This window comes from Pseudomonas sp. PGPR N4 (genome assembly GCF_059693665.1).
The window spans coordinates 56,321-169,849 of the sequence record NZ_JCAUKV010000005.1; the positions used below are offsets into that span (position 1 = coordinate 56,321).

Annotated in this window: 104 protein-coding genes and 1 other RNA gene (2 of these 105 only partly in view); 67 read left to right on the plus strand and 38 right to left on the minus strand. The window is 62.5% G+C overall.

Annotation, left to right across the window (positions count from 1 at the left end):
• The 3 genes from fecA to AC58X1_RS18715 form a co-directional block, all read right to left on the minus strand.
• Positions 1-2,143, minus strand: partial view of a TonB-dependent Fe(3+) dicitrate receptor FecA gene (fecA, locus tag AC58X1_RS18705; RefSeq protein WP_497429297.1) — the 5' portion only. The gene continues 170 nt to the left of window position 1, outside the view; 2,143 of the gene's 2,313 nt are visible here — the first part of the coding sequence; the start codon lies at positions 2,141-2,143; its stop codon lies off the left edge, out of view.
• Between the two features lie 84 nt (positions 2,144-2,227).
• Positions 2,228-3,157, minus strand: a complete 930-nt coding sequence (locus AC58X1_RS18710) for a FecR domain-containing protein (RefSeq protein WP_497429298.1) — start codon at positions 3,155-3,157, stop codon at positions 2,228-2,230.
• Positions 3,154-3,648: a sigma-70 family RNA polymerase sigma factor gene (locus AC58X1_RS18715; protein WP_497429299.1), complete on the minus strand. Its 495-nt coding sequence runs from the start codon at positions 3,646-3,648 to the stop codon at positions 3,154-3,156. Before AC58X1_RS18715 ends, AC58X1_RS18710 begins: the two co-directional genes overlap by 4 nt.
• Positions 3,649-3,817: 169 nt before the next feature.
• On the opposite strand from AC58X1_RS18715, the gene AC58X1_RS18720 reads away from it, so the two are divergent.
• From AC58X1_RS18720 to AC58X1_RS18745, 6 genes are all read left to right on the plus strand, one after another.
• Positions 3,818-4,123, plus strand: a complete 306-nt coding sequence (locus AC58X1_RS18720) for a DUF3649 domain-containing protein (RefSeq protein WP_497429300.1) — start codon at positions 3,818-3,820, stop codon at positions 4,121-4,123.
• Positions 4,120-5,697, plus strand: a complete 1,578-nt coding sequence (locus AC58X1_RS18725; RefSeq protein WP_101322070.1) for a PepSY-associated TM helix domain-containing protein — start codon at positions 4,120-4,122, stop codon at positions 5,695-5,697. The genes AC58X1_RS18720 and AC58X1_RS18725 overlap by 4 nt, the downstream gene beginning before the upstream one ends.
• Complete coding sequence (locus AC58X1_RS18730; RefSeq protein WP_497429301.1) at positions 5,697-6,023, plus strand: DUF3325 domain-containing protein; 327 nt, start codon at positions 5,697-5,699, stop codon at positions 6,021-6,023. Before AC58X1_RS18725 ends, AC58X1_RS18730 begins: the two co-directional genes overlap by 1 nt.
• A 4-nt stretch (positions 6,024-6,027) precedes the next feature.
• The gene (locus AC58X1_RS18735; RefSeq protein WP_181089705.1) at positions 6,028-6,579 is read left to right on the plus strand and encodes an RNA polymerase sigma factor; all 552 of its coding nucleotides are present in this window, start codon (positions 6,028-6,030) and stop codon (positions 6,577-6,579) included.
• Entirely contained in the window at positions 6,576-7,583 is a 1,008-nt protein-coding gene (locus AC58X1_RS18740) for a FecR family protein (protein ID WP_497429302.1), read from the plus strand. Before AC58X1_RS18735 ends, AC58X1_RS18740 begins: the two co-directional genes overlap by 4 nt.
• Positions 7,584-7,679: 96 nt before the next feature.
• Positions 7,680-10,082 (plus strand): TonB-dependent siderophore receptor, encoded by a 2,403-nt coding sequence (locus AC58X1_RS18745; RefSeq protein WP_497429303.1) that lies wholly within the window; start codon positions 7,680-7,682, stop codon positions 10,080-10,082.
• On the opposite strand, the gene AC58X1_RS18750 is transcribed toward AC58X1_RS18745, so the two are convergent.
• Positions 10,079-10,954, minus strand: coding sequence for a helix-turn-helix domain-containing protein (locus tag AC58X1_RS18750; protein ID WP_101322066.1), 876 nt, complete (start codon positions 10,952-10,954; stop codon positions 10,079-10,081). The two genes, AC58X1_RS18745 and AC58X1_RS18750, sit on opposite strands and share 4 nt — an antisense overlap.
• 144 nt (positions 10,955-11,098) lie before the next feature.
• Between AC58X1_RS18750 and AC58X1_RS18755 the strand changes: the two genes are divergently transcribed.
• Positions 11,099-12,001 carry a DMT family transporter gene (locus tag AC58X1_RS18755; protein ID WP_497429304.1) on the plus strand — a complete coding sequence of 301 codons (903 nt, stop codon included), beginning with the start codon at positions 11,099-11,101 and terminating at the stop codon, positions 11,999-12,001.
• A 44-nt stretch (positions 12,002-12,045) separates the two neighbouring features.
• Here AC58X1_RS18755 and AC58X1_RS18760 read toward each other — a convergent pair whose 3' ends face one another.
• Both AC58X1_RS18760 and AC58X1_RS18765 read right to left on the minus strand, forming a co-directional pair.
• A complete protein-coding gene (locus tag AC58X1_RS18760; RefSeq protein ID WP_101322064.1) occupies positions 12,046-13,020 on the minus strand; it encodes a 2-hydroxyacid dehydrogenase in 975 nt (324 codons plus the stop codon).
• A 117-nt stretch (positions 13,021-13,137) separates the two neighbouring features.
• Positions 13,138-14,085, minus strand: coding sequence for a LysR family transcriptional regulator (locus AC58X1_RS18765; RefSeq protein ID WP_101322063.1), 948 nt, complete (start codon positions 14,083-14,085; stop codon positions 13,138-13,140).
• Between the two features lie 177 nt (positions 14,086-14,262).
• On the opposite strand from AC58X1_RS18765, the gene AC58X1_RS18770 reads away from it, so the two are divergent.
• The 4 genes from AC58X1_RS18770 to AC58X1_RS18785 are packed head-to-tail and all read left to right on the plus strand — an operon-like array spanning position 14,263 to position 19,009.
• Positions 14,263-15,789, plus strand: coding sequence for an efflux transporter outer membrane subunit (locus AC58X1_RS18770; RefSeq protein ID WP_497429305.1), 1,527 nt, complete (start codon positions 14,263-14,265; stop codon positions 15,787-15,789).
• Positions 15,786-17,948 (plus strand): FUSC family protein, encoded by a 2,163-nt coding sequence (locus AC58X1_RS18775; RefSeq protein ID WP_497429306.1) that lies wholly within the window; start codon positions 15,786-15,788, stop codon positions 17,946-17,948. The genes AC58X1_RS18770 and AC58X1_RS18775 overlap by 4 nt, the downstream gene beginning before the upstream one ends.
• Positions 17,938-18,138 (plus strand): DUF1656 domain-containing protein, encoded by a 201-nt coding sequence (locus AC58X1_RS18780; RefSeq protein WP_150570668.1) that lies wholly within the window; start codon positions 17,938-17,940, stop codon positions 18,136-18,138. Before AC58X1_RS18775 ends, AC58X1_RS18780 begins: the two co-directional genes overlap by 11 nt.
• Before the next feature lie 10 nt (positions 18,139-18,148).
• A complete protein-coding gene (locus AC58X1_RS18785) occupies positions 18,149-19,009 on the plus strand; it encodes an efflux RND transporter periplasmic adaptor subunit (protein ID WP_150573823.1) in 861 nt (286 codons plus the stop codon).
• 172 nt (positions 19,010-19,181) lie between these two features.
• On the opposite strand, the gene AC58X1_RS18790 is transcribed toward AC58X1_RS18785, so the two are convergent.
• Positions 19,182-19,631, minus strand: coding sequence for a universal stress protein (locus tag AC58X1_RS18790; RefSeq protein WP_101322058.1), 450 nt, complete (start codon positions 19,629-19,631; stop codon positions 19,182-19,184).
• A 153-nt stretch (positions 19,632-19,784) separates the two neighbouring features.
• On the opposite strand from AC58X1_RS18790, the gene AC58X1_RS18795 reads away from it, so the two are divergent.
• The 4 genes from AC58X1_RS18795 to AC58X1_RS18810 all read left to right on the plus strand — a co-directional run bounded on the left by AC58X1_RS18795 (position 19,785) and on the right by AC58X1_RS18810 (position 24,887).
• Positions 19,785-20,693: a LysR family transcriptional regulator gene (locus AC58X1_RS18795; protein WP_101322057.1), complete on the plus strand. Its 909-nt coding sequence runs from the start codon at positions 19,785-19,787 to the stop codon at positions 20,691-20,693.
• A 121-nt stretch (positions 20,694-20,814) separates the two neighbouring features.
• Positions 20,815-22,335, plus strand: coding sequence for an MFS transporter (locus tag AC58X1_RS18800; protein ID WP_150570665.1), 1,521 nt, complete (start codon positions 20,815-20,817; stop codon positions 22,333-22,335).
• A 27-nt stretch (positions 22,336-22,362) separates the two neighbouring features.
• Positions 22,363-23,424, plus strand: coding sequence for an HlyD family secretion protein (locus AC58X1_RS18805; protein WP_101322055.1), 1,062 nt, complete (start codon positions 22,363-22,365; stop codon positions 23,422-23,424).
• The gene (locus AC58X1_RS18810) at positions 23,421-24,887 is read left to right on the plus strand and encodes an efflux transporter outer membrane subunit (protein WP_497429307.1); all 1,467 of its coding nucleotides are present in this window, start codon (positions 23,421-23,423) and stop codon (positions 24,885-24,887) included. Before AC58X1_RS18805 ends, AC58X1_RS18810 begins: the two co-directional genes overlap by 4 nt.
• Here the strand turns inward: AC58X1_RS18810 and AC58X1_RS18815 are convergent.
• From AC58X1_RS18815 to AC58X1_RS18880, 14 genes are all read right to left on the minus strand, one after another.
• The gene (locus tag AC58X1_RS18815) at positions 24,873-25,697 is read right to left on the minus strand and encodes an SDR family oxidoreductase (protein WP_103438516.1); all 825 of its coding nucleotides are present in this window, start codon (positions 25,695-25,697) and stop codon (positions 24,873-24,875) included. The two genes, AC58X1_RS18810 and AC58X1_RS18815, sit on opposite strands and share 15 nt — an antisense overlap.
• A gap of 59 nt (positions 25,698-25,756) precedes the next feature.
• Positions 25,757-26,221, minus strand: a complete 465-nt coding sequence (locus AC58X1_RS18820) for a multidrug transporter (RefSeq protein ID WP_101322052.1) — start codon at positions 26,219-26,221, stop codon at positions 25,757-25,759.
• 234 nt (positions 26,222-26,455) lie between these two features.
• A complete protein-coding gene (locus tag AC58X1_RS18825) occupies positions 26,456-27,910 on the minus strand; it encodes a mannose-1-phosphate guanylyltransferase/mannose-6-phosphate isomerase (protein WP_101322051.1) in 1,455 nt (484 codons plus the stop codon).
• A gap of 32 nt (positions 27,911-27,942) precedes the next feature.
• Complete coding sequence (locus AC58X1_RS18830) at positions 27,943-28,590, minus strand: alginate O-acetyltransferase AlgF (protein ID WP_101322050.1); 648 nt, start codon at positions 28,588-28,590, stop codon at positions 27,943-27,945.
• A 17-nt stretch (positions 28,591-28,607) separates the two neighbouring features.
• The gene (locus AC58X1_RS18835; RefSeq protein ID WP_101322049.1) at positions 28,608-29,765 is read right to left on the minus strand and encodes an alginate O-acetyltransferase; all 1,158 of its coding nucleotides are present in this window, start codon (positions 29,763-29,765) and stop codon (positions 28,608-28,610) included.
• A 13-nt stretch (positions 29,766-29,778) separates the two neighbouring features.
• Positions 29,779-31,236 carry an MBOAT family O-acyltransferase gene (locus AC58X1_RS18840; RefSeq protein WP_497429308.1) on the minus strand — a complete coding sequence of 486 codons (1,458 nt, stop codon included), beginning with the start codon at positions 31,234-31,236 and terminating at the stop codon, positions 29,779-29,781.
• Between the two features lie 180 nt (positions 31,237-31,416).
• Positions 31,417-32,520 (minus strand): mannuronate-specific alginate lyase, encoded by a 1,104-nt coding sequence (locus tag AC58X1_RS18845; RefSeq protein WP_497429309.1) that lies wholly within the window; start codon positions 32,518-32,520, stop codon positions 31,417-31,419.
• Between the two features lie 7 nt (positions 32,521-32,527).
• On the minus strand, positions 32,528-33,970 hold the full coding sequence (locus tag AC58X1_RS18850; protein WP_497429310.1) for an alginate O-acetyltransferase: 1,443 nt from the start codon (positions 33,968-33,970) through the stop codon (positions 32,528-32,530).
• 12 nt (positions 33,971-33,982) lie between these two features.
• The gene (gene algG / locus AC58X1_RS18855) at positions 33,983-35,539 is read right to left on the minus strand and encodes a mannuronan 5-epimerase AlgG (protein WP_101322046.1); all 1,557 of its coding nucleotides are present in this window, start codon (positions 35,537-35,539) and stop codon (positions 33,983-33,985) included.
• Between the two features lie 19 nt (positions 35,540-35,558).
• Entirely contained in the window at positions 35,559-37,037 is a 1,479-nt protein-coding gene (locus AC58X1_RS18860; protein ID WP_497429311.1) for an alginate export family protein, read from the minus strand.
• The gene (algK, locus tag AC58X1_RS18865; protein WP_101323102.1) at positions 37,034-38,452 is read right to left on the minus strand and encodes an alginate biosynthesis TPR repeat lipoprotein AlgK; all 1,419 of its coding nucleotides are present in this window, start codon (positions 38,450-38,452) and stop codon (positions 37,034-37,036) included. The genes AC58X1_RS18860 and algK overlap by 4 nt, the downstream gene beginning before the upstream one ends.
• 33 nt (positions 38,453-38,485) lie before the next feature.
• Positions 38,486-39,652: an alginate biosynthesis protein Alg44 gene (locus AC58X1_RS18870; protein ID WP_101322044.1), complete on the minus strand. Its 1,167-nt coding sequence runs from the start codon at positions 39,650-39,652 to the stop codon at positions 38,486-38,488.
• 39 nt (positions 39,653-39,691) lie between these two features.
• Positions 39,692-41,182 carry a glycosyltransferase family 2 protein gene (locus tag AC58X1_RS18875; RefSeq protein WP_150570660.1) on the minus strand — a complete coding sequence of 497 codons (1,491 nt, stop codon included), beginning with the start codon at positions 41,180-41,182 and terminating at the stop codon, positions 39,692-39,694.
• A 53-nt stretch (positions 41,183-41,235) separates the two neighbouring features.
• Complete coding sequence (locus AC58X1_RS18880; protein ID WP_101322042.1) at positions 41,236-42,552, minus strand: nucleotide sugar dehydrogenase; 1,317 nt, start codon at positions 42,550-42,552, stop codon at positions 41,236-41,238.
• A 1,007-nt stretch (positions 42,553-43,559) separates the two neighbouring features.
• On the opposite strand from AC58X1_RS18880, the gene AC58X1_RS18885 reads away from it, so the two are divergent.
• The 6 genes from AC58X1_RS18885 (at position 43,560) to AC58X1_RS18910 (ending at position 49,365) form a co-directional block, all read left to right on the plus strand.
• Positions 43,560-43,976: a hypothetical protein gene (locus AC58X1_RS18885; RefSeq protein WP_497429312.1), complete on the plus strand. Its 417-nt coding sequence runs from the start codon at positions 43,560-43,562 to the stop codon at positions 43,974-43,976.
• Positions 43,977-44,077: 101 nt separating this feature from the next.
• The gene (locus AC58X1_RS18890) at positions 44,078-44,863 is read left to right on the plus strand and encodes a hypothetical protein (protein ID WP_186701068.1); all 786 of its coding nucleotides are present in this window, start codon (positions 44,078-44,080) and stop codon (positions 44,861-44,863) included.
• A complete protein-coding gene (locus tag AC58X1_RS18895) occupies positions 44,860-45,528 on the plus strand; it encodes an ABC transporter ATP-binding protein (protein WP_497429313.1) in 669 nt (222 codons plus the stop codon). Before AC58X1_RS18890 ends, AC58X1_RS18895 begins: the two co-directional genes overlap by 4 nt.
• On the plus strand, positions 45,518-46,696 hold the full coding sequence (locus AC58X1_RS18900) for an ABC transporter permease (protein ID WP_259075925.1): 1,179 nt from the start codon (positions 45,518-45,520) through the stop codon (positions 46,694-46,696). The genes AC58X1_RS18895 and AC58X1_RS18900 overlap by 11 nt, the downstream gene beginning before the upstream one ends.
• Positions 46,689-48,146: a TolC family protein gene (locus tag AC58X1_RS18905; protein WP_497429314.1), complete on the plus strand. Its 1,458-nt coding sequence runs from the start codon at positions 46,689-46,691 to the stop codon at positions 48,144-48,146. Before AC58X1_RS18900 ends, AC58X1_RS18905 begins: the two co-directional genes overlap by 8 nt.
• 76 nt (positions 48,147-48,222) lie before the next feature.
• Entirely contained in the window at positions 48,223-49,365 is a 1,143-nt protein-coding gene (locus AC58X1_RS18910; RefSeq protein WP_497429315.1) for an efflux RND transporter periplasmic adaptor subunit, read from the plus strand.
• A 155-nt stretch (positions 49,366-49,520) separates the two neighbouring features.
• Here the strand turns inward: AC58X1_RS18910 and yaaA are convergent, their stop codons facing one another.
• On the minus strand, positions 49,521-50,294 hold the full coding sequence (yaaA, locus tag AC58X1_RS18915; RefSeq protein ID WP_497429316.1) for a peroxide stress protein YaaA: 774 nt from the start codon (positions 50,292-50,294) through the stop codon (positions 49,521-49,523).
• A gap of 137 nt (positions 50,295-50,431) precedes the next feature.
• Here yaaA and AC58X1_RS18920 point away from each other — a divergent pair, with 137 nt between their 5' ends.
• The 5 genes from AC58X1_RS18920 to moaE all read left to right on the plus strand — a co-directional run bounded on the left by AC58X1_RS18920 (position 50,432) and on the right by moaE (position 54,536).
• Positions 50,432-51,592: a polysaccharide deacetylase family protein gene (locus AC58X1_RS18920; RefSeq protein WP_447736435.1), complete on the plus strand. Its 1,161-nt coding sequence runs from the start codon at positions 50,432-50,434 to the stop codon at positions 51,590-51,592.
• 289 nt (positions 51,593-51,881) lie between these two features.
• Complete coding sequence (locus AC58X1_RS18925) at positions 51,882-53,276, plus strand: PhoH family protein (protein WP_101322034.1); 1,395 nt, start codon at positions 51,882-51,884, stop codon at positions 53,274-53,276.
• Positions 53,277-53,371: 95 nt separating this feature from the next.
• A complete protein-coding gene (moaC, locus tag AC58X1_RS18930; RefSeq protein ID WP_150570652.1) occupies positions 53,372-53,845 on the plus strand; it encodes a cyclic pyranopterin monophosphate synthase MoaC in 474 nt (157 codons plus the stop codon).
• Positions 53,842-54,087 carry a MoaD/ThiS family protein gene (locus AC58X1_RS18935; RefSeq protein WP_181089681.1) on the plus strand — a complete coding sequence of 82 codons (246 nt, stop codon included), beginning with the start codon at positions 53,842-53,844 and terminating at the stop codon, positions 54,085-54,087. Before moaC ends, AC58X1_RS18935 begins: the two co-directional genes overlap by 4 nt.
• Positions 54,088-54,089: 2 nt before the next feature.
• Positions 54,090-54,536 (plus strand): molybdopterin synthase catalytic subunit MoaE, encoded by a 447-nt coding sequence (moaE, locus tag AC58X1_RS18940; RefSeq protein WP_101322031.1) that lies wholly within the window; start codon positions 54,090-54,092, stop codon positions 54,534-54,536.
• A gap of 25 nt (positions 54,537-54,561) precedes the next feature.
• Here the strand turns inward: moaE and rhlB are convergent, their stop codons facing one another.
• Positions 54,562-56,007 carry an ATP-dependent RNA helicase RhlB gene (gene rhlB, locus AC58X1_RS18945; protein ID WP_101323100.1) on the minus strand — a complete coding sequence of 482 codons (1,446 nt, stop codon included), beginning with the start codon at positions 56,005-56,007 and terminating at the stop codon, positions 54,562-54,564.
• A 101-nt stretch (positions 56,008-56,108) separates the two neighbouring features.
• Positions 56,109-56,765, minus strand: coding sequence for an alpha/beta hydrolase (locus AC58X1_RS18950; protein ID WP_101322030.1), 657 nt, complete (start codon positions 56,763-56,765; stop codon positions 56,109-56,111).
• A gap of 336 nt (positions 56,766-57,101) precedes the next feature.
• On the opposite strand from AC58X1_RS18950, the gene AC58X1_RS18955 reads away from it, so the two are divergent.
• The 4 genes from AC58X1_RS18955 (at position 57,102) to AC58X1_RS18970 (ending at position 61,257) form a co-directional block, all read left to right on the plus strand.
• Positions 57,102-58,130, plus strand: coding sequence for an amino acid ABC transporter substrate-binding protein (locus AC58X1_RS18955; protein WP_101322029.1), 1,029 nt, complete (start codon positions 57,102-57,104; stop codon positions 58,128-58,130).
• A gap of 66 nt (positions 58,131-58,196) precedes the next feature.
• The gene (locus AC58X1_RS18960; RefSeq protein ID WP_101322028.1) at positions 58,197-59,375 is read left to right on the plus strand and encodes an amino acid ABC transporter permease; all 1,179 of its coding nucleotides are present in this window, start codon (positions 58,197-58,199) and stop codon (positions 59,373-59,375) included.
• A gap of 9 nt (positions 59,376-59,384) precedes the next feature.
• Complete coding sequence (locus tag AC58X1_RS18965; protein ID WP_101322027.1) at positions 59,385-60,482, plus strand: amino acid ABC transporter permease; 1,098 nt, start codon at positions 59,385-59,387, stop codon at positions 60,480-60,482.
• Between the two features lie 10 nt (positions 60,483-60,492).
• On the plus strand, positions 60,493-61,257 hold the full coding sequence (locus tag AC58X1_RS18970) for an amino acid ABC transporter ATP-binding protein (protein WP_103438495.1): 765 nt from the start codon (positions 60,493-60,495) through the stop codon (positions 61,255-61,257).
• A gap of 34 nt (positions 61,258-61,291) precedes the next feature.
• Here the strand turns inward: AC58X1_RS18970 and algW are convergent, their stop codons facing one another.
• On the minus strand, positions 61,292-62,452 hold the full coding sequence (algW, locus tag AC58X1_RS18975) for a Do family serine endopeptidase AlgW (protein ID WP_101322025.1): 1,161 nt from the start codon (positions 62,450-62,452) through the stop codon (positions 61,292-61,294).
• 223 nt (positions 62,453-62,675) lie between these two features.
• Between algW and AC58X1_RS18980 the strand changes: the two genes are divergently transcribed.
• From AC58X1_RS18980 to cysN, 3 genes are all read left to right on the plus strand, one after another.
• Positions 62,676-63,434 (plus strand): Nif3-like dinuclear metal center hexameric protein, encoded by a 759-nt coding sequence (locus AC58X1_RS18980; RefSeq protein ID WP_497429317.1) that lies wholly within the window; start codon positions 62,676-62,678, stop codon positions 63,432-63,434.
• Positions 63,435-63,601: 167 nt separating this feature from the next.
• Positions 63,602-64,519 (plus strand): sulfate adenylyltransferase subunit CysD, encoded by a 918-nt coding sequence (gene cysD / locus AC58X1_RS18985; protein WP_101322023.1) that lies wholly within the window; start codon positions 63,602-63,604, stop codon positions 64,517-64,519.
• 16 nt (positions 64,520-64,535) lie between these two features.
• Positions 64,536-66,437, plus strand: coding sequence for a sulfate adenylyltransferase subunit CysN (cysN, locus tag AC58X1_RS18990; protein ID WP_150570646.1), 1,902 nt, complete (start codon positions 64,536-64,538; stop codon positions 66,435-66,437).
• 91 nt (positions 66,438-66,528) lie between these two features.
• Here the strand turns inward: cysN and AC58X1_RS18995 are convergent, their stop codons facing one another.
• The gene (locus tag AC58X1_RS18995; protein ID WP_497429318.1) at positions 66,529-67,008 is read right to left on the minus strand and encodes an Lrp/AsnC family transcriptional regulator; all 480 of its coding nucleotides are present in this window, start codon (positions 67,006-67,008) and stop codon (positions 66,529-66,531) included.
• Between the two features lie 127 nt (positions 67,009-67,135).
• Between AC58X1_RS18995 and AC58X1_RS19000 the strand changes: the two genes are divergently transcribed.
• Positions 67,136-68,332: a methionine gamma-lyase gene (locus tag AC58X1_RS19000; RefSeq protein ID WP_497429319.1), complete on the plus strand. Its 1,197-nt coding sequence runs from the start codon at positions 67,136-67,138 to the stop codon at positions 68,330-68,332.
• Positions 68,333-68,498: 166 nt separating this feature from the next.
• Here AC58X1_RS19000 and AC58X1_RS19005 read toward each other — a convergent pair whose 3' ends face one another.
• On the minus strand, positions 68,499-68,936 hold the full coding sequence (locus AC58X1_RS19005; protein WP_101322017.1) for a Z-ring associated ZapG family protein: 438 nt from the start codon (positions 68,934-68,936) through the stop codon (positions 68,499-68,501).
• A gap of 139 nt (positions 68,937-69,075) precedes the next feature.
• On the opposite strand from AC58X1_RS19005, the gene AC58X1_RS19010 reads away from it, so the two are divergent.
• The 3 genes from AC58X1_RS19010 (at position 69,076) to zapE (ending at position 72,264) form a co-directional block, all read left to right on the plus strand.
• Positions 69,076-69,711 (plus strand): alpha/beta hydrolase, encoded by a 636-nt coding sequence (locus AC58X1_RS19010; RefSeq protein ID WP_101322016.1) that lies wholly within the window; start codon positions 69,076-69,078, stop codon positions 69,709-69,711.
• A gap of 25 nt (positions 69,712-69,736) precedes the next feature.
• Positions 69,737-71,086 carry a tryptophan--tRNA ligase gene (locus AC58X1_RS19015; protein WP_101322015.1) on the plus strand — a complete coding sequence of 450 codons (1,350 nt, stop codon included), beginning with the start codon at positions 69,737-69,739 and terminating at the stop codon, positions 71,084-71,086.
• A gap of 83 nt (positions 71,087-71,169) precedes the next feature.
• The gene (gene zapE, locus AC58X1_RS19020; protein ID WP_101322014.1) at positions 71,170-72,264 is read left to right on the plus strand and encodes a cell division protein ZapE; all 1,095 of its coding nucleotides are present in this window, start codon (positions 71,170-71,172) and stop codon (positions 72,262-72,264) included.
• A gap of 129 nt (positions 72,265-72,393) precedes the next feature.
• Here the strand turns inward: zapE and AC58X1_RS19025 are convergent, their stop codons facing one another.
• Both AC58X1_RS19025 and AC58X1_RS19030 read right to left on the minus strand, forming a co-directional pair.
• Positions 72,394-73,290, minus strand: a complete 897-nt coding sequence (locus AC58X1_RS19025; RefSeq protein WP_178080845.1) for a GlxA family transcriptional regulator — start codon at positions 73,288-73,290, stop codon at positions 72,394-72,396.
• A gap of 236 nt (positions 73,291-73,526) precedes the next feature.
• Positions 73,527-74,567 (minus strand): NADP(H)-dependent aldo-keto reductase, encoded by a 1,041-nt coding sequence (locus AC58X1_RS19030; RefSeq protein WP_101322012.1) that lies wholly within the window; start codon positions 74,565-74,567, stop codon positions 73,527-73,529.
• Between the two features lie 261 nt (positions 74,568-74,828).
• On the opposite strand from AC58X1_RS19030, the gene rplM reads away from it, so the two are divergent.
• From rplM to AC58X1_RS19065, 7 genes are all read left to right on the plus strand, one after another.
• Positions 74,829-75,257, plus strand: a complete 429-nt coding sequence (rplM, locus tag AC58X1_RS19035) for a 50S ribosomal protein L13 (protein ID WP_101322011.1) — start codon at positions 74,829-74,831, stop codon at positions 75,255-75,257.
• A gap of 14 nt (positions 75,258-75,271) precedes the next feature.
• On the plus strand, positions 75,272-75,664 hold the full coding sequence (gene rpsI, locus AC58X1_RS19040; RefSeq protein WP_101322010.1) for a 30S ribosomal protein S9: 393 nt from the start codon (positions 75,272-75,274) through the stop codon (positions 75,662-75,664).
• Positions 75,665-75,926: 262 nt separating this feature from the next.
• The gene (gene petA, locus AC58X1_RS19045; protein WP_101322009.1) at positions 75,927-76,520 is read left to right on the plus strand and encodes a ubiquinol-cytochrome c reductase iron-sulfur subunit; all 594 of its coding nucleotides are present in this window, start codon (positions 75,927-75,929) and stop codon (positions 76,518-76,520) included.
• A complete protein-coding gene (locus tag AC58X1_RS19050; protein WP_101322008.1) occupies positions 76,520-77,731 on the plus strand; it encodes a cytochrome b in 1,212 nt (403 codons plus the stop codon). The genes petA and AC58X1_RS19050 overlap by 1 nt, the downstream gene beginning before the upstream one ends.
• A complete protein-coding gene (locus tag AC58X1_RS19055) occupies positions 77,731-78,510 on the plus strand; it encodes a cytochrome c1 (protein ID WP_101322007.1) in 780 nt (259 codons plus the stop codon). Before AC58X1_RS19050 ends, AC58X1_RS19055 begins: the two co-directional genes overlap by 1 nt.
• Before the next feature lie 118 nt (positions 78,511-78,628).
• Complete coding sequence (locus tag AC58X1_RS19060) at positions 78,629-79,252, plus strand: glutathione S-transferase N-terminal domain-containing protein (protein ID WP_101322006.1); 624 nt, start codon at positions 78,629-78,631, stop codon at positions 79,250-79,252.
• A 10-nt stretch (positions 79,253-79,262) separates the two neighbouring features.
• On the plus strand, positions 79,263-79,694 hold the full coding sequence (locus tag AC58X1_RS19065) for a ClpXP protease specificity-enhancing factor (RefSeq protein WP_101322005.1): 432 nt from the start codon (positions 79,263-79,265) through the stop codon (positions 79,692-79,694).
• Between the two features lie 52 nt (positions 79,695-79,746).
• On the opposite strand, the gene AC58X1_RS19070 is transcribed toward AC58X1_RS19065, so the two are convergent.
• The 5 genes from AC58X1_RS19070 to AC58X1_RS19090 form a co-directional block, all read right to left on the minus strand.
• Positions 79,747-79,965, minus strand: a complete 219-nt coding sequence (locus tag AC58X1_RS19070) for a YgdI/YgdR family lipoprotein (protein ID WP_101322004.1) — start codon at positions 79,963-79,965, stop codon at positions 79,747-79,749.
• A 61-nt stretch (positions 79,966-80,026) separates the two neighbouring features.
• Complete coding sequence (locus AC58X1_RS19075; protein ID WP_101322003.1) at positions 80,027-80,605, minus strand: BON domain-containing protein; 579 nt, start codon at positions 80,603-80,605, stop codon at positions 80,027-80,029.
• Positions 80,602-81,195, minus strand: a complete 594-nt coding sequence (locus tag AC58X1_RS19080) for a phosphoheptose isomerase (RefSeq protein WP_101322002.1) — start codon at positions 81,193-81,195, stop codon at positions 80,602-80,604. The genes AC58X1_RS19075 and AC58X1_RS19080 overlap by 4 nt, the downstream gene beginning before the upstream one ends.
• Positions 81,196-81,283: 88 nt before the next feature.
• Positions 81,284-81,655: a YraN family protein gene (locus tag AC58X1_RS19085; protein ID WP_181088866.1), complete on the minus strand. Its 372-nt coding sequence runs from the start codon at positions 81,653-81,655 to the stop codon at positions 81,284-81,286.
• Positions 81,655-83,469, minus strand: a complete 1,815-nt coding sequence (locus AC58X1_RS19090) for a penicillin-binding protein activator (protein WP_497429320.1) — start codon at positions 83,467-83,469, stop codon at positions 81,655-81,657. The genes AC58X1_RS19085 and AC58X1_RS19090 overlap by 1 nt, the downstream gene beginning before the upstream one ends.
• Before the next feature lie 187 nt (positions 83,470-83,656).
• Here AC58X1_RS19090 and rsmI point away from each other — a divergent pair, with 187 nt between their 5' ends.
• The 18 genes from rsmI to lpxC all read left to right on the plus strand — a co-directional run bounded on the left by rsmI (position 83,657) and on the right by lpxC (position 103,094).
• On the plus strand, positions 83,657-84,532 hold the full coding sequence (gene rsmI / locus AC58X1_RS19095) for a 16S rRNA (cytidine(1402)-2'-O)-methyltransferase (RefSeq protein WP_259075946.1): 876 nt from the start codon (positions 83,657-83,659) through the stop codon (positions 84,530-84,532).
• A gap of 67 nt (positions 84,533-84,599) precedes the next feature.
• Positions 84,600-84,959, plus strand: an RNA gene (rnpB, locus tag AC58X1_RS19100) — RNase P RNA component class A.
• A 307-nt stretch (positions 84,960-85,266) separates the two neighbouring features.
• Positions 85,267-85,722 carry a division/cell wall cluster transcriptional repressor MraZ gene (mraZ, locus tag AC58X1_RS19105; RefSeq protein ID WP_101321998.1) on the plus strand — a complete coding sequence of 152 codons (456 nt, stop codon included), beginning with the start codon at positions 85,267-85,269 and terminating at the stop codon, positions 85,720-85,722.
• Positions 85,719-86,666 carry a 16S rRNA (cytosine(1402)-N(4))-methyltransferase RsmH gene (rsmH, locus tag AC58X1_RS19110; protein WP_497429321.1) on the plus strand — a complete coding sequence of 316 codons (948 nt, stop codon included), beginning with the start codon at positions 85,719-85,721 and terminating at the stop codon, positions 86,664-86,666. Before mraZ ends, rsmH begins: the two co-directional genes overlap by 4 nt.
• On the plus strand, positions 86,663-86,956 hold the full coding sequence (ftsL, locus tag AC58X1_RS19115) for a cell division protein FtsL (protein WP_101321996.1): 294 nt from the start codon (positions 86,663-86,665) through the stop codon (positions 86,954-86,956). The genes rsmH and ftsL overlap by 4 nt, the downstream gene beginning before the upstream one ends.
• Entirely contained in the window at positions 86,956-88,704 is a 1,749-nt protein-coding gene (locus tag AC58X1_RS19120) for a peptidoglycan D,D-transpeptidase FtsI family protein (RefSeq protein ID WP_181003854.1), read from the plus strand. The genes ftsL and AC58X1_RS19120 overlap by 1 nt, the downstream gene beginning before the upstream one ends.
• A complete protein-coding gene (locus tag AC58X1_RS19125) occupies positions 88,704-90,191 on the plus strand; it encodes a UDP-N-acetylmuramoyl-L-alanyl-D-glutamate--2,6-diaminopimelate ligase (protein WP_101321994.1) in 1,488 nt (495 codons plus the stop codon). The genes AC58X1_RS19120 and AC58X1_RS19125 overlap by 1 nt, the downstream gene beginning before the upstream one ends.
• On the plus strand, positions 90,184-91,551 hold the full coding sequence (locus AC58X1_RS19130) for a UDP-N-acetylmuramoyl-tripeptide--D-alanyl-D-alanine ligase (RefSeq protein WP_497429322.1): 1,368 nt from the start codon (positions 90,184-90,186) through the stop codon (positions 91,549-91,551). Before AC58X1_RS19125 ends, AC58X1_RS19130 begins: the two co-directional genes overlap by 8 nt.
• Positions 91,551-92,633: a phospho-N-acetylmuramoyl-pentapeptide-transferase gene (gene mraY, locus AC58X1_RS19135; protein WP_103438476.1), complete on the plus strand. Its 1,083-nt coding sequence runs from the start codon at positions 91,551-91,553 to the stop codon at positions 92,631-92,633. Before AC58X1_RS19130 ends, mraY begins: the two co-directional genes overlap by 1 nt.
• Before the next feature lie 6 nt (positions 92,634-92,639).
• The gene (murD, locus tag AC58X1_RS19140) at positions 92,640-93,986 is read left to right on the plus strand and encodes a UDP-N-acetylmuramoyl-L-alanine--D-glutamate ligase (protein WP_101323099.1); all 1,347 of its coding nucleotides are present in this window, start codon (positions 92,640-92,642) and stop codon (positions 93,984-93,986) included.
• Positions 93,983-95,200, plus strand: a complete 1,218-nt coding sequence (gene ftsW / locus AC58X1_RS19145) for a putative lipid II flippase FtsW (protein ID WP_101321991.1) — start codon at positions 93,983-93,985, stop codon at positions 95,198-95,200. The genes murD and ftsW overlap by 4 nt, the downstream gene beginning before the upstream one ends.
• Complete coding sequence (murG, locus tag AC58X1_RS19150; protein ID WP_186701085.1) at positions 95,190-96,269, plus strand: undecaprenyldiphospho-muramoylpentapeptide beta-N-acetylglucosaminyltransferase; 1,080 nt, start codon at positions 95,190-95,192, stop codon at positions 96,267-96,269. Before ftsW ends, murG begins: the two co-directional genes overlap by 11 nt.
• The gene (gene murC, locus AC58X1_RS19155) at positions 96,262-97,716 is read left to right on the plus strand and encodes a UDP-N-acetylmuramate--L-alanine ligase (protein ID WP_101321989.1); all 1,455 of its coding nucleotides are present in this window, start codon (positions 96,262-96,264) and stop codon (positions 97,714-97,716) included. The genes murG and murC overlap by 8 nt, the downstream gene beginning before the upstream one ends.
• A complete protein-coding gene (locus AC58X1_RS19160; RefSeq protein ID WP_150570636.1) occupies positions 97,713-98,669 on the plus strand; it encodes a D-alanine--D-alanine ligase in 957 nt (318 codons plus the stop codon). The genes murC and AC58X1_RS19160 overlap by 4 nt, the downstream gene beginning before the upstream one ends.
• A 5-nt stretch (positions 98,670-98,674) precedes the next feature.
• Complete coding sequence (locus AC58X1_RS19165; RefSeq protein WP_101321987.1) at positions 98,675-99,544, plus strand: cell division protein FtsQ/DivIB; 870 nt, start codon at positions 98,675-98,677, stop codon at positions 99,542-99,544.
• A gap of 14 nt (positions 99,545-99,558) precedes the next feature.
• On the plus strand, positions 99,559-100,818 hold the full coding sequence (gene ftsA / locus AC58X1_RS19170; protein WP_101321986.1) for a cell division protein FtsA: 1,260 nt from the start codon (positions 99,559-99,561) through the stop codon (positions 100,816-100,818).
• Between the two features lie 55 nt (positions 100,819-100,873).
• Complete coding sequence (gene ftsZ, locus AC58X1_RS19175) at positions 100,874-102,070, plus strand: cell division protein FtsZ (RefSeq protein WP_101321985.1); 1,197 nt, start codon at positions 100,874-100,876, stop codon at positions 102,068-102,070.
• 112 nt (positions 102,071-102,182) lie between these two features.
• On the plus strand, positions 102,183-103,094 hold the full coding sequence (gene lpxC / locus AC58X1_RS19180; RefSeq protein ID WP_101321984.1) for a UDP-3-O-acyl-N-acetylglucosamine deacetylase: 912 nt from the start codon (positions 102,183-102,185) through the stop codon (positions 103,092-103,094).
• Between the two features lie 60 nt (positions 103,095-103,154).
• Here the strand turns inward: lpxC and AC58X1_RS19185 are convergent, their stop codons facing one another.
• Entirely contained in the window at positions 103,155-103,616 is a 462-nt protein-coding gene (locus AC58X1_RS19185) for a DUF721 domain-containing protein (protein ID WP_101321983.1), read from the minus strand.
• Between the two features lie 361 nt (positions 103,617-103,977).
• Between AC58X1_RS19185 and secA the strand changes: the two genes are divergently transcribed.
• The 3 genes from secA to AC58X1_RS19200 all read left to right on the plus strand — a co-directional run bounded on the left by secA (position 103,978) and on the right by AC58X1_RS19200 (position 109,102).
• Positions 103,978-106,713 (plus strand): preprotein translocase subunit SecA, encoded by a 2,736-nt coding sequence (secA, locus tag AC58X1_RS19190; protein ID WP_101321982.1) that lies wholly within the window; start codon positions 103,978-103,980, stop codon positions 106,711-106,713.
• Between the two features lie 161 nt (positions 106,714-106,874).
• Entirely contained in the window at positions 106,875-108,092 is a 1,218-nt protein-coding gene (argJ, locus tag AC58X1_RS19195; protein WP_101321981.1) for a bifunctional glutamate N-acetyltransferase/amino-acid acetyltransferase ArgJ, read from the plus strand.
• 65 nt (positions 108,093-108,157) lie between these two features.
• Entirely contained in the window at positions 108,158-109,102 is a 945-nt protein-coding gene (locus tag AC58X1_RS19200; protein WP_101321980.1) for a Nudix family hydrolase, read from the plus strand.
• Between the two features lie 116 nt (positions 109,103-109,218).
• Here the strand turns inward: AC58X1_RS19200 and AC58X1_RS19205 are convergent, their stop codons facing one another.
• From AC58X1_RS19205 to AC58X1_RS19215, 3 genes are read right to left on the minus strand one after another with little or no spacing between them, the layout of a single operon-like run.
• A complete protein-coding gene (locus AC58X1_RS19205; protein ID WP_101321979.1) occupies positions 109,219-109,785 on the minus strand; it encodes a cob(I)yrinic acid a,c-diamide adenosyltransferase in 567 nt (188 codons plus the stop codon).
• A gap of 1 nt (position 109,786) precedes the next feature.
• Positions 109,787-111,817: an ATP-binding protein gene (locus tag AC58X1_RS19210; protein ID WP_101321978.1), complete on the minus strand. Its 2,031-nt coding sequence runs from the start codon at positions 111,815-111,817 to the stop codon at positions 109,787-109,789.
• 39 nt (positions 111,818-111,856) lie between these two features.
• Complete coding sequence (locus AC58X1_RS19215) at positions 111,857-112,774, minus strand: putative 2-dehydropantoate 2-reductase (RefSeq protein ID WP_497429323.1); 918 nt, start codon at positions 112,772-112,774, stop codon at positions 111,857-111,859.
• Positions 112,775-112,877: 103 nt separating this feature from the next.
• Here AC58X1_RS19215 and AC58X1_RS19220 point away from each other — a divergent pair, with 103 nt between their 5' ends.
• Both AC58X1_RS19220 and AC58X1_RS19225 read left to right on the plus strand, forming a co-directional pair.
• Positions 112,878-113,363 carry a YajQ family cyclic di-GMP-binding protein gene (locus AC58X1_RS19220; RefSeq protein ID WP_101321976.1) on the plus strand — a complete coding sequence of 162 codons (486 nt, stop codon included), beginning with the start codon at positions 112,878-112,880 and terminating at the stop codon, positions 113,361-113,363.
• A gap of 109 nt (positions 113,364-113,472) precedes the next feature.
• Positions 113,473-113,529 carry the beginning of a mechanosensitive ion channel family protein gene (locus tag AC58X1_RS19225; RefSeq protein WP_188036613.1) on the plus strand. The gene runs 786 nt beyond the window's last position, so 57 of the gene's 843 nt are visible here — the first part of the coding sequence; its start codon is at positions 113,473-113,475; its stop codon lies off the right edge, out of view.

Consider the following 113,529-nt stretch of genomic DNA (forward strand, 5'->3'; position numbering starts at 1 on the left):
TGCTTACCAGCATGTAGCCGGGGATGCGCCCATTGGCGCCATTGGCGCTTTCCTCGCGAGTGTTAGCGTTGTCGGCGAACTGGCTGCTCTGGAAGCTGCTGTCCAGGTTCAGCTGCCACGGCCCATCGGTATAACCCAGGCCGAGGGTGCCCTTGTGGCGAGACGAGAACGGCACCTGATTACCCTGGTTGGCGCCGTCTTCACGGATGGTCGCATCGACGAACGCATAGCCAAGGTGCACATCGAAGCCGCTTAATACCGGGTTCAAACCATCGAGCGCGTAACGCAGGCTGGTCTCGATGCCCTGGTGGCGCGTTTCGCCGCGTGCGATGACCGCATCGTTGCTCTGGTTGCTTTCATATTGGTTGTCGAAATTGATCAAGAATGCACCGATCTCCGCCTGCAGGTCGCCATTGTCGTAGCGCGTGCCAACTTCCCAGGTGCGGGCTTTTTCCGGTTTTACTTCGCCGCTGCTGACGCGATTGGGCATCTGGCTGTACTGCACGCTGCCGAATGAGCCTTCGGTGTTGGCGTACAGATTCCAGCGGTCTGTCAGGTGGTAAAGCACGTTCAGGGCGGGCAGGGCGGTGTTGTAACTGCCCTGGTAACGCTGGCCGCTGATCTTGTTGCTCTGCTCGGAGTCGATCATCTCGTAGCGCACGCCCGGGGTGATGGTCCAGCGGCCGATATCGATACGGTCGTCCAGGTAGATCGCATGCGCTTCGGTGCTGCCGCGGGTGTCGCGACCGAGAAAGCTGCTGCTGGTCGGCAGGTCGCCATTGACCGGTGCCTGGTAGCGCAACTCGTGGCCGGCTTCGTTGATGTAACGGTAGCCGACGCCGACTTCATGCCAGCTGTCACCTAGGGCGAGGCCTTGCGAGAAGCGCGTTTCGATGCCGCGTACCCAGTATTCGCGTGGCGACAGCGAGACGAAGTTGCCCTGGTCCAGATAGCCGCTGCGCAGGGTCTTGGTGAAGAAGCTGTTGATGCTGACCTGGCGATCATCCTGCTTGTAGTCGTAACCGACGTTGACCAGCGTGCGCCGGCCCCAGAACTTGTCCTTGAGTCGGGTCGACTGATATGGATCGGCGTCGTAGGCTGCCTGGCTCAAGCCGCCGGGCATCTCGGCTTCGCCTTCATAGTATTGCGCCATGGCGTGCAGGCTGTTGGCCTCATCGAGCTGCAGCTTGCCCTTGAGCATCAAATCGTCGATCTGCGTATCGCTGTGCTCACGCCAGTCGCCGCCGCGGCTGCCGGAATACAGCAGGGCGCCGCCCAGGCCATTGGCGTTGGTGCCGCCGACCAGCAGGTTGGCGCTGTTCTTGATGCCATCGTGGCTGGACGACGGCGTCAGCTGGTTCTGCATGGCCGCCTTGAACGTGGCCTGTTCGGGGATCGCCCGGGTCACGAAGTTGACGATGCCGCCGACGTTCTGCGGCCCATAGCGCACTGCACCGCCGCCGCGCACCACGTCTACCGCGTCCATGTTGCCCAGGCTCAGCGGGGCCAGCGACAACTGCGGCTGGCCATACGGCGCGAACGGCACCGGGATGCCGTCCATCAGCACCGTCGAGCGCGAGGCCAGGCGCGGGTTGAGGCCGCGGATGCCGAAGTTCAGCGCCAGGTCGTGGCCGCCGGTGCCGCTGGTGTCCGGCGCATTCACCCCTGGGATGCGGTTGAGCACTTCACGCGGGCTGCTGGCGCCGCTGCGTTCGAACTGCTCGCGGCGGATCACGTCACGTGCGCCGGGGTGGTCGAAGACATTGTCGGCTTGCGCTTCGGCCAGCCAGTCACCGACCACGGTGGACGCGCCCAGCTCGATCGGCGCGCTGGCCGCAGGTGCCGCGACAGGCTGCAGGCTGAAGGCATTGGCACCTTCCTGGCGAGCTTGCAGGCCGCTGCCGCGCAGCAGTGCCTCCAGGCCCTGATCGAGCGCGTACTCGCCTTGCAGACCCGGGCTCTGCAAGCCTTGGGTGAGTTGCGAACCGTACGAAATCAGCGCACCGCTCTCGCGGCCAAATTGGTTCAAGGCCTGCTCCAGCGAGCCGGCGGCGATGTGGTACTCGGCGGCCAGCACGGCAGGCGCGGCGAGGCTGAAGGTGGAGGCAAGCAACAGGGCGAGGGAGCTGGGACGCAACAGCATGAGCGGGTCCTTGAGAGGGGGTCTGCCTTGTCTGTCACGCGAGCTTGCAGAAATGGCTCAGGTTATTTGAAAAATACTTGCTGACTAGCCAACGCGGCGCTCGACCGTGACCCAATAGCGGGTGAAACGGCGCACGCTGACCGGCAGTGCCACTTCGAGCATCTGCAGGATCCGCTCGCTGTCATCCAGCGGATAAGAGCCGGAAATACGCAGGTTGGCGACTTGCTCGCTGCAGCTCAAGCGGCCGTGGCGGTAGCGACCGAGGTCGTCGAGAAAGTCCGCCAGGCGCATTTGCGCGGCCACCAGCATGCCGTCGACCCAGGCACCGCGATCCGCCTGCAACGGCGCAATACCCTGCCAGCCAGCGTTGGCAAAATCTGCCTGCTGGCCCGCCAGCAATGACTGCCCGTCGAGACTGGCGCGGCCGCTGTACACCGCCAGTTGGCTGAAGCCGCTGAACTGACGCAGGTTGAAGCGCCCCGGTTCCAGCCGCAGCACGCCTTCGGCGCTGCGCAGCAGCATTGGCCGGCTATCGTTGACCACCTCAACTTGCAGCTCGCCCTCGACCAACCGCAGCAGCCGCTGCTGGCTGTCGAAGCGCACATCGGCGGCGCTGTCGGTGTTGAGCTGCAGCTGGCTGCCGTCATCGAGGCTCAGCCGCCGGCGTTGGCCGACCGGGCTGCGGTAGTCGGCCAGCAGCCCCGGCACGGGGCTATGTTGCTGCACAGCGAGCCCGCTTGCGCTGGCCACACCAAGCAGCAACAAAGCCTTGAGCGCACGCCGCCGGGCAGGCGATGGCGGCGCCTGCAAAGTCGCATGCACAACGGGCGAGGCGACCCCACGCAAGCGCTGGTTGACCTGTTGGATATGCGCCCAGGCGCGCTGGTGCTCGCCGTCAGCCTCCAGCCAGCGCTGCAGCGCATGCTGCTGGCGCGCGTCGAAATCATCGCCCTGGGACTCGATCAGCCAGTGCACCGCCTGCTCGGCGACCTCGGCGCCAAAGCTGCTGTTCACAGGGCGAAGTAGCAGCGCAGGGCTGCCTTGCTCAGATAACGCTTCACCGTGGCCAGCGAGATACCCAGTTCACGGGCGATTTCGCTTTGCCCGAGGCCATCGACCTGGGCCAGCAGGAAGGCGCGCTTGACCAGCGGCGGTAAGCCGTCGAGCAGGCGGTCCAGCTCCAGCAGGGTCTCGAAGATGATCGCCTTCTGTTCTTCGCACGGGGCGAACTGCTCAGGCACCTGCGCCAAAGCTTCGCGGTAGGCGCGTTCCAGCTCTTGGCGGCGGAAGTGATTGCACAGCACCCGCTTGGCCACAGTGGCGAGGAACGCCCGCGGCTCGAGCAGTTGCGGCGTCTCGCGGGCCTGGAGCAGGCGCAGGTAGGTGTCTTGGGCCAGATCGGCAGCGCTGTGCGGGCAGCCCAAACGACGCCGCAACCAACCGGTGAGCCAGCTGTGATGCTCGTGATAGAGGCCTTCGACGGTTGTAGAAAGGGCGCTGGACACCGTAACGACTCCGGCGCTGATTGGCGCGAGTGCTAGTAAGAATTGTTCGCATTGTAATTTCCCTGCAGCATGTCGGCAATCCTCAAAAAACCGATAGCAGCCGCAGCCGAGCTTTGCTTATGAGAATTGAAATCATTATTATTGATGGCTTCAATTAGCGGACCTTGTCATGAAGCGCAACGCTGGCGGGATTCTCCTGAGCTATCGACTGGCTGTAGCCTCGCGCTGCCTGGCGGCCTTGCTTGGCGGCTACCTGCTGGCGTCGATGGCAAGCGTCTGTATCACCCTGCTGGTGCCCATGACCCCGGTCGATGCGACCTTGACCGGGATGATGCTGTCGTTCGTGTTTTACCTGCTGGCGTTCATCTGGTGCTTCGCCTGCCGCACGGCCGCCCGCGCCTGGCTTGGTGTACTGCTGCCAAGCCTTGCGCTGGCGCTGATCAATGGGCTGGCTTACTGGATGAAGAACCCATGAAAGAAGGCTTTCGCCAGGCCATGGCCTGGCTGCACACCTGGACTGGGCTGCTGTTTGGCTGGCTGCTGTTCGCAATTTTCCTGACCGGCACGCTGTCGTACTTCAAGGACGAGATCACCCACTGGAGCCAGCCCGAGGTACAGCGCCATCAGCTCGACCCGGCTGCCAGCCTTGGCCTCGCCCAGCGGTATCTGCAGAGCAACGCCGCCACTGCCGGCAGCTGGTTCATCCGCTTGCCCAGCGACCGCGAACCTGCCCTCAGCGTCAGCTGGCGCGACCCCAACGCCACCGGGCGGCGCGGTTTCATCAGCCATGAGCTGGACGCGCGCAGCGGTGAGCGGGTAGAGGTGCGCGACAGCCGCGGTGGCGACTTCTTCTACCGCTTCCACTTCCAGTTGCAGATGCCGCACCCGTGGGGCCGCTGGCTGGCGACTTTCTGTGCGCTGATCATGCTGCTGGGGCTGGTAACCGGGATCATCACCCACAAGAAGATCTTCAAGGAATTCTTCACTTTCCGCCCAGGCAAGGGCCAGCGCTCGTGGCTCGACGGCCACAACGCGATCGGCGTGCTGGTACTGCCGTTTCACCTGATGATCAGCTACAGCAGCCTGCTGCTGTTCATGTACATGGTCATGCCGGCGAGCATCATGGCGGCGTACAAGGGCGAATCCGACACTTACTTCAGCGAGCTGTTCGGCCGTGACGAAGCGCCCAAGGCCGCCGGCGTGGCAGCGCCGCTGACCGATCTGCCGGCGCTGTATGCCAAGGTGCAGACCATCGTGCCCGGCGCCCGTATCGGCTACCTGCAGGTTGCCAACCCCGGCGACAGCAATGCCCGGGTGACCGTGACCCAGGCCGCCGCCGATCACGTCGCCTATCAGCGCAGCGCCAACTGGACCTTCGATGGCGTCAGCGGCGCGCAGCTCAGCCAGGGCGAGCCGGAAAGCGCGGCGATGATGACCTCGTTCACTATCGCCGGCCTGCACATGGGCAACTTTGCCGGGCCGTGGCTGCGCTGGTTGTACTTTGTGTTTGGCGTGGCCGGTACTGCGGTGATCGGCACCGGCCTGGTGATGTGGCTGGGCAAGCGCCAGCTCAAGCACGCCAAGAGTGGCCGCTTGCCGTTCGAGCTGCGCCTGGTCGAAGTGCTCAATATCGCCAGCATGAGCGGGCTGTTGCTCGGTGTGGCAGGGTTCTTCTGGGCCAATCGGTTGCTGCCAATCGGCATGCCGGGGCGGGCTGATTGGGAGATCAACGTGTTCTTCCTGGCCTGGGCCCTGTCGCCGCTGCACGCGCTGCTGCGGCCGGGGCGCAAGGCCTGGGGCGAGCAATTGGCGCTCGGGGCACTGGCGTTTGCCGGGTTGCCGCTGCTCAACGCGGTGGTCACCGGCCACGGCCTTGATCAGTCGATCGCCCGTGGCGACTGGGCCATGGCCGGCTTTGACCTTACCGCGCTGGGCACCGGGCTGTTCCTCGCCTGGGCCGCTGGCAAGATGCTGCGCACGCCCAACGTGCAGGCCAAGCGCGCACCGCGTGCTGCCAAAGCCGCCTCGACCACGGCCGAGGTGAACTGATGCTGAGCGTTGCTCTGATCACCTTCGCCGGGCTGGTGGCCCTGTGTCTGGCGATGGAAAAGCACTTCGGTGAGCTGCTCAAGCGCAAACCCAAGCCTGGGCAATTACCTGCCCTGCGTTGGGCTGGCTGGGCGCTGCTGGCGCTGTCGCTGATCCTTGCCGTCAACATCCGCGGCCTGGCCTTCGGCCTGGTTGAGTGGTTTGCGCTGGTGATGGCCGGGCTGACCCTGTGGGTGTTCGGCCTGCCTTATCAGCCCCGGCTGTTGCTTGGCCTGGCCCTGGTCAGCGTGCTGCTCGGGCCGGTGCTGGCTGCGCTGGGTGTGTGAGCGCTTGAACGAGCCAACGCCCAGCAACCCGGCAGACGCCGACGCCGCCAGTGGCCGGGCGCGCTTCGTCCAGGTGTTTCTCGCCCAGCGCGGGCGTATGGAAGCACTGGTCAGCCGTCGGGTGGGCTGCCGGGCGACCGCGGCGGACCTGGTGCAGGAGTTGTTCCTGCGCTTCTGGCGCCGGCCCGAGGTCAAGGTCGAAGCACTGGATACCTACCTGCTGCGCTGCGCCGGTAACCTGGCGATCGACCACCTGCGCAGTGAGGGCAGCCGTGGCCGAGTAGTTGAAGGCTTGCCGGTTGCCGATGACAGCCCGGCGCCAGAGCAGGCGCTGGCCGCCGAGCATGATCTGCAGCGGATCGAGGCCGCGTTGCGCGGCCTGCCCGAGCGCAGCCGGCAGATATTTCTGCTCAGCCGCGTCCACGGCTGCACCTACGGCGAAATCGCCAAGGCCATGCAGTTGTCCCAGAGCGCTGTGGAAAAGCATATGATGCGCGCCCTCGAAGCGTGCAAGGCAAGCGTTGCCGCGCCGCGCAGGCCAGGAGGCGGCCGATGACCAGCCACACCGAGCCAAGCAGCCAGGCTCCCGAGCAGGCGGCGCTGCATTGGCTGAACCGCATCATTCACAATCCAGGCGAAGCCCAGGCTGCGCCGTTCAAACGCTGGTTGCTGGCCGACCCGGCCAATCGCGAGGCGTATGCGCACGCAGAGCATGTCTGGCAACTGAGCCAACTGCCGGCGGCCAAACTGGCCGAAGAACAGCAGGCCAGTCTGCAGCCTTACCTGGACGCTATCCGCCAGGCTCGCCAGCCCAAGCGCTGGGGCCGTCGTGGTGGTGCTTTGGCTGCCGCCGCCTGCCTGCTGCTGGCGCTGGGCAGCGTCGGCGGCTGGCAGCCGCAGCATTGGTTGCAGGATGCCCAGGCCGACTACCGCAGTGGCGCTGAGTTGCAGCAAATCACCCTGGCCGATGGCTCGCAGATGACCCTGGATGCGGGCAGCGCGGTGGCGGTCGACTTCGATCACGGTGAGCGGCGGATTCAGCTTTTGCGCGGCGCAGCCTTCTTCCAGGTGACCCACACCGGTCAGCCCTTTCTGGTCGACGCCGCTGGCGGTGAAGTGCGCGTGCTCGGCACCCAGTTCGAAGTACGCGAGCAAGGCGAGGGCGCCCAGGTCACGGTGCGCAGCGGGCGCGTTGCGGTAACGCCGACGGCAGGTCAGTCGGCCCGCGAGTTGACGGCCAATCAGCAACTGACCTATGCCGCAGGCCGCGCCGGGCAAATCGAAGCCGTCGACAGTGACAGCCGCCTGGCCTGGCGTCAGGGCTGGCTAAGTTATCAACAGGTGCCGTTGGCCGACGTGCTGGAAGACCTGCGTCGCTATTACCCAGGGCGGATCGTGCTGCTCGATGACACCCTGGGCCAGCGCCTTGTCAGTGCCAGCATCCCGGCCAATCAACCGCTGCTGGCGCTGGACTCGCTGGGCCAGGTGGTGGGTTTCTCGCGGCAGACGTTGCTCGGCCGGCTGACTTTGCTCACATCATCAGCCGGCTCTGAAAAATAATTGCGAATTGTTGTGAGGTAACCGGCGACGCCATCCGTGTAGTGAGTGAAAAGCGATTCATTCGCATGCGATCACCCCTCTTTCAGGTCAGCGTCCATGAAGTTCACCTCGCGTTGCGTTCCCCTCTGGCTGGGTCTTGCCAGCCTGTCCGGCGCCGTCGTTGCCCCGCCTGCCAGTGCTGCGGCGCAAGCACAGCTGTACAGCTTCGCCCAGCCCAGCCAGCCGTTGCCGGCGGCACTCAACGCCTTTAGCCGCACCACCGGCCAGAGCCTGGTCTATACCGTCGAACTGCCCACCCTGCAGGCCCCGGCTTTGAGCGGTTCGCTCAGCGCCGAACAGGCCTTGCAGCAACTGCTGGGCAATGCCGGCCTGAGCTGGCGGCGCGTCGATGCACGCACCCTTACGCTGGAGCCGGTGGACACTTCCGGTGCGCTCAACCTGCAGGCGATCAACGTCAACTCGCAGAGCGACCTGTACAGCTATCAACCCCCCGCCAACGCCTCGATCATGCGCGGCCAGGGCGCGGTGCAGGACATCCCCCACACCATCAACGTGGTCCCGGCCCAGGTCATCCGCGACCAGGCGCCGCGCAACCTGGACGATGCCCTGGCCAACGTCAGCGGCATCACCCAGGGCAACAATTTCGGCGGCACTGCGGACACGGTGATGAAACGCGGTTTTGGCGACAACCGCGACGGCTCGATCATGCGCGACGGCATGCCGCTGGTGCAGGGGCGCAGCCTCAATGCCAGCACCGAGCGGGTCGAAGTACTCAAGGGCCCGGCCTCGCTGTTGTATGGCATCCAGGACCCGGGCGGGGTGATCAACGTGGTCAGCAAGCGCCCGCAACTTGAGCAGTACAACGCCTTGAACCTGCGCGGCTCGACCTACGGCAGCGGCAAGAACGGCAGCGGCGGCGGCTTCGACAGTACCGGCGCGCTGGGCGACACGCCGCTGGCCTACCGGCTGATCGTCGACCACGAAGACGAAGACTACTGGCGCAACTACGGCGTGCACCGCGAGTCGATGGTCGCGCCGTCGCTGGCTTGGTTGGGCGAGGATACGCAAGTGGTGCTGGCCTACGAGCACCGCGAGTTTCTCTATCCGTTCGACCGCGGTACCGCCTTCGGCAGCAATGGCCACCCGTTGAATATCCCGGCAACCCGGCGCCTTGATGAGCCGTTCAACGACATGCAGGGGCGCAGCGACCTGTACCGGCTCGAGCTGGACCACCAGCTCAGCGACGACTGGAAGGTCCATGCCGGCTACAGCTTCAACCGCGAAACCTACGATGCCAGCCAGGTCCGCGTGACCGGCGTCAACGAGGCGCGTGGCACCTTGACCCGGAGTATCGATGGCACCCACGGCGCGATGAGCCGCGACCAATTCGCCACCGTCAGCCTGAACGGCAACCTCGAATTGGCCGGGCTGCGCAATGACCTGCTGCTCGGCCTTGATCACGAAGACCGCAAGGTGTTTCGCGGCGACCTGATCCGCCAGACCAGCCGCTCGACCTTCAGCTACCAGAACCCGGTGTATGGCCAGGAGGTGGAAGGCAGCAACGTGCGCGCCAGCGACAGCGACCAGACCGACAAGCTGCGCACCGACTCGCTGTTCGTGCAGGACGCGCTGCACCTCGATGAGCACTGGATTCTGGTGGCCGGCGCGCGCTTCCAGCAGTACGACCAGTACGCCGGCCGCGGCCGCCCGTTCAAGGCCAACACCGACAGCAATGGCCAGACCTGGGTGCCGAATGCTGGCGTGGTGTACAAGGTCGCTGAGCAGTTGTCGCTGTATGCCAGCTACAGCGAGTCGTTCAAGCCCAACTCGACCATCGCGCCGATCAGCGTCGGCGCTGGCCAGACCCTCACGCTGGATGGCAGCATCGCTCCGGAGGAGGGCAAGTCGTGGGAGCTGGGGGCCAAGCTGGACATGCCTGGGCAGCTCACTGGCAACATTGCCCTGTTCGACATCACCAAGCGCAATGTCCTGGTCGCCAATGGCACCAGCGACACTGGCACGATCATCTACAGCAACGCCGGTGAAGTTCGCTCGCGTGGGCTTGAGATGGACCTCAGCGGCCAGCTCAGCGAGCGCTGGAGCCTGATCGGCAGCTATGCCTTCACCGATGCCGAAGTGACCAAGGATCCAGAGCTCAAGGGCAAGCGTTTGCAGAACGTGGCGCGCAACAGTGGCTCGCTGTCGGCGGTGTATGACTACGGTAGCCTGTTCGGTGGCGACCGCCTGCGCCTGGGCGCTGGCGCCCGCTATGTCGGCGAGCGTGCCGGCAACGCGGCCAATGACTTCGACCTGCCGGCCTACACCGTGGCCGATGCCTTCGCCAGCTACGAAACCCAGCTCGACGAGCACAAGGTGCGTCTGCAACTGAACGTGAAGAACCTGTTCGACAAGGTCTATTACAGCTCGGCAGTGAATAGTTACTTCGTTGCTGTTGGCGATGCACGCCAGGTCAGCCTGTCGACCACCCTGGAGTTCTAACCGCGCCAGGCTGCTCGGTATTCGCCAGGCGTCGCCGCAAAGGCCTGGCGGAAACGGTTGCTGAAGTGGCTGGCGCTGGCAAAACCGCAGTGCAGGGCAATCTGCAGCAAGGGCTGTTGGCCGTAACGCAACATCTGGCAAGCACGCTGCAGGCGGCGGGCCAGCAGGTATTGATGCGGCGGCAGGCCGAAGCTTGCACGAAACATCCGCGCAAAGTGGTATTCGGAGAGGTTGCAGCGCAGCGCCAGCTCGCCGAGGCTGAGCGGCTGGTCCAGGTGCGCTTCGATGTACTCGGCCAGTTGCCGGCGCACACTTGGCGCCAGGCCGCCCTTGAGGCGTAAGCCCTGGCGCAGCCCGGCCTGGCTGAGCACCGCATGGTCGACGATGGCATGCGCCAGGCTGCTCGCCAGCAGGCGTTCGCCGGGTTCGTCCCAGGCCATGCCGATCAGCTGGCGAAAGCGCTGCGCCTGCTCGCGGTCATCGACGAAGGTCGCTTCGCGCAGCTGCATTTCCCGCGGTTCACGGTCGAGCAGGCGAATGCAGCCGAGGGCGAACTGTTCCTCGCTGATGTACAGGTGGGCCAGGCGGATCGAGCCGTTGACTACCCAGTTCGACTCGGAGCCAGCTGGCATGATGCACAGCTTGTCCGGGGCGCCCTTGTCCGAAGGGCGCTGACGGCGAAAGGTGCCGGTGCCGTCGCTGATGTAGCACGACAGCGTGTGGTGGCTCGGCGCCTGATAGTCGCGGGCGTCGTCGCGGTTGCTCCACACCGCCGCCGACAGGCCGTCAGCCAGCTGCACGCTGTGCTCCAGGCGTGCGTTGGGCGCCGCATGCATGACGTTGAAGACTTGCAACTGGCTGAATGGGGTCATGGTGAAATCCTCTGATTGCCATCCTACTGCGCTGGCGCGCGGATGGCAGCCGCTGGCGACGCAAAAGCGCAAGTTTGTGCAAGCGCCGCGAGCAGCCGAGCCGGACACTGCCTGCATCGTCATGCCTTGCCAGAGAGTCCCGCCATGAACCTGTCGCTGTACCTGCTGACCGTACTCATCTGGGGTACCACCTGGATCGCCCTGAAACTGCAGCTGGGGGTGGTCGCCATCCCGGTATCGATCGTCTACCGCTTTGCCCTGGCCGGGCTGCTGCTGTTCGTCATCCTGGTGCTCACCCGTCGCCTGCAACCGATGAACCGGCGCGGGCATCTGATCTGCCTGGCGCAGGGCTTGTGCCTGTTCTGTGTCAACTTCATGTGCTTTTTGACCGCCAGTCAATGGATCGCCAGCGGCCTGCTGGCGGTGGTGTTCTCCACGGCAACCCTGTGGAATGCGCTGAATGCGCGGGTGTTCTTCGGTCAGCGCATCGCCGCCAATGTGCTCGCCGGTGGCGCTCTAGGCCTGCTTGGCCTGGGGCTGTTGTTTTCGCCGGAGCTGAGCAGCCATGGCGCAAGCCGCGAGACCCTCTACGGCATCGGCCTGGCCTTGCTTGGCACGTTGTGTTTTTCGGCAGGCAACATGCTCTCGAGCATGCAGCAGAAAGCCGGGCTGCGGCCATTGACCACCAACGCCTGGGGCATGCTCTACGGTGCCGGGATGCTGGGGATGTACTGCGTGCTGCGCGGGATTCCGTTCGACATGGAGTGGAACAGCCGTTACATCGGCTCGCTGCTGTACCTGGTGATACCGGGTTCGGTGATCGCTTTTACCGCGTACCTGACCCTGGTTGGGCGCATCGGCCCGGAGCGGGCCGCGTACAGCACGGTGCTGTTCCCGCTGGTGGCGCTGAATGTGTCGGCATTTGCCGAAGGCTACCAGTGGACCACGCCAGCGTTGTTGGGCCTGGTGGCGGTGATGGCGGGCAACGTACTGGTTTTTCGCAAGCCCAAGGTCAAGCGGCCCGAAGCTGTAGCGGTGGCGCCGTAACCTTCAGATCGCCGGGGGCGCGAAGCGGCCCCCAACGGTAGTGATCAGTGCTTCCAAACCTGCGGATTGACCAAATCCCGCGGCCGCTCACCAAGCAGCGCTGCGCGCAGGTTGTCCAGCGCGCGGTTGGCCATCGCCTCGCGGGTTTCGGCGGTGGCCGAGCCGATGTGCGGCAAGGTCAGCGCGTTGGGCAGCTGGAACAACGGCGACTCAGCCAGCGGCTCATGCTCGTAGACGTCCAGGCCCGCGCCACGAATGGTCCCGGCCTGCAGCGCCTCGATCAGCGCCGCCTCATCCACCACCGGCCCGCGGGCGATGTTGATCAGGAACGCGCTGGGCTTCATCAGTTGCAGCTCGCGGGCGCCGATCAGCTTGCGCGTAGCCTCCGACAACGGCACCACCACGCAGACGAAGTCGGCTTCGGCCAGCAGTTGCTCGAGGCTGCGGTACTGCGCGCCGAGCTCTTGTTCCAGTGCCTGCTTGCGGCTGTTGCCGGCATACACGATCGACATGTTGAAACCGAAGCGGCCACGCCGGGCAATCGCCGCGCCGATATTGCCCATGCCGATGATACCGAGGGTCTTGCCGTGTACGTCAGTGCCGAAGCGCTCCGGGCCGACCGTGGCTTTCCAGTTGCCGGCCTTGGTCCAGGCATCCAGCTCGGCGGTGCGTCGGGCGCAGCCCATGATCAGCGAGAAGCCGAGGTCGGCGGTGCTTTCGGTGAGCACGTCGGGGGTGTTGGTCAGGGCGATGCCGCGCTCGTTGAAGTAGTCGACGTCGTAGTTGTCGTAGCCGACCGATACGCTCGATACCACTTCCAGCTTGGCCGCGCCTTCCAGTTGCGCGCGGCCGAGCTTGCGCCCAGCGCCGATCAGGCCGTGGGCCTCGGGCAGTGCTTCGTTGAACTGGGCGCTGATGTCACCCAATTTGGGGTTGGGCACGATCACGTTGAAGTCGTGCTGCAGGCGCTCGGCCATGGCCGGGGTAATGCGGCTGAAGGCCAGGACGGTCTTTTTCATCGGCAACTCTCTGCAAGGCGCTACGGGTATGCCAGCCTCGACCGCGTAGGTCGAGGCTGGCGCCAGAACAATGCATAGCAACCTACCATTGGTCCCGCCCCCAATGCAGCAGCTTTTTCAGTGGGCAACCAGCAGCTCGTGGGTTTTCAGGTCGGCTTCATGGGCGGCGAGGATCTCCGGCAGCGAGTTGCGCAGGTACTCGACCCAGGTCTTGATCTTGGCATCCAAATATTGCCGGGACGGGTAGATCGCGTACAGGTTCAGCTCCTGCAGGCGGTAGTCCGGCATCACCCGCACCAGGCTGCCATCGCGCAGGCCATCGATGGCCGAGTAGATTGGCAGCACGCCCACGCCCATACCCGAGCGGATCGCGGTCTTCATCGCATCGGCTGAGTTGACCTGAAACGGCGAGCTGTTGATGTTGACCAGCTCTTGGCCCTCAGGCCCGTCGAACAGCCATTTTTCCAGCGGAATGACCGGGCTGACCATGCGCAGGCAGGCGTGCTTGAGCAGATCGGCCGGCTTGTGCGCCATGCCGTGGCGGGCGACGTATTCCGGCGAGGCACAGACGATGCTGTAGGTGATGCCCAGCCGCTGCGAGACGAAGCCGGAGTCGGGCAGCTCGCTGGCGAGCACGATCGACACGTCGTAACCCTCGTCGAGCAGGTCCGGGACGCGGTTGGCCATGGTCAGGTCAAAGGTCACGTCCGGGTGGGTTTCGCGATAGCGAGCGATGGCATCGACCACGAAGTGCTGGCCGACGCCAGTCATCGAGTGCACCTTCAACTGCCCGCCGGGCCGCGCATGGGCGTCGCTGGCTTCGGCTTCGGCTTCCTCGACGTAGGTAAGGATCTGCTCGCAGCGCATCAGGTAGCGCTTGCCCGCTTCGGTCAGGGCAATGCGCCGGGTGGTCCGGTTGAGCAGGCGGGTTTGCAGATGGGCTTCCAGGTTGGAGACCGCTCGCGACACGTTGGCGGTGGTGGTATCCAGTTGCACAGCGGCGGCGGTGAAGCTGCCAAGCTGGGCCACGCAGCTGAACGCACGCATGTTTTGCAGGGTGTCCATGGGTCACTCTCAAAATAGAGGCCGAAATTGTGACATGAAGTTACGAATTCGTTGCTTCGACCAAAGGCGGATTATCGCTGTTTTGGTAACAAAGATTCGCAGGATTATGCGCTTATCGCCAGTCCGGCGGCCCCCTAGAATTGCCCGGCCTCATCCACTTCTCGGGAAATCGCAGCTGTGCCGCGTCGCATCATCGGAGCGCTGAATGCGCTCAGTGCCTGTGCCCTGAGCCTGACCTTGTCGGGCTGTATCGGAACCTGGGGCATCGCCCCGCAAACCCAGACGCTGCAAGCCAACACCCTACTCACTGACCACGCCATCGCCGAGGCCGCCACGGACGCCCACTGGCCGCGCCAGCAGTGGTGGCAAGCCTATGGCGATCGCCAGCTGGATCGCTGGCTGGCACTGGCCATAGCCGACAGCCCAAGCCTGGCCATGGCCGCCGCGCGGGTCCGCGAAGCGCGGGCGCTGGCCGGTGTCAGCGAAGCGGCCGAGCAGCTGCAGGGCAATGGCCAGGCAAACCTGAAACGGCACAACTGGCCGGAGGACCAGTTCTACGGCCCCGGTGCGCTGTCGGGTGCCAACACCTGGGACAACAACGCTGGCCTTGGTTTGAGCTACGCGCTCGACCTGTGGGGCGGTGAGCGCAGTGCCAGCGAGCAGGCGCTCGACCTCGCGCACATGAACGTGGCCGAAGCGCGGCAGGCCCAGCTCGAGCTGGAAAACAACCTGGTCAAGGTCTACATCCAGTTTGCCTTGCACTTTGCTCAGCGCGACATCGTCCAGGCCGAGCTTGAGCAGCAGGAGCAGCTCGTGGTCCTGGCCAGGCGTCGCCTTGACGGCGGCATCGGGACCCACTTCGAAGTCAGCCAGGCCGAGGCGCCGCTGCCCGAAACCCACCGCCAGCTGGATGCAGTCAACGAGGCGATTGCCCTGGCGCGTAACCAGCTGGCAGCGTTGGCAGGCAAAGGCCCGGGCGAGGGCGTGCAGTTGCAGCGGCCGACTCTGGCCCTCGCCGCGCCGCTGCAATTGCCCTCGACACTGCCCGCCGAACTGGTCGGCCAGCGCCCGGATGTAGTCGCCAGGCGGTGGCAGGTGGCGGCTCAGGCGCGCGGTATCGAAGTCGTCCACGCCAGCTTCATGCCCAATGTCGATCTGGTCGGCAGCCTGGGGTTCATGGCCACCGGTGGTGGTGCGCTGGCGTTTCTCAGCGGGCGCAAGTTCAACTACAACGTCGGCCCGGCGATCAGCCTGCCGGTGTTCGATGGCGGCCGCCTGCGGGCACAGCTGGGGGTGGCTTCGGCCGGTTATGACGTGGCGGTGGCGCGCTACAACCAGACGGTGGTCGGCGCGTTGAAAGGCATCTCCGACCAGTTGATCCGCCGTGAGTCGATGCACGAGCAGGCGCACTTCGCCGAGCAGTCGGTGGCCGCCGCGCAGAAGACCTACGACATCGCCCTGGTGGCCTTCCAGCGCGGCCTGACCGACTACGTCAACGTGCTCAATGCGCAGACCTTGCTGTTTCGCCAGCAGCAGATTCAGCAGCAGGTACAGGCCGCGCGCCTGACTGCTCACGCCGAGCTGGTCACGGCGCTGGGCGGCGGCTTGCAGGCCGGGGACGACGTGCCCGCGCCAGCGCAACAGGCCGCGCCGAAACCGCCGGCCAGCCTGGCCATAGTCGATCGTCTTGGCGACCGCCGATGAGCCTGCTCTGGAACTGGCTGCACAGCCTGGAATGGCGCCGCGGCTTCTTTGCCTGGGCGCGCACCGACGGGGTGACCTGGGTGTACATCTTCAAGGTGCTGGTGGCGGCGTTCATTACCCTGTGGCTGGCCATGCGCCTGGAACTGCCGCAGCCCCGCACGGCGATGATCACCGTGTTCATCGTCATGCAGCCGCAGAGTGGGCATGTCTTCGCCAAGAGCTTTTACCGTGTGTTAGGCACCTTGGCGGGCTCGGCGATGATGGTCGCGTTGATTGCGATCTTCCCGCAGAACAGTGAGCTGTTCTTGCCAAGCCTGGCGCTGTGGGTCGGCCTGTGCTCGGCCGGGGCCATGCGCTATCGCACCTTTCGTGCCTATGGCTTCGTGCTGGCCGGCTACACCGCAGCGATGATCGGCCTGCCGGTACTGGAGCACCCCGATCAAGCCTTTATGGCGGCGGTGTGGCGGGTGCTGGAAATCTCCCTGGGCATCCTCGTATCGACCCTGGTCAGCGCGGCGATCCTGCCGCAGTCGGCCAGCGCCGCCATGCGCAACGCCTTGTATCAGCGCTTTGGCGTGTTTGCCGGGGTGGTGGTCGAGGCGCTGCGCGGCAACACTCCGCGCGACCGTTTCGAGGCCAGCAATGTGCGCTTCATCGCCGAGGCGGTGGGCCTGGAGAGCCTGCGCAACGTCACCGCCTTCGAAGACCCGCACATGCGCCGTCGCAGCGGCCGACTGGTGCGCATGAACAGCGAGTTCATGGCCATCAGCACCCGCTTCAATGCCCTCTATCAATTGCTCGAACGGCTGCGCGCGCGCGGCCCTTTGCAGATTGTCGGCGCCATCGAGCCGGGCCTGGAAACCCTCGTCGAGCTGCTCGAACCCTACGTGGGCCGGGCCCTGACCGAAGCCGACGCATTGCGCCTGACCCTCGAACTGGCCGCCTACAAAGATGGCCTGCAAGCCCAGGTGCGCGGCCTGCGCAGCGAGTATCTGCAAACCCATCCCAGCGAAGCCGAGCTGCTCGATTTTCATACGGCCTTTGAGCTGCTCTATCGCCTGGTCGACGAGATGTTCAGCTATGCCCAGACCCACGCCTCACTGTCGGCGCACCGCCACCAGCGCGAGCAGTGGGACGAACCGTACGTGTCGCGGACCAACTGGCTGGTGTCGCTGGCGGCGGGCCTGCGCGCCTCGGCGGTACTGCTCTTGCTCGGCAGCTATTGGCTGCTCAGCGACTGGCCGAGCGGGGCGATGATGACCCTGATCGCGACCGTCACCGCCGGTCTATCGGCGGCTTCGCCAAACCCCAAACGCATGTCGTTCCAGATGGCCTGCGGCACTTTGCTCGGGGCCTTCATCGGCTTTTTCGAAACCTTTTTCGTGTTCCCCTGGATCGACGGTTTCCCGCTGCTGTGCATGGTGCTGGCGCCGGTGTTCGTGCTTGGCGCGTTTCTCTCGTCGCGACCAGCCTATGCCGGTTATGGGATCGGCCTGCTGGTGTTCTTCGCGATCGGCTCGGTGCCGAACAACCTGACTGTGTACAACCCGTACACCTTCATCAACGACTACATCGGCATGCTCCTGGGCATGCTGGTCTGCGCCGCCGCCGGGGCCATCATCCTGCCGCCGAACAGCCGCTGGTTATGGAGCCGGCTGGAGCAGGACTTGCGCGAGCAGGTGCTGTTCGCCATCGGTGGGCGCCTGCGCGGGCTCGGTTCGGCCTTCGACAGCCGCACCCGCGACCTGCTCCATCAAGCCTACGGCCTGGCTGCCGGCAAGCCGCAGGTGCAGAGCCAACTGATGCGCTGGATGTTCGTCGTGCTGGAAATCGGCCACGCCGTGATCGAGCTGCGCAAGGAGCAGCACAACGCACCCGTGCACCCGGCCTATGCCGAGTCGCAGCCGTGGCGCCAGGCGATCCGAGTCATGGGCCGTGCCCTGGCGCGGTTGTTCCTGCAGCCCAGCGCCAGCAACCACGAACGCGCGCTGGTCGCCGTCGACCACGCCATCAGCCGCGTGCAGACCACCGACGAGCCGTTCGCCCGGCACTTCGACACCTCGCTGCTGCGCCGTGCGCAGAGCTACCTGCACTTCATCCGCAGCTCGCTGCTCGACCCGCAATCGCCACTGGCGCAAGGACTGCCGCATGCTCCGTGAAATTGCCTTCCATGGTGTGTACATGCCGACCATGACCTTGTTGTTTCTGCTTGCCGCAGGACTGGCCTGGGGCCTGGACCGGTTTATCGCCAGCCATGACGGCTACCGCTTCTTCTGGCACCCGGCGCTGCTGCGCCTGTGCCTGTTCATCTGCCTCTTTGGCGCGCTGGCGCTGACTGTCTACTGGTGAGAACCCCTCGATGAAAAAGTTCTTCAGCCTGATCGCCACCCTGCTGGTGCTGGTCGCAGCCGTGGCCATCGGCCGCCAGCTGTGGCTGCACTACATGACTACCCCGTGGACCCGCGACGGCCGCGTGCGCGCCGACATCATCAATGTCGCCGCCGATGTGCCGGGCTACGTCACCGATGTGCCGGTGCGCGATAACCAGCGCGTCAAGAAGGGCGATGTGCTGATCCAGATCGACGCCGAGCATTACCAGGTTGCGCTCGACCAGGCCAAGGCGCTGGTGGCTTCACGCAAGGCCACCTGGGAGATGCGCAAGGTCAACGCCAAGCGCCGGGCCGATCTCGACAACCTGGTTATTTCCAAGGAAAACCGTGACGACGCCAGCAACATCGCCAACTCGGCCCAGGCCGATTACCAGCAGGCCCTTGCGCAGCTGGCCGCCGCCGAGCTGGACCTGAAACGCACGCGCATCCTTGCCACCGTCGACGGCTACGTGACCAACCTCAACGTCCACCGCGGCGACTATGCGCGCATCGGTGAGCCGGTGATGGCGGTGGTCGACGAGCACTCGTTCTGGGTCTACGGCTTTTTTGAAGAGACCAAGCTGCCGCACGTGCGTGTCGGCGATCAGGCCGAGTTGCAGATGATGAGTGGCGAGCGCCTCAGCGGCCATGTCGAGAGCATCGCCCGCGGCATCTACGACCGCGACAACCCACAAAGCCGTGAGCTGATCGCCGATGTCAACCCGACCTTCAACTGGGTACGTCTGGCCCAGCGCGTGCCGGTGCGGATTCATATCGATGCAGTGCCGGAGGGGTTTCTGTTGGCGGCGGGGACGACCTGTACGGTGGTGGTGAGGCCAGGTGGAAAGTAGCGAACGCGATAGTGTCCATTACTGCTGGGGCCGCTTCGCGGCCCTTTCGCGACACAAGGCCGCTCCTACAGGTGACCGCGCACGATCAACTTACGCGGTCCCCGTAGGAGCGGCCTTGTGTCGCGAAAGGGGTGCGCAGCGCCCCCGGCGTACTCGAACCAGACGCAAGCTTCTAATCCGTCACCCCCACCAGCACCGGTATTTCGACCCGATCCAGCACCTTGGCGCTGATCGACGGATCAAGCAGTCGGCCCAGCCGTGACAGGTGGCGGTGGCCCATGACGATCAGTTCGCAGTCCAGCGCCTGGGCTTGAGCGACGATGGCGTCTACCGGTTGGTCGGCGCGCAGGCTGCCGTCGGTTGCAAAGCCGGCAGCGCGCAAGGTCTGTACCGCGGCGGCGATGGCGGCCTCTGCGTGTTGCTGCTCTTCGCAGGCAGCGGGGTATTCCTCGCGCTCAGCCTGGGTGAAGGGCGCGGGTTGCTCGTGCACGGCGAAGGTCGAGTCGATCGCCAGCAGCACATGCAACTGGTGCAGATCGGGGCGGCAGAAGCGTTGCGCCAGGGCCAGCAGGTTGCTGGTGGCAGGGGATGCGTCGATGGCGATCAGTACAGAGCGGAGCATAGGGGGTCCTCGCGAGGCGATGTGGCCGGCAGGCCATTCTGAGCTGAGCGCCAGCTGTGGATAAATGGCCCCGCACGCACGGCGTCGTTGCGTCTGGCGCAATCGTGCGAGCTGTTAACATGCACATTCCCACAACAGTCACGGAAACCGGCCATGCAACTCCCGGACATGAACCTGCTGGTTGCCCTTGATGCCTTGCTTGATGAGGGCAGTGTGGTCGGTGCTGCGCAGCGGATGAACCTGAGCCCGGCGGCGATGAGCCGGACCTTGGGGCGGATTCGCGATGCGCTCGGTGACCCGATTCTGGTCCGCGCCGGTCGTGGCCTGGTGCCGACGCCACGGGCGCTCGCCCTGCGCGAGCAGGTCAGCGTGCTGGTGGAGCAGGCCGGGCAGGTCTTTCGCAGTGCCGATACGGTCGATCTGGCCAACCTCGACCGCGCCTTCAACATCCGCACCAATGACCTGTTCATTGCCCTGTACGGCGCGCAGTTGCTGCGCATGATGCATGAGCAGGCGCCGCGCACGGTGCTGCGCTTCATCCCGGAAAGCCCAGGCGGGGACGACGACAGTGTGCTGCGTGACGGGCGCACCGACCTGATCATCAGCTCGACTGTCGATCTGGGCCCGGAGATCAAGATCCAGAGCCTGTTTCAGACGTTCTATATCGGCCTGGCGCGGCAGGACCATCCGATCTTCGCCGAGCCGGTGACCGCGCAGAGCTTTGCCAGTTATCCACAGATCAGCGTATCGCGCCGGGGGCGCGCCAACGGGCCGATCGATGTCGAACTGGCCCACTGCAAGGTGCAGCGGCGGGTAGCGCTGATCACCCCGAGCTTCCACTCGGCGTTGTTTTCTCTGCCCGATTCGGACCTGATCCTGCCGATGCCGGCGAATATTCTCAGCAGTGTCAGCAAGCTCGGCCTGCCGCTGCGCTCGTTCGAGATCCCGCTGGCGCTGGAGCGGGTCAATGTCATGCAGGCCTGGCACCCGCGCTTTGATAGCGACCCAGCGCACCGTTGGCTGCGCCAGACCTTGAAGGCCTGTTGCGGGCTTGAACCTTGAACTCGAGACACATGCGGATTGCGTCTGACGCACTTTAAAGCTGGCGATAAGTCAGTTTTCGTAAGCATTCGATCTTTTTAAAATGCCTCCAGTGCAATTTGTTGCTGGAGATTTCCCTGATATGACCTCGCTTTCCGCCACCCCTGCGGCTACCGCCCCCGCTCAGGCCGCATTTGGCCTGCGCGTGGTGGTCGGGCTGTTCGGTGTGCTGCTGGCTGTGCTCTGCGCCGGGTTGAACGAGGCGGTCACCAAGATTTCCTTGAACGACATTCGCGGCGCGATGGGCATCGGTGCCGACGAGGGCGCCTGGTTGCTGGCGGTGTATGCGGCTGCGTCGGTGTCGGCGATGGCCTTTTCGCCGTGGCTGGCGACGACCTTTTCCCTGCGTCGCTTCACCCTTTGCGCAATAGCCGTGTTTGCCGTGCTGGGCCTGCTGCAACCCTACGCGCCGAACCTGCACAGCCTGATGCTGCTGCGGATCGTTCAGGGCCTGGCCGCAGGCGCCTTGCCGCCGATGCTGATGAGCGTGGCGCTGCGCTTTCTGCCACCGGGAATCAAAGTCTATGGCCTGGCCTGCTATGCCCTGACCGCCACCTTCGGACCCAATCTCGGCACACCTCTGGCGGGCCTGTGGACCGAATACGTCGGCTGGCAATGGGCGTTCTGGCAGATCATCCTGCCGTCGCTGCTGGCCATGGCCTGTGTGGCCTGGGGCCTGCCGCAGGACCCGCTGCGGCTGGAGCGCTTCAAGCAGTTCAACTGGCGCGGCGTGCTGCTGGGCTTGCCTGCACTGAGCTGCATCGTCCTCGGGTTGTCGCTGGGCGACCGCTGGGGCTGGCTGGACTCGCCGCTGATCTGTTGGCTGCTCGGCGGCGGCCTGCTGCTGTTGCTGCTGTTCATGTACAACGAGTGGTCCGAGCCGGTGCCGTTCTTTCAGTTGCGCATGCTCTCGCGGCGTAACCTGAGTTTTGCCCTGTTGACCCTCGCCGGGGTGCTGATTGTGTTGTCCGGGCTGGGCTCGATCCCTTCGGCGTACCTGGCGCAGATTCAGGGCTACCGGCCGGCGCAGTCCAGCCCGCTGATGCTGCTGGTGGCGATGCCGCAACTGATCGCGCTGCCGTTGACGGCCGCGCTATGCAACATCCGCGCGGTGGATTGCCGCTGGGTGCTGGCGCTGGGCCTGGGCATGCTGGCGCTGTCTTGTGTGGGCAGCAGCCAGTTGACCTCGCAGTGGATTCGCAATGATTTCTACGGCTTTTACCTGTTGCAGGTGTTCGGCCAACCGATGGCCGTGCTGCCGTTGCTGATGCTGTCCACCAACGGCATGTCGCCGCAGGAAGGGCCGTTCGCTTCGGCCTGGTTCAACACCGTCAAAGGCCTTGCCGCAGTGATCGCTGCGGGCCTGCTGGAAGCCGTCGGCACGCTGCGCCGGCACTTTCATTCCAATCACCTGGTGGACAGCCTGGGCAATGCACCGCTGCTTGATGACCGCACAGCCGGGCTGGCTCAGCGCGTGCACCAGCAGGCGCTGGTGCTGACCTCGGCCGACCTCTACCTGCTGCTGGCCTGCGTCGCCGTGATCCTGATTTGCCTGATTCCTTTTGCGCCCACCCGGGTCTACCCACCCCGCGCGGTGGCCTGAACCCGACTGAATTCGAGAACACTGAACATGAGCAACAATCGCAAGACTATCGTCATCGGCTCGGTGCTGGCCGTGGCTGTCCTGGCTGCACTGGTTGGGCCGTGGCTGCTGGGCAGTGATCACCGGCAGCAGACCAACGATGCCTATGTCAGCGCGGACTACACCGTGGTGGCGCCCAAGGTTGCCGGGTTTATCCAGGAGGTGCTGGTCGAAGACAACCAGCAGGTCCAGGCTGGTCAGCTGCTGGCCACCATCGATGCCCGCGACTATGAGGCGGCGTTGGCCGCCGCGCAGGCACAGGTGCTGGTCGCCCAGGCGCAGAGCGCCGATGCGCGCGCCACCCTCGAACGCCAGGCTGCGCTGATCGCCCAGGCCGAGGCCGCGTTCAAGGCGGCTCAAGCGCAGGCGGCGTTTGCCGAACAGGAGGTCAAGCGCTACGGCCGTCTGGCCGAGCAGGGCGCGGGCACCGTGCAGAACGCGCAACAAGCGCGCAGCCGGGTCGATCAGGCTCGGGCGCAGCAAGCCAACAGCCAGGCCGCATTGGTAGCGACGCGCAAGCAGGTGGATATTCTCACGGCTCAGGTCGCCAGCGCCGATGGCCAGCTCAAGCGCGCTGAAGCCGGTGTCGACAAGGCCCAGTTGGACCTGTCGCACACCCGCATTACTGCGCCGGTAGCGGGCATGGTCGGCGAGCGCGCCCTGCGAGTTGGCGCCTATGTCACCCCCGGCGCCCGACTACTGTCGGTAGTGCCGCTGGAGCAGGCCTACGTGGTCGGTAACTTCCAGGAAACCCAGCTGACCCATGTGCAACCGGGGCAGCCGGTCAGCATCAGCGTCGATACCTATTCCGACGTGACCCTCAAAGGCCATGTGCAGAGCATCGCCCCTGCCACCGGCGTGACCTTTGCCGCAGTCAAACCCGACAACGCCACCGGCAACTTCACCAAAGTTGTGCAGCGGATACCGGTGAAGATCGTTTTCGATGATGGCCAGCCGTTGCTGTCGCGCCTGCGCGTGGGCATGTCGGTGGTGGTCACTATCGACACACAGGGCGATTCGCTCGACAGCCAGCAGGTGAGCACGCGATGAGCGCACTTGTCCGCTTCAGCCCGTTGCTGCTCGCTGTCGCATTGGCCGGTTGCAGCCTGGGCCCAGATTTTCAGCGCCCGGCCAGCCAGGCTCCACAGCAATGGGCGCCGGTGCAAGGTGAGGCCGCCGCCAGCCAGCCCTTGGCCGAACCACTGCAAGTGCGTTGGTGGGAGAGTTTTCACGATGCCAGGCTGAGCGCGCTGATCCAGCGCGTCGCCGCCAACAACCTCGATCTGCAGATTGCCAGTGCGCGTCTGCTGCAAAGCCGCGCGCTGCGCAGCACGATTGCAGCTGACGAGACGCCTTCGTTAGGTCTGGATGCCGGCTACAGTCGCGCGCGCAACAGTGCCGAGGGTCTGAATGACCCGTCCGGCAATGCCGGCAAATCGGCCTACAACCTTTGGCAGGGCGACCTGGTTGCGGGCTGGGAGCTGGATCTGTGGGGCCGGGTGCGCCGTCAGGTGGAAGCTGCCGATGCGAGCGTGGCGGTTGCCGAAGAGGACCGCCGCGGCGTATTGCTGGCGCTGCTCGCAGAGACCGCCGGCGATTACATCCAGTTGCGGGCCGTGCAGCAAACGCTGGAGGTGACCGAAAACAATCTCAAGGTCGCCCGGCACAGCCTGCAACTGTCCCGCGACCGTCAGGCCGAGGGCGTCGCGACGCGCCTGGATGTTGCCCAGGCCAGCGCTCAGGTTGCCTCGATCGAAGCGCGTTTACCTACCTTGCAAGCGAGGCGTGACGACCTGATCAATGCCCTCAGCCTGCTCGCCGCCGAACCGCCGCGCAGTTTGCAGGCCGAGCTGCTGGCGCCGGGCGAACTGCCGGTGCCGCAGCAGCGCTTTGCGGTTGGCTTGCCGTCGGAGTTGGCCGAGCGCCGCCCGGATATTCGCCAGGCCGAAGCGCGCCTGCATGCGGCAACTGCCAGCATCGGCGTGGCCAAGGCGGACTTCTATCCGCGTATTCGGCTGTCGGGCAACGTCGGTATGCAGGCCCTGCAATTGGCGGACTTTGGCGACTGGGACTCACGACGGTTTGCTTTTGGCCCGCAACTGTCGCTGCCGATCTTTGAAGGTGGCCGGCTCAAGGGCACGCTGCAGTTGCGTGAAGCGCAGCAGCAGGAGGCCGCGCTGAACTACCGCAAGGTGGTGCTCGGCGCCTGGCATGAGATCGACGATGTGCTGCGCCTGTACAACGCCAGCCAGCTGCGCCGCGATCACCTGGCCGAGGCCGTGCGCGAAAACCGCATCGCCCTGGACACCGCTCAGCAGCAGTACGTGGAAGGCGCGGTGGACTTTCTCAACGTGCTCACGGTGCAGACAGCGCTGCTGGCCAGCGAAGAGCAGTGGATCGACAGCTCGGCGGCCGTCTCGCAGGCGATGGTCGGCTTGTACAAGGCGCTCGGTGGCGGCTGGCAAGCGTTCGCCGAGGCGCCGCCGAAGGCTTGGCTGTCAGAGCGGTCGTAACAGGCCAAAGCGCTTGCGCAGGATGCTGTCGAGCAAACGTCGCGGCAGCAGCCACGCCAACAGTGGCAGCGCCCGGCTGCCGTTGCCCAGCCGCACCAGGGCCGGCACCGGTGACTTGCCCGCTGCCGCCAGCACGCCTTGGGCGAACTCGGCGGTTGGCGTTGGCTTGTCCTGCGAGGCGCGCGCGCGCGCGCGGATGTGCTCGCGCAGCGGCCACCACGGTGAATCCGCCGCTATCAGGTGTTCAGCCTGCTGCTGGGCGTTGCTGGCAAATTGCGAAGCGATGGCGCCGGGCTGGACTTCCATCACGCGAATGCCAAACGGCGCCAGCTCCAGGCGCAGCGCGGTGTTCAGCGCGTGCACAGCGGCCTTGGACGCGCAATAAGTACCGGCGAATGGCGTCACCAGCACGCCAGAGACGCTACCGATGTTAATGACCAGGCCGCGATTACGCCGCAGCAGCGGGAACAGCGTGCGAGTGACCCCAACCAGCGCGAACACGTTGGTTTCGAATTGCTCGCGCAACCCATCGACACCGCCATCGAGCACAGGGCCCATGGCGCCGTAGCCGGCATTGTTGATGAGGATATCGAGGCCGCCATGGCTGGCTTGCAGCTCATCTGTGAGGCGTGTCAGCTCGGCGCTGTCATTGACGTCCAACTGTCGCGCGGTAAAGCCCGCTGCAGCCAGTTGGGCAACGGCTTCGGGCTTGCGCGCGGTGGCCCAGACCTCATGACCGGCATCACGAAAGGCATCGGCAAGGGCGCGGCCGATGCCGCTGGAGCAACCGGTGATCAGGACTGTGGGCATGGCGGGGCCTGTGGGCTGTGCAAGGTGCTCGATCATACCCCAGACAAATCAGCCTGCGGCTAGTTGGCAAACGAGCCCTGCAGGCGTTCGGCACGAAACTCCAGGGTTTGCGCGCGGTAGCCGGAGCGCAACGGCGGCAGTGGCAGGCAGTCGTTCCACTCGGCGCCTGGCTGCAGGTCGCCGGGGCCGCGATAGCGCGGCGTGCTGTAGGTGTTTTCGGCGAGGTTGACCGTGTCGCCGGGGGCGTAGGCGCCGACCTGCCAGCGCAGTTCGGTGAGCGGCACGCTGTTGGCGTTTTTCATGCTCACGCGCAGGCTGCGGTCGGCTGGGCACAGTTCAGGGGCATATTGCAGGCGCAGGTCGAGGCGGGCCAGCTGGTTGGATTCGCGGGTGTCCTGCCAGGCAACCCAAAGGGCGATCAAACCGAGGCCGAGTACAGCGGCCAGGGAAATCGGCAGGGCCTTGGCCGGGTAGCGAATGAGCAGGACCAGCCAGGTCAGGATGAGCAGAGCGCCGATGATCATGGGAAGGGCAAGCCTTGGGTGTGCGGGTTTTGCACATCCTAGCTGAAATAGTGATGGGGGTGAAAAACGGTGCGACATGGACGACGCGGTCGCGTGTAGGAGCGGCCTTGTGTCGCGAAAGGCCAGCGTAGCTGGCCCGGCAATGTCAGCGGCGAAGCTGAAAATGCGGGGCCGCTACGCAGCCCTTTCGCGACACAAGGCCGCTCCTACACGGACCGTGTATGGCTGGAAGGATTACTGGGCGATGGTTTTCACCGAAACGCCGCGCTCGATCGGCGTGGCGCTACGGCCGTAGACGTCTTCGAAGCGTTCGATGTCGTCTTCACCCAGGTAGCTGCCGGACTGCACTTCGATGATTTCCAGCGGGATCTTGCCCGGGTTGCGCAAGCGGTGCACCGAGGCGATCGGGATGTAGGTCGATTGGTTTTCGGTGAGCAGGAACACGTTCTCGTCACAGGTCACTTCAGCCGTGCCCGACACTACGATCCAATGCTCGGCGCGGTGGTGGTGCATCTGCAGCGACAGGCTGGCGCCGGGCTTGACGGTGATGTGCTTGACCTGGAAGCGGCCGCCCATGTCCACCGAGTCGTACGAGCCCCATGGGCGATACACCTCAAGATGGTTCTGGGTCTCGCTGCGGCCTTGCTTGTCGAGGGTGTTGACCATCTGCTTGACGCCCTGGACCTTGTCCTTGTGGGCAATCATCATGGCGTCCTTGGTCTCGACCACGACGATGTTCTCAAGACCGATCACCGAGACCAGCTTGCCGTTGCCGTGGATCATGCAGTTGTGGCTGTCCTGCACCACCACGTCGCCTTTGGTGACGTTGCCGTTGGCGTCTTTCTCATGCACATCCCACAGCGACGACCAGCAGCCGACGTCGCTCCAGCCTGCGGTCAGTGGCACCACGCAGGCGCGCTGGGTCTTTTCCATCACGGCGTAGTCGATCGAGTTGTCCGGGCAGCAGGCGAAGGTGGCTTCGTCGATGCTCAGGTAGTCGCCGTCTTCTTCGCTGCGCTCGAGTGCCAGCAGGCAGGTGTCGTAGATATCCGGATCGTGTTTTTTCAGCTCTTCGAGGAAGCGGCTGGCGCGGAACAGGAACATGCCGCTGTTCCAGAAGTAGCCGCCGCTGCGGACGAACTCGGTGGCGCGTTTTTCGTCAGGCTTTTCGACAAACTGCGCAACCCGGGCGACGCCTTCCGGCAGCAGGGCATCCTGGCTGGAACGGATGTAGCCGTAGCCGGTTTCCGGTTTGGTCGCCGGCACGCCGAACAGCACCATCTCGCCACGCTCGGCCGCCACGGTGGCCAGGGCCAGGGCACGTTGCAGGGCCTTCTGGTCATCGATCACATGGTCAGCCGGCAGTACCAGCATCAGCTCGTCGCTGCCTTCATTGACCAGCTTCATCGCGGTGATGGCCACGGCCGGCGCGGTGTTGCGGCCAAACGGCTCCATCAGGATCGCCTGGGTCTGCAGGTTCAGTGCAGTCAGCTGCTCGTTGACGATGAACTTGTGGTCCTTGTTGCAGACCACGATCGGCGCTTGCATGCCGTCGAACACCAGGCGCTCGAGGGTTTGCTGGAACAGCGTGTGCTCACCGGTCAGGGCGAGGAACTGCTTGGGGAACTGTTTACGCGACAAAGGCCACAGACGCGAACCGCTACCACCAGAAAGGATTACCGGAATCATGATGTTTCTCCAAAGGTTGATAGAGGCAGAAATCAGTTGGTCGAGACAGGACGGGTTACCCACACCGGGGCCAGGCTGCTGCCGGAGCCGGTGACGTACAGCACGGCGGCTTCACCGCGTTCCAGCGCGACAGGTTTGATGTCGCTGACTTTCTTGTCGCCTTGGTACAGGGCCAGGTTGACCTTGACTGGATTGATCTCGCGCTCGCCGCGCGCATGGGCCGCTACCGGCTTGACCACTTCGGTCTTGCCGTCGGCGGTTTTCAGGGTCAGCGCCTGGTCGGTGAGGTTCTGCACCCGCACCAAAGCCTTTTGCTTGTTCTTGAACGGTGGCTCTTCGATCAGTTGCGGGCTGCCGCTGGCGTTGTTGACCAGGGTGTAATACTTGTCCGAGGCGAGCTTCACCGGCACCGACTTGCCACCGACCTGGGCGCTGTAGTCGCCGCCCGGGAGGAAGCTGAAGTCACTGCTGGACTGCGCGCCGACCTGCTTGATCTGGGTGTTGCCGACACTGGCGGCAGCCGGTGCGCTGCTGGCGTTGTACAGGCGCACGAAGCTTGAGCCTTTCGGTGCGCTGGGGCCGTACAGTGCGGCGTCGGCGCCGGCGAAGGCTTGCAGCGAGGCCAGCGACAGGCCCGCAGCGAGGGTGAAGACTTTGGCAAAAGATGGCTTGTTGGACATGTGCGTGTTCCTCTCTTTCAGTGTTCCGTCCGATTGGACGACAGGGCCAGGTTTTCTTCGGATTTACGGGTGTTCTTTAATTGCGCGATCCACTGCGGGTCGAACCCGCTGAGGTCGTTTTTCATCGGCAGATAGCGTTCCGGGAACTCCCACACCACCACTTGCGGCGGGGCATCCTTGAAGGCGTCGCTTTGCAGGTACTTGAGCATCGGCAGCAACGGCCCATGGCCGTCTTCGGCGTAGTTGGCGACATCGCTGTGCAGCGCCTGCTGCAGCGCGCCGAGGAAATTCCAGTGCGGGTTGGCGCTGTAGCTGGTGCCAACCAGCGCCACCGGGATCTGGCTGTCGGCGAACAGCGCGTCACCGCTGTCGGCGTTGCCGGCCGCTGGGCGGGTAGTGCGTTTTTGCAGGTTGTCCGGCGCTGGCAGCAACTCGCTGAACAGCGGGTCGAGCGGCAGGAAGTTGGTCAGGTCGCCTTTGTACGGCGCACTGCTGCCAGCGTCGGTGACGTAGGCCTGGGGTTCGGCTTGCAGCAGTTTTTGCCGGGACACGGCTTGGGCCACGGTCTGCGCGGCGACTTCGGCGCCCAGCGGGGTCCAGTGCGTGTCGGTGCGCAGGAATACCTGGCCGCGGGCTTTGGCTTGCTCCATTGGCGCCTGCAGGTCAGGGGCAAACACGTTGGCCTGGCGTGCCTGGGCATGGAACTGGTTGTACAGGTCACCATGCAGGCTGGCCGGCTGCTCTTCGCCGAGGTACTCGGAGTAGATCCGCGCCTTGGCCGGGATGATCGCCAGCACCAGCTGCACGCCCTGGCGTTGCAGGGTGTCGCGCACGCCGCGGATCAGCGCCAGGTTGTCCTGCATGAGCTGGTCGGCACCGGCGGTGGGTTTGAACTCTTCGTCGCTGAACAGCCATTGCTCGCGGCCCAGCACCACGCCGGGGCGGCCTTCGTTGAACAGCTTGTAGTCCAGTGCGGCCCACAGGTTGGTGCTCAGGCGCTTGATCGGGAACTGCTCGTCGTAATGGGTCTCGGCGGCCTTGGCCAGCTTGCCGTTGAGCACCGTCATCTGCTCGGTGCGCTGAAAGCTCGAAGCGCCGCTCAGCGACCACACGCCAAGGCCGGTGAGCAGGCCAAGGAAGGTCAGCGAGTAGGTGATGCGAAGTGTCCGGGTCATGGTCGTCCGTGCCTCAGAACTGGAAATAGAGGAATGGCGAATAGCTTTGCGCCGAGAGTTTCAGCACCGAGGCAACGAACAACAGCAGCACCAGCACGCGGGCCATGACCCGGCCCCAGTCCAGGCCGATCGAACCGTCGCTGTTGATCTGTACCGGGGTTGCCTTGGGCGTTGGCTTGGCATTGCGGTAGAAGTCGCGCAGGCCGAAGAACGCCAGGGTTGCGTAGGCGATGAACATGGTTGCCACCTGCAGGCCGGTGAGGTTGGCGCGGTTGAGTTCCGACAGCTGCCATTCGCCGAAGCTGAACATGGCGGCGTACATGCGCCCGGCCACGTCGAGGTTTTCCGAGCGGAACATCACCCAGCCGGTCACCACCAGCAGGAAGGTGAACGCCCACTTGATCGGGTTGAAGCGCTGCGGGTTGGTGTCCAGGCCCAGCGCACGTTCGATCGCGAGCCAGATGCCGTGCCAGGCGCCCCAGAGGATGTAGGTGATGTTGGCGCCGTGCCACAAGCCGCCGAGCAACATGGTCAGGAACAGGTTGCGGTAGGTGTTGAAGGTGCCTTTGCGGTTGCCGCCCAGGGTGATGTACAGGTAGTCGCGCAGCCAGGTCGACAGGCTGATGTGCCAGCGCCGCCAGAACTCGGTGATCGACTGGCTGATGTACGGCTGCTTGAAGTTCTCCATGAAGCGAAAGCCCATCATCAAACCGAGGCCGATGGCCATGTCGCTGTAGCCGGAGAAGTCGAAGTACAGCTGCGCGGTGTAGGCCAGGGCGCCGAGCCAGGCGTCACCGGTGGTAGGGTTTTCCAGGGCGAAGCAATGGTCGGCAACCACCGCCAGGGTGTCGGCGATGAACACCTTCTTGATGAAGCCCTGCATGAAGCGGGTGCAGCCTTCGGAGAACTTGTCGAGGGTGTGAGTGCGGTTGTTGAACTGGTCGACCAGGTCCTTGAAGCGCAGTACGGGGCCCGCGATCAAGTGCGGGAAGATCGCCACGAACGCTGCAAAGTCGATCAGGTTTCGAGTCGCCGGGGTATCACCGCGGTACACGTCGATGATGTAGCTGATCGACTCGAAGATGTAGAACGAGATGCCGATCGGCAGCAGCACGTGGGTGATGATGAACGGCTCGAAACCGAACGAGGTGATGATTGCGTTGAGGCTGTCGACGCCGAAGTTGGCGTACTTGAAGTAGCCGAGAATGGCCAGGTCGACACCTACGCCGAGCAGCAGCCAGCGCTGTGCGGGTTTGGTGCGCACGCCTGCGGCGCCGACTTTGAGGCCGATCCAGTAGTTCCACAGGGTCACGCCGGCGAACAGGGCGAGGAAGTCGACCCGCCACCAGGCGTAGAAGATGTAGCTGGCGACCAGCAGCAGCAGGTTGCGATAGCGTTGCCCGCTCAAGTAGTACAAGCCGAGGAAGATCGGCAGGAACAGGAACAGGAACACATTTGACGAGAAGACCATCCTCGTTCTCCTGATGGATGTACGTAGCTGGGGCAGCAGCCCCCCAAACCCCCCAGCCTGGACCGGGGAGCAACTTAATACCCTGTGGGAGCGGGCTTGCCCGCGAACAAAGGCGTAGCCTTTGCCTGGCATCACGCGGTGCCTCATTCGCGGGCAAGCCCGCTCCCATAGGGATGAGTGTTACTTGTTGCTAGCTGCGCTCGGGTCATACACCCGGGTCATGTTGCCGCCCAGGCGGAAACTGTCGAACGGCTGCATGCCATGCTTGCGCGACAGCGTGTCGCTAACGCACTGGTACAGCGCGCACCACGGCTCGAGCCAGGCGTACTTGCTGTCGACCTTGAGGTCTTTCATGTCCTGTTTGACGCCGGTACGGGCAACGAACTGACGCGGATCACGGGCACCGGCCAGCACCCCTTCGCCGAGGCGCTGCAGGGCAAAGTTGTTCTCGCTGCGCAAGTCGACCCCGTTGACCTTGGCGAAGCTGGCGATCATCGCCAGCGGCGGCAGAGCGTAGTTGTGGTAGGCCAGCGCGCGCTGGCGGCGCTTGAGCTCGTTAGGCAAGAAGCCCTGCTCGTCGATCTGGTTGGCGCCGACGCGGTACTCCTTCACGGCCCAGTCGAACAGGTCGCGGCGGTCGGTGGCGACGGCAGTAGCCATCACCGACCAGGCGGCCCAGTAGCTGTGGTTGTTGATCTTCTCCAGCGGCAGGTCGCTCCAGTCCTTGACGGTCTGTTCGGCCAGGCGGGCGAACCATTTTTCAATGGCTTCGGCTTCGGCCTTGTGCGCCGCCAGCGGCTGCGAATTGGAGAACTTCAAGCGCAGCCAGGAGCCGCTCATGCTGCCCAGGGCCCATTTGCGCATGGACTTGCCGGTGTGGTTGTAATCGGTCGAGAGCAAGGCGTCGGCCTGCGCCCACTGGCTCAGCCAGCCAAGCGCGCAATCGAGCTGCGCCGGGCGGCCGTCGCGCATGTACTGGCCGACCATCTTGCTGACGCCACGCTCGAGGGTGGTGATGTCTTTGGTCGAGTCGCGGAAGGCTTTTTCCGAGCGCAGGTTGAGCGTCGAGCGGGCCTTGTCCGAGCCTTCGTACTTGCTGCGAAACTGCAAGGCGCCGGTGTAAGGCTTGGGCGCCTGTTCACAGCGGAACTTGCCGTCGGTGGTTTTCATCTGCTCGATGCCGGCGTAGTAACCCTGTGGGGGTACCAGCTCGGCCTGCGCAGCGCCGGCAAACAGGGCCAGGGCGAGCAGGGCAGGGGCGAAGGTCGTGCGTGGCTTGATCATGTGCGCCTCACTGGCCAGCCTGCGCTGTGTGCGCAGGGCTGGCGAAGTTGTTGCGTTTGCAGAGCTTGGCTTCGACTTTCTGGGTGCCTTGTTCCGGGCCTTGCAGCTCCAGCGCGAGCAGGTTCTGGCTCGCCCAGTCTTCGTCTTCACGCAGTTGGAAGACAAAGCGCCCGTCGGTGTCGGAGGTCTCTGGTTTTTCGATCTTGATGTCCTCGTGGCGCCCGTTCAGATACCACAGGGTCGCTTGCAGGACCTTGACCGAAGTGTCTTCGAACTTGATGTCCATCTGCAGGTTGCGGTTGACCAGGTCCTTGATCACGCCGCCCTTGCCGTTGACCATGACTTCGTTGGTGCCGGGCTTGAGCGTGGTGCTGGCGCTCATCTGTGCTGGGCGGTCATCGCAGCCGTTGTCGAGCAGGCCGAGGATCTGCCGCCAGATGGTTTCCTGGTCGAGGCGATACAGCGGCGAGAATTCCCAGATGAGGATCTTCGGCGGGTGGGTCTTGAACTCTTCGCTGCCCAGGTACTGGATCATCGCACCTTCCAGGCCACCGCCCGGGAAGGCGACGTTGAGCACGTCGGCGCCGATGTATTGCTGCAGGAAGCCCGAGAAGTTGTAGTTCTTGCCGCTGTGGCTGGTGCCGACCAGGGTGATCTCGGCATTGCCGCTGTCGCCGAACAGGTCGTCGTCGCCGGCGGCGCCTTTCGGCTCGGTGGCGAACTGGTCCATGTACTGCACCGCGTAGCTGCTGCCGCAGAGCTGGCCGGCGACGTTGTGCAGGGTGCCGGTCTTGCCCATGCGCCCGGACTTGTGGGTTTCGAATTCCTTGCGCGGAATGTCGGCGAAGGCCGGCATCTGCTGCACGCTCTTGGCGATGATCTTCGCCGCTCGTTCAGCGCCATACGGCGTCCAGTGCTGGTCGCCGCGGAAGTAGAAGTCCTTGCCCTGATCGGCTGCCGCCAGCTGCTCGTTGGTCAGTGGCGACAGGTCCGGCACGGTGTAGCCCATCTTGGCAAAGCGCTTGAGCATGGCCTGGTAGTTGCCCAGCGCCTTCTGGTAATCGAACGCGGCCTTGTCGACCGGATTGAGCATGTTGCGGTTAACCAGGCCACGGGTTGGCTGATAGACCATCACCAGCTCGATGCCGCGTTTCTTGAAGGCGTCGTGCACCTGCTGCAGGCGCTGGTAGCCGGCAGCGCTGGTGCTGAACTCGGTGCGCAGGTCTTCGCGGGTACGGAACAACCAGTCGCCCTGCGCCTGCACCAGGGTGGTGAAGTTCTGCTGGTAGCGGGTGGTGTAGCGGCTGGCGTCGTGCGCTTCCGGGCACAGCTGGCAGCATGGCTCGGCAGTGAAGCTCGGCGCCTGGACCTGTTCGGCGCGCACGCCCTGGCTGATCGCCAGCAAGGCGGCAGTCAGGCCGAGCAGTTTCATCAAAGGTGCAGTGGTCATGGTCAGCATTCCTTAATCGATCATTTCGGTCTGGCGTTCGACCGGGTCGATCAGCACAGCCTTCTGCTGGCGCACCAGCAGGTCGAGGATTTCGTCCTGGCGCTCGCCGAGCACGCCATTGAGGCTGATGCCGCTGGCTTTGCGCGGGGCGAGCATGGCCACCTTGTACAGCTCGACCGACAGCGGCGAGTCGATCGACAAGGGGCCGGAGCCATTGGCGGTCAACTCGCCGCCGACCACGATCAGCGAGACCTTGGCGTCGAACGGGTCGAGGGCGATGTCGCGGTCGGTGTCGGACAGGTCCTTGATGTGCCCGTAAACACCGACCAGGCCGTTGGCCATGGCGATGTTCTCGTAAAGGCGAATGTTGACGCTGTTGCGCACGCGGATGCCGTGGCGACGGTTGTTGATGACCTTGTTGCCCCAGATCAGGTTGTCACCGCTTTCGTACACGGTGATGCCGTCGGTGTGGTTGCGGTAGATCTCGTTGTAGGCAATCAGGTTGTTGACGCTGTTACGGTCGATCACCACCCCGGAGAGCTTGTTGTCGTAGCTCTTGTTGTTGAAGATCCAGCTGTCGTTGACCTCACGCGAAACGATGATGCCGTGTTTTTTCTTGGTGCCATGCACGGTGTTGCCGGCGATGATCAGGCGGTGCGAACGGTCGTGCGGGTCGATGCCGTAGACGATGTTGTCGCGGTAGGTGCTGTCCTTGACCACGAAGTCGCTGGTCTCGTAGCAGTAGAAGCCGTACCACATGTCACTGAATTCGGAACCGATGATCCAGCCGGTCGGTTCGGCGCGGCCCATCTTTTTCGCCATGTTCGGCGTGTACTGCGAGATGCTCACGCCGTACGACTTGGACTGCGAGTAGCCAAAGCTGGCCATCTTGCTGTTGACGATGTAGGTCTCGGTGCCGCCCCACGACAGCAGGAACGGGCGGAACTCCTTGGGCGAGCGGAAGCTGGCCGGGCCGTTGTCCTTCTCGCGCCAGCCGGTGACCTGGGTGTCGCTGACGAACAGCTTGCCGTCGTTGACCAGAAACGCGCCGCGCTCCTGCGACAGACGCAGCTCTTTGACCTTACCGTTGATTTCCAGCACGCCCTTCTGCCCGACCACGATTGGCAAGCGTGCCAGATACACGCCCGGCGACACTTCACTCAGGTACTGCTTGGGCACTTGCTTGCTCAGCTCGGTCAGGTCGACATGGCCGTCGTCGACAAAGATCGCCTGGGGGATACCCTGCTGGCGCTGGACCCACTCGGCGGCCTTGTTGTCGCCGCCGATGAATTCCTTGAGCGATTCTTCCTGAAGCATGCGGCGCACGCTGACCTTGCCCTTGCGGCTGCGATCGATCTTGGCTTGCACCGCTTGCGCGGTGTAACCAGTCAGATCAGGCAGCTTGGGCGGCTCCATGTGCAGCGGCTCGACTGGCGCGCTGGTCACGGTGTAGGTCTTGGCCTGCTGCAGGCCCTTGGCCGTGCCTGGCTCGGCGGCCTGAGCCACGCCTGCGGCCAGCAGCAGGGCGCTGGCGAGCAGGCTGTAGCGAAGCTTGGGTTGCAGGTTCATATCCAGTCCTCGGCGCACGTCAGAAACGCCAGATCACGTCGACAAAGGCGCGGTGCATGTACGAGTCGGCCTCTTTGCCGTAGGCATCGCCAGGCTTGAACACGCCAGCACGCAGGCGTACCAGCGCCGACGGTTCGTCGATCGACTGGCTCAGCGATGCTGGCAGCAGGCCTTGCTTGAAGTACTTGGTGACGACCACGTCCATCTCCTGGCCCAGGTCCTTCTCGCCGTTGACCAGTGGGCGGTTGACGCCTTCGTCATCGACCACCGCATTGATGCCGCTGGAGCCGATGTTCTGCTGGCCGTTGACGCGCCAGAACTTGTGGTAGATCAAGCTGGCGTCGTAGTCGTCGCGCAGCTGCCAGGAGGCGAACAGGGTGGCTGCCTGCAGGTTGCCCAGCTCACCGCGGAAGGCTTCGCCGAAGCGGTGCACCCGCGAGCGGGTGCCGGTGAAGCTGGAGCGATTGCTCTCAAGGCCGGTCTGCTCGTAGTTGTTCGAACCCTTGCTGCCGCCGCCACCGCTGCCACGGGCATAGGCCGCGCCGACTTGCCATTGCGGGTCGAGACGCAGGCGGATACCGAGATCGGTGGCCCAGGCATTGACGTCGCCGCTCTGCCTGCCGGTGGCGACTTGCTCGTTGCCGACCAGCTCGCTGTTGAGCTTGTTGCGGTCACCGGTCAGCCAGGTCAGGCTGCCCCAGTAGTTGACGGTGTGCTGGTTGCGCCAGTTGTAGGCATCGCTGTTGGCTTCCAGGCCCAGCCAGGTCAGGTCGCCGGTGCGGCGCTTGTCCAGGCCATCAAGGCTCTCGCCAGTGTTTTTCAGGCTGCCGCTGTCATGGGTGTGGTGCGCGCGCAGGCCAACCCAGTGACCGGGGGTCCACTGCGTGGCAACGTCGCCGTAGAAATGGGTGCGGTCCTTGTCTTCCGGAGCCAGCTCGGTGAGGTCGGTGCGGTATTCGCTGAAGCGCTGGGCCATGCCCAGGTTGGCCCGCAGCAGGGTGGTGTCGAAGGTCCAGTTGAGCGCTTCGATGTTGCTGTCACGCCACATGCCGTCGTCGTTGCGCAGGCGCTGGCGGCCGAGCCGCAGTTGCTCGCCGGGGTAGGCGGTGAAGCCGCTGTAGCCGACCCAGAACTCGCGCATGGCCAGGTAGCTTTTGTCGGCTTTGCGGCCGTCGGCAGCGGTGTCGACGGTGCTGCCATCGTCGGACTGGCGCAGGGTGTCGGTTTCGATGGTGTCGGTGGCCGCGACCGCCTGGCCCATGGCAAAGGCGCTCCAGTTGCCACGCTCGCCGTAGACCCAAGGGCGCAGGTCCAGACCCAGGCCTTGCACATCACCGCCGGAGCGGGTGCCTAGGTCGCGGTCGTCTTCCGACTGGCCGGTGATTTTCACGTCGAGGCCGAAGTTCTTCTCGGCGGTGATATCGGCCAAGGTCGGGCACGACCAGAGCAGGGCGAAGCTCAGGCCGATCCCGGCCTTCACGAAGGGGTTGAGCGTCATAGGGAGGAATCCTCGGCGTCTTCATCGTCTTGCAGGGCTTCGATGGCCATCATGCTGTTGCCGGCTTTGGCCATGCTGCCGCGCGCCTGCTGCTCTTGCGCAAGCAGGCGCTGGGCCTGGCTGCGCTGCTCAGGCGTCAGTTGCTGATCGAGTTGCTGCAGCAGTTCGGTCGACTGCTGCGACGGGTTGGCCTGCGCCAGGCTGGCGAATACCCAGGCATTGCCAGGGTTCGGGCGGATGCCGTGGCCTTCGCTGTACAGCTGAGCCAGCGCATAGTCGGCGCTGAGCTGGCCGCCGCGGGCGGCGTTGAGCAGGTGATCGACCGCCTTTTGCGGCTCGACCTGGCCGAGGTAACCACGGCGGTACAACTGGCCGAGGTAGTAATGGGCGCTGATTTCGCCGGCAGCAGCGGCGGCTTGCAGATGAGTTTCGGCTTTGGCCGCATCGGCTGGCAGGGTCTTGCCTTCGTAGTACAGGCGGCCCAGCAGCAGCTCGGCACGCGGCTGTTCGGCGGCGCGGCCTTTGTCGATGTAAGCCAGCAACTGGTCGGTGTCGCCCAGCTCGGGGAAGTCATACAGCAACTGCGCCAGGCTGACCCAGGAGGCCGGGTTGGCCGGGGCAACCTGCTCGAGCAGGTCCTTGGCGGTTTTCTCGTCGGTCTGGCCCAGGCTGCGATCAGCCAGTACCCGCGCCACGCTGTCGACCCGGCTGGCCGGTACGCTGCCGCGGGCATAGGCCGACTTGAGCTGCTCAAGCAGGGCAGTGCGTTGCTCGGCCTGGTTGCGTTTCTGGTAGACGGTGGCCAGCTCGACATAGCAGATGTCGGTGCTGTTCAGGGCGGTTTTGCAGATGCGCTCGACGTCATCCAGGTGCTGATCGTAGCTGCCCTGGGTGCGGTAGAGGAGGATCTGCGCCAGGCCCGCTTCCGGGTTGCCGGCAGCGCGCCATTGTTCGATCTGTTGCTGCGCGTTGACCTTGGGGAAGCTCTGCGGGTATTGCAGATACAGCATCGCCAGCGGGATCAGGGTGTTGCTTTCGCCCTGGGCGGCGGCGCGCTTGAGCAGGCTTTCGGCCTCTTCGCGCTCGGCCTGGGTGCTGTCCGGTTTGGCTACCAGCAGGCGGCCAAGACGGGCCTGGGCCCGCGACGAGGTGCTGGCGGCGGCGCGGTAGGTGGCTTCGGCCTGCTGCAGTTGCGCAGGGTCGCGCGAGGCCACCTGAATATCGGCCAGGCCGACCTGCGCATCGCTGTAGCCAAGATCAGCCAAGGCCTTGTAGTTGCGCTCGGCAGTGGCGGTGTCGCCACGCTTGAGCGCTTCGTTGGCCAGGCGCTGATCGGGCAGGCCGGCGCAGCCACTCAGGGCAATGGCGATCGCCAGTGAACACCAGGTGGCTGGGCGCGCGCCGGGCGACGCCATGGGTAGGTTGAACAGGCTCATGGTCAGATCCTCTTACAGCCCACGGGCCGCAGCTTTGCTGATCAGCCAATCCAGCGAAGGGCCGCGATCGCTGTTGACCGCTGCCGGGCGACCGGCCAGTTCGGCGGGCAAGGCACCGTCGGGTTTGATCTGCACGCGGATGTCGGAGGCCAGGTCTTCGCTGTTGAGGCTTGCGCTGCTGACGATCTGGCCAGTGCGCACTTCGTCTTCACCGGCGATCTGGAAGTTAACCTTGGTGCCCGGCTTTACCTCGTCGAACTGGCGGTAGCTGAAGCGCGCCTCGATCATCGGGTTGGTGGTGCGCGGTACCAGGTGGAAGATCGGCTGGCCTTTGCTGGCGTACTGGTCGTCATCCACCAGTTGCTCGGCGACGACGCAATCACACGGGCTGGTAAGGGTACCGGCGAGTTGCTTGCCGAACAGTTCCTCGACCTTGGCCGGCTCCAGCTGCGAGTCGTCCAGGTGGCCTTTGAGCATGTCCAGCATGCTGGTGCTGAAGCTTGCCAGTGGCGCGCCCTTGACCACTTGCCCGCCGCTTTCGACCAGGCTCTTGACCGTGCCGTCGCGGGGCATGGTCACGGTGGTGGTCGGCACGGCGACCACACCGGCTTCGGCGTGGCTGACGAAGTACATGCCATACAGCGACTTGGCGACAAAACCAAAGGCGGCGATACCGACCACGAACACGCCCAGGGTCACGGTCACGGCACGCAGGCGGCCAAACGCGCTCAGACCCGAGCCGCCGTCCTTCTGCTTGCGCGCCTTGGTGAAGTTGTCGCGTTGCAGGGTACTGAGCACGTCACCGGCAGTGATCAACTCGCCCGACAGGTGCGAGGTGATGATGTGGCGCAGGGTGGCGATGTCGCGTGGCTCGAGGTTCTGGAACTCCGCACCGGTACGGCCGGTGGCGGCGTCGCTGGTGCGCACCAAAAACTCGATGTCCATCGACAGGCCGAGGTTGTCGACCACGAACTGCAGGCGACCGCGGATCACTTCGCCGATCGGCAGTGCGCGCTTGGCCTGGAAGGACAGGCCGCCAGCAGACAGGTCATCGACCTTGGCCTCTTGCGGCTCACGGTTGCCGTCCACAAAACGCAGCTTGGCGGGGATACGCACCCGGGCGTGTTGGCGCTGGGCTTCGGACTCATGCACGACATTGACGTTGACGGCGTTATTCATGGCGATTTCAAGTTCCTGTTAGTTCTGATCCGGAGGGGCTCACACGACCATGAACAGCACAGCAACGAAGATGCTGGCCGCCGAGAAGGTCATGGTCCGCGAGGACCAGGTGTTGAACCATTGTTGAAAGCTGGCAAGGTCACGCTTGAGGGCAGTCGGCTGACGCGTCCAGGACTGCTTGTCGAGGCGGAAGAACACGTAGATCTTCATCATCGCGCCGACGATCTGGTTGTAATAAAGGATCACGGGATAGGCCGGGCCGACCTTGTGCCCCGAGCACAGCAGCATGATCGTCAGGATCAGCCGGGTGATGCCGATCCACAGCAGGTACACCAGCAGGTATGCCATGCCGAATTTCAGGCTGGCGATCACCGCCACGGTCAGCCCGAGCAGGCTGGTCCACATCGACACACGCTGGTCGAACAGCACCAGGCTGGTGAACGGGCCGAGGCGTTTCAGGCCCAGGCCAAGGGCGCGCGAGTTCTGCCGCAGGTTGTTGCCGTACCAGCGGTACATCAGTTTGCGGCTGGCCTTGAGGAAGCTCTTTTCCGGCGGGTGCTCGACCGTGTTGATCGCCGCGTCCGGTACGTAGAAGGTGTCGTAGCCAAGGCGCATCAGGCTGAACCAGCTCGACTTGTCGTCACCGGTAAGGAACTTGAAGCGGCCCAGGCGCCAGTGCATCAGTGAGTCGCTTTCGACGTCGGCGATGAACTCGGGGTTGGTCACCACGCTGGCGCGGAACATCGACATGCGCCCGGTCATGGTCAGCACGCGCTTGGACAGGGCCATCGAGCACATGTTGATGTGGCGCTGGGCGAAGCGCAGCTTGTGCCACTCGCTCATGATGTAGCCGCCGCGCACTTCGCAGAATTCGTTGGTGGTCAGGCCACCGACATTGGGGTACAGCTTGAACCAGGGTACGGTCTTGCGCACGATGCCGTCGCCGAGCACGGTGTCGCCGTCGATCACGGCCACTACGGCATGCTGGTCGGGCATCATCCGCGAGATGGCACGGAAGCCGAAGGCCAGGCCATCGCGCTTGCCGGTACCGGCAATACGCACGAAATCGAGGGTGACGTGCTCTGGTGGGTTGTATTTGGCCCACAGGCTTTTCACCAACAGCTCATCGCACTTTTCCACCAACGAGCAGACCACGGTGGTCGGGTAGCCGCAGTTGATCGCTTCGCGAATCACCGAGCTGTACACCTGCGCGGTGGTCAGCGCGTCGATGCGAAAGCTGGTGACCATCAGGTACACGTGCGATGGCGCGGCGGCGTCGCCCAGCTTGCGCACCTTGTTGCGCAGGTACGGATAGACGCCATACAGGAAGATCATGCCGCGGATGAAATGGGTGGCGCCCATCGAGTAACGCCAGATGCCGACCGCACCGACCAGGAAGATGAAATGCTTCGACTCGGAGTCGAAGATGTCGCTGGGCAGGGCCAGGGCGATCAACATGAGCAAGCTCATGTAGAGCAGCCATCCGGCGCACTGCATCAGTACTGTCTGGAACCTATGCATGTTCGGCATCCGTCACGAAATTCAGTAGAGAGCGGGGCCTTGCGGCCCCGCGTCAGGCTGGCTTACCAGCAGATGCCTTCGGTGCGGCTGGTGCTGCAGGTGGGCTTGCTCATGAAGCCAACCAGGTCGATCACTTGCTTGCCGGCCGGCGCTTGCTGGGCAAGGGCGCGGAACTGCTCGTCACGGTTGCCGAGGATGATGATTTCGGCATCGTTGATGACTTGCTCGAAGTTGGCGTTGAGCAGCGACGAGACGTGTGGGATCTTCGACTCGATGTACTCTTTGTTGGCGCCGTGGACACGGGCGTACTCAACGTTCTGGTCGTAGATGTTGAGCTGGTAGCCTTTGCCAATCAGGCGCTCGGCCAGTTCCACCAGCGGGCTCTCGCGCAGGTCGTCGGTGCCGGCCTTGAAGCTCAGGCCGAGCAGGGCGATCTTGCGTTTGTCGTGGCTCTCGATGATGTCGAAGGCGTTCTGCACCTGCGATTCGTTGCTGCGCATCAGCGAGTCGAGCAGCGGGGCACGTACGTCGAGGCTGGCAGCGCGGTAGGTGAGGGCGCGCACGTCCTTGGGCAGGCACGAGCCGCCGAAGGCGAAGCCTGGGCGCATGTAGTACTGCGACAGGTTGAGCACGGTGTCCTGGCAGACCACGTCCATCACTTCGCGGCCATCGACGCCGACCGCCTTGGCGATGTTGCCGATCTCGTTGGCGAAGGTGACCTTGGTCGCGTGCCACACGTTGCAGGTGTACTTGATCATTTCGGCAACGGCGATGTCCTTGCGGATCACCGGCGCATCGAGCTCTTCGTACAGCGCTTGCAGGACGTCGCCGCTGGCGGTGTCGAACTCGCCGATGACAGTCATCGGTGGCTGGTCGTAGTCCTTGATCGCGGTGCTTTCACGCAGGAATTCAGGGTTGACCGCGACACCGAAGTCGACGCCGGCCTTTTTCCCCGAGCAGTCTTCCAGGATCGGGATGACCACGTTCTTGACGGTGCCAGGCAGCACGGTGCTGCGCACCACGATGGTGTGGCGGCTGGCTTTGTCACGCAGCACGTAACCGATTTCGCGGCAAACCGATTCGATGTACTCAAGGCCCAGGTCGCCGTTTTTCTTGCTCGGCGTGCCGACGCAGATCATCGACACGTCGCTGGCGCGGATGGCCTCGGCGAAGTCCGTGGTGCCACGCAGACGGCCATTGGCGATGCCCTGTTGCAGCAGTTGCTCAAGGCCCGGCTCGACGATGGGCGACTTGCCCTTGTTGATCAGGTCGATCTTGGTCTGCGACACATCCACACCAATCACTTCATGGCCCCGTGCCGACAGGCAGCCTGCACACACTGCACCCACATAACCCAAACCAAAAATGCTGATACGCATCGCTTTCACCTCAAGTGTTTATCACGCCGACTCTTCCACGGAAGTATCGGCCGGTTTGATTAACCAGCATTAATTCGGGCGCACTTTGCCAAGGCGAGTGCACACTTCACCGAACGCAGGCATGAATAAATCCGGAGTGCACAACGGTGTGCACTCTAAGTAGGCAGTCAAAGACTGATCATTAAAAAACGTGCCCTGAAATGCAGCCGTCTTTACTGCAGCGCGCTACGTGGCGAACTGCTGTGCTTGTTCTTTCAAGTGGATAAATCCTTTGAAATCAACCACTAGGACGTTTAAGGGGCTTGCATCTCCTTCAGCTGGCAGCGCGCTTGGTGGTTACCGTGGCGTCTGCCTAAGTTCTTCGGCCGGGTAGTAGGTACCTGCCGCTTGTCATCTGTAAGTCATCTCTCACATGCAGCGATGAAGATTCGTTACGGGTCCTATGAGGGGCACCTGGGGGGCAAAGTTCCTGAACCGAAACTGACGAAATGAAAGATTTCTAAATATTTATCTAAGTGCGCATAGTTGCATGGTAATAGCACGCGGCGGTTTTACCCCGGTATATAAAGGGTGAAAACCCAGCGGGATGGTTATATGCCATCACCGGAAAAATAATTGCAAAATTCGTCAAAAAACTACGAACGGTCTGCCGGCGCGGGGGCGTCGAGCTTGGATTGTCGATTATTTGGCGCCTGATGTTTGGCGTTTAATGCCGCTCCGCCCCGTCTATCACGCGGTGCTCTGCAATGGGGCTCACATGCCGTAACAGAGCAAGACCTTACGAACCCTAAGGGTTAGAGGCGGGGTGCCGTTAGAAATGATGGATGAGCTGCAGGTGCTGGCCTGGAACGATGGAGCGTCGTGGGCAGCCTTGGATCAGAAGTCACCTTCAGCAGCCAGTGAGCAGCGCCCATCCGATGAAGGGTGCGCGCTGCCACCCAGCAGATCCGATCCACGGAGCTGCCCAATAGGGAAGAGTCAATATGAGAAATCTAATGGTAGGCATCATGGGCGCTGTATCCCTGTCCACTGTGGGGCTGGCGCATGCTGGGCCGCCTGTAGAGGTAACATTCAAAAACATGGGGTCGGCGAAAGCGACCCTGAAAATAGTTACTTCCAATGAGTCCAGCACTTACTTGGCTGCCAAGCCAAAGCCCGCTGAAGAAGTCCCTGCTGGGGCTAGCAATAACTTTACGGTACAGCGAGTAATCAGTCCTGACGTGAACGCGGCTATGGTGCGATACACGATCGGTCAGAAGACGTGTGCTTTCGGCACCACGTTTCAGATGCGCGTGTTGCCCGGTGGAATAAAAAAGCCGGAATGGACCAAAACGGCCACCCCGTCTGGGGGAGCCACCTGTACGGCGATCATTACTGCTACTGCTGCTAATTACTCATGGCGAGTTGAGTTCGTGATGAAGTAGCGTTTTACTCAACAGCGCCGCCCGCTCAGGTGTAACGAGTGGGTTGCGCATGATCTGGGCGTGCGCTTAATCCAAGGCCGGCGCTCGAAATGAACAGGTGCATGATGCAAATAAAGAATAATGACTTCACCCTGAATAGCGCCAGTGAGGTACGAGTTTCCGCACACAATACTGGCGATCAAAGTTCACCTGTAGATGGTGTGGTTGTCAGCGAAAACAGCCAGGAAACCCTATCATCCCTTGCTCAGAGGCTGAGTGCAGCTGAACAACGCGCAAGTGCTCGTGACAGTCAATTAAGCCGTAAGGAATTAACCGCTCTGGCTGCATCCATCAGAGAAAAAGTGTATGGCGCAGTTTACGATCTCAACAAAGCAAAACATGATGCAGAATTACCTGGCAGCGATGACCCTCAGTGGCTTGCAAGTGCCCGCCAAGCGACGGATTTTATCAATGGTCGAAGTGAGAACCCATTCTTTGGCATGAGTGCACAGCAGTTGAGTGTTATTGCCTATGACGAAGGAGGTTCGTTCACGACTAATGAACGTCAGGCGGCGATGATTGAGTCAGGTCGGCAGTACAGTGAATGGTCAAAGTCTGTTGTTGGGAAAATGTGGGATGAGTATCAGCAGAGAGGAAAAAGCACCGAAGGTCTTAAGGAAATCTTGGCATATTACAAGGCGCTGCCAGCAATAGAGGAATCACGTTACGGCAATTATGAAGTGGAAATCATGCTTCAGCTGGACGTGCAGGAAGTTGACTGGCCAGAATTCAATACGTCTCTTCTTGATATGTTGGCCAACGAATGGAAACCCGCTAATGAACGCAAGGATGCGGCCGGCGACGAGGGCAGCGCCAAAGGTCTTGGCAACGAGGCAAGTCCCTCATGAGCGCCGCCATCTCGCTTGAACACGTCCACCGTTCACTCGGCGGCGAGGTAATCCTTGGTGATGTCTCGCTGTCGATCGCTCATGGTCAATCCTGCGCCATCGTTGGCCCGTCAGGCTCTGGCAAAAGCACGCTGCTTAACCTGATCGGTCTGCTCGATGAACCCTGTCATGGCCGTGTGCTGATCGGTGGTGAGAACATGACCGGTGCCAGCGGTGCGCAACGGGCAATGATGCGTAACCGCAGCATCGGCTTCGTCTTCCAAAGCTTCCACTTGCTGCCGCGCTTGACTGTGCTGGACAACGTTGCCTTGCCGCTTTTTTATCGCGGCATGCCTGTGCTGCGGGCCAGATGCGCCGCGCGACGGCAGCTGCAGTCGGTCGGGTTGGGGGCGCGCATGAGCCATCGGCCAGCCGAGCTTTCCGGCGGCCAGCGTCAACGCGTCGCGATCGCCCGCGCGTTGGTCGGCGAGCCGCAGTTGTTACTCGCCGATGAGCCCACCGGCAACCTTGATGGCGAAGCGGCGGCAGATGTGCTTGAGCTATTGAAAGCGCTCAATCGTGAGCGCGGTGTGACGCTGTTGCTGGTCACTCATGATCCCGCGATGGCCAGCCACATGCAGCGCTGCTTGAACGTGTGGGCAGGGCAGGTCGGCGATGCTCGCTGAACATTACGGGCCGAGCGCTTCTCAGCGGCTGGCCGAATCGATAGCAAACCTGGGCACGATGGGGCGTCGCGCCTGGCTGGGCTTGTTGGGCATTGCGGTGGGCTGCGCCGCAGTGGTGGCGTTGCTCAATGTCGGCCATAGCGCCGCCTTGCAATCTCGGCAGTTATTTCAAGGCATGGGCAGCGAGTTGCTGGTCGCCACTTTGCAGCGTGATAGCGAGACCCCGGCGATGACGGCTCAGCCGCCGCAGCTGTCAGCGGTTTCACCACTGCTGATCAGCGCAGCGCCGCTGGCGATGGCGCCGGTCGAGGTGCGTCTGGGCGCTATCAGTGAAGCGCTCATGGTCACAGGCAGTACACCGGCGTTAGCCACTGTTCTCGACCTGACCGCCGACCAGGGACGGTTGTTGTCAGAGCATGACGCCCACAGCCCTTACCTGCTGCTGGGGGCGATCGCTGCGCAGCAACTGCAGGCGTGCGTGGGCGACCAGTTGCAGCTGGGTCGCTATCTGTTCGAAGTGATCGGCATCCTTGCTCCGATTGGCTACAACCCGTTGCTGCCAGTGGCGGTCGATGACGGCTTGCTGATACCGCTGCAAGCCATGCGCCGCTTGTCATCGGCACCGCAGATCAGCGCGGTAGTGGCGCTGGCGCGCAATTCACAAAGCGTGCGCGTTGCTGCTGATGAATTGGCCGGTGATCTGCGCATGCAACTGCCCGGCGCTGAAGTCGAAGTGCAGGTACCCCAGCAGTTGCTTGATGGCATGGCCAGCCAGGCGCGTCTGTTCAGCTGGTTGTTGGCAGGCCTGGGCGCTATCGCACTGCTGGTTGGCGGCGTAGGCGTCATGAATGTAATGCTGATGAGCGTCATCGAGCGGCGGCGTGAGATCGGCGTACGCATGGCGCTCGGCGCACGGCCTGTGGATATCGCTTGGTTGTTTCTGCTCGAGGCGGTGATTCTGGCAAGTGGCGGGGCTGTGCTTGGTTCGATGGTTGGGGTACTGGCCGCCTGGTTGTTCGCTTGGCTGTCGGGCTGGGATTTTGCCCTTGATCCCTGGTCGATACCGCTGGGCGTGGTCAGTGCGCTGCTGATCGGGGTGTTCTTCGGCCTGCAGCCGGCGCTGGCTGCTGCGCGTCTGCAACCCGTGGCAGCGCTGCGTGATGAATGACCGGATGATGCGCTGCTGCCTGCTGCTGTGCCTGCTGCCTGGTATCACCGCAGCCGCCTTTCGCTCGCCTGGCCAGATCATCCCCGGGGCGGTTTCGGCCAAGGCGGTTACAGCTCGTGACCAGCTGGTGTTGAGTCTGAGCGACGCGATTGCCTTGGCCTTGCGCGACAACCGCAGTATTCGCAGTGCTTACTTGCAGCGCATTGCTGACAAGTTCGAGCTGCGCGTTGCAGTTGACCGCTACGCGCCACAACTTTCCTTCAAGGCGCAGTATCAGGCCAACCGCAATCAGGACGATCGCTATCGCCAGGCAGAGTTAACGCCCAGCGCGAGTGTGCTGACGGCTTACGGCACCCGCGTGAGTCTCGACTGGGCCTACGGCCAGACTCGGGGCAATGCAGCTGGGCCGCGCTATCGTGACGGCGCTAACCTTATGCTGATCCAGCCGCTGCTCAGAGGTGCAGGGCGTGACATAGCCATGGCACCGTTGCATCAGGCGGAACTGGCTGAGCAGGCCAATCGACTGGCCCTCAAAGATCAAGTGTCACATACCATCACCAGCATCATTGGCTTGTATCGCGACCTGTTACGTGCGCAGGAACAACTAAACATCACCGATGATGCACGGCAACGGGCCAGCCAGCTGATTGCCGTCAACCGCGAGCTGATTGACGCCGGGCGCATGGCCGCGTTCGAGATTGTTCAGGCCGAAGCAGAGCTGGCCAATCAGGAACTGGCTCTGGAGGGCAGTCGTAATAACCTGCACGCTGGCCGCCTGGCGCTGCTGCAAGCACTGGCTCTGGACCTGGACACGCCCTTGCGCGTTAGCGAAGAGGCGGAAGCCGAGCCGATCGGGCTAGATCCGAGGCGGGCTTTAGCCCAGGCTGAAGCCTTGCAGCCGATCTATCTACTGCAGTTGCTGGCCGATCAGCAAGCAGACCTCGATCTACGCCTTGCCAAGGATCAGCAGCGCTGGGACTTGTCGTTGATCGGTGCTACCAGCCAGGCCCGTGAGCGGCCAAGTTCCGGCAAGATCTGGGAACACTATCTGGGGTTGCAGTTGGAAATCCCAATTGCTGACTTGAGCCGGCGGCAAGGGCTGGTACGGGCCCAAGTCGCCGTTGATAGTCGACGCTTGCAACTGGCCGACGCCCGTCAGCAACTGCAGCGCGAGGTTGTCGATGGCGTGCGCGAAGTGCAGGTCAGTTGGCGCCAGTTACAAATCGCCGGGCGAGCACTGGATCTGTCACGGCGCAAGCTCGCCATCGAACAGGAGAAGCTAGCGCTCGGCCTGTCGAGCAACTTTCAGGTGCTCAGTTTCGAGAGCGATCTGCGCGGCGCACAGAGTGCACGGCTGGACGCGCAGATCGCTTATTTGAATGCGCAGACCGCTCTTGATTTGATTCTGGGCACGACATTGGACAGCTGGGACGTGGCCATCAATGACTAGGCAGCAGGTGTTGGCAATTTCGATGCTGGTGCTTGGCTGCCTTCTGCTGAGCCCATGGCGCCCTTGGCCGGCAGAGGTGAGCGAGAATAGCGTCGGCTCATGGCTGCGGATTGAGCCGCAACTCATCGAGCAGCGTCTTGGCGTGCTCGGGCGGATTCAGGCTGTTCGTCAAGTGACCGTGGCGGCGCCGTTTGCCGGCCTGCTTCAGGCGCTGCCGATAGCGCCGGGGCAGCAGGTGGCAGCGGGAGATATCATTGCTGTACTCGACACTGCCGAACTGGACCCGCAGCTTCGCCAAGCTGAAGCGCAGCTGCTGCAGAGCCAGCGCGCGTTGCGGCAACTGCAAGCCTGGGCAAGCGGCTCGGAGATGGCCCAGGCCAAACGAGCGCAGGCTATGGCCAGCAGCAGCCTGGAGCTCGCGCAGGCAGCCTTGAAGCAGACGCAGCGGCTGTTCGACCGGGGTATCGTCGCCCGTCAGGAAGTGGAGGCCTTGCAGCAACAAATGGTGATGCTGCAGCAGGACCTGCTTGATGCCAGGCAGCATCTGCGACAAACCCGTGAGCGCGGGCAAGGCGTAGATTTGCGACTGGCGAGCATTGAACTCGACGCTGCTCAAGCGCGCCAGCGCGAGTTGGCGGCGTTACGTAACCAGCGCGAGGTACGCGCACCGTTCAGTGGGCTGCTGGTGCCTCGGCCAAGTGAGGACCGCCAACTTGCGCTGCAAGTCGGCCAGTTGGCCAGTCAAGGCACGCCGCTGTTTGTGCTGGTCGATCTGAGCCAGTTACAGGTGCGCGCCGCACTGGAGCAAAGCGATCTGCACAAGGTCCACGAGGGGATGTTCGTGCAGGTAAGCGGGGAGGGGTTTGCTGGGCACACGCTCAACGGCCGGGTCGTCGCGGTTGGTCAGCAGGCCAGGACCGAGGAGGGGCAGGGCGCCTGGTTCGATTTGTTGATTGCTCTGGATACTCAGCCGGACCCGGTCGCGCTGGGCGTTCGGCTGGGGATGAGCGCGCAGGTGACCGTGTTGCTGTACAGCAATGAGCAAGCGTTGGCGGTGCCCGCAGCGGCGCTGCGTACTGACGACGGCAGTGGCCACTACGTGCTGTATCGCGCGGACGACTATCAGCCAGGGCGCAATGTTGTCGTCACTCCCCTGCGCGCAGTGCCGCAAGGCGTCGAAGTTAAAGGGCTGGAGGCGGGTTGGGTCTGGGTGGAGTAAGACGCTGGCGGTCAGCATCCCCATTGGCGTGTAGGAGCGGCCTTGCCGGAACGCCGGACCGGTCGGAAAGGCGGGCGTAGTGTGCCCTCATTTTCAGCTTCGCCGCCGACATCGCCGGGCCCGCTTTGCGGGCCTTTCGCGACACAAGGCCGCTCCTACAGGTGATCCCGCAGAAACACCAGCTGATCCGGCTTCGACTGCTCGGCACTGTAGTAGTACCCCTGCACATCGAACTGCTTGAGCTGCTCCGGATCGGCGATCCGCTCCTGGATCACGAACCGGCTCATCATCCCACGGGCTTTCTTGGCGTAGAAGCTGATGATCTTGTACTGGCCGTTCTTCCAGTCCTTGAAATCGACATTGATGATCCGTGCCTTGAGCGTGCTGCGTTTGACCGCACTGAAATACTCGTTGCTGGCCAGGTTGAGCAGCACGTCGTCGCCTTGCTCGGCCAGTGCCTGGTTCAGCCATTCGCTGATGCGCGTGTCCCAGAAGGCGTACAGGTCCTTGCCGCGTGGGTTGGCCAGCTTGGTGCCCATCTCCAGGCGGTAGGGTTGCATCAGATCGAGTGGGCGCAGCAGGCCGTAGAGGCCGGAGAGCATGCGCAGGTGATCCTGGGCGTAGCTGAAGTCGTCTTCACTGAGGCTTTCGGCGTCGAGACCGGTGTATACGTCACCTTTGAACGCGAGCAGCGCTTGTTTGGCATTGTCTGGGGTGAAGTCTGCGCTCCAGCTGCCAAAGCGTGCGGCGTTGAGGCCGGCGAGTTTGTCCGAGAGGTGCATCAGCTCGCTGATCTGTGCCGGGCTCAGGTCGCGCAGTTGGCTGATCAGCGCCTGCGAGTGATCCAAATACTGCGGCAGGGTGAAACGCTCGGTCACCGGCGGGGTGTCGTAGTCGAGGGTTTTGGCGGGGGAAATCACCGTCAGCATCGGGTCGGCTCCTGAAATCGAATGGGGCCGATTCTACGGGCTGAACCGGGCAAGTCCAAACTATGCCGACGATAGTCACAGAACATCGACGAGGGTCGCGCTATAGTGCCGGCCAGGATGAAATGGAGAATCTGATCGTGCGCATTGCCTTGGCCGTGCTGGCCAGTGTGTTGAGCCTGGCCGTGCAAGCCGTCCCGGTCGTCCCGGCCAGCTTTGATCGCAGCCTGTGGCCTGAGCAACTGGACAGCCCGGTGCTGTTCGATGTGGCGTCGCGGGCCGAGATCCTGTCGTTTGCCCAAGTGCTGCAGGAGAGCGAAATGCTCGACGAGCCGGCGCTGGCGGCGCGGCTTCAGCTCAGGCAGGTCAACCTGCCGGTAGTGCGTGCGGTGCGGGCGCGGATGTGGCAGCGGCTGTGGCAGAACTACCAGCAGGCGCAGCGCAGTTGCGAGCAGGATGCGTCGTTCTGCTATCCGCTCGAGTCGATGGCCGAATTGCGCACCCGGGCGGCCACGTTCAATGCCGATGTCGGCGAGTTCTATGTCGGTTGGACCGAACCCAGCCATAGCTTCCATCGGCGCTACCTGGATGAACAGCTGCGCAAGGCCGCGCTGTTCCCGCAGACCAGCAGCGAGATCGAACGGCTGTCCAGCCGCGAGCGCAACGGCGATGAACTGAATGACCGGATGTTCCTGCTGACCTTTGTTGGCGGACCAGGCGGGCAGGGCAGCAGCACCGACAACCTGGCCGATTACCTGCGCCGGCAGAAACTCAACGCCACCTTCTTCGTCCTTGGCAACCGCCTGCAGCAGCGCCGCGACAGCGGCGCTGGCCGATTGCAGGACGTGTACCGCAAGCAATGCGTCGGCATCCAGGGCTGGGAGTATCGCTCCCACGCGCAATGGCAGGGTTGGCAGGATTCGCTGCGGCGCAGCCAGGCGTGGGTGCAGGCCGAGTTGCCCGAGCAGTACGTGCCGCTGTTCCGTCCGCCCTATGGCCAGCGGCGCAGCGATGGTGAGGCGTTCATGGCCAGCGAAGGGCTGCAGGTGTCGTTGTGGGATATCGACGCAATGGACGATGGCGCACTGACCGCAGAGGCATCAGCCCAGCGTGTGGTGACGCTGATGCTGTTGTGGCGCAAGGGCGTTATCCAGTTTCATGACAACCAGAGCAAGGCTCAGCCGGCGCTGGAGTGGCTGCTGCAGCACACGGTGCAGAGCGGTATCGGTTGGCAGGACTGCAAGGAATACGGGCGCGGCGCAGACGCTGGCGCAACGGCGCAGAGCGGCGTAGGCGGGTGATGACGATTGAGCTTGATATATGACTCTAGACCCATGCCGGGGCTTCGCCAAGGTCGGATCGTCATTCGGAAAAATAAACTTCATCAACACGTAAAAAAGCTTTTTTTGTTCATCGTTTTTGCGGTATGAAAGAACCAGACAGCCGATTCCTGCAGCACAGGTGGCGTCATCCAGACCCTCCTTTGCCAGGTGAGCCCCCCGCCCGTAACAACGCGGATACGGGGAGAACGGCGTCACTCTGCGACGCAGCCAGAATGCGTCGCGCGGTTCTGACATAAGGTGCCCGAGTATGGATGACCATGGACGCAACCCTTCCTCCAGCAAGCCAATCCTGTATGTGCTCGATACCAACGTCCTGATCCACGATCCCAACGCCCTGCTCAACTTCGAGGAGCACCACGTCGCTATCCCGATGACGGTGCTGGAGGAACTCGACAAGCTCAAGACGGGCACAAAGACCATCGCCGCCGACTGCCGCCAGGCCATTCGCCTGATCGACCAGACCCTTGCCGACGCGTCACCCAATGACGTCGAACAGGGCGTGCCGATCCAGCGTGGCAAGAGCGGACCCAAAGGCTTCCTGTCGATCCTGATGGGCCCGCGCAGCGAGCCCAATCGCCTGCTGCCGGAAAACCTCGCTGACAACATCATCATCAACCAGTTGCTGGAACTGCGCGCCAAACGTGCGGATCTGGACGTGGTGCTGGTCACCAAAGACATCAACATGCGCCTCAAGGCGCGCGCCTGCGGCATTGCCGCCGAGGACTACAGCACCGACCAACTGGTTGACGACGTATCGCTGTTGTCCAAGGGCTATCACTCGGTCAGCGGTTCCTTCTGGGACCGCGTCAACAAGGTCGACACGCGTCAGGAGCGCGGCCGTACCTGGCACCGGGTACAACTGACCGACCCGTTGCCGTCGGTGCACGTCAACGAGTTCATCATCGACGAGCAAGGCTTTGTCGGCTGGGTCAAAGGCATCCGCGAGGGCGAACTGCTGTTGCTCGACCTGCACCAGGAGCCGCTGTTGCACCAGGAAGCCTGGGGCCTGAAACCGCGTGACATCCACCAGAGCCTGGCGCTGTTCGCCTTGCTCGATCCGGATATCCATCTGGTCAACCTGACCGGCGCAGCGGGTTCGGGCAAGACCATCCTGGCGTTGGCGGCAGCCATCGAACAAACCATGGTCAGCAAACGCTACCGGCGCATCATCGCCACCCGCAGCGTGCAGGGGCTGGACCAGGAGATCGGCTTCCTGCCCGGTACCGAGGCGGAGAAGATGGAGCCTTGGCTGGGCGCTATCACCGACAACCTCGAAGCCCTGCACATGGACGACGAGAGTACCCACGGCAGTGTCGAGTACATCCTTGAACGGGTACCGCTGCAGTTCAAATCGCTGAACTACATCCGCGGTCGCAGTTTCCAGCAGAGCCTGATCCTGATCGATGAATGCCAGAACCTCACCCCGCACCAGATGAAAACCATCATCACCCGTGCCGGTGCTGGCTCCAAGGTGGTCTGCCTGGGCAACCTGGCGCAGATCGACACCCCTTACCTGTCCGCAACCAGCTCGGGCCTGACCTACCTGACCGAGCGCTTCAAGGACTTCCCCCACGGCGTGCACATCACCCTGCAGGGTGTTCCGCGCTCGGTGCTCGCCGAGTACGCCGAGTCGCATATGTAAACCATCTGGCCGGGCGGTTCGCCGCCCGGTTATTTTCGCTGCGAAAAGCTGACTTGCAGGTTTACACTCTCTGCTCCCTTCACAGGAGCAGAGCAGTGCTGACTCATCTCGATTCCCAGGGGCGCGCCAATATGGTCGACGTCACTGAAAAAGCCGTGACCCAGCGCGAGGCAGTGGCCGAGGCGCGGGTACGCATGTTGCCGCAGACCCTGCAGATGATCGTCGACGGTGATCACCCCAAGGGTGATGTGTTCGCCGTGGCGCGTATTGCCGGTATCCAGGCGGCGAAAAAGACCAGTGACCTAATCCCGCTGTGCCACCCGCTGATGCTCACCAGCGTCAAGGTCGAGCTCACAGCCGATGGCGTTGATGCCGTGCGTATCGTTGCCCGCTGCAAGCTCGCCGGGCAGACCGGAGTGGAGATGGAAGCACTGACGGCTGCCAGCGTCGCCGCGCTGACCATCTACGACATGTGCAAGGCCGTCGACAAAGGCATGGTCATTGAACAGGTGCGCCTGCTGGAGAAGGTCGGCGGCAAGAGCGGCGACTTCAAGGCGGCTGCGCAATGAGCGTCGAGGTGGTGTACTTCGCCCGTTACCGTGAGCTGCTTGGGCGCGACGGTGAGCGCCTGGAGGGTGACTTCGGATCTGTCGAAGCAGTCCGCCAGGCACTGCTTGGCAAAGGCCCGGAGTATGCCGTGCTCGCCGAGCAGAATCTGATGTGCGCGCGCAACCAGGACCTTTGCCGTTTGGCTGAACCACTGGCAGATGGCGACGAAGTGGCGTTTTTCCCACCGGTGACCGGAGGCTGAACATGGCCGTACGAGTGCAGCAACAGGCGTTCGATCCCGGCGCCGAGGTCAATGCCATGCACGCAGCCAATGCCGGCGTCGGTGCGGTGGTGAGTTTTGTCGGCTATGTGCGCGACTTCAACGATGGCCGCGAAGTGGCGGGGATGTTTCTCGAGCACGCCCCCGGCATGACCGAAAAGGCCCTGACCAAGATCATCGTCGAAGCCGAGCAGCGTTGGCCGTTGCTCAAGGTCGAGGTGCTGCACCGTATAGGGACGCTTCAGCCCGGCGAGCCGATCGTTTTCGTCGGCGTCGCCAGCGCGCACCGTCAGGCCGCCTTCGATGGCTGCAACTTCATCATGGATTACCTGAAAACCCGCGCGCCGTTCTGGAAGAAAGAAACCACCGAAGACGGACCACGCTGGGTCGAGGGCAGGCACAGCGATCAGCAGGCTGCCGAACGCTGGTAGTTCGGCAGAGCCTGCGATCGGACTATCAGTGCGCCTTGCGCGGCACCGCCTGGAGCAGTTCGTCAGGCGGCATTTCGCACTTGATCTTGCGACCCAGCAGGGCTTCGATGCCCGGCAACTGATACGAGTCGTCTTCACCCGCAAAACTGATCGAGATGCCAGCGGCGCCAGCGCGGCCGGTACGGCCGATGCGGTGCACGTAGTCGTCCGGATCTTCCGGCAGGGTGAAGTTGATCACGTGGCTGATGCCATCGATGTGAATCCCGCGCCCGGCAACGTCGGTAGCGACCAGCACGGTGACGCGCCCTTCGCGGAAATTCTCCAGAGTACGAATACGCTTGTGCTGCGGTACATCGCCGGACAGCTGAGCGGCGTTGATGCCATCGCGCACCAGGCGCTCTTCGATACGCCGTACTTCGTCCTTGCGGTTGGCAAAGACCATCACCCGTTCCCACTTCTGCTGGGTAATCAGGTTGTACAGCAGCTTGTACTTGTCGCTGCCGGCAACGGCGTAGACGTGCTGCTCGACAGTTTCGCTGGCGACGTTTTCCGGCTCGATCTCGACGATCGCCGGGTTGGTGGTCCACTGCTTGGCCAGGTTCATCACGTCGTCGGTGAAGGTCGCCGAGAACAGCAGCGTCTGCCGTTCGCTCTTCGGCGGGGTCTGGCGGATGATCTGCCGGACCTGAGGGATGAAGCCCATGTCGAGCATACGGTCAGCTTCATCGAGCACCATCACTTCGACCATGTCCAGGTGCACTTCGCCGCGCTGGTGGAAGTCCAGCAGGCGGCCCGGGGTGGCCACCAGAATGTCGCAGTGACGGGCTTCAAGCGCTTTGAGCTGCTTGTCGAAGTCCATGCCGCCAACAAAGGTCATGACGTTGAGGCCGCTGTACTTGGTCAGGTCGGCGGCGTCTTTGGCGATCTGCACCACCAGCTCGCGGGTCGGCGCGATGATCAGCGCACGCGGCTCGCCCATGTAGCGCTCTTTCGGCGGCGGCGTCTGCTGCAGCTGGGAAATGATCGAAATCAGAAACGCGGCCGTCTTGCCGGTACCGGTCTGGGCCCGGCCGATGGCGTCCTGACCGCGCAGGGTATAACCCAGAACCTGGGCCTGGATCGGCGTGCAGTACGGGAAGCCGAGGTCTTGAATGGCATGCATCAGCTCGTTGCTGAGCTTGAAGTCGTGGAAGCGGGTCTTGCCTTCCTGAGCTTCGACGACGAAATCTTCCGGCTTCCACAGGCTGGCCTGTGGCTTGGGCTTGCGTTCGCGGCGAGGCTTGGCTTGCGCAGGCTTTTCGCTGCGCGGCGATACAACCGGCGCAGCAGCAACGGCAGGCTCGGGGTGAGGCTTAACCTCGGTAGCAGGCGGTAGAACCGCAGGTGCGGGTGCTGTCTCAGTGGCTTGGGGAGCAGCCGTTTGCGCTGCGGCGTCTCCCTTGCCGAATATCTTTTTCAGTGCCTTCAGCACGGTCATCTCGTTATTTGATTAAGGAATATACGCCGGCCAGTGTAATGCAAGATTCGGGCGCGGCGTAGGAGAATGCACCGGCAGCTGCCTGCCGGCCGGGTTCAACGCAGCCGTTCGCTGAGCCAGTCGTGGATATCGGCAAGCTCGGCCACGGCCACTTCATGCTCCATCGGGTACTCCTGCCAGCGCGCGGCGACGTTCCATTGGCTCAGGTACTCGAAGGCGGTGCGGCCCATCGACGGGATCACCACCGGGTCATGGATGCCGTGCAGGCACAGTGCAGGAGTGCGCTCCTGGCAGGCACTGAGTTGGTGCTCGGCGCTGAAGGTCGGCGCGTAGGTCGACAGGGCAATGACCCCGCCGAGCGCTTCCTGCCACTTTATATAGGCAGTGTGCAGCACTACCGCGCCGCCCTGGGAAAACCCGGCGAGGATGATCCGCGCCAGGCTGATGCCTTTGGCCTGCTCGGCCTTGATCAGCTGGATGATCTGCTCGGCCGACTCGTCCAACTGCGCTTCATCGATGGCGCGCGCCGGGGTCATGGCCTTGATGTCGTACCAGCTGGGCATGGCGTAGCCGCCATTGATGGTGACTGGGCGGGTCGGCGCCTGGGGCATGACGAAGCGCGTGCTGAGCAAACGCTCCTGAAGAAATTCGGCCACCGGTAGGAAGTCGTAACGGTCGGCACCCAGGCCGTGCAACCAGATCACACAGGCGTCAGCGGTGGTTTGCGGTTCGATAATCAACGGGTTGGTCATAACTGCTCCGAATTTGTGCGCGTGTACGTATTAGGTGCATTAAAAAAAGGCAGGGGTAGCGAATGCTTTAACAAGATGTCGCAACTGTACAACTTTTCCTACTTGACGACCGCTTAAACGCTTAAGCCGGCAACTGTGGTACGCGCCTTGCTATGGATCTACCGATGCGAAGGGATTAACCGGCGACGGTAACACCCCTCGTTTGGATCAAAGGCTGTCACAGAACAGCTCATTGCACCACGTGACCCAAAAACAAGCCAACAGGGGTCGGATGCGCCTCATAAGGGTGCGGTGCAATTCCGGCTCGACACAACAAGAGCGATTTGGAGGTTGTAGATGAAGATGTTGAAAACCACGCTGGCAGTCCTGACCGCTGCCGCCGCGCTGGGTGCAACCAGTTTTGCCCAGGCCGGCGCTACGCTGGATGCGGTAAAGAAAAAGGGCTTCGTCCAGTGTGGCGTGAGCGATGGCCTGCCGGGTTTCTCGGTACCTGACGCCAAGGGCAACATTGTCGGCATCGATGCCGATGTGTGCCGTGCGGTAGCCGCTGCAGTGTTCGGCGATGCCACCAAGGTCAAGTTCAGCCAGCTCAACGCCAAGGAGCGCTTCACTGCGCTGCAGTCCGGCGAAGTCGATGTACTCTCGCGCAACACCACCTGGACCAGCTCGCGTGATGCTGGCATGGGCCTGGTCTTCGCTGGCGTGACCTACTACGACGGCATCGGCTTCCTGGTCAACAAGAAGCTCGGTGTTTCCAGCGCCAAGGAGCTCGACGGCGCGACCGTCTGCATCCAGGCAGGCACCACCACCGAACTGAACGTCTCCGACTACTTCCGCGCCAATGGCCTGAAGTACACCCCGATCACCTTCGACACCTCCGACGAGAGCGCCAAGTCGCTGGAATCGGGCCGTTGCGATGTGCTCACCTCGGACAAGTCGCAGCTCTACGCACAACGCTCCAAGCTGGCAGCACCGACCGACTACGTGGTACTCCCGGAGACCATCTCCAAGGAGCCACTGGGCCCTGTCGTGCGTAAAGGTGATGAAGAGTGGTTCAGCATCGTCAAGTGGACCCTGTTCGCCATGCTCAATGCCGAAGAAGCCGGCCTCACCTCGAAAAACGTCGAGGCTGAAGCCAAATCCGGCAAGAACCCGGACAACGCCCGTCTGCTCGGCGCTGACGGCGAATACGGCAAAGACCTCAAGTTGCCCAAGGACTGGGTGGTACAGATCGTCAAGCAAGTGGGTAACTACGGCGAAGTGTTCGAGAAGAACCTTGGCAAGAGCACCCCGCTGCAGATCGATCGTGGCCTGAATGCCCTGTGGAACAACGGCGGCATCCAGTACGCACCTCCGGTGCGCTGATGGCTGCACCTGCGGCGGCATCCTGCCGCCGCAGGCTGTTCTGATCCCTTTTTTCCGGGGCACTTCATGCAAAATCAAATCGGCGCACCCAAGGGCTTTTCCCTTAGTGATCCACGTGTGCGCGCGTGGCTGTTCCAGATCCTCACGGTGGTCTGCGTGGTCGGTCTGGGCTGGTACCTGATCCACAACACCCAAACCAACATGCAGCACCGGGGCATCACCTCGGGCTTCGACTTTCTCGAGCGCAGTGCTGGCTTCGGCATTGCCCAGCACCTGATCGACTACACCGAAGCGGACACCTACTCGCGGGTGCTGCTGGTCGGCCTGCTCAACACCTTGCTGGCGAGTGTCATCGGTATCGTCCTGGCGACCTTGATCGGCTTTACCGTGGGGGTCGGCCGCCTGTCCTCCAACTGGGTGGTCTACAAGTTGGCCACGGTCTACGTCGAGACCTTCCGCAACATCCCGCCACTGCTGCAGATCCTGTTCTGGTACTTCGCGGTGTTCACTGCGTTGCCTGGGCCGCGCGGCAGCATCAATATCGATGACCTGTTCTTTATCAGTAGCCGCGGCGTGAACATGCCGGGCGCGTCGATGGCCGATGGCTTCTGGCCGTTTGTGGTTTCGCTGGTGGTCGCCATTGTCGCGGTGGTGCTGATGGTGCGCCAGGCCAACAAGCGCTTCGAGCTAACCGGGCAACCGTTCCACAAGTTCTGGGTCGGCCTGGCGCTGATGGTCGGCATTCCGGCCATGTGCGTGCTGCTGTTCGGCAACCCGCTGCAGTGGGAAGTGCCGCAGCTCAAAGGCTTCAACTTTGCCGGTGGCTGGGTGCTGATCCCCGAGTTCATGGCACTGACCCTGGCGCTGTCGATCTATACCGCTGCGTTTATTGCCGAAATCGTGCGTGCCGGCATCCGCTCGGTCAGCCACGGCCAGACCGAAGCCGCCCGTTCGCTGGGGCTGCGCGAAGGCCCGACGTTGCGCAAGGTGATCATTCCCCAGGCGCTGCGGGTGATCATTCCACCGTTGACCAGCCAGTACCTCAACCTGACCAAGAACTCCTCACTGGCAGCCGTTATCGGCTACCCGGAACTGGTCTCGCTGTTTGCCGGCACCGTACTCAACCAGACCGGCCAGTCGGTCGAGGTCATGGCGATCACCATGGCGGTTTATCTGACGATCAGCATCAGCATCTCGTTGCTGATGAACTGGTACAACAAGCGCATTGCGCTGATCGAGCGGTAGGAGTCGCGCATGAACGCCCATGTTTTCAAACCTGATATGCCACCACCGGTGAAAACCGTTGGTGTGGTGGCCTGGATGCGCGCCAACCTGTTCTCCAGCTGGATCAACACGCTGCTGACCTTCTTTGCCATCTACCTGGTCTGGCTGGCCGTGCCGCCGCTGCTGCAGTGGGCGTTCATCGACGCCAACTGGACCGGCACTACCCGCGCCGACTGCACCAAGGAGGGCGCCTGCTGGGTGTTCGTCCAGCAGCGCTTCGGCCAGTTCATGTATGGCTATTACCCGAGCGATCTGCGCTGGCGCGTCGACCTGACCGTGTGGCTGGGCGTGATCGGCGCTGCGCCGCTGTTCATCCGTCGCTTCCCGCGCAAGGTGGCCTACGGCATTGGCTACCTGCTGGTCTACCCGACCGTGGCGTACTTCCTGCTGCATGGCGGCAGCTTTGGCCTGAGCCAGGTACCGACCTCGCAGTGGGGCGGGCTGATGCTGACCCTGGTGATCGCTACCGTCGGTATCGCCGCGGCATTGCCGTTGGGGATTCTGCTGGCACTTGGGCGGCGCTCGCGGATGCCGGTGATCAAGTCGGTGTCGGTGACCTTCATCGAGTTCTGGCGCGGTATTCCGCTGATCACCGTGCTGTTCATGTCTTCGGTGATGCTGCCGTTGTTCATGCCGGAAGGCATGAGCTTCGACAAGCTGCTGCGGGCGATGATTTTCGTCATCCTGTTCGAGTCGGCGTACATCGCCGAGGTGGTACGCGGTGGCTTGCAGGCCATCCCCAAAGGCCAGTACGAAGCCGCGTCGGCGATGGGCCTGGGTTACTGGCGCTCGATGGGCCTGGTCATCCTGCCGCAGGCCTTGAAGCTGGTCATCCCGGGCATCGTCAACACCTTCATTGCCCTGTTCAAGGACACCAGCCTGGTAATCATCATCGGCCTGTTCGACCTGCTCAACAGCGTGCGCCAAGCCACGGCAGACCCGGCCTGGTTGGGTATGGCGACCGAGGGCTACGTGTTTGCCGCCCTGGTTTACTGGATTTTCTGTTTCGGTATGTCCCGCTACTCCATGCACCTGGAGCGCAAGCTGGACACTGGCCACAAGCGTTAGGAGTTTCAAAATGAGTGAAGCGATCAAGCAGCCTGCCGGCCCCGAAGGCATCATCCAGATGCAGGGCGTGAACAAGTGGTACGGCCAGTTCCATGTGCTCAAGGACATCAACCTGAACGTGCGTCAGGGCGAGCGGATCGTCTTGTGCGGGCCGTCCGGCTCAGGCAAGTCGACCACCATTCGTTGCCTCAACCGGCTCGAGGAGCATCAGCAAGGGCGCATCGTCGTTGACGGCGTCGAGCTGACCAACGACCTCAAGCAGATCGAAGCGATCCGCCGCGAAGTCGGCATGGTGTTTCAGCACTTCAACCTGTTCCCGCACTTGACCATTCTCGAGAACTGCACCCTGGCGCCGATGTGGGTGCGCAAGATGCCCAAGCGCAAGGCCGAGGAAATCGCCATGCACTATCTGGAGCGCGTGCGCATCCCGGAGCAGGCGCACAAGTTCCCTGGGCAGTTGTCGGGTGGTCAGCAGCAGCGAGTGGCAATTGCCCGAGCGCTGTGCATGAAGCCGAAGATCATGCTGTTCGATGAGCCGACCTCGGCGCTCGACCCGGAGATGGTCAAGGAGGTGCTCGACACCATGGTGGGCCTGGCCGAAGACGGCATGACCATGCTCTGCGTGACTCACGAGATGGGCTTTGCCCGCACCGTGGCCAACCGGGTGATCTTCATGGACAAGGGCGAGATCGTAGAGCAGGCGGCGCCGGATGACTTCTTCGACCGGCCGCAGAGCGATCGGACCAAGTTGTTCCTCAGCCAGATCCTGCACTGATACAAAAAGGGGCCGCGATTGCGGCCCCTTTTGTTTATTTCTCTTCGCTCGGCGCTACCGGCGCCGGCGGTGGGCGCAGGCCCACTTCGGCGATCAGCTTGAGCTGCTTGCCATTGCGCATCACCTCGATCGCCACCTTGTCGGTCGGCTTGATCCGCGCCACCTGGTTCATCGACTTGCGCCCATCGCCCGCCGGCTCGCCGTTGATGCTCAGGATCACATCACCCAACTGCAAGCCTGCGCGCTGCGCAGGGCCATCGCGGAAGATCCCCGCTACGACGATCCCTGGTTTGCCTTCGAGGCCAAACGATTCGGCCAATTCCTGGCTGAGTGGCTGCACCTCGATCCCCAGCCAGCCGCGAATCACCTGGCCGTGTTCGATGATCGACTTCATCACCTCAAGCGCCAGTTTTACCGGGATGGCGAAGCCGATACCCTGCGAACCGCCGGACTTGGAGAAGATCGCCGTGTTGATACCGACCAGGTTGCCATTGGCGTCGACCAGCGCACCCCCGGAGTTGCCGGGGTTGATCGCCGCATCGGTCTGGATGAAGTCTTCGTAGTTGTTCAGGCCCAGCTGGTTACGCCCGGTGGCGCTGATGATGCCCATGGTCACCGTCTGGCCAACCCCGAACGGGTTGCCGATGGCCAGCGAAACGTCGCCGATGTGGATAGTGTCGGAGCGGCCGATGGTAATCGCCGGCAGGTTCTTCAGGTCGATCTTGAGCACCGCCAGGTCGGTTTCCGGGTCGCTGCCGATCACTCGGGCCAAGGTCTCGCGGCCGTCCTTGAGGGCGACCACAATCTGGTCGGCACCGCTGGTGACGTGGTTGTTGGTCAGCAGGTAGCCTTCCGGGCTCATGATCACCGCCGAACCCAGGCTCGATTCCCAGCGCCGTTGCTTGGGCAGGTTGTCACCGAAGAATCGGCGGAACTGCGGGTCTTCGAATAGCGGGTGGGCGCTCTTGTTGACCACTTTGGTGGTGTACAGGTTGACCACCGCTGGCGCCGCCAGGGTGACGGCGTCGGCGTACGACACCGGGCCCTGCATGATCCGGGTGGTCTGCGGCGCCTGCTGCAGGTTGACGTCCTGGCTGGGCAGGCCGACCCACTCGGGAAAGCGCTGGATGACCAGCATGGCGATCAATATGCCGGTAAGCAGTGGCCAGCCAAAGTAACGCAGAACCTTGAGCATTGAATCAATCCTGGAGTAGGGCAGGGCCGTCGCAGAGCGGCCCGGGGAGGCGCGCGCGATGATACACCTGAACACGGCGCGCGGCGACGGCCACTGCGGCGCATCGTCGGCGTGCGTTTGGCGGGCGCCTGCCAGCGGTATCCGCAGCGCCGGCGACAGCTCATAATGGCCGCCATTATAGGGCCTTGCGCCCTGCCTACATGCCACTGCGAGGAGATTTTTCATGGCCGTCGCCCTCACCACGCTGGTCACCGAAGCCGAACGCTACCTGAACAGCGCGCGGATCCAGGATTACTGCCCCAATGGCCTGCAAGTCGAAGGTCGGCCCCAGGTCAGCCGCATCGTCAGCGGCGTTACCGCAAGCCAGGCATTGCTTGATGCGGCAGTAGAAGCCGAGGCTGATCTGGTGCTGGTGCACCATGGTTACTTCTGGAAAGGCGAAGACCCGTGCATCACCGGCATCAAACAACGTCGCATGAAGACGCTGCTCAAGCATGACATCAGCCTGCTGGCGTTCCATCTGCCGCTGGATGTGCACCCCGAGGTTGGCAACAACGTGCAACTGGCGCATCAGTTGGGCATCACCGTCGAAGGCCCGCTGGAGCCAAACAATCCCAAGGTGGTAGGCATGCTCGGCTCGCTCGACGAGCCAGTCTCGGCGCGTGATTTCGCTCGCCGCGTGCAAGAGGTACTGGGTCGCGAGCCGTTGCTCATCGAAGGCGAGCAACTGGTGCGGCGGATCGGTTGGTGCACCGGCGGCGGTCAGGGCTACATCGACACGGCGATTGCCCAGGGCGTCGACCTGTTCATCAGTGGCGAGGCCTCCGAGCAGACCTTTCACAGCGCCCGCGAAAACGGCATCAGCTTCATCGCTGCCGGCCACCACGCTACCGAGCGCTATGGCGTGCAGGCGCTGGGTGACTATCTGGCCCGGCGCTTCGCCGTCGAGCACCTGTTTATCGACTGCCCGAATCCGATCTGAGCGCCAGATTGCGTGCTCCTACACCTGCTGAAGCCCCAAACCGGAAGTCATATGGTTAGACCGTTTCGATCTAGCCGCCTGCCTAAATAGAAGCAGTCGCTGTGCTAAAGTGGCTCGCTCGAACACGGCCCGCTGGCCGTTCATAAGATCGTTTTACGTGAGTAGCCATGGTCGACAAACTGACGCACTTGAAACAGCTGGAGGCGGAAAGCATCCACATCATCCGCGAGGTGGCCGCCGAGTTCGACAACCCGGTGATGCTCTACTCGATCGGTAAAGACTCTGCCGTGATGCTGCACCTGGCGCGCAAGGCCTTCTTCCCGGGCAAGCTGCCGTTTCCGGTGATGCACGTCGATACCCAGTGGAAATTCCAGGAGATGTACAGCTTCCGCGACAAGATGGTCGAGGAAATGGGCCTGGAGTTGATCACCCACGTCAACCCGGAAGGGGTGGCGCAGGGCATCAACCCATTCACCCATGGCAGCTCCAAGCACACCGACATCATGAAGACCCAGGGCCTCAAGCAGGCACTGGACAAGTACGGCTTCGATGCCGCCTTCGGTGGTGCGCGCCGCGACGAGGAAAAATCCCGGGCCAAGGAGCGGGTCTATTCGTTCCGCGACAGCAAGCACCGCTGGGACCCGAAAAACCAGCGCCCTGAGCTGTGGAACGTCTACAACGGCAAGGTCAACAAAGGCGAGTCGATCCGCGTCTTCCCGCTGTCGAACTGGACCGAGCTGGACATCTGGCAGTACATCTACCTTGAAGGCATCCCGATCGTGCCGCTGTACTTCGCCGCCGAGCGTGAAGTCATCGAGAAGAACGGCACCCTGATCATGATCGACGACGAGCGCATTCTCGAGCACCTCTCCGAGGAAGAGAAAGCCCGCATTGTCAAGAAGAAGGTGCGCTTCCGTACCCTTGGCTGCTACCCGTTGACGGGCGCGGTGGAGTCGGATGCCGACAGCCTGACCGACATCATCCAGGAGATGCTCCTGACGCGCACTTCCGAGCGTCAGGGCCGGGTCATCGACCACGATGGCGCAGGCTCCATGGAAGACAAAAAACGCCAGGGCTACTTCTAATTTTCAGGGTTACTCCATGTCGCATCAATCCGATTTGATCAGCGAAGACATCGTCGCTTATCTGGCTCAGCACGAGCGCAAAGAACTGCTGCGGTTCCTTACCTGCGGCAACGTCGATGACGGCAAGAGCACCCTGATCGGGCGCCTGCTGCACGACTCGAAAATGATCTACGAGGACCACCTCGAGGCCATTACCCGCGATTCGAAAAAGTCCGGCACCACGGGCGAAGAAGTCGACCTGGCATTGCTGGTCGATGGCCTCCAGGCCGAGCGCGAGCAGGGCATCACCATCGATGTCGCCTACCGCTACTTCTCTACCGCCAAGCGCAAGTTCATCATCGCCGACACCCCGGGCCATGAGCAGTACACCCGCAACATGGCCACCGGTGCGTCGACCTGCGACCTGGCGATCATCCTCGTCGATGCCCGCTACGGCGTGCAGACCCAGACCCGTCGGCACAGCTACATCGCCTCGCTGCTGGGCATCAAGCACATCGTCGTTGCGGTCAACAAGATGGACCTCAAAGGCTTCGACGAGCAGCTGTTCGAGTCGATCAAGGCTGATTACCTGAAGTTTGCGCAGGCCATTGACCTGACCCCGAGCAGCCTGCACTTCGTGCCGATGTCTGCGCTCAAGGGCGACAACGTGGTCAATCGCAGCGAGCGTTCGCCGTGGTACAGCGGCCAGACCTTGATGGAAATCCTCGAGACCGTCGAAGTCGCTGCCGACCGCAACTTCACCGACCTGCGTTTCCCGGTGCAGTACGTCAACCGGCCCAACCTGAACTTCCGCGGCTTTGCCGGCACCCTCGCCAGCGGCGTGGTGCACAAGGGCGACGAGATCGTCGTACTGCCGTCGGGCAAGAGCAGCCGGGTCAAATCCATCGTCACCTATGAAGGTGAACTGGAGCACGCCGGCCCAGGCCAGGCCGTGACCCTGACCATGGAAGACGAGATCGACATCTCCCGTGGCGACCTGCTGGTGCATGCCGACAACGTGCCGCCGGTGACCGACCAGTTCGACGCCATGCTCGTGTGGATGGCCGAAGAGCCGATGCTGCCGGGCAAGAAGTACGACATCAAGCGCGCCACCAGCTACGTGCCGGGCTCGATCGCCAGCATCACCCACAGGGTCGATGTGAACACCCTCGACAAGGGCGCGGCCAGTTCGCTGCAGTTGAACGAGATCGGCCGGGTCAAGGTCAGCCTCGACTCCGCCATCGCGCTGGACGGCTACGACAGCAACCGCACTACGGGCGCGTTCATCGTCATTGACCGCCTGACCAACGGCACCGTTGGTGCCGGCATGATCATCGCACCGCCGGTACTGCCGCACGGCAGCACTGGTCAGCATGGCAAGCAGGCCCATGTCACCACCGAAGAGCGCGCTCTGCGCTTTGGTCAGCAGCCAGCCACCGTGCTGTTCAGCGGCCTGTCCGGCGCTGGCAAGAGCACCCTGGCCTACGCCGTGGAGCGCAAGCTGTTCGACATGGGCCGGGCGGTCTACGTGCTCGATGGCCAGAACCTGCGCCATGACCTGAACAAGGGCCTGCCACAGGACCGCGCCGGGCGCACCGAGAACTGGCGTCGCGCCGCGCATGTCGCGCGTCAGTTCAACGAAGCCGGCATGTTGACCCTGGCTGCGTTCGTCGCACCGGATGCCGAAGGCCGCGAACAGGCCAAGGCGCTGATCGGCAAGGAGCGCTTGATCACGGTGTACGTGCAGGCTTCGCCACTGGCGTGCCGCGAGCGTGACCCGCAGGGCCTGTACGCCGCTGCTGGCGATAACATCCCGGGCGAAAGCTTCCCGTTCGATGTGCCGCTGGATGCAGATCTGGTGATCGATACCCAGAGCAGCAGCGTCGAAGACGGCGTCAAGCAGGTGCTGGAAGTGTTGCGTCAGCGTGGTGCTATCTAAGACCCGTTGAGGTAACTGAAAAACCCCGCTTCGGCGGGGTTTTTTGTTTGTTGCGTGTGCCTGAAGATCGGCAAGGGCTGCAGTGGGGCCCTCAAATATGCTTCTCGGATACCGGAATCACCCGCCGCTCCTTGACTGCCTTGTACGAAAAACTCGAATAGATCTCCTTCACCCCAGGCAGCCGCTGCAGCACCTCGCGGGTAAATTCCCCAAACGATTCCAGATCCCGCGCCAGAATCTCCAGCAAAAAATCGTAGCGTCCGGACACGTTATGGCAAGCGACGATCTCGGGGATTTCCAGCAATCGCCGCTCAAATGCCAAGGCCATCTCTTTGGTATGTGAATCCATCATAATGCTGACGAACGCGGTCACGCCAAAGCCCAAGGCCTTGGGCGAGAGCACTGCCTGATAGCCAGTGATGTAGCCGTTGTCTTCGAGCAGCTTGACCCGCCGCCAGCAGGGCGAAGTGGTCAGGGAAACCCGATCGGCGAGTTCGGAAATCGTGAGGCGGGCGTTGTCCTGCAAGGCGCCGAGCAGGGCGCGATCGGTGCGGTCAAGGGTCGTAGGCATGGCTTGCCCTTCCAGAGAGTCAATTGTTGTTTTTATGCCCGCAGATGCCGGTTTTGCTGGGCGACTTTGGAAAAATACCGGTGGTTCGTTGGCATAAGCTTATAACAAACCACAAGAGGCTGTAGCCATGGACGTTGCCAAGCGCCAATCCGGATTCTCCACCCGAGCCATTCACCACGGCTACGATCCGCTCGTCCATGGCGGAGCGCTGGTGCCGCCGATTTACCAGACGGCTACCTATGCCTTCCCCACGGTCGAATATGGCGCAGCGTGCTTTGCCGGGGAGCAGCAGGGGCATTTCTATAGCCGTATTTCCAACCCTACCCTGGACTTGCTGGAACAGCGCATCGCCTCACTGGAAGGCGCTGAGGCAGGGCTGGCGCTTGCCTCAGGGATGGGCGCGATCACCGCCACCCTGTGGACTTTGCTGCGCCCTGGCGATGAGCTGATTGTCGGCCAGACGCTCTATGGCTGCACCTTTGCCTTCCTGCACCACGGTATCGGCGAGTTCGGCGTCAAGATCCGGCACGTCGACCTCAACGACGCGCAGGCGCTGGCCGCTGCGATCAACGACAAAACTCGCATGATCTATTTCGAGTCGCCCGCCAACCCCACTCTGGAACTGGTCGATATTGCCGCCGTAGCGCAGGCCGTGCACGGTCGTGATATTCATGTGGTGGTCGACAACACTTTCTGTACACCTTACCTGCAGCGGCCGCTGGAGCTTGGCGCGGACCTGGTCGTGCACTCGGCAACCAAATACCTGAGTGGCCATGGCGACATCACTGCCGGGCTGGTGGCGGGGCGCAAGGCGCTGATTGACCGCATTCGTCTGCAAGGTCTGAAAGACATGACTGGCGCGGTGCTGTCGCCGCACGATGCGTCACTGCTTATGCGCGGAATCAAGACGCTTGGCCTGCGCATGGATCGGCATTGCGCCAATGCGGCGCAGGTGGCTGCGTTTCTGCAGGGCCAGCAGCAGGTCGAGTTGCTGCATTATCCCGGCCTGGCGAGCTTCGCCCAGTACCCGCTGGCGCAGCGGCAGATGCGTTTGCCGGGTGGCATGATCGCCTTCGAACTCAAGGGTGGTATCGAAGCCGGTCGGCGCTTCATGAATGCCCTGCAGCTGTTCAGCCGCGCGGTCAGCCTGGGTGATGCCGAGTCACTGGCCCAGCATCCAGCGAGCATGACCCACTCCAGCTACACCCCTGAAGAGCGTGCGCAGCACGGCATAGGCGAGGGGTTGGTGCGGTTGTCGGTGGGGCTTGAGGATATCGAGGACCTGCTGGCTGATATCGAGCAGGCATTGCGCGCCAGCGTTTGAGCGGGCTCAGGCTTCGTTCATGAATCGAAAAGGGGCCGCTTTGCGGCCCTTCGCGGGTGAACCCGCTCCCACAAAAACCTGTGGGAGCGGGTTCACCCGCGAAGGGCTGCAAAGCAGCCCCAACATCAGCAATAAAACCTTGAAGAACCAGTGCTTACAGCTCGGATCAGCGCTTGAGGCCGTAGCTCTCGTCGAGCATCCCCGGCGAGTTAGGCGTCTTGGGCGCGTAGTCACGCGGCACTTCGGCGGTGTCTTTCGGCGGCGTCAGGCGATCGCGATGGCTTTGCGCAGCCTCCGAATGCAGCGCTGCCAGCAGGCGCTGACGGGTCAGCTCGTCCAGGGCCAGGCGGTTGGCACCGTCGGCCAGGTGATCCTGCACGTCCTGATAGCTCTGGGTCAGGCGTTGAACCAGGGCTGCGGTGCTGTTGAAGTGGGTGACCACTTCACTTTGATAGCTGTCGAAACGTTGCTGGATATCATCCAGTTGACGCTGTGTGCTGCTGGGCGCTGCGTTGGGCAGCAGGCGGGCCACGACGAAGCCGACGACTACGCCGACGACCAGGGCCAGGGTCGGCAACAACCAAACAAGGAGCGAGAGTTCCACGAGTCCTTCCTCTATAAACGGCTTTGCTTTACGTTAACGGCTCAGACCTGCGCTGTATACCGCGAACGATCGCAAATATTTCAGAACAGAATTCATCAGCTAGACGAGTCGACCCCTTCCGAGGTCACGGAGTAGTGCTTTGCTTATCCGCGAAACCCCCTTGTTCATCGATGGCCCATGCGGCCAACTGGAAGCCTTGCAGCTGGAAGTGGCCGAGCCGCGTGGCGTAGTGCTGATCTGCCACCCTAATCCGGTGCAGGGCGGCACCATGCTCAACAAGGTGGTCTCGACCCTGCAACGCACTGCTCGCGATGCTGGCTACAATACGCTGCGCTTCAATTACCGCGGCGTCGGCCAGAGCGCTGGCAGCCATGACATGGGCGCGGGTGAAGTGGCTGATGCCGAGGCCGTCGCCGCCTGGGTGCGGACCAGCTATCCCGAGCTGCCGCTGGTGCTGATGGGCTTCTCGTTTGGCGGTTTCGTTGCCGCGAGTCTTGCCGGGCGTCTGGAAAGCCAGGGCGCAACGCTGCAGCAGCTGTTCATGATCGCACCTGCTGTGATGCGTTTGAATGACGACTTCCCGCTGCCGCAGGTTTGCCCATTGACCGTCATCCAGCCGGACAGCGACGAAGTCGTCGATCCTCAGCTGGTTTACGAATGGTCCGACAGCCTGTCGCGCCCCCATGAGCTGCTGAAAGTGGCAGAATGCGGACACTTTTTCCATGGCAAGCTGACCGATCTGAAGGATCTGGTGCTGCCGCGCCTCTCGAACTGAGCCAAGCCTGATCAAGCGATTACCCATGACTACGCGCATTCTTACCGGTATCACCACCACCGGCACCCCGCACCTGGGCAACTACGCCGGCGCCATTCGCCCGGCCATCCTTGCCAGCCAGCAGCCCGGTGCCGACTCGTTCTACTTCCTGGCCGACTATCACGCGCTGATCAAGTGCGATGACCCGCTGCGCATCCAGCGTTCGCGCCTGGAGATCGCCGCCACCTGGCTGGCGGGCGGGCTCGACCCGGACAAAGTCACCTTCTACCGTCAGTCCGACATCCCCGAGATCCCTGAGCTGACCTGGCTGCTGACCTGCGTTGCCGGCAAGGGCCTGCTCAACCGCGCCCACGCCTACAAGGCGTCGGTAGACAAGAACCTGGAAAACGGCGAAGACCCGGATGCCGGCGTGACCATGGGCCTGTTCAGCTACCCGGTGCTGATGGCGGCGGACATTCTCATGTTCAACGCGCACAAGGTGCCGGTCGGCCGTGACCAGATCCAGCACGTGGAAATGGCCCGTGATATTGGCCAGCGCTTCAATCACCTGTTCGGCCAGGGCAAGGAATTCTTTGCCATGCCCGAGGCGGTGATCGAGGAAAGCGTGGCGACCCTGCCGGGCCTTGATGGGCGCAAGATGTCCAAGAGCTACGACAACACCATCCCGTTGTTCGCCAGCGCCAAGGACATGAAAGACGCCATCTCGCGCATCGTCACCGACTCCCGTGCACCCGGCGAAGCGAAAGACCCGGACAGCTCGCACCTGTTCACCCTGTACCAGGCGTTCGCTACCCCGGCGCAATCGGCAGAGCTGCATGAAGCACTGCTGCAAGGGCTGGGCTGGGGCGAGGCCAAGCAGCGCCTGTTCCAGCTGCTGGACGGCCAACTGGCCGCGCCACGCGAGCATTACCATCAGCTGATCGCACGTCCTGCTGACCTTGAAGACATCCTTCTGGCCGGCGCGGCCAAGGCGCGCAAGAGCGCGACGCCGTTCCTTGAACAACTGCGCGAAGCGGTCGGCCTGCGCTCGTTCCGCAGCAGTGTCCAGGCCAGCACCGACGTGAAGAAAAAGGCCGCCAAGAGCGCCCGCTTTGTCAGCTTCCGTGATGAAGACGGCAGCTTCCGCTTCCGCCTGCTGGCCGCCGATGGCGAGCAATTGCTGCTGTCGCGCAGCTTCGCCGACGGCAAGAGCGCCGGTGCGGTGAGCAAGCAACTGCAGCAGGGTGGTGAAGCCGATGTACGCGTCGACGGCCTGAGCTTTGCCCTGTGGCTGAACGGTGAGCAGGTCGCGGAAGGCCCGCAGTTTGCCGATGCATCAGCGCGCGACGCTGCCGTGCAAGCCTTGCACGCAGCGCTCCAGCCACAAGCCGACTGAGGCATTTCGCCGCAAGTCTGATTGCCATTATGCGGGCCCGTCGCTACAGTGACGGCCCGCTTTTGTTACCTCGCCAGCGAATTATGACGCCTTTAGAACGATATCAAGCAGATCTCAAACGTCCCGATTTCTTCCATGATGCGGCGCAGGAAACAGCGGTGCGTCATCTGCAGCGTCTGTACGACGACCTGGTCGCGGCGCAGAACAACAAGCCCGGCGTGCTCGGCAAGCTGTTCGGCAAGAAGGACCAGGCCCCGGTCAAGGGCTTGTACTTCTGGGGTGGGGTAGGGCGCGGCAAGACCTATCTGGTCGACACCTTCTATGAGGCGCTGCCGTTCGAACAGAAGATGCGCACGCACTTCCACCGCTTCATGAAGCGCGTGCACGAAGAAATGCGCACGCTCAAGGGCGAGAAGAACCCGCTGACGGTGATCGCCAAGCGCTTCTCCAACGAAGCCCGGGTCATCTGTTTCGATGAGTTCTTCGTCTCTGACATTACCGATGCGATGATCCTCGGCACCTTGATGGAAGAGCTGTTCAAGAACGGCGTATCACTGGTCGCGACCTCCAACATCGTGCCTGACGGGCTGTACAAGGATGGCTTGCAGCGTGCGCGCTTCCTGCCAGCCATCGCCATGATCAAGCAGTACACCGATGTGGTGAACGTCGACAGCGGCGTCGACTATCGTCTGCGTCACCTCGAGCAGGCCGAACTGTTCCACTTCCCGCTCGATGCCGCTGCGCACGAGAGCCTGCGCCAGAGCTTCAAGGCGCTGACCCCGGAGTGCACGCAGGCGGTCGAGAACGACGTGCTGATGATCGAGAATCGCGAGATTCACGCCCTGCGTACCTGTGACGATGTCGCCTGGTTCGACTTCCGCGCCTTGTGCGACGGGCCGCGCAGCCAGAACGACTACATCGAGCTGGGCAAGATCTTCCATGCCGTGCTGCTGAGCAATGTCGAGCAGATGGGTGTGGCTACCGACGATATCGCCCGGCGCTTCATCAACATGGTCGATGAGTTTTACGACCGTAACGTCAAGCTGATCATTTCAGCTGAGGTTGAGTTGAAGGATCTGTACACCGGCGGGCGGCTGAGCTTCGAGTTCCAGCGTACGCTGAGCCGTTTGCTGGAGATGCAGTCGCACGAGTTTCTGGCGCGAGCGCATAAGCCTTAATTCGGTGTAGTTGGGGCCGCTTTGCGGCCCTTCGCGGGTGAACCCGCTCCCACAGCTCACATGGCGGCGCTGCGAATCCTGTGGGAGCGGGTTCACCCGCGAAGGGCGGCAAGGCGGCCCCCATGCCCCTCAAGCCTCTTGCATGAACTGCTGCCGATACTGGTTCGGCGACAGCTCGGTATGCTGGCGGAACAAGCGGGCAAAGAAGCTCGCATCGTCGTAGCCCACCTCATAACTGATGGTCTTGATGCTCTTGCGGGTGCTCGACAGTAAACCCTTGGCGGTTTCGATGCGCAGCCGTTGCAGATAGTGCAGGGGCTTGTCGCCGGTAGCCGTCTGGAACCGGCGCATGAAATTGCGAATGCTCATGCCATGGTTGCGGGCGACGTCTTCAAAGCGGAATTTGTCCGCGAAGTGCTCTTCGAGCCAATGCTGAATCTGCAGGATGATCAGGTCCTGATGCAGCTTCTGCCCACCAAAACCCATACGCCCTGGGGTGTAGTTGCGTTGCACTTCATAGAGGATGTCGCGGGCTACCGCGCGGGCGACATTGGCCCCGCAGAAGCGCTCGATCAGGTAAATGTACAGGTCGCACGCCGAGGTCGCGCCGCCCGCGCAGTACAGGTTGTCGGCATCGGTCAGGTGCTTGTCCTGGTTCAGCCGCACAGCCGGGAAGCGCTCGGCGAAGTCAGTGAAGAAGCGCCAGTAGGTGGTCGCCTCCTTGCCATCGAGCAAGCCCGCTTCGGCCAGCCAGTACACGCCGCTGGCTTCGCCACAGAGCACCGCGCCACGCGCATGCTGCTCGCGTAGCCATGGCAAGACCTGCGGATAACGCTGCTGAAGGTTGTCGAAGTCATCCCAGAACGCCGGCAGGATGATCACATCGGCATCGCCCAGGCCGCCGTCTACCGGCACCTGCACGTTGCTGAAGCTGTCCACCGGTGCAGCGTCGGGGCTGACCAGGCAGATTTCGAACATCGGTTGCAGGCCCAGGCCCATTTGCTTGCCGTAGCGCAGGCTGGCCAGGTGGAAGAAATCCTTGGCCTGCATCAGGGTCGAGGCGAACACATTATCGACGGCCAGAATGCTGACGCGCCGCAATGAAGCGGTGGGTTGGGTAAAGATCATTGTCATTGTTCTTATAGGGTAGAGTGGTCAATCACCGGCTGGATCGTCTTATTTTTTGGCGATTGTGTCTACCCCGTCCCGATCCTGCTGCCTGCGGCAGCGGGCTGACCCGCTGCCGCTTTGTTACGGCTGCATCACGGCGCCGGGTTTGGCTGATCCTGGTGCACCGCTTCGATGGCTGCCAGCAGCTCATCGCTCAAGTTCAGATCGGCGCTGGCGAGGTTGCTTTCCAGTTGTTCAAGGCTGGTCGCACCGATGATATTGCTGGTCACGAACGGCTGGCGGGTGACGAACGCCAGGGCCATCTGGGCCGGGTCCAGGCCATGCTCGCGGGCTATCTGCACGTAACGGCTGCAGGCGGCCACGGTCTGCGGGTTGGAGTAGCGGGCAAAGCGGTTGAACAGCGTCAACCGCGCGCCTTCAGGTCTGGCGCCGTTTTCATACTTGCCGGCAAGCATGCCGAATGCCAGCGGCGAGTAGGCCAGCAGCCCGCATTGCTCGCGGATCGCCACTTCGGCCAGGCCGATCTCGAAGCTGCGGTTGAGCAGGTTGTAGGGGTTCTGGATCGATACTGCCCGCGGCCAACCGCGGCTCTCGGCCAGCTGCAGGAACTTCATCGTGCCCCATGGCGTTTCATTGGACAGGCCAATGTGACGGATCTTGCCGGCACGAACCTGCTCGTCGAGCACCTCGAGGGTTTCTTCCAGTGGCGTGAAGTGGTCCTGCGGCAGATGCTGGTAGCCGAGCTTGCCGAAGAAGTTGGTGCTGCGCTCCGGCCAGTGCAGCTGATACAGGTCGATGTGATCGGTCTGCAGGCGCTCAAGGCTTGCGTCCAGCGCGGCAACGATGTGCTGGCGATTGTGCTTGAGCTGGCCGTCGCGGATGTGGCTGATGCCGTTGCCCGGGCCGGCAACCTTGCTCGCCAGAGTCCACTGGTCGCGATCGCCGTTGGCCTTGAACCAGTTACCGATGATTCGTTCGGTGGCGGCGTAGGTCTCCGGGCGCGGCGGCACCGGGTACATTTCGGCGGTATCGATGAAGTTGATTCCGCCGGCCTTGGCCCGGGCGATCTGGGCGAAAGCCTGGTCCTGATCGTTCTGCTCGCCCCAGGTCATGGTGCCCAGGCACAGGGCGCTGACGTTGAGGTCGGTACGGCCGAGCTTGCGGTATTCCATCTGGAAGCTTCTCTCTGGCGAAAAAGACCATAGAAGCAGGTTGAATTTTTTTCTGCAATCTGGATAATCCTGCCCCTCTCCGTTTTGCGGAAGTGATGCACTGCATTACGAGAGAAACCCGCCGGATATTGGACGTGCCCGACCCGAGCCCCCAATAGCGTCCGTATTCGGCTGCGTGCTTGCTTGTCAAGTTGCGCACTATCCAGTAAGATTCGCCGTCTATTTTTTATTGCTTGGGCGGCCTCTGAGGCTTTAGAGATAATGAAAACTTTTACTGCTAAACCAGAAACAGTTACGCGCGACTGGTTCGTCGTCGACGCCGCTGGTCAGACCCTGGGTCGTCTGGCTACCGAAATCGCTCTTCGTCTGCGTGGCAAGCACAAAGCTGAATACACCCCTCACGTTGACACCGGCGACTACATCGTCGTAATCAACGCCGAGCAGGTACGTGTCACTGGTGCTAAAACTACTGACAAAATGTACTACTCCCACTCCGGCTTCCCAGGTGGCATCAAGGAAATCAGCTTCGACAAGCTGATCGCCAAGGCCCCTGAGCGTATCATCGAGACCGCGGTCAAGGGCATGCTGCCTAAGAACCCGCTGGGTCGCGACATGTACCGCAAGCTGAAAGTGTACGCGGGCGCTGTTCACCCACACACTGCTCAGCAGCCTCAAGAACTGAAGATCTAACGGGATAGTTCATTATGTCGGCGACTCAAAATTACGGCACTGGCCGTCGCAAGACCGCAACCGCTCGCGTTTTCCTGCGTCCAGGTACCGGTAACATCTCCATCAACAACCGTCCTCTGGACACTTTCTTCGGTCGCGAAACCGCTCGCATGGTTGTTCGTCAACCCCTCGAGCTGACCGAGAACGTTGCCAAGTTCGACATCTACGTCACCGTTTCCGGTGGTGGTGTCAGCGGTCAAGCCGGTGCGATCCGTCATGGTATCACCCGCGCTCTGATGGCCTACGACGAAGCCCTGCGCCCTGCTCTGCGTCGCGCTGGCTACGTAACCCGCGATGCTCGTGAAGTCGAGCGTAAGAAAGTGGGTCTGCGTAAAGCACGTAAGCGTCCTCAGTACTCCAAGCGTTAATTTCGCTTCGGCAGTCGAAAGAAGCCCGGTTCCTTGGAACCGGGCTTTTTTTTTGCCTTGAACTAACCTGTCAGCATGTCCGCGGCAAGTCGCCTTATAGACGCAGATCAAGCAAAGCGTGGGTTGTAGCCCGGCCGGGGCTAATCACCTTGTCAGTGTGTGGATTTGTTTCTTACCATGGCGACCAAAATTTAGTGCCACAGACATTCACAAAATACAGGCCTGGTTCAACAGGCCAGAGCAGCTGATGGGAGAGGACTGAATGAGTAATGACGGCGTCAACGCAGGCCGGCGCCGCTTCCTCGTAGCCGCCACGTCCGTGGTGGGTGCAGCGGGGGCTGTGGGGGCTGCGGTACCGTTCGTGGGGTCATGGTTTCCCAGTGCCAAGGCGAAAGCCGCCGGTGCACCGGTGAAGGTCAATATTGCCAAGATTGAACCCGGCCAGCAGATGGTTGCTGAGTGGCGCGGGCAGCCAGTATTCATCGTGCGACGCACAGAAGAGATCCTCGGCAATCTCAAGAAAATCGTCGGCGAGCTCGCTGATCCGGAATCGCAGGCCTCGGTGCAGCCGACTTACGTCGACCCAGAGGTGCGCTCGATCAAGCCGGAAATCCTCCTGCTGGTTGGCCTGTGCACCCACCTGGGCTGCTCGCCGACCTTCCGTCCTGAAGTGGCGCCGGTCGATCTGGGGCCCAAGTGGGTCGGTGGCTATTTCTGCCCCTGCCACGGCTCTCATTACGACCTCGCTGGCCGCGTCTACAAGTCCCAGCCGGCACCTCTCAACCTGCCAGTGCCTCCGCACTCATACGAGACGGACGACATCATCGTCATCGGCGTCGATCAGGAGAACGCATGATGAGCAAGTTCATGGACTGGATCGATGCGCGCTTCCCCGCGACCAAAATGTGGGAAGAGCATCTGAGCAAATACTACGCGCCGAAGAACTTCAACTTCCTGTACTTCTTTGGCTCGCTGGCGTTGCTGGTGCTGGTCAACCAGATTGTTACCGGCGTCTGGCTGACCATGAGTTTCACCCCTTCGGCCGAAGAGGCGTTCGCCTCGGTCGAGTACATCATGCGCGATGTCGAGTACGGCTGGATCCTGCGCTATCTGCACTCCACCGGCGCCTCGGCGTTCTTCATCGTGGTCTACCTGCACATGTTCCGCGGGCTGCTCTACGGCTCTTATCAGAAGCCGCGTGAGCTGGTCTGGCTGTTCGGCATGCTGATCTATCTGGCGCTGATGGCTGAAGCGTTCATGGGCTATCTGCTGCCTTGGGGCCAGATGTCGTATTGGGGTGCGCAGGTAATCATCTCGCTGTTCGGCGCCATCCCGGTGATCGGCGATGACCTGACCCAGTGGATTCGCGGCGACTACCTGATCTCGGGGATTACCCTGAACCGCTTCTTCGCCTTGCATGTGGTGGCCTTGCCGATCGTCATTCTCGGCCTGGTGGTGCTGCATATCCTGGCGCTGCACGAAGTCGGCTCGAACAACCCTGACGGCGTCGACATCAAGAAGCACAAGGACGAAAACGGCATCCCCCTCGACGGTATCCCGTTCCACCCGTACTACACCGTCAAGGATATCGTCGGCGTGGTGGTGTTCCTCTTCGTGTTCTGTTCGGTGGTGTTCTTCTTCCCGGAAATGGGCGGCTACTTCCTCGAAAAACCAAACTTCGAGCAAGCCAACGCCTTCAAGACACCCGAGCACATTGCTCCGGTGTGGTACTTCACACCGTTCTACGCGATCCTGCGCGCGGTGCCCGACAAACTGTTCGGCGTGATCGCCATGGGCGCCGCCATTGCCGTGTTGTTCGTGTTGCCCTGGCTTGACCGCAGCCCGGTACGTTCCATGCGCTACAAGGGCTGGCTGAGCAAGATCTGGCTGCTGGTGTTCTGCGTCAGCTTCGTGATTCTCGGTGTGCTGGGTGTGTTGGCGCCTACGCCGGGGCGGACCCTGCTGTCGCAGGTCTGTACCGTGCTGTATTTCGCCTACTTCCTGCTGATGCCGTTCTACACAAGGCTGGAGAAGACCAAAGCGGTTCCGGAAAGGGTGACTGGCTGATGAAAAAGCTTATTGCAGTACTGTTCCTGGCAGTGATGCCTGCCTTGTCCTTTGCCGCGGAACACGGCCTGGAGCTGGACAAGGTCGATATTGACCTGAGTGACAAAGCCGCCATGCAGGATGGTGCGCGGACCTTTGCCAACTATTGCATGGGCTGCCATAGCGCCAAGTTCCAGCGCTATGAGCGGGTCGCTGATGACCTGGGTATCCCCCATGAGCTGATGCTGGAAAACCTGGTGTTCACCGGTGCCAAGATCGGCGACCACATGCAGATCGGCATGCAGCCGGCTGATGCCAAGACCTGGTTCGGCGCTGCGCCGCCAGACCTGACCCTGGTTGCGCGGGTGCGTGGTACCGATTGGCTGTACTCGTACCTGCGTAGCTTCTATGAGGACAAGTCGCGGCCATACGGGGTCAACAACAAGGTCTTCCCCAACGTCGGCATGCCTAACGTGCTGGTTGGCCTGCAGGGTAATCAGGTGATTGGCTGCAAGCAGGTGCAGAGCGTCGTCGACGGCAAGAAGCAATATGACCCGTTGACGGGCAGCCCATTGACCCATGAAGCATGTGATCAGCTGACCATCGAGCCGAAATCCGGTACCCTGACGCCCGAGCAGTTCGACGAGAAGGTCAAGAACCTGGTGACCTTCCTGGCCTATTCGGCCAACCCGGTCAAACTGGAGAGCCAGCGCATCGGTACCTATGTGTTGCTGTACCTGGCTTTCTTCTTCGTGTTCGCCTACTTGCTCAAGCGCGAATACTGGAAGGACGTGCACTGATCACGCAGTAGTTTCTGGTTAGTTGAACGCGCCCTGAGGCGCCCCGTGCAACTGCATTGGGCCCCTCAGGGCGCGTTTGCATTTGTGTTTTACAAGCATCCCCACGAGGAGGCGCTGCATGGGCGTAACCAACAGGTTAGCCTGCTATTCCGATCCCGCTGATCATTACTCGCACCGGGTCCGCCTGGTGCTCGCCGAAAAGGGCGTCAGCGTGCAGATCATCGACGTCGATCCTGGGCGTGTGCCACCCAAGCTGGTTGAAGTGAACCCTTACGCCAGTGTGCCAACCCTGGTTGATCGCGATCTGGCGCTGTATGAGTCGACCGTGGTCATGGAATACCTCGATGAGCGCTATCCGCACCCGCCACTGCTGCCGGTGTATCCGGTCGCACGCGGCAACAGCCGCCTGCTGGTGCACCGCATCCAGCGCGACTGGTGCTCGCTGGCCGACGTGCTGCTCGACAAGCGCAGCACCGAGGCTGCGCAGGCAAAGGCGCGCAAGGAACTGCGCGAGAGCCTGACCGGGGTTGCGCCATTGTTTGCCGAGATGGCCTGCTTCATGAGTGATGAGCAAAGCCTGGTCGATTGTTGTCTACTGCCCATACTCTGGCGTTTGCCGGTGATGGGTATCGAACTGCCGCGGCAAGCCAAGCCGCTGCTTGATTATATGGAGCGACAGTTCGCCCGCGAGCCATTCCAGGCGAGCCTGTCTGCTGCTGAACGTGAAATGCGCAAGCTTTAAGGAGCCGTTGATGAACTCCAGTCGCCCCTATCTGGTTAGAGCACTGTACGAGTGGATCGTCGACAACGATTGCACGCCCCATATGCTGGTCAATGCCGAGTTTCCGGCCGTCCAGGTGCCCCAGGGCTTCGCCAGTGATGGTCAGATTGTCCTGAACGTGTCGCCCAGTGCGGTGCGCAGCCTGCACATGGATAACGACGCAGTGAGCTTTGAAGGCCGCTTCGGCGGCGTCGCGCATTCGTTGTTCGTGCCCACTGGTGCGATCCTGGGCATCTACGCCCGCGAGAACGGTCAGGGCATGGTGTTCGAGCTTGAGCCTTCGCTGCTGGATGATGAAGAGCTTGAGGATGAAGTTGACGAGCCGGATAACGACGGCCCGCCCGAAGGTGGTGGCCAGCCGCCGCGTCCTAGCGGACGACCGAGTCTGAAGGTGGTCAAGTAACAAAAAAGGCGATCCGAGAGGATCGCCTTTTTCGTAAGCGTTGGATCAGCAATTACAGGTCGGTAATGGTGCGAACCTGATCCTTGTTGATGCGCGTGCGCTTGCCGTCCAGCTGTTCGAATTCATAGAAGCCAGAAGCGCGATCGAAGTGGGGCTGGTCCAATGCCTGCAGCTCACGGCCATCATTCAGGGTGATGATGCTCGGGCTGGAGCAGCCAGCCAGGGATGCGCAGGCGCCGATCAGCAGCGCGGGCAGCAGAAACTTGGTCATGGAGTATTTCCTGGATCGGGTGAGGAGGGCGGGAGGACGCAGCCCTCCCGCCGGGTGCGACTTAGTCGATGTATTCGAACAGTTTGACGATTTTCTGCACGCCGGAAACGCTTTGCACCACGCTGGTCGCGGCGTTGGCTTCGCCCTGGGTAACCAGGCCGAGCAGGTAGACGATACCGTTTTCGGTGATGACCTTGATGCGCGAGCCAGGCACATTGGCGTCGCCAAGCATCTGCGCCTTGATCTTGGTGGTCAGCCAGGCGTCGTTGTTGCGCGCCAGAATCGAAGACGGCTGCATCACCTGGATTTCGTTATGCACCTTCTTGACCCGCTGCACCTGGCCGGCGGTCTGCTCGGCGAGGCTTTTGAGGTCAGCACGCGGGGTTTGCCCGGCCAGCAGGACAACGCCGTTATAGCTGCTGACAACGATGTGCGAGCCTTTGTCCAGGTCAGGGTTGGCCTTGGCGATATTGACCGAGACCTTGGTTTCGATCAGTGAATCGTCAATCTTGCTGCCGATGGTGCGGGTGCCGCGATCGTCCTCGATAGGATTGTCGCGGGTAGAGGTCAATACCGAACTGCAGCCGGAGAGGCTCAGGCACAGAGTCAGGGCCATCAGGCCAAAACGCTTGGGGATCATTCTTCACTCCCGAACAGTTGGCTGTCGATCAGATCACACAGGCAGTGGATCGCCAGCAGGTGGACTTCCTGGATGCGCGCAGTCACGTTCGACGGTACGCGAATCTCGACATCTTCGGGCAGCAGCAGCGAGGCCATGCCACCGCCGTCGCGCCCGGTCATTGCTACGACAATCATTTCACGATCATGTGCGGCCTGGATCGCTTGAATCACGTTCGCCGAGTTACCGCTGGTAGAGATCGCCAGCAGCACGTCGCCGGGCTGGCCGAGGGCGCGGATCTGCTTGGAGAACACTTCGTTGTAGCTGTAATCGTTGGCAATCGAGGTGATCGTCGAGCTGTCGGTGGTCAGCGCGATCGCCGGCAAGCTCGGGCGCTCACGCTCGAAACGGTTGAGCAACTCGGACGAGAAATGCTGAGCATCGCCGGCTGAGCCGCCGTTGCCGCAGGCGAGCATCTTGCCCTCATTGAGCATGGCATTGACCATGACCAGGCTGGCCTGCTCGATATGCGGCGCCAACATGTCCATTGCCTGTTGCTTGGTGTCGATGCTGGCCTGAAACAGCCGGCGAATTCGGGATTGCATGTCCATCTGGTGTGACCTTAAGAGGGGCGGTGGCCCGCGCGACGCGCAACAGGGACCAGCCCGCGAAACATAGAGCAAAAAATTCGCAGTGGGTTCAGCATTCGAAGGCGTTTTTCAGCCATTGCAGCGGTTGCCCTGCATGGCCGCTGCCTTGTAGAGCGATGACATCGAAGCGGCAGGGGTGATTGGCCCAGCGAAACTCCTTGTGCAGAAACATGCTGGCGGCCAGCGCCAGGCGTTGCTGCTTGCGCCCATCGATACTGCCGAGGGCGCCGCCGAAGTCTGCGTGCAGCCGATAGCGGACTTCGACGAATACTACTGTATCGGCGTCGAGCATGACCAGATCAAGCTCGCCTCCCTTGCATCGCCAATTGCGCGCCAGCAACTGCAGACCTTGCCCCAAAAGATACTCCAGGGCGTAGTCCTCAGCATCCTGGCCGGCGCGACCAGGCGATGCCGCCTGCATCAGCGCGGCGTGTCCGGCAGGCGTTTGACCTGGCCGCCGGCGAACTCTGCCCATGGCAGTTGACGCTCGATGCGCTGGCTCGGGTTCATGCTCAAGCTGCCGGACAGGCCCTGTACGCGGTTGTCAGGCAGTGCCTTCAGTTGGCCCAGACGCGGTGCCAGGCTATACGCATCAACGCCCATCGCATAAAGCCGGCCGAGGCTGCCAGCGGCTTGTGGCCACTGCTGCACGACTTGTTGGCGCAGGCTGTTACTGCTGTCGAGCAGCCACGGCGTTTCGCAGAAGCGGATGCCGGTCATGTCGTTGTACTGGTTGACGTCACCGCTGGCGCTGTACAGGTTGGAGGTGGCGTAGACCGGCACATCCCCTGCGTACTGGAAGTTCAGCGTCGGCTTGATCTGTTGCGCCTGCTGCGGGGTGGCAGCGAGGAAGATGAAGTCGATGTCCTGGCGGCGTGACGGTTGTGCGGCAATGTTGCCACCGACCGTGCTTTGCAGGCTCTTGGCACGGCCTTCACTCTGGCGCAGCTGGAACAGCTCGGCGATTTGCTGGGCGAGGGCGACCGGCTGGGCGATACGCTCGGCAGCCAGCAGGGTGCCGCCGTTGCTTTCCCAGTCCTTGCGGAAGGCGGCCAGCACGCGGTCGCCCCATTCGCCGCTCGGCACCAGCGCAACAGCGCGGACCAGGCCGTCGGCGCGTGCACGGCGCGACACTTCGCGGGCTTCGTCTTCTGCGGCAAGGCCAAACTGGAACAGTTGCGGCGGTGCGCTCTGGCCGGCTTCGGCGTAGTTCAGGGCCAGGGTCGGCAGTGGCAACTGCGGGTAGGCGGCGAGCTTTTTCACCAGCGGTTTTTCCAGCGGGCCGACTACCAGTTGCACGCCATCGGCCTGAGCCTGGCGGTAGAAATCGTCCAGCGAGCTGATCCGCGAGCTGTCATAGACCTGGATCGCAGGTGCCTGTTGGCCTGCCTGCTGGGCCTGGAAGTGCGCGGCCATGAAACCATCACGCAAGGCGCGGGCGACGCCGGCCAGCGAGCCTTCCTGAGGCAGCAGCAGGGCGATCTTGGTCAGGGGCTGGCTGGCCAGTTCCTTGAGTTTGCTCAGCGCGGTCGGCAGTTGCTTGGCTGCGGGGTGCTCTGGATGCTGGTTGCGCCAGGCGTCGATCGCAGCCTGTTGCTGCTCCAGCGTGCCGGCGCTTTTTACCGCCAGGGCCAGGCTGGTCCAGCCGGCCAGGGTGTCGTTGCCAGTCGATTGCAGCTGCTCGGCAGGCAAGGCAGCGACAAGTGCCCAGATCGCGTCGTTGTTGGCGCTGGCCGCCTGGCCGCTGAGCAGATGCGCCAGTTGCACCCGCTGCTGCGCTGCGGCCAAGGTCTGGCCATCGGCTTCGAGGGCGGCGGCATGCACGCTGTAGGTGCGCACTTGCAGCTCAGCTGGCATCTCGCCCAGACGCTGCAGGCTAGGGTGGGCGAGGGCGGTCAGGGCAGCTTTGGGCTGGTTGCGGCTCATGGCCAGCTCAGCGCTCAAGGTGCTGGCGAACACCTGCTGAGCAGGCTTGAGCGGGTCCAGTGGTACCTGTTCGAGAATCCGCGCTGCGCGTGGATAGTCCTTTTGCTTGTAGGCCAGGTCGGCAGCGCTCAGGCGCAGCAGGGCTGCGTCCTCGGGCGACTTGCTGGTGGCTGCCTGCTCGAGCAGTTGCTCGATACTGGCGTCCGGGGTGCGCGGGAGTTCGCCCAGGCTGGATGAGGGCGAGCTTGCGCAAGCTGCCAGCAAGGCAGCGAGGCAGAGGGCTGTGAGCAGCCGCAGACAAGCGATCATGTAAAAGTCCTGTTACTCGATCTGGTTGGCCGACGATTGTACCCAACCACTGGCCGGGGCGCGATGTCGCTGACGTGCAACCTTCACTATAGGTGGCTTGAAGCGGGCCGCCGGTGAAGATGTTTGCGCCCTGTTACCGGTGCTCGGGCTACAATGGCGCCTTTGATCCGAAAGACAGGTGCGCGCAGTGACAGATGTAGCAGGGGCTTCGAAATCCACCACAGGCACGCTGTACGTGGTGGCCACGCCGATCGGCAACCTCGATGACATGAGTGCCCGCGCGCTCAAGGTGCTGGCGGATGTAGCCTTGATCGCCGCCGAAGACACCCGCCACTCAATGCGCCTGATGCAGCACTTCGGTATCAACACGCCGCTGGCTGCCTGCCATGAGCACAATGAGCGTGACGAGGGCGGGCGTTTTCTGACTCGCTTGCTGGCGGGCGACGATATTGCGCTGGTCTCTGACGCTGGCACGCCGCTGATTTCCGACCCGGGTTATCACCTGGTGCGCCAGGCTCGCGCTGCCGGCGTGAAAGTGGTGCCGGTGCCCGGCGCCTGCGCGCTAATTGCTGCGTTGTCGGCCGCTGGCCTGCCGTCTGACCGGTTTATCTTCGAAGGCTTTCTGCCTGCCAAGACTGCTGGGCGGCGTGCCCGCCTGGAACAGGTCAAGGAAGAGCCGCGCACGCTGATCTTCTATGAGGCCCCGCACCGCATTCTGGAATGCCTCGATGACATGCAGGCGGTGTTCGGTGCGGATCGCCCGGCGCTGCTTGGGCGTGAGCTGACCAAGGCGTTCGAAACACTCAAGGGCCTGCCGCTGGGCGAGTTGCACGCGTTTGTTGCCGCCGACAGTAATCAGCAGCGCGGCGAATGCGTGGTGTTGGTGGGGGGCTGGAGTGCGCCCGAAGACGAGCAGGCGATCAGCACCGAGGCGCAGCGCGTTCTGGACTTGCTGTTGGCGGAATTGCCACTCAAGCGCGCAGCGGCGCTGGCAGCGGAAATTACCGGGGTGCGCAAGAACCTGCTGTATCAGGCGGCCCTGGAAAAGCAGAAAGCCAATTGAGCATTAGCGACATCCTGTTGCTCTAAAGCTTGTTCTTGAGCGCGCCTGACGTTACCCTTGTCGGCGGAGAGTCGATTGGACAGTCGCTGCCTTCTTTTGTTCCGCAAAAGAGGGGGGAGGAAAGTCCGGGCTCCATAGGGCAGAGTGCCAGGTAACCCCTGGGAGGCGTGAGCCTACGGAAAGTGCCACAGAAAATAACCGCCTAAGCACTTCGGTGCCGGTAAGGGTGAAAAGGTGCGGTAAGAGCGCACCGCGCGACTGGCAACAGTTCGTGGCTAGGTAAACCCCACTCGGAGCAAGACCAAATAGGGTTCCATTAGGCGTGGCCCGCGTCGGAACCGGGTAGGTTGCTAGAGGCGTCCAGTGATGGCCGTCGTAGAGGAATGACTGTCCTCGACAAAACCCGGCTTATAGATCGACTCTCCACCTCTCCCTCCCTGCTGTAATCGACAGCAGAAGCACTTGGTAATACCGAAAAAATCTTACTCTTAATAAATCACTTTAACTTCGGTCGCTATCTGACTGAGTTCGCACATTTTTTGCCCGCCATTTTTCCTTCTTTTTATCTTCCTTCATCTCTTTGTTGAGCTAAATCTCCGCCGTGTAAGGGATTTCCCTACGAGCGCGCCTTGACGGTGTACCGGGCGGATTCCTATAGTGTGCGCAAGTGGCAGAAAGTGGGTTGAAGTGGGTTTTCTGGCCCAAAAACGATAACATTGTGGGGAATCGCAGCCGTGTTCCGCGGAGCCAATGCCGTCAGCCTTGATGCAAAGGGCAGACTCGCCATGCCGAGTCGGTACCGTGACGAGTTGGATTCGCGTTGTCAGAGCCAGTTGATCGTGACCATCGATGCAGTCGATCGCTGCTTATGTGTATATCCCCTCGATGAGTGGGAACAGATAGAAGCCAAGTTGCGTGCCTTGCCGTCGTTGCGTGAGGAAAACCGCCGCCTGCAGCGCTTGCTGATCGGTAATGCGGTAGACCTGGAGCTCGATGGCAGTGGCCGTTTTCTGGTACCGCCGCGCCTGCGTGAGTACGCCAATCTGGACAAGAAGGCGATGTTGGTGGGGCAGCTGAACAAATTTCAGCTGTGGGATGAGGATGCCTGGAACGCGGTTTCGGCAGACGATCTTGCAGCTATTCAACAACCGGGCGCTTTGCCTGACGAATTGCGTGACCTGATCCTGTGACCATAGATAGCGGCTTCAACCACATCACCGTGCTGCTCGACGAAGCTGTCGAGGCACTGGCCCTGCGCGCCGATGGCTGCTACCTCGATGGTACCTTCGGCCGCGGTGGCCACAGCCGCCTGATCCTCAGCAAGCTGGGGCCGCAGGGGCGGCTACTCGGGTTCGACAAAGACCCACAAGCGATTGCCACGGGGCAAGCGCTGGCGGCCGAAGACGGCCGCTTCGTCATTGTGCAGCGCAGCTTTGCCGAGCTGGGCGAAGAAGTCGCCGAGCTCGGCCTGGCCGGCAAGGTCAGCGGCGTGCTGCTGGACCTGGGTGTGTCTTCACCGCAGCTTGATGACCCCGAGCGCGGCTTCAGCTTCCTCAACGACGGCCCGCTGGACATGCGCATGAACCCTGCGCAAGGCATCAGCGCCGCCGAGTTCATCGCCACCGCCCCGGCTGAAGAGATCGCCCGTGTATTCAAGCAGTACGGTGAAGAGCGCTTCTCCGGGCGTATGGCCCGAGCCGTGGTCGAGCGCCGCGAAAAGCAGCCGTTCACCCGCACGGCCGACCTGGCTGAAGTGCTCAAGGTCGCCAACCCGGCCTGGGAAAAGGGCAAGAACCCCGCGACCCGCGCCTTCCAGGGCCTGCGCATCCACGTCAATAACGAGCTTGGTGACCTGGAGGCGGGCCTTGAGGCTGCGCTGGAGTCACTGGAGATCGGTGGCCGCCTGGTGGTGATCAGCTTCCACTCGCTGGAAGACCGCATCGTCAAACTGTTCATGCGCAAGCTGGTCAAGGGCGAGGCGGACAACCTGCCGCGCAACCTGCCCGTGCAGCACACCGTCTTCGAGCCAAAAGTGCGCTTGATCGGCAAGGCGCAGTTCGCCTCCGAGGCCGAGCTCAAGGCCAACCCCCGCTCACGCAGCGCAGTCATGCGCGTTGCGGAGAAGCTCCGTTGAGCAAGCTCTTCGCCAAGCCATTGCCCGGCGGCAGCTCGCTGATGCTGCTGCTGTTTATCGCTGTGCTGGTTTCAGCGGTGGCGGTGTCCTACAGCGCGCACTGGAACCGGCAATTGCTCAACACTTTGTTTGGCGAACTGAACGAGCGTGACAAGGCGCAGGCAGAATGGGGCCGGCTGATCCTTGAGCAGAGCACCTGGACTGCCCACAGCCGCATCGAAAGCCTGGCCAGCGAACAGCTGAAAATGCGTGTTCCGGCCGCCGACGAAGTGCGGATGGTGGCGCCATGATGAAACTCGAAGGCGCACTCTACCCTTGGCGCTTCCGCGTCGTGATCGGCCTGCTGGCGCTGATGGTCGGTGCCATCTGCTGGCGCATCATCGACCTGCAGGTCGTCGACCGTGCCTTCCTCAAGGGCCAGGGCGACGCGCGCAGCCTGCGCCACATTCAGATTCCGGCACACCGGGGGCTGATCACTGACCGTAACGGCGAGCCATTGGCGGTCAGTACGCCAGTCACCACGCTGTGGGCCAACCCAAAGGAAATGCAGCCGTACAAGGAGCGCTGGGCGCAACTGGCGGCTGTGCTTGGGCAAAATCCGCAACAACTGACCGAGCGCCTCACCCAGCAGGCCAACAAAGAATTCATCTATCTGGTGCGCGGGCTCACCCCTGAGCAAGGGCAGCAGGTGCTCGACCTGAAAGTGCCGGGTGTGTACGGCCTCGAAGAGTTCCGTCGCTTCTACCCGGCCGGTGATGTCACCGCGCACATGGTTGGTTTTACCGACCTTGACGACCACGGTCGCGAGGGTGTCGAGCTGGCCTATGACGAATGGCTCGCTGGTGTGCCTGGCAAGCGCCAGGTGATCAAGGACCGGCGTGGCCGCTTGATCAAAGACATTCAGGTCACCAAAAACGCCAAGGCCGGTTCGACCTTGGCGTTGTCGATCGACCTGCGCTTGCAGTATCTGGCTACGCGCGAACTGCGCAACGCCATTGCCGAGCAGGAAGCCAAGGCCGGCAGCCTGGTGATCATGGACGTCAAGACCGGCGAAGTGCTGGCCATGGTCAACCAGCCTACCTACAACCCGAACAACCGCCGCAGCATGGTCCCGGCCGCGATGCGCAACCGGGCCATCATCGATGTGTTCGAGCCGGGCTCGACGGTCAAGCCGCTGTCGATGAGCGCTGCATTGCAGAGCGGTCGCTGGAAACCGACCGACAAGGTCGAAGTGTATCCGGGCAGCCTGCAGATCGGTCGCTACACGATCAAGGACGTTTCGCGCAGCGAGGGCCCGGTGCTCGACCTGACCGGGATCCTGATCAACTCCAGTAACGTCGGCATGAGCAAGATCGCCTTCGACATCGGCGGCGAAGCCATCTACCGGGTGATGTCGCAGCTGGGTCTGGGTCAGTACACCGGCCTGGGCTTCCCTGGCGAGCGCGTCGGCAACCTGCCTAACCACCGCGAATGGCGCAAGGCCGAGACGGCGACCCTGTCCTATGGCTACGGCCTGTCCGTGACCGCATTGCAGCTGGTACACGCCTACGCCGCACTGGCCAACGACGGCAAGATGGTGCCGTTGAGCATCGTCAAGGTCGACAAGACCCCTGACTTCACCCAAGTGGTGCCCAAGGAAACCGCCGAGACCATCCAGGGCATGCTCCAGCAGGTGATCGAAGCCCCGCGCGGTGTCTACCGCGCGCAGGTGCCGTTCTATCACGTTGGTGGCAAGTCCGGTACGGCGCGTAAGGCCACCGTCGGCTCCAAGGGCTACACCGAAAACGCCTACCGCTCGCTGTTCGCTGGCTTCGGCCCGATGAGCGATCCGCGTTACGCCATCGTCGTGGTCATCGATGAGCCGAGCAAAGGCGGCTACTTCGGTGGCCTGGTCTCGGCACCGGTATTCAGCAAAGTCATGTCCGGGACCCTGCGGTTGATGAACGTACCACCAGATAACCTGCCACCGCCTGCACCCGTTGCGCCTGCCGTACCGGCGCAAGTGAATGCCGCCGTAGCCAAAGGAGGGCGTGGTTGATGACGATGCCATTGAGCAAGCTGTTTGCCCATGCCAGCCGCGATCCGATGATCCGCGAGTTGACCTTGGACAGCCGGGCCGTGCGCCCGGGCGATCTGTTCCTGGCCGTGCCAGGTGCGCTGGTCGATGGTCGTGACCATATCGCCGACGCCTTGCAGCGCGGCGCGGCTGCCGTCGCTTATGAAGAGCAGGGCGCCACCGTGCTGCCGCTGACCGACGTTGCACTGATTCCGGTCAAGGGCCTGATCGCGCAGCTGTCGGAGATTGCCGGGCGTTTCTACGGTGAACCGAGCCGTCAGCTCAACCTGATCGGCGTCACCGGCACCAATGGCAAGACCAGCGTGACCCAGTTGCTGGCGCAGGCGCTGGACGCCCTCGGCCAACGCTGCGGCCTGATCGGCACGCTGGGCACCGGTTTCTCCGGCGCGCTGCAGAGCGGCCGCTTGACCACGCCTGACCCGATTGCAGTACAGGCAACCCTGTACGACCTGAAAAAAGCCGGCGCCAAAGCCGTGGCCATGGAAGTGTCGTCGCATGCCCTGGAACAGGGCCGCGTTGCCGCCCTGGCCTTCGACATCGCCGTGATGACCAACCTGTCCCGTGATCACCTCGATTACCACGGCAGCATGCAGGCGTATGAAGCGGCCAAGGCCAAGCTGTTTGCCTGGCCGAACCTGCGTAGCCAGGTGGTCAATCTGGATGATGAGTTCGGGCGGCGGCTGGCCGAGGACTTTGCTCGCAAGCCAATCGCCGATCACGTCGAGACTCGCTTGCTCAGCTACAGCCTGGAAAATCCAGAAGCTTCGCTGTACTGCCGCGAAGCCAAATTCGACGACGACGGCGTGCGTGCGGTGCTGGTTACGGCACAGGGTGAAAGCATACTGCGCAGCCAGCTGCTCGGTCGCTTCAACCTGAGCAACGTGCTCGCCGCAATTGCCGCGCTGATGTCGCTGGATTATTCGCTGGACGAAATTCTCAAGGTCGTGCCAACCCTGCAAGGGCCGGTCGGCCGTATGCAGCGCTTGGGCGGCGGTAATAAACCGCTGGTGGTGGTCGACTACGCGCACACCCCGGATGCCCTTGAAAAAGTACTCGAAGCCCTGCGTCCACACGCCCACGGCAAACTGCTGTGCCTGTTTGGTTGCGGCGGTGACCGTGACCGCGGCAAGCGCCCGTTGATGGCTGAAGTCGCCGAGCGGCTGGCTGACCGCGTGTTGGTCACTGACGACAATCCACGCACTGAAGAGCCTGCGGCCATCTTCGACGATATTCGCCCGGGCTTTGCCAAACCGGCAGAAGTCAGCTTCGTCGCTGGCCGCGGCGCCGCGATCGCGCAATTGATCGCCTCTGCTGCGGCCGACGACGTGATCGTGCTGGCCGGTAAAGGCCACGAGGACTATCAGGAAATTCACGGTGAGCGCCATGCGTTCTCCGATCTGGTTGAAGCCGAGAAAGCCCTGGCAACCTGGGGGAGCCCACATGCTTAAGCCCTTGAGCCTGAGCCAACTGACCGCAGCGCTGCAGGCGCGCCTGGTTGGCAGCGATGTCAGCTTCGATGGCGTCAGCATCGACAGCCGCAGCGTCGGCGCCGGCCAACTGTTCGTTGCCCTTACCGGCCCGCGCTTCGATGGCCATGATTACCTGGCTGATGTACAGGCCAAGGGCGCCGTCGCGGCGCTGGTCGAACGTGAGGTCGAAGGCGTCGATCTACCGCAACTGGTTGTCGCTGATTGCCGTGTGGCGCTGGGTCAACTGGGCGCGCTCAACCGTGCCGGGTTCGACAAGCCAGTAGCAGCCATCACCGGCTCCAGCGGCAAGACCACTGTGAAAGAGATGCTTGCCTGCATCCTGCGCACCCGTGGCCCGGTGCTGGCGACCCGCGGCAATCTCAACAATGATCTGGGTGCACCGCTGACCCTGCTGGAAATCGCCAGTGAGCACAGCGCGGCAGTCATCGAACTGGGTGCGTCGCGCCTTGGCGAGATTCGTTACACCGTTGGCCTGACCCAGCCTCAGGTGGTCATCCTCAACAACGCCGGCACCGCCCACGTTGGCGAGTTTGGCGGCCCGGAAAAAATCGTCGAGGCCAAGGGCGAGATCCTTGAAGGCCTGGTCGAGGGCGGCACTGCGGTGCTCAACCTGGACGACAAGGCGTTTGCCATCTGGCACAAACGTGCTGGCGACAAACGCGTGCTGAGCTTCGCCCTGAACAACCCGCAGGCGGATTTTCACGCCAGCGATATCGGTCGCGATGCCCGTGGCTGCCCGGCGTTCACCCTGCATAGTGCCGCCGGTTCGGTGGCGGTGCAGTTGAATCTGCTCGGCACCCACAACGTCAGCAACGCCCTGGCTGCAGCGGCTGCTGCCCATGCTTTGGGCGTTAGCTTGCCCGGTATTGCCGCTGGCCTGAACGCGGTGCAGCCAGTCAAGGGCCGTACGGTCGCGCAGATCACTGCCAACGGCGTGCGCGTGATCGACGACAGTTACAACGCAAATCCCACCTCGATGTGTGCGGCCATTGATATACTCGCCGGCTTTTCCGGGCGCACCGTTCTGGTGCTCGGGGATATCGGCGAACTGGGTCAGTGGGCGCAGGAAGGCCACCAGCTGGTGGGCGACTACGCACGCGGCAAGGTCGATGCCTTGTACGCGGTAGGTAGCAACATGACTCATGCGGTCCGGGCGTTTGGCGCCGAAGGCCGACATTTCGCAACTCAGGCTGAGCTGATCGACGCTGTTAGCAGCGAAACCGCCAGCGACACCACAATCTTGATCAAGGGCTCGCGCAGCGCTGCGATGGAAAACGTCGTGGCTGCACTGTGCGGTGTCAGCGGGGAGAAACATTAATGCTTTTGCTGTTGGCTGAGTATCTACAGCAGTTCCATAAAGGCTTTGCGGTCTTCCAGTACCTGTCCCTGCGCGGGATTCTGGGTGTTCTGACTGCTTTGTCGCTGTCGCTGTGGCTGGGCCCCTGGATGATTCGCACCCTGCAGATCCGTCAGATCGGCCAGGCAGTGCGCAACGATGGTCCGCAATCGCACCTGTCCAAGTCGGGTACACCGACCATGGGCGGCGCGTTGATCCTGTCTGCAATCACCATCAGTACCTTGCTTTGGGCTGACCTGAGCAACCGCTACGTGTGGGTCGTGATGATCGTCACCCTGTTGTTCGGCGCGATTGGCTGGGTCGACGACTACCGCAAGGTCATCGAGAAAAATTCGCGTGGCCTGCCAAGCCGCTGGAAGTACTTCTGGCAATCGGTGTTCGGCCTGGGCGCGGCGGTGTTCCTCTACATGACCGCGCCGACCAGCGTCGAAACCACCTTGATCGTACCGTTTGCCAAGGACGTCACCATCGCCCTGGGCATCGGTTTCGTGGTGCTGACCTATTTCGTCATCGTCGGCTCGAGCAACGCGGTCAACCTGACTGACGGCCTCGACGGCCTGGCGATCATGCCAACGGTCATGGTCGGCGGCGCGTTGGGGATCTTCTGCTACCTGTCGGGTAACGTGAAGTTCGCCGAATACCTGTTGATCCCTTATGTGCCAGGCGCTGGCGAGCTGATCGTGTTCTGCGGCGCGTTGATCGGTGCCGGCCTGGGCTTTCTCTGGTTCAACACCTATCCGGCTCAGGTGTTCATGGGCGACGTCGGCGCACTGGCGCTGGGCGCTGCCCTGGGCACCATCGCCGTCATCGTTCGGCAGGAAATCGTCCTGTTCATCATGGGCGGTGTGTTTGTCATGGAAACCCTGTCGGTGGTGATCCAGGTCGCCTCCTTCAAGCTAACCGGCAAGCGGGTGTTTCGTATGGCGCCGATTCACCACCACTTTGAACTCAAGGGTTGGCCCGAGCCACGGGTGATTGTCCGTTTCTGGATCATCACCGTGATTCTCGTGCTGGTCGGCCTTGCCACCCTGAAGCTGAGGTAGATGAGCGTGTCATTGATCGCTTCCGACCAATTCCGCATCGTTGTCGGCCTCGGCAAGAGCGGCATGTCCCTGGTTCGCTTCCTGGCGAGCCGGGGCATTGCCTTTGCGGTCGCCGACACGCGCGAGCAACCGCCGGAACTGGACACCTTGCGTCGGGACTACCCGCAGGTGGAAGTACGCTGTGGTGAACTGGATGTCGACTTCCTCTGCCGCGCCAACGAGCTGTACGTCAGCCCGGGCCTGGCACTGGCGACGCCTGCCTTGCAGGCTGCTGCCGCGCGCGGAGTAAAGTTGTCCGGTGATATTGAGCTGTTTGCCCGTAACGCCAAGGCGCCGATCATCGCGATCAGCGGCTCCAATGCGAAAAGCACGGTGACAACGCTGGTGGGCGAGATGGCGGCCAAGGCCGGCAAGCGTGTGGCGGTTGGCGGCAATCTCGGAACGCCGGCGCTGGACCTGCTCGACGACAGCATCGAGCTGTACGTGATGGAGCTGTCCAGCTTCCAGCTGGAAACCACTGACCAGCTCAACGCCGAAGTGGCCACCGTGCTCAATATCAGCGAAGACCACATGGACCGCTACAGCGGCCTGCCGGCCTATCACCTGGCCAAGCACCGGATCTTCCGCGGTGCCCACCAGGTTGTGGTCAACCGTCAGGACGCGCTGAGCCGGCCACTGCCGGTTGAAGGCCGGCCATGCTTCAGCTTTGGTTTGAATACGCCGGACTTCAAGGCTTTTGGCCTGCGCGAAGTCGATGGCGAAAAATACCTGGCCTTCGAATTCCAGAACCTGCTGCCGGTGCGCGAGCTGAAGATCCGTGGCGCGCATAACCAGAGCAATGCGCTGGCCGCATTGGCCCTGGGGCATGCCGCGGGCCTGCCGTTCGAGCCGATGCTTGCAGCGCTGCGCGAATTCGCCGGCCTGGCGCACCGCTGCCAGTGGGTTCGCGAGCGCAACGCTGTCAGCTGGTACGACGACTCCAAGGCGACCAACGTCGGTGCGGCCCTTGCCGCCATCGAAGGGCTGGGCGCCGACATCGACGGCAAGCTGGTGCTGATCGCCGGCGGCGACGGCAAAGGCGCTGACTTTGCCGCCTTGCGCGAACCCGTCGCACGCTACTGCCGCGCAGTAGTGTTGCTGGGCCGTGACGCTCAGCGTCTGGGTCAGGCCTTGGCCGAGCAAGTACCGCAGATTTACGTCAACACCCTTGATGAAGCTGTGCTGCAGTGCGCTGCGCTGGCGCAGCCCGGCGATGCCGTGCTGCTCTCGCCAGCCTGTGCCAGCCTCGACATGTTCAAGAACTTCGAGCAACGCGGGCAGCTGTTCGCGCAAGCGGTGGAGGGCCTGGCATGATCTTCGGCATCCTCAAACCGTATCCGTCGCCACTGATCAGTGGCCGTGGCATCGACCTCGATTTCGCTTTCCTTGCCGGCTGCCTGGCATTGCTCGGCCTGGGCCTGGTGATGATCACCTCGGCCTCGTCGGAAGTGGCTGCGGCCCAGTCGGGCAACCCGCTCTACCACATGTACCGCCACCTGGTGTACGTGGCCATCGGCCTGGCCGCCGGCGGCGTGACCATGCTGGTGCCGATAGCCACCTGGCAGCGCATGGGTTTCATGATGCTGATCGGCGCCTTTGGCTTGCTGGTGCTGGTGCTGGTGCCCGGTATTGGCCGTGAAGTGAACGGTTCGATGCGCTGGATTGGTTTCAGCTTCTTCAACGTGCAGCCGTCGGAGATCGCCAAGGTCTTCGTGGTGATCTATCTGGCTGGCTACCTGGTACGCCGTCAGCAGGAAGTGCGTGAGAGCTGGATGGGCTTCTTCAAGCCGTTCATCGTGCTGTTGCCGATGGCCGGGCTGCTGCTGATGGAGCCGGACTTCGGCGCCACTGTAGTGATGATGGGCGCGGCTGCCGCGATGCTGTTCCTAGGCGGGGTGGGGTTGTTCCGCTTCTCGCTGATGGTGGTGCTGGCGGTGGTGGCCGTGTTCGTCCTGGTGCAGGCCCAGCCATATCGGATGGCGCGGCTCATCACCTTTACCGACCCGTGGTCCGATCAGTTCGGTTCCGGCTACCAGTTGACCCAGGCGCTGATCGCCTTTGGTCGCGGTGAGTGGTTGGGGGTTGGCCTGGGCAACAGCGTACAGAAGCAGTTCTACCTGCCTGAAGCGCATACCGACTTTGTGTTCTCGGTACTGGCCGAAGAGCTCGGCGTGGTCGGCACCCTGTGCACCGTCGCGCTGTTCGTGTTCGTCACCGTGCGTGCCTTGTACATCGGCCTGTGGGCCGAAAAGGCCAAGCAGTACTTCGCTGCTTATATGGCGTTCGGCCTGGCATTCCTGTGGATTGGTCAGTTCCTGATCAACATCGGCGTGAACGTCGGCCTGCTGCCGACCAAGGGCCTGACCCTGCCGTTTCTCAGTTACGGCGGCAGCTCGCTGGTGATTTGTTGCGCCTGCGTCGGCTTGTTACTGCGCATCGAGTGGGAGAGTCGCACCCACCTGGGCAGCGAAGAGCATGAATTCAACGAAAGCGATTTTGCCGAGGAGACCAGCAATCATGGCCGCTGACGGTAAAAACGTACTGATCATGGCCGGCGGCACCGGTGGCCACGTGTTCCCGGCGCTGGCCTGTGCCCGCGAATTCCAGGCGCGCGGCTATAGCGTGCACTGGCTGGGTACTCCGCGCGGCATCGAAAATGAGCTGGTGCCACAAGCGGGTCTGCCGCTGCACCTGATTCAGGTCAGCGGCCTGCGTGGCAAGAGCAAGCTGTCGCTGCTCAAGGCGCCGTTCACCCTTATCAAGGCGGTGATGCAGGCGCGCAAGATCATCGCCCAGCTCAAACCAGTGTGCGTGATCGGCTTTGGTGGCTATGTCACCGGCCCCGGCGGTGTCGCAGCCAAGCTGTGCGGCGTGCCACTGGTGATTCACGAGCAGAACGCCCGCGCCGGCACTGCCAATCGTCTGTTGGTACCACTGGCTGCGCGGGTCTGCGAAGCCTTCCCGGACACCTTCGCCGCCAGCGACAAGCGCCGTACCACAGGTAACCCGGTACGTCCGGAGCTGTTCCTCGAGGCCCAGCGCGCCCCACTCGGCGAGCGCCGGGCACGGCTGTTGGTGCTGGGCGGCAGCCTGGGTGCGGAACCATTGAACAAATTGCTGCCTAAGGCCCTGTCGGAAGTAGCCCCTGAGCTGCGTCCGGAAGTGTTCCACCAGGCTGGCAAGCAACATGCGCCGATCACCGCCGAGCGTTATCGCGAGGCTGGCGTCGAGGCGCAGGTCGAGCCGTTCATCAAGGACATGGCCCATGTCTACGGCTGGGCCGATCTGGTCGTGTGCCGGGCCGGTGCCCTGACCGTCAGCGAACTCGCGGCGGCAGGCCTGCCCTCGATGCTGGTGCCATTGCCGCACGCCATCGACGACCACCAGACCCACAATGCCCATTATCTGGCCCGGGAAGGCGCTGCCTTCCTGCTGCCACAAGCGACAACTGGCGCAGCGCAACTCGCTGACCGCCTGAACGAGGTGCTGATGCAACCCGAGAAACTCAACACCATGGCCGGCACCGCACGGCGCCTGGCCAAGCCTGCTGCAACCAGCACCGTAGTCGATATCTGCCTGGAGGTGGCCCATGGTTGAAGCGCAGAAAGCCATGCCGCAACCCAAGATGGGCCGTATTCGCCGTATCCACTTCGTCGGTATCGGCGGTGTGGGCATGTGCGGCATTGCCGAAGTCCTGCTCAACCTAGGCTATGAAGTGTCTGGCTCCGACCTCAAAGAGTCGCCGGTCACCCAACGCCTGCAGTCGTTCGGCGCACAGATCTTTGTCGGCCACCGTGCCGAGAACGCCGCCAATGCCGATGTGCTGGTGGTGTCCAGTGCGATCAACCCGGCCAACCCGGAAGTCGCCACTGCGCTGGAGCGTCGCATCCCGGTAGTACCGCGTGCGGAGATGCTCTCCGAGCTGATGCGCTATCGCCATGGCATTGCCGTGGCCGGCACCCATGGCAAGACCACCACCACCAGCTTGCTGGCCTCGGTGTTCGCCGCCGGTGGGCTGGATCCGACCTTCGTCATCGGTGGTCGTCTGACCGCAGCGGGCACCAATGCCCAGCTCGGCGCCAGCCGTTACCTGATTGCCGAAGCAGATGAAAGCGATGCCAGCTTCCTGCACCTGCAACCGATGGTTGCCGTGGTCACCAATATCGATGCCGACCACATGGCCACCTACGAAGGCGACTTCAACAAACTGAAGAAGACCTTTGTCGAGTTTCTGCACAACCTGCCGTTCTACGGGCTGGCAGTGATGTGCCTGGATGACCCGGTGGTGCGCGAGATCCTGCCGCTGGTGAAGCGTCCGACCGTGACTTACGGCTTCAGCGATGAGGCGGACATCCGCGCCATCAATGTTCGCCAGCAGGGCATGCAGACCCATTTCACCGTGCTGCGTCGCGACTGCGAGCCGCTCGATGTGTCTGTCAACATGCCTGGCAACCACAACGTCCTCAACGCGCTGGCGACCATTGCCATCGCCACTGACGAAGGCATCAGCGATGCGGCCATCGTTCAGGGCCTGTCCGGCTTCCAGGGTGTCGGTCGACGCTTCCAGGTGTATGGCGAACTGCCGGTCGAAGGCGGCGACGTGATGCTGGTCGACGACTACGGTCACCACCCAACCGAAGTGGCTGCCGTGATCAAGGCCGTGCGCGGCGGCTGGCCGAGCCGGCGCCTGGTGATGGTCTATCAGCCTCACCGCTATAGCCGCACCCGTGACCTGTATGACGACTTCGTTCAGGTCCTGGCCGACGCCAACGTGCTGCTGTTGATGGAAGTCTACCCAGCCGGTGAGGAGCCGATCCCGGGCGCCGACAGCCGTCAGCTGTGCCACAGCATCCGCCAGCGTGGTCAGCTCGACCCGATCTACATCGAGCGCGGCGTCGAGCTGGCGCCGTTGGTCAAGCCCCTGCTGCGTGCCGGCGACATCCTGCTGTGCCAGGGCGCCGGTGACATTGGTGGCCTCGCCCCACAACTGATGAAGAGCCCGCTGTTTGCCGGTGCCGTCGCCAAACAGGAGAAGCCACAATGACCGCTACTTACGCCCAACTGCACTCGACGCTTGACGTCACCGCCTTTGGCCGCGTAGCGGTGCTGTACGGTGGCAAGAGCGCCGAGCGCGAAGTGTCGCTCAAATCCGGTGAGGCGGTAATCGGCGCGCTGCAAAGCGCCGGTGTCGACGTCGTGGCCATCGATGTTGGTGATGATCTGCTCGAGCGTCTGCAGCGCGAGAAGATCGATCGCGCCTTCATCATTCTGCACGGCCGTGGCGGTGAAGACGGCAGCATGCAGGGCCTGCTCGAGTGCCTGGGCATTCCCTACACCGGCAGCGGCATCCTTGCCTCGGCGCTGGCCATGGACAAGTTGCGCACCAAGCAGGTGTGGCAGAGCCTGGGTATTCCAACCCCGCGTCATGCGGTATTGGCGACTGAACAGGACTGTATTGCAGCCGGCACGGAACTGGGCTTCCCATTGATCGTCAAACCGGCCCATGAAGGCTCAAGTATCGGCATGGCCAAGGTGAACAGCACGCAAGAGCTGGTCGCCGCCTGGCAAGACGCCGCCAAGTACGATTCGCAAGTCCTGGTCGAGCAATGGATCCACGGCCCGGAGTTCACCATCGCCGTATTGCGTGGCCAGGTGCTGCCGCCGATCGCCCTCGGTACGCCGCATGTGTTCTACGACTACGACGCCAAATACATCGCCAATGACACCCAGTACCGCATTCCGTGCGGGCTGGACAGTGTCAAGGAACAAGAACTGATCGATCTGACCGCGCGCGCCTGTGATGCCATCGGCATCGAAGGCTGGGGCCGGCTGGATGTAATGCAGGACGAGCAGGGCCGCTTCTGGCTGCTCGAAGTAAACACCGCGCCAGGCATGACTGATCATAGCCTGGTGCCCATGGCGGCCCGCGCGGCCGGCCTGGACTTCCAGCAGTTGGTGCTGGCGATCCTGGCTGCCAGCGTCGAGACGCGAGGTTAATCAGCATGCAAGGCGCGATGCTTCGTCAGCAGCCTCCTGCACCCGGCCGTAACAAGCCGGTGCCGCGCGGTGCCAGCCGAATGGTGGCCCAGGAGCCGATGTCTGCGCGCCTGCCCAAGGCCAACTTCAGCGTGCTCAAGCGCTTGCTGTGGCCGGTGCTGCTGGTTGCTGCGGGCTTTGCTGCCTACGAAGGCGCTGTGCGGTTGATGCCTTACGCTGACCGGCCGATCACCAAGATCGCCGTGCAGGGTGACCTCAGCTACATCAGCCAGCAGGCGGTGCAGCAACGTATCGCCCCGTTTGTAGCGGCCAGCTTCTTCAGTGTCGACCTGGGCGCGATGCGTGCCGAGCTTGAACAGATGCCGTGGATAGCCCACGCCGAAGTGCGCCGGGTCTGGCCGGACGAAGTGGTCATTCGCCTGGAAGAACAACTGCCCGTGGCGCGCTGGGGGGATCAGGCGTTGCTCAACAACCAGGGCGAAGCGTTCACCCCGCGCGAGCTGGCCAACTACGAGCACCTGCCGCAGCTGTTCGGCCCGCAGCGCGCTCAGCAACAAGTCATGCAGCAGTATCAGGTGTTGAGCCAGATGCTGCGCCCGATGGGCTTCTCGATTGCGCGGCTGGAGCTGCGTGAACGTGGCAGCTGGTTCCTGACCACCGGTGCCGGCAGTGCCGGCCCAGGTATCGAACTGCTGCTCGGGCGCGACCATCTGGTCGAAAAGATGCGCCGTTTCATTGCCATATACGACAAGACACTCAAAGAGCAGATCACCAATATCGCCCGCATTGATCTGCGCTACGCCAACGGCCTGGCTGTTGGCTGGCGGGAACCGATTGCACCGACGACGGCCCAACCCGCCGTTGCGAAGAATTAGAGAGAGGCAGGACCATGGCAAACGCGCATAGCGGCAAAATGATCGTCGGGCTGGACATTGGCACTTCCAAGGTGGTGGCGCTGGTCGGTGAAGTCGGCGAAGACGGCACCCTGGAGATCGTCGGGATCGGCACTCATCCCTCCCGCGGCCTGAAGAAGGGCGTGGTGGTGAACATCGAGTCGACCGTGCAGTCGATCCAGCGTGCCGTCGAAGAAGCCCAGTTGATGGCGGGCTGCCGCATTCACTCGGCCTTTGTCGGTGTGGCCGGCAATCACATCCGCAGCCTCAACTCGCACGGCATCGTCGCGATTCGCGACCGCGAAGTCAGCACGGCCGACCTCGAGCGCGTGCTCGACGCTGCCCAGGCGGTGGCGATTCCGGCTGACCAGCGCGTGCTGCACACCCTGCCGCAGGACTACGTGATCGACAACCAGGAAGGCGTTCGCGAGCCGCTGGGTATGTCGGGCGTGCGTCTGGAAGCCAAGGTGCACGTGGTGACCTGCGCGGTCAACGCGGCGCAGAACATCGAGAAGTGCGTACGCCGCTGCGGCCTGGAAATCGACGACATCATCCTCGAGCAACTGGCCTCGGCCTACTCGGTGCTGACCGATGACGAGAAAGAACTCGGCGTGTGCCTGGTCGACATCGGCGGTGGCACCACCGATATCGCCATCTTCACCGAAGGCGCGATCCGCCACACCGCAGTGATCCCGATTGCCGGCGACCAGGTCACCAACGACATCGCCATGGCCCTGCGTACACCGACTCAGTACGCCGAAGAAATCAAGATTCGCTACGCCTGCGCCCTGGCCAAGCTGGCCGGTGCCGGCGAAACCATCAAGGTGCCAAGCGTTGGCGACCGACCGCCGCGCGAACTGTCGCGTCAGGCCCTGGCCGAGGTGGTCGAGCCGCGCTACGACGAGCTGTTCACCCTGATTCAGGCTGAGCTGCGTCGCAGCGGCTACGAAGACCTGGTCCCAGCCGGCATCGTCCTCACCGGCGGCACGGCGAAGATGGAAGGCGCGGTGGAACTGGCCGAAGAGATTTTCCACATGCCCGTGCGCCTCGGCGTCCCACACAGCGTGCGTGGCCTCAGCGACGTGGTACGCAACCCGATTTACTCCACCGGTGTGGGCCTGCTCACCTACGGTCTGCTCAAGCAGTCCGAGGACCTGACCCTGACCGGCAATAGCAACAGCAGCAACAGCTATGGCGAGGAACCGAAGGCTCCAGTGCTTGAGCGTCTCAAGCGTTGGGTCCAGGGCAACTTCTAAGTTTCAAAGCAGTAGTGGTAGGCGAAACAACTAGAGAACTGTAAGGAGAGGGAAAATGTTCGAGCTCGTAGACAACGTCCCGCAAAGCCCGGTCATCAAGGTGATCGGCGTCGGTGGTGGTGGTGGCAACGCCGTCAATCACATGGTCAAAAGCAGCATTGAAGGCGTCGAGTTCATCTGCGCCAACACTGATGCCCAGGCGCTGAAAAGCATTGGCGCACGGACCATTCTGCAACTGGGTACTGGTGTTACCAAGGGCCTTGGTGCCGGTGCCAATCCGGAAGTCGGTCGTCAGGCCGCGCTGGAAGACCGTGAGCGCATTGCCGAGGTGCTGCAGGGCACCAACATGGTCTTCATCACCACTGGCATGGGTGGCGGTACCGGTACCGGTGCAGCGCCGATCATCGCCGAAGTGGCCAAGGAAATGGGCATCCTCACCGTTGCGGTGGTGACCCGTCCGTTCCCGTTCGAAGGCCGCAAGCGTATGCAGATCGCCGATGAAGGCATCCGCATGCTGGCTGAAAGCGTCGACTCGCTGATCACCATCCCCAACGAGAAGCTGCTGACCATTCTCGGCAAGGACGCCAGCCTGCTGTCGGCCTTTGCCAAGGCTGACGATGTGCTGGCTGGTGCCGTGCGCGGTATCTCCGACATCATCAAGCGTCCCGGCATGATCAACGTCGACTTTGCCGACGTGCGCACAGTGATGGGCGAGATGGGCATGGCGATGATGGGCACTGGCTGCGCCAGCGGTCCGAACCGTGCGCGCGAGGCCACCGAAGCGGCCATTCGCAACCCGCTGCTCGAAGACGTCAACCTGCAGGGTGCCCGCGGTATCCTGGTGAATATCACCGCAGGTCCTGACCTGTCGCTGGGCGAGTACTCCGACGTCGGTAGCATCATCGAAGCCTTCGCCTCCGACCACGCGATGGTCAAGGTCGGTACCGTGATCGACCCGGACATGCGCGACGAGCTGCACGTAACCGTCGTGGCCACTGGCCTGGGTGCGCGCATCGAGAAGCCGGTCAAGGTTGTCGACAATACTTTGCAGACCGCTCAAGCGGCCTACGAGGCGTCGAACCCGGCTCCAGCTCGCCAGGAGCAGCCAGCGGTCAACTACCGTGACCTGGAGCGTCCAACCGTGATGCGTAACCAGGCCCATGCAGGTGCCGCCGCAGCCGCTAAACTCAACCCGCAAGATGACTTGGATTACCTGGACATCCCAGCCTTCCTCCGTCGTCAGGCTGATTGATGGAATTTATCAGGGCTATAAAGGTGATTGGTATTCAGCAAAGGACGGGTCTGTTATCATCCTCAGCCTTTGTTGATACCAATTCGCAATTTGCGCTGAAGCGGCCAATGCCATGATTAAACAACGCACCCTGAAGAACATTATCCGTGCCACAGGTGTCGGTCTGCACTCCGGTGAGAAGGTCTACCTGACCCTCAAGCCTGCGCCTGTGGATACCGGCATCGTCTTCCGCCGCGCCGACCTCGATCCTGTGGTCGAGATTCCGGCTCGTGCGGCCAACGTTGGCGAGACAACCATGTCGACGACGTTGGTCAACGGTGACGTCAAGGTCGATACGGTCGAGCACTTGCTCTCCGCCATGGCGGGTCTGGGCATCGATAACGCCTACGTCGAGCTCTCCGCCTCGGAAGTGCCGATCATGGATGGCAGCGCCGGTCCCTTTGTATTCCTGATTCAGTCTGCCGGCCTGGAAGAGCAGGACGCAGCCAAGAAGTTCATCCGCATCCTGCGGGAAGTGTCAGTGGAGGATGGCGACAAGCGCGCAACCTTCCTGCCTTTCGAAGGGTTCAAGGTGAGCTTCGAGATCGACTTCGATCACCCGGTCCTCAAGGACCAGACCCAAAGTGCCAGCGTCGACTTCTCCAGCACCTCGTTCGTGAAAGAAGTCAGCCGTGCACGGACCTTCGGGTTCATGCGCGACATCGAGTATCTGCGCGAGCAGAATCTGGCACTGGGTGGCAGCGTCGATAACGCCATCGTTGTCGATGAGACTGGCGTGCTCAACGAAGACGGCCTTCGCTCCGAAGACGAGTTCGTCAAGCACAAGATTCTCGATGCCATCGGCGATCTGTATCTGCTCGGCAACAGCTTGATCGGCGAGTTCAAGGGCTACAAGTCCGGACACGCGCTGAACAACCAGCTGCTGCGCAAGCTGATTGCAGAAAAAGATGCCTGGGAAGTGGTCACCTTCGAAGATGCCAGTACGGCACCGATCTCCTACATGCGCCCTGTTGCGGCTGTGTAAGTTCGAACACTCTCTAGTTCATTGAGGCCACCTTCGGGTGGCCTTTTTATTGCGCCAGATTCAACGCTGATCCTTGTGCTGGGCATGGCTGGCCAGACGTTCCAGAGCTGCCTTGAGCTTGGGGTCGTCAATGCCTGCGGCCGTTTCGCGCAGGCTCTGCGCGGCATCGCCGGAGAGCTGAGTCGGATGCCCGCCGCGTTTGGCCGGGATCACTGGTGGCTGCACCTTGAACAGGATCCGCCGCAGGTTGGCGAACACTTCAAGTTCGATCAGTTGCCGTTGCAGGCGTTTTTGCTGATAGCGCAGGCGCGTGGCCCAGTGGCCATCGGTGACTACCAGCAGCAACACACCGTCGCGCCAGGAGGCCACGTGGCAGTGCTCACGGGCCGCCGGTTGCAGCTGACTTTCGAGCAAACGCTGCAGATGCACCAGGCGTTCAGCCTGATTGAGCAGCAGCCGTAGCGGTCGGACTTCACGCAGGAGCGCGGCCGGCAGCCGGGCGGGCGAGGGTTTGTAAGCCATGACGGTACGCAGGAAGTTACAGAATGGCCATCTTAGCATCTGCGTGCGCAGCGCTGATTGATTGCCGGTGGCGACAGATGATGCAGTTGCCCTGGATCAGCACGCAATGACCGGGGGCAAGGCATGTTGTGCAGGATAATAGCGATTCTCGGCAGCTTTCATCTTCAGCAAACCTTGAACTTGTAATAATCACCCTCATCTAAGAACCGTCCCCACCCTAGCGCTGTGCCAGCATCGTGGCAATCGACCACTTTCCTCACCATCGTTTCCGGGTAGAATGCTCGTTCGCATGCGGCCCAAGGGCTGCTCGGGCGACTCATGGGGCCGCCCTCCATCCCTAAGTGTGGAAGATCCTGCCGATATGTTTGCGCCTTTGTTAAAGAAACTTTTTGGAAGCAAGAACGAGCGCGAGATCAAACGCCTGCTCAAGACGGTGACCACCGTCAATGCCTTCGAAGAGAAAATGTTGGCCCTCTCCGATGAGCAACTGCGCGGCAAGACCGCCGAGTTCAAAGAGCGTCTGGCCAAAGGCGAAACCCTCGACCAACTGCTGCCGGAAGCCTTTGCTGTAGCCCGCGAGGCCGGCAAGCGTGTGATGGGTATGCGCCACTTCGACGTCCAGCTGATCGGCGGCATGACCTTGCATGAAGGCATGATCGCAGAGATGCGTACCGGTGAAGGCAAGACCTTGGTCGGTACCTTGGCGGTGTACCTCAACGCTTTGTCCGGCAAGGGCGTGCACGTGGTCACGGTCAACGACTATCTGGCCCGCCGCGACGCCAACTGGATGCGCCCGCTGTACGAATTCCTCGGCCTCTCGGTTGGCATCGTCTCGGCCTTTCAGCCGCCGGAAGACAAGCGCGCCGCCTATGCTGCCGACATCACCTACGGCACCAACAACGAATTCGGTTTCGATTACCTGCGCGACAACATGGCCTTCAGCGTCGACGAGAAGTTCCAGCGTGAGCTGAACTTCGCCGTGATCGACGAAGTCGACTCGATCCTGATCGACGAAGCGCGGACCCCGCTGATCATCTCCGGCCAGGCTGAAGACAGCTCCAAGCTGTATATCGAAATCAACCGCCTGATCCCGCAGCTGACCCAGCACATCGAAGAAGTCGAAGGCCAGGTCACCCAGGAAGGCCACTTCTCGATCGATGAGAAGAGCCGTCAGGTCGAGCTCAACGAAGCCGGCCACCAGTACATCGAAGAGATGCTCACCCAGGCCGGCTTGCTGGCTGAAGGCGAGAGCCTCTATTCGGCGCACAACCTGGGCCTGCTGACCCACGTCTATGCCGGCCTGCGCGCGCACAAGCTGTTCCACCGCAACGTCGAGTACATCGTCCAGGACGGTCAGGTGCTGCTGATCGACGAGCACACCGGTCGGACCATGCCGGGTCGTCGTCTCTCCGAGGGCCTGCACCAGGCCATCGAAGCGAAGGAAAACCTGAACATCCAGGCCGAAAGCCAGACCCTGGCTTCGACCACCTTCCAGAACTACTTCCGTCTGTACAACAAGCTGTCCGGCATGACCGGTACTGCAGACACCGAAGCGTTCGAATTCGCTCAGATCTACAACCTCAACGTGATGGTCATTCCGCCGAACAAGCCGTTGGCGCGTAAAGACTTCAACGACCTGGTGTACCTGACCGCCGAAGAGAAGTACCTGGCGATCATTGCCGACATCAAGGAAAGCATGTCCAGCGGGCGTCCAGTATTGGTCGGTACGGCGACCATCGAGACCTCCGAGCATATGTCGGCCTTGCTCAACAAGGAAGGCATCGAGCACAAGGTGCTCAACGCCAAGTACCACGAAAAAGAAGCCGAGATCATTGCCCAGGCCGGTGCGCCAGGCGCTTTGACCATCGCCACCAACATGGCCGGCCGTGGTACCGACATCCTTCTGGGCGGCAACTGGGAGTCGGAAGTCGCGGCACTCGAAAACCCGACCGCCGAGCAGATTGCGCACATCAAGGCCGACTGGCAGAAGCGTCATCAGCAAGTGATCGAGGCCGGCGGCCTGCACGTGATCGCCTCCGAGCGCCACGAGTCGCGCCGCATCGACAACCAGCTGCGCGGCCGTTCCGGTCGTCAGGGTGACCCGGGTTCGAGCCGCTTCTACCTGTCGCTGGAAGACAGCCTGATGCGCATCTTTGCCTCTGACCGGGTGAAGAACTTCATGAAGGCCCTGGGCATGCAGTCCGGTGAAGCCATCGAGCACCGCATGGTGACCAACGCCATCGAAAAAGCTCAGCGCAAGGTCGAAGGGCGCAACTTCGATATTCGTAAGCAACTGCTCGAATACGATGACGTGGCCAACGAACAGCGCAAAGTGATCTACCACATGCGCAACAGCCTGCTGGCTGCGCAGGACTTGGGCGGCACCATCGAAGAGTTCCGTAAGGAAGTCCTCGATACCACCATCAGCCAGCATATTCCGCCGCAATCGCTGCCTGAGCAGTGGGATGTGGCCGGTCTCGAAGCGGCGCTGGCCAGCGATTTCGCGATCAAGCTGCCGATCCAGCAATGGTTGGATGAAGACGACCACCTGTACGAAGAAACCCTGCGTGAGAAGCTCCTGAGCGAGATCACCAGCGCATACACCGAGAAAGAAGATCAGGCCGGCGAAGAGGCTCTGCGCACCTTCGAGAAGCAGATCCTGCTGCGCGTGCTGGACGACCTGTGGAAAGACCACCTGTCGACCATGGACCACCTGCGTCACGGTATTCACCTGCGTGGTTATGCGCAGAAGAACCCGAAGCAGGAGTACAAGCGCGAGTCGTTCACCCTGTTCCAGGAACTGCTCGATTCGATCAAGCGCGATGCCATCCGTGTGCTGTCGCACGTACAGGTTCGCCGCGAAGACCCGATCGAAGAAGAAGCCCGTCTGCGTCGCGACGCCGAAGAGCTGGCCCAGCGCATGCAGTTTGAACATGCGCCGGCACCAGGCCTGGAAAGCGAGCAGCTGAGCGAAGAGGGCGTTGAAGTCGCCGTTGCCGCCGCGCCGGTTCGCAACGACCAGAAGCTGGGTCGCAACGAGCCATGCTGGTGTGGTTCGGGCAAGAAGTTCAAGCATTGCCACGGCACCATTGAGTGATGCGAGTGATGCAAGTGATCTAAGGCCGCTGCTGGCTTGAGATTTTTGGGCTGCTTTGCAGCTCATCGCGACACAAGGCCGCTCCTACAGCCACCGTAAAGGTGTCAGTTGGGGCGGCTTTGTTTCATGGAACCTATCTGTTTTTATCTAGGAGCGCTCTAATGGCTGTTGGTCTTGGTCCTTTGCCCACCCTGCACCCGGTTCCCGGTTTTGAACTTGGCATCGCTTCGGCGGGCATCAAGCGCCCTGGGCGCAAGGACGTCGTGGTAATGCGCTGCGCCGAAGGCTCCAGCGTGGCTGGCGTGTTCACCCTCAACGCGTTCTGCGCGGCGCCGGTGATCCTCGCCAAGCAACGCGTGCAGGGCACCGTGCGTTACCTGCTGACCAATACCGGCAATGCCAACGCCGGTACCGGCGCACCAGGCCTGGCCGCCGCTGAGCGCACCTGTGCCAAGCTGGCCGAGCTGACCGGCGTTGACGCCCAGGCGGTGCTGCCGTTCTCCACCGGTGTGATCGGTGAGCCGCTGCCGGTCGAGAAGATCGAGGCCGCGCTGCAGGCTGCACTGGACAACCTTTCGGAAAATCACTGGGCTGAAGCCGCTACCGGCATCATGACCACCGACACCCTGCCCAAGGGTGCCAGCCGTCAGTTCCAGTTCGATGGCCAGACCATCACCGTCACCGGCATCAGTAAAGGCGCCGGCATGATTCGCCCGAACATGGCGACCATGCTTGGCTACATCGCTACCGACGCCAAGGTCGCTCCGGCGGTGCTCAAGGACCTGATCCTCGACGGCGCCAACAAGTCGTTCAACCGCATCACCATCGATGGCGATACCTCGACCAACGACTGCTGCATGCTGATTGCCACCGGCCAGGCCAAGGTCGCTGAAGTGACCGAAGCCAAGGGCGAGCTGTTCGACGCCTTGAAGCAGGCAGTGTTCGAAGTGTGTATGGAAGTCGCCCAGGCGATCGTGCGTGACGGCGAAGGCGCGACCAAGTTTGTTACCGTGCAGGTCAACGGTGGTGGCAATCATCAGGAATGCCTCGACGTTGGTTATGCCGTGGCGCATTCGCCGCTGATCAAGACTGCGCTGTTCGCCTCCGATCCCAACTGGGGCCGTATCCTCGCTGCCGTCGGCCGCGCTGGCGTGCCTGAGCTGGACGTCAGCCTGATCGATGTTTTCCTCGGTGACGTGTGCATCGCCAGCAAAGGCGGGCGCAGCCCAAGCTACACCGAAGAGCAAGGCTCCAAGGTGATGGCTGAAGAAGAGATCACCATCCGCATCGAACTGGGTCGCGGCCAGTGCAGCGAGACCATCTGGACCACCGATCTGTCCCACGAGTACGTCAAGATCAACGCCGAATACCGGACCTGATCATTGGCCTGCGCCCTGGTCTGGCCACTGGCCGGGGCGCCTGACGCAGCAACGGAGGGTACAAGGTGCAGCGGATTCATGTAGTAGCGGCGGTTATCCGCGGTGGCGACGGGCGGATCCTCATCGCCCGTCGCGCCGATAGCCAGCATCAGGGCGGGCTGTGGGAGTTTCCCGGGGGCAAGGTCGAGGCCGGCGAAAGCGTCGAAGCAGCGCTGGCCCGTGAACTGCGCGAGGAGCTCGGTATCGAGGTCAGCGGATCACGGCCGCTGATCAAGATCAGCCATGACTACCCGGACAAGCAAATCCTGCTCGACGTGCGTGAGGTTGACGCATTCAGCGGCGAGCCGCATGGGGCCGAAGGTCAGCCGCTGGAATGGGTCGCGCCGCGTGACCTGCACCAGTACCAGTTCCCTGCGGCAAACAAGCCCATCGTCGCCGCTGCACGCTTGCCGGATCAGTACCTGATCACCCCTGATGGCCTCGAAGTGCCGCCGATGTTGCGCGGTATCCAGAAGGCTGTGGCCAACGGCATCAAGCTGGTTCAGCTGCGCGCGCCGGACATGTACGACCCCAAGTACCGTGATGTCGCGGTAGATGCGGCTGGACTGTGTGCGGGCAAAGCCCAACTGATGCTCAAAGGTCCGTTGGAATGGTTGGGCGACTTCCCCTCGGCCGGCTGGCACCTGACTGCCGCGCAATTGCGCAAGTACGCCGCCAAGGGCCGGCCGTTCCCGGAGCACCGCTGGTTGGCAGCGTCTTGTCACAATGCCGAAGAGTTGGCTCTGGCGGCGCAGATGGGGGTCGACTTCGTCACTCTGTCGCCAGTCCAGGCGACTCAGACCCACCCCGATGCACTGCCATTGGGTTGGGAGCAGGCCGCGGCGTTGATTGACAGCGTCAGCTTCCCGGTGTTCTTGTTGGGCGGCGTCAGCGCGGCAGACCGTGAGCTTGCCTGGCAGGCAGGCGCCCAAGGTGTGGCGGGTATCCGCGCGTTCTGGCCTGAGCTTTAAACAGGGGCCGCTTTGCGGCCCTTCGCGGGCAAGCCCGCTCCCACAAGGTCCTGTGGGAGCGGGCTTGCCCGCGAAGGGCTGCGAAGCAGCCCCAAATCAGCAACTGGATTGCAGGATCAAGCCTCAGGCTTTTTCGCCGCCTGCCACAGCACTTCTGCAACGCCCTGACGGCGGCCAATGATACGCGCTGCAACAAACAGCAAATCCGACACCCGATTGATATACGCCAAGCCAACCCCTTCCAGCGGCTCCAGCGCATTCAGCGCCTGGCAGCGGCGCTCGGCGGTGCGCGCCTGGCTGCGGCACACGTGGGCTTGCGCGATCAAGGCCGAGCCGCTGGGCAGGATGAAGTTTTCCAGCGGCCCAAGTTCGTCGTTCCAGAGGTCGATGGCTGCTTCAAGGCGCTCGACTTCAGCCTGGTTCAGCGCCTGATAACTAGGCATCGCCAGCTCGCCACCAAGGTCGAACAAGCGGTGCTGGCAAGGCGCGAGCACCTCGCTCAACTCGCTCAGCCCGGCCTCACTCAGCCCTGCCAAGAGCACGCCTAGCTGGCTGTTGAGCGTGTCGACCTCGCCAATCGCCTCGATCCGAGGGTGGTCCTTGGGCACACGGCGGCCGTCGCCGAGGCCGGTTTCGCCTTTGTCACCGGTGCGGGTGTAGATTTTCGACAGGCGAAAGCCCATGTCATGTCTCCGTTGGGGCCGGTGCTGCAGGCACGGGCGAGCCGAGGGGCAGGCGCAGGGTGAAGCAGGTGCCCTGGCCGGGCGAGGACTGCACCTCCATCTGCCCCTTGTGGTTGTTGGTGATGATGAAATACGAAACCGATAGGCCCAGGCCTGTGCCCTGGCCGATCTCCTTGGTGGTGAAGAACGGCTCGAAGGTACGCTTGCGCACCGCTTCGGGCATGCCGATGCCGTTGTCCTCGACCTGAATTTCCGCCCACGGCGGATTGAGCCGGGTGCGCAGGATGATGCGGCCTGGCTCGCTCGGTTGCGGGCGCAGGTGGATCGCCTGGGCGGCGTTCTTCAACAGGTTGAGCAGTACTTGTTCAAGCTCGTTGGCGGTACATGGCACCGGCCCCAGTTGCGGGTCGAACTGGCGGACGATGGCCTGGCCCTTGAAGTCGAAACCAATTGCCAGATCGAAGTCGTTGCCGGCAATTTCCACCGCCTGGTCGATCAGCGCGGGCAGGCTGCAGGGGGCCAGCTGGCGATTGCTGAGACGGCTGAAACTGAGCATGTGGGTGACGATCTTGGCCGCACGGGCTCCCGCCTGCTGGATGCCGTCGAGCAACTGCGGCACTTCGCGGCTGTGCAGGTAGCGGTTGATCTCGGCCAGGTCCAGGCCAAGCTCGGCGGCCTGTTCCTGGTTGCGCGGCAGGTCGGGCGACAAGCGCCGGCGGATGTTCTGCACGTTGTGCAGAATCGCCCCGAGTGGGTTGTTGATCTCGTGGGCCATGCCTGCGGCGAGGCCGCCCACCGAGAGCATCTTCTCTGACTGCACCATCATCTCTTCCAGCGATAGGCGCTGGGTGATGTCATCGATACGGATCACCACGCCGCGGCCGCCACCGCCGGTCAGTGGGTAGAAGGTCAGCGCGTAATGGCGGGCGTCGTCACCTTTGGGCCAGGTGACCCGCTCGATCTTGGTCACCCGGTGCTTTTCGACGGTGTCTTTGAGTTGCGGCAAGAACGGCTTGAGCGGCTCGAAGGCGATAAAGATCGGCTGGTTCAGCGCCTCGTCCAGGCGCGTGCCGGAGAGGGCGCTGGCTTCCTGGTTCCACTGAGTCACGTACAACTGCTCATCGAGTGCTATCAGCGCCGATGGCATCGAATCGATGATGCTGTTGAGGTAGTTCTGGAAACCCGTGAGCTTCTTCTCGATCTTGCTGCGAACCTGAACCTCCAGCTCCAGCTTGCGGTTGGTATTGCGGGTTTCTTCGGCCAGGCCCTGGGCCTGGTCGTAGGCGGTCTGGAATTCGTCGCGGGTGCGCTTGAGCTGCTGCTCGCGGGCCTCGATGCGCGACAGCATGGTATTGAAGGCGTTGGCCAGGCTGCCGATCTCATCGTCGTTGCCGCGCTGCGCGCGCATGGCATAGCTCTCTTCGCGGGTGACCTGGCGGCTGAGTTCTTCCAGCTGATTGATCGGCTGGGTGATCAGCCGTTTGATCTGCCGGGCGATCACCAGCCAGAGCAGGATGCTGAACACCAGAATCGCCAGGCTGGCGGTCAGCGTGCCGGTGTAGAACGCGGTCGGCAGCTCGCTGCTGGCTACCAGAAGGAGAAACGCCGGCGGGTTGCCCGGACGCGGCAGGCGAATCAGTTGAGTGCTGCGAAACTCCATCAGACGCCAACCGTCGATGTTGCGATAGCGCTTGGGCAGGGCCAGCGGTTCGCCGTGCTGCAGTTGCGCGAGCATGCGCCCGTCGCTGCCGTAGACCGCTGCGGCGCGCAGTGGGGTGTAGCTGTCGAGTTCCTTGAGCAGGGCGTTGGCGTTATCGCTGGAATCACCGGCGCGGGCCGACAGCTGCGGGTTGGCGACCAGCCTGCCGATGGTTTGCAGCGCCTGTGGCGCCATGCTTTCCTGGGTGATCCAGTAGGCCGCGCTGATAAAGGCCAGGTTGGCCACCAGCAGGATGGTGATCAGCAGTACCAGCAGGGCCGCAAGCAGTTTCTGCCCGACCGGGAGGTTATCCAGGCGTTGGCGCAGTTTCATGGGCAAGGCAGTGTCCGTATTCGGGTCAGAGGGCAGCGATCAGTCACTGGGCAGGCCGCGTGCCTGCAGCTTATCGACCAATCGCTGGCGCAGGTGTTCCAGCTCCACCAGGGCCAGGCCATGGCGGTGGGCGGCGCGGCAGGCGTAGCCGAGCAGGTAATGCAGCTCGGTGCGGCGGCCATGGCGCACGTCTTGATACATGGAAGAATAATTGGCTGCAGTCGCCAGAATCACCCGCTGCACTTCTTCGTTCAAGCCCTCGGCCGCTTGCGGCTGGCCGCAGCAGTGCAGCAGTTGCGCCAGCTCGGCGCACAGCGCATCCACCTCACTCAAGTGTTCGAGCAGGCCACCGTTCTGGCAGTCGTGCAGTACGGTCAGCGGGTTGATCGCGCAGTTCAGGGCCAGCTTGCGCCACAGCCGGCTGAGAATGTCCAGCGTCCACTGGGCGGGGATGCCGGCCTCCTCGAGGTCACTGAACCACTCGGCCGGGGCGGGGTTGAGCGGGTCGCCCAACCAGTTGAAGCCATGCCCGGCAAACTGCACCTGCCAGTCCGCCGGACGAAACGCGCCTTCGGTACTGGAGGCAAAGATACAGCGCGCATGGGGCACCTGATCGGCCACCTCGTCCTGGCTGCCAAGGCCGTTCTGTAACAGAATCAGCTCGGCGCCCACAGCCAGGCGCGGGGCCAGCCTGGCCAGGGCAGGGGCGGCATCGTAGGCTTTACAGGCCACCAGCAAGCGATGAATCGGCGCGTGCGCTTCATCGGCTTCGGCGGGGATGGCAAAAAAGCTGCTGTGCGCTTGCTCGATCAAGGTCAGGCCGCCGACGGCCTGGTACGCCGCCAGGCGCTGCGGGTCGCGCAAGATCAAACGGACCGCCTTACCTGCGCGGGCCAGCCGGCAGGCCCAGAGGCTGCCCAGGCTGCCGGCGCCGAGAATATGCCAGGTGCTGCTCATCTACGTTTCGCAACCCGTTATAATGTGTCCCGCATTTTAACCATCAAACCCTGCGCGCTCCATCTTCACGCTGAGCGCGGCGCTTTCATACTGGAGAACAACCATGCCTTCGTTCGACGTGGTATCGGAACTGGACAAGCACGAAGTGCAGAACGCAGTCGACAACGCCATCAAGGAGCTGGACCGCCGCTACGACCTCAAAGGTAAGGGTAGCTTCGAATTCAAGGAAAAGGACCAGACCGTGCTGATGACCGCCGAGGCCGAGTTCCAGCTCGAGGCGATGGTCGAAATCCTGCGCAGCGCATTGGTCAAGCGCAAGATCGAAGTGAAGTGCCTGGAGGTCAAGGACGCCTATGCCTCGGGCAAGGAAATGAAACAGGAAGCGACCTTCCGCGAAGGCATCGACAAGGAGCTGGCGAAGAAGATCGTCGCCCACATCAAAGACGCCAAGCTCAAGGTCCAGGCCGCCATCCAGGGTGAGCAGGTACGCGTCACCGGCAAGAAGCGTGACGACCTGCAAGAAGCGATTGCCGCACTGCGCGCCAAGGAATTCGACATGCCGCTGCAGTTCAACAACTTCCGCGATTGACCTGGCTGCAGGAACCCCATTGCCACACTGAGGTCCATGGGGCTCCTCGCCGCGGCCTGTCTGCGGCCTGCTTCACTGTGTACATGCCGTTTGGCATCAGGAGAAAGTTATGGATTTGACCAATGAGGTCGATCAACTGGTCCGCCAATCGCAAACCTGGCTGCCA

Bases quoted from the DNA above. Each gene is read 5' to 3' on its own strand.
- AC58X1_RS18860 (WP_497429311.1), bottom strand. From the start codon at position 37,037: ATGACGCTCAACCCCTTCGTGAAGGCCGGGATCGGCCTGAGCTTCGCC.
- AC58X1_RS18815 (WP_103438516.1), bottom strand. From the start codon at position 25,697: ATGCCCACAGTCCTGATCACCGGTTGCTCCAGCGGCATCGGCCGCGCC.
- zapE (WP_101322014.1), top strand. From the start codon at position 71,170: ATGACGCCTTTAGAACGATATCAAGCAGATCTCAAACGTCCCGATTTC.
- AC58X1_RS19120 (WP_181003854.1), top strand. From the start codon at position 86,956: ATGAAACTCGAAGGCGCACTCTACCCTTGGCGCTTCCGCGTCGTGATC.
- AC58X1_RS19050 (WP_101322008.1), top strand. From the start codon at position 76,520: ATGAGCAAGTTCATGGACTGGATCGATGCGCGCTTCCCCGCGACCAAA.
- moaE (WP_101322031.1), top strand. From the start codon at position 54,090: ATGGCCGTACGAGTGCAGCAACAGGCGTTCGATCCCGGCGCCGAGGTC.
- AC58X1_RS18900 (WP_259075925.1), top strand. From the start codon at position 45,518: ATGCTCGCTGAACATTACGGGCCGAGCGCTTCTCAGCGGCTGGCCGAA.
- AC58X1_RS18795 (WP_101322057.1), top strand. From the start codon at position 19,785: ATGCAACTCCCGGACATGAACCTGCTGGTTGCCCTTGATGCCTTGCTT.
- AC58X1_RS18830 (WP_101322050.1), bottom strand. From the start codon at position 28,590: ATGTCCAACAAGCCATCTTTTGCCAAAGTCTTCACCCTCGCTGCGGGC.
- AC58X1_RS18720 (WP_497429300.1), top strand. From the start codon at position 3,818: ATGAAGCGCAACGCTGGCGGGATTCTCCTGAGCTATCGACTGGCTGTA.
- yaaA (WP_497429316.1), bottom strand. From the start codon at position 50,294: ATGCTGACGGTGATTTCCCCCGCCAAAACCCTCGACTACGACACCCCG.
- AC58X1_RS18895 (WP_497429313.1), top strand. From the start codon at position 44,860: ATGAGCGCCGCCATCTCGCTTGAACACGTCCACCGTTCACTCGGCGGC.
- AC58X1_RS19130 (WP_497429322.1), top strand. From the start codon at position 90,184: ATGCTTAAGCCCTTGAGCCTGAGCCAACTGACCGCAGCGCTGCAGGCG.
- secA (WP_101321982.1), top strand. From the start codon at position 103,978: ATGTTTGCGCCTTTGTTAAAGAAACTTTTTGGAAGCAAGAACGAGCGC.
- AC58X1_RS18980 (WP_497429317.1), top strand. From the start codon at position 62,676: ATGGCCGTCGCCCTCACCACGCTGGTCACCGAAGCCGAACGCTACCTG.
- AC58X1_RS18805 (WP_101322055.1), top strand. From the start codon at position 22,363: ATGAGCAACAATCGCAAGACTATCGTCATCGGCTCGGTGCTGGCCGTG.
- AC58X1_RS19205 (WP_101321979.1), bottom strand. From the start codon at position 109,785: ATGGGCTTTCGCCTGTCGAAAATCTACACCCGCACCGGTGACAAAGGC.
- AC58X1_RS19185 (WP_101321983.1), bottom strand. From the start codon at position 103,616: ATGGCTTACAAACCCTCGCCCGCCCGGCTGCCGGCCGCGCTCCTGCGT.
- lpxC (WP_101321984.1), top strand. From the start codon at position 102,183: ATGATTAAACAACGCACCCTGAAGAACATTATCCGTGCCACAGGTGTC.
- AC58X1_RS18955 (WP_101322029.1), top strand. From the start codon at position 57,102: ATGAAGATGTTGAAAACCACGCTGGCAGTCCTGACCGCTGCCGCCGCG.
- AC58X1_RS18785 (WP_150573823.1), top strand. From the start codon at position 18,149: ATGAAAAAGTTCTTCAGCCTGATCGCCACCCTGCTGGTGCTGGTCGCA.
- AC58X1_RS19075 (WP_101322003.1), bottom strand. From the start codon at position 80,605: ATGATCCCCAAGCGTTTTGGCCTGATGGCCCTGACTCTGTGCCTGAGC.
- AC58X1_RS18790 (WP_101322058.1), bottom strand. From the start codon at position 19,631: ATGCTCCGCTCTGTACTGATCGCCATCGACGCATCCCCTGCCACCAGC.
- AC58X1_RS18765 (WP_101322063.1), bottom strand. From the start codon at position 14,085: ATGGACACCCTGCAAAACATGCGTGCGTTCAGCTGCGTGGCCCAGCTT.
- AC58X1_RS19125 (WP_101321994.1), top strand. From the start codon at position 88,704: ATGACGATGCCATTGAGCAAGCTGTTTGCCCATGCCAGCCGCGATCCG.
- AC58X1_RS18730 (WP_497429301.1), top strand. From the start codon at position 5,697: ATGCTGAGCGTTGCTCTGATCACCTTCGCCGGGCTGGTGGCCCTGTGT.
- AC58X1_RS19160 (WP_150570636.1), top strand. From the start codon at position 97,713: ATGACCGCTACTTACGCCCAACTGCACTCGACGCTTGACGTCACCGCC.
- AC58X1_RS18875 (WP_150570660.1), bottom strand. From the start codon at position 41,182: ATGCCGAACATGCATAGGTTCCAGACAGTACTGATGCAGTGCGCCGGA.
- algK (WP_101323102.1), bottom strand. From the start codon at position 38,452: ATGGCGTCGCCCGGCGCGCGCCCAGCCACCTGGTGTTCACTGGCGATC.
- AC58X1_RS18890 (WP_186701068.1), top strand. From the start codon at position 44,078: ATGATGCAAATAAAGAATAATGACTTCACCCTGAATAGCGCCAGTGAG.
- cysN (WP_150570646.1), top strand. From the start codon at position 64,536: ATGTCGCATCAATCCGATTTGATCAGCGAAGACATCGTCGCTTATCTG.
- AC58X1_RS18970 (WP_103438495.1), top strand. From the start codon at position 60,493: ATGAGTGAAGCGATCAAGCAGCCTGCCGGCCCCGAAGGCATCATCCAG.
- AC58X1_RS18950 (WP_101322030.1), bottom strand. From the start codon at position 56,765: ATGACCAACCCGTTGATTATCGAACCGCAAACCACCGCTGACGCCTGT.
- AC58X1_RS18755 (WP_497429304.1), top strand. From the start codon at position 11,099: ATGAACCTGTCGCTGTACCTGCTGACCGTACTCATCTGGGGTACCACC.
- AC58X1_RS18825 (WP_101322051.1), bottom strand. From the start codon at position 27,910: ATGATTCCGGTAATCCTTTCTGGTGGTAGCGGTTCGCGTCTGTGGCCT.
- AC58X1_RS19065 (WP_101322005.1), top strand. From the start codon at position 79,263: ATGAACTCCAGTCGCCCCTATCTGGTTAGAGCACTGTACGAGTGGATC.
- AC58X1_RS18725 (WP_101322070.1), top strand. From the start codon at position 4,120: ATGAAAGAAGGCTTTCGCCAGGCCATGGCCTGGCTGCACACCTGGACT.
- AC58X1_RS19070 (WP_101322004.1), bottom strand. From the start codon at position 79,965: ATGACCAAGTTTCTGCTGCCCGCGCTGCTGATCGGCGCCTGCGCATCC.
- AC58X1_RS18835 (WP_101322049.1), bottom strand. From the start codon at position 29,765: ATGACCCGGACACTTCGCATCACCTACTCGCTGACCTTCCTTGGCCTG.
- AC58X1_RS19210 (WP_101321978.1), bottom strand. From the start codon at position 111,817: ATGAAACTGCGCCAACGCCTGGATAACCTCCCGGTCGGGCAGAAACTG.
- AC58X1_RS19220 (WP_101321976.1), top strand. From the start codon at position 112,878: ATGCCTTCGTTCGACGTGGTATCGGAACTGGACAAGCACGAAGTGCAG.
- AC58X1_RS18740 (WP_497429302.1), top strand. From the start codon at position 6,576: ATGACCAGCCACACCGAGCCAAGCAGCCAGGCTCCCGAGCAGGCGGCG.
- AC58X1_RS18800 (WP_150570665.1), top strand. From the start codon at position 20,815: ATGACCTCGCTTTCCGCCACCCCTGCGGCTACCGCCCCCGCTCAGGCC.
- AC58X1_RS19085 (WP_181088866.1), bottom strand. From the start codon at position 81,655: ATGCAGGCGGCATCGCCTGGTCGCGCCGGCCAGGATGCTGAGGACTAC.
- AC58X1_RS18750 (WP_101322066.1), bottom strand. From the start codon at position 10,954: ATGACCCCATTCAGCCAGTTGCAAGTCTTCAACGTCATGCATGCGGCG.
- AC58X1_RS19165 (WP_101321987.1), top strand. From the start codon at position 98,675: ATGCAAGGCGCGATGCTTCGTCAGCAGCCTCCTGCACCCGGCCGTAAC.
- AC58X1_RS18885 (WP_497429312.1), top strand. From the start codon at position 43,560: ATGGGCGCTGTATCCCTGTCCACTGTGGGGCTGGCGCATGCTGGGCCG.
- algG (WP_101322046.1), bottom strand. From the start codon at position 35,539: ATGAACCTGCAACCCAAGCTTCGCTACAGCCTGCTCGCCAGCGCCCTG.
- AC58X1_RS19055 (WP_101322007.1), top strand. From the start codon at position 77,731: ATGAAAAAGCTTATTGCAGTACTGTTCCTGGCAGTGATGCCTGCCTTG.
- AC58X1_RS19030 (WP_101322012.1), bottom strand. From the start codon at position 74,567: ATGGAATACCGCAAGCTCGGCCGTACCGACCTCAACGTCAGCGCCCTG.
- AC58X1_RS18840 (WP_497429308.1), bottom strand. From the start codon at position 31,236: ATGGTCTTCTCGTCAAATGTGTTCCTGTTCCTGTTCCTGCCGATCTTC.
- algW (WP_101322025.1), bottom strand. From the start codon at position 62,452: ATGCTCAAGGTTCTGCGTTACTTTGGCTGGCCACTGCTTACCGGCATA.
- AC58X1_RS19060 (WP_101322006.1), top strand. From the start codon at position 78,629: ATGGGCGTAACCAACAGGTTAGCCTGCTATTCCGATCCCGCTGATCAT.
- AC58X1_RS18935 (WP_181089681.1), top strand. From the start codon at position 53,842: ATGAGCGTCGAGGTGGTGTACTTCGCCCGTTACCGTGAGCTGCTTGGG.
- murC (WP_101321989.1), top strand. From the start codon at position 96,262: ATGGTTGAAGCGCAGAAAGCCATGCCGCAACCCAAGATGGGCCGTATT.
- AC58X1_RS18905 (WP_497429314.1), top strand. From the start codon at position 46,689: ATGAATGACCGGATGATGCGCTGCTGCCTGCTGCTGTGCCTGCTGCCT.
- AC58X1_RS18925 (WP_101322034.1), top strand. From the start codon at position 51,882: ATGGATGACCATGGACGCAACCCTTCCTCCAGCAAGCCAATCCTGTAT.
- AC58X1_RS18810 (WP_497429307.1), top strand. From the start codon at position 23,421: ATGAGCGCACTTGTCCGCTTCAGCCCGTTGCTGCTCGCTGTCGCATTG.
- AC58X1_RS19090 (WP_497429320.1), bottom strand. From the start codon at position 83,469: ATGATCGCTTGTCTGCGGCTGCTCACAGCCCTCTGCCTCGCTGCCTTG.
- AC58X1_RS19080 (WP_101322002.1), bottom strand. From the start codon at position 81,195: ATGGACATGCAATCCCGAATTCGCCGGCTGTTTCAGGCCAGCATCGAC.
- AC58X1_RS19015 (WP_101322015.1), top strand. From the start codon at position 69,737: ATGACTACGCGCATTCTTACCGGTATCACCACCACCGGCACCCCGCAC.
- AC58X1_RS18870 (WP_101322044.1), bottom strand. From the start codon at position 39,652: ATGAATAACGCCGTCAACGTCAATGTCGTGCATGAGTCCGAAGCCCAG.
- AC58X1_RS18745 (WP_497429303.1), top strand. From the start codon at position 7,680: ATGAAGTTCACCTCGCGTTGCGTTCCCCTCTGGCTGGGTCTTGCCAGC.
- AC58X1_RS18850 (WP_497429310.1), bottom strand. From the start codon at position 33,970: ATGACCACTGCACCTTTGATGAAACTGCTCGGCCTGACTGCCGCCTTG.
- AC58X1_RS18960 (WP_101322028.1), top strand. From the start codon at position 58,197: ATGCAAAATCAAATCGGCGCACCCAAGGGCTTTTCCCTTAGTGATCCA.
- AC58X1_RS19215 (WP_497429323.1), bottom strand. From the start codon at position 112,774: ATGAGCAGCACCTGGCATATTCTCGGCGCCGGCAGCCTGGGCAGCCTC.
- murG (WP_186701085.1), top strand. From the start codon at position 95,190: ATGGCCGCTGACGGTAAAAACGTACTGATCATGGCCGGCGGCACCGGT.
- ftsA (WP_101321986.1), top strand. From the start codon at position 99,559: ATGGCAAACGCGCATAGCGGCAAAATGATCGTCGGGCTGGACATTGGC.
- rpsI (WP_101322010.1), top strand. From the start codon at position 75,272: ATGTCGGCGACTCAAAATTACGGCACTGGCCGTCGCAAGACCGCAACC.
- AC58X1_RS18760 (WP_101322064.1), bottom strand. From the start codon at position 13,020: ATGAAAAAGACCGTCCTGGCCTTCAGCCGCATTACCCCGGCCATGGCC.
- AC58X1_RS18775 (WP_497429306.1), top strand. From the start codon at position 15,786: ATGAGCCTGCTCTGGAACTGGCTGCACAGCCTGGAATGGCGCCGCGGC.
- AC58X1_RS18995 (WP_497429318.1), bottom strand. From the start codon at position 67,008: ATGCCTACGACCCTTGACCGCACCGATCGCGCCCTGCTCGGCGCCTTG.
- rplM (WP_101322011.1), top strand. From the start codon at position 74,829: ATGAAAACTTTTACTGCTAAACCAGAAACAGTTACGCGCGACTGGTTC.
- ftsW (WP_101321991.1), top strand. From the start codon at position 93,983: ATGATCTTCGGCATCCTCAAACCGTATCCGTCGCCACTGATCAGTGGC.
- cysD (WP_101322023.1), top strand. From the start codon at position 63,602: ATGGTCGACAAACTGACGCACTTGAAACAGCTGGAGGCGGAAAGCATC.
- AC58X1_RS18845 (WP_497429309.1), bottom strand. From the start codon at position 32,520: ATGATCAAGCCACGCACGACCTTCGCCCCTGCCCTGCTCGCCCTGGCC.
- ftsZ (WP_101321985.1), top strand. From the start codon at position 100,874: ATGTTCGAGCTCGTAGACAACGTCCCGCAAAGCCCGGTCATCAAGGTG.
- argJ (WP_101321981.1), top strand. From the start codon at position 106,875: ATGGCTGTTGGTCTTGGTCCTTTGCCCACCCTGCACCCGGTTCCCGGT.
- petA (WP_101322009.1), top strand. From the start codon at position 75,927: ATGAGTAATGACGGCGTCAACGCAGGCCGGCGCCGCTTCCTCGTAGCC.
- AC58X1_RS18965 (WP_101322027.1), top strand. From the start codon at position 59,385: ATGAACGCCCATGTTTTCAAACCTGATATGCCACCACCGGTGAAAACC.
- AC58X1_RS19000 (WP_497429319.1), top strand. From the start codon at position 67,136: ATGGACGTTGCCAAGCGCCAATCCGGATTCTCCACCCGAGCCATTCAC.
- AC58X1_RS18880 (WP_101322042.1), bottom strand. From the start codon at position 42,552: ATGCGTATCAGCATTTTTGGTTTGGGTTATGTGGGTGCAGTGTGTGCA.
- AC58X1_RS18820 (WP_101322052.1), bottom strand. From the start codon at position 26,221: ATGATCATCGGCGCTCTGCTCATCCTGACCTGGCTGGTCCTGCTCATT.
- mraY (WP_103438476.1), top strand. From the start codon at position 91,551: ATGCTTTTGCTGTTGGCTGAGTATCTACAGCAGTTCCATAAAGGCTTT.
- AC58X1_RS18780 (WP_150570668.1), top strand. From the start codon at position 17,938: ATGCTCCGTGAAATTGCCTTCCATGGTGTGTACATGCCGACCATGACC.